The organism is Caldimonas thermodepolymerans (assembly GCF_015476235.1).
Taxonomy (GTDB): domain Bacteria; phylum Pseudomonadota; class Gammaproteobacteria; order Burkholderiales; family Burkholderiaceae_C; genus Caldimonas; species Caldimonas thermodepolymerans.
Window position 1 is genome coordinate 3,750,431 of record NZ_CP064338.1, and the last position, 108,071, is coordinate 3,858,501.

At 69.6% G+C, this 108,071-nt stretch carries 105 protein-coding genes and 5 pseudogenes (1 of these 110 cut by a window edge); 51 read left to right on the forward strand and 59 right to left on the reverse strand.

What is annotated here, in order from left to right:
• A protein-coding gene (locus IS481_RS17710; protein ID WP_104358683.1) for a CoA-acylating methylmalonate-semialdehyde dehydrogenase crosses the window boundary here: on the forward strand, positions 1 to 622 show its 3' portion. 896 nt of this gene lie to the left of the window's left edge; only the last 622 of its 1,518 coding nucleotides appear in the window; its start codon lies off the left edge, out of view; the stop codon is at positions 620 to 622.
• 94 nt (positions 623 to 716) lie between these two features.
• Here the strand turns inward: IS481_RS17710 and IS481_RS17715 are convergent, their stop codons facing one another.
• A complete protein-coding gene (locus IS481_RS17715; protein WP_104358684.1) occupies positions 717 to 1,706 on the reverse strand; it encodes a Bug family tripartite tricarboxylate transporter substrate binding protein in 990 nt (329 codons plus the stop codon).
• A gap of 103 nt (positions 1,707 to 1,809) precedes the next feature.
• Positions 1,810 to 2,604 (reverse strand): response regulator transcription factor, encoded by a 795-nt coding sequence (locus tag IS481_RS17720; RefSeq protein ID WP_114699341.1) that lies wholly within the window; start codon positions 2,602 to 2,604, stop codon positions 1,810 to 1,812.
• A gap of 145 nt (positions 2,605 to 2,749) precedes the next feature.
• On the opposite strand from IS481_RS17720, the gene IS481_RS17725 reads away from it, so the two are divergent.
• A complete protein-coding gene (locus IS481_RS17725) occupies positions 2,750 to 3,226 on the forward strand; it encodes a DUF3237 domain-containing protein (RefSeq protein ID WP_104358686.1) in 477 nt (158 codons plus the stop codon).
• Here the strand turns inward: IS481_RS17725 and IS481_RS17730 are convergent.
• The 11 genes from IS481_RS17730 to araD1 all read right to left on the reverse strand — a co-directional run bounded on the left by IS481_RS17730 (position 3,211) and on the right by araD1 (position 16,066).
• On the reverse strand, positions 3,211 to 3,843 hold the full coding sequence (locus IS481_RS17730; RefSeq protein WP_104358687.1) for a 2-dehydro-3-deoxy-6-phosphogalactonate aldolase: 633 nt from the start codon (positions 3,841 to 3,843) through the stop codon (positions 3,211 to 3,213). The two genes, IS481_RS17725 and IS481_RS17730, sit on opposite strands and share 16 nt — an antisense overlap.
• Complete coding sequence (locus IS481_RS17735; RefSeq protein WP_104358688.1) at positions 3,840 to 4,778, reverse strand: 2-dehydro-3-deoxygalactonokinase; 939 nt, start codon at positions 4,776 to 4,778, stop codon at positions 3,840 to 3,842. Before IS481_RS17735 ends, IS481_RS17730 begins: the two co-directional genes overlap by 4 nt.
• On the reverse strand, positions 4,775 to 5,800 hold the full coding sequence (gene yjfF, locus IS481_RS17740; RefSeq protein ID WP_104358689.1) for a galactofuranose ABC transporter, permease protein YjfF: 1,026 nt from the start codon (positions 5,798 to 5,800) through the stop codon (positions 4,775 to 4,777). The genes IS481_RS17735 and yjfF overlap by 4 nt, the downstream gene beginning before the upstream one ends.
• A gap of 210 nt (positions 5,801 to 6,010) precedes the next feature.
• Positions 6,011 to 7,075 carry an ABC transporter permease gene (locus tag IS481_RS17745; RefSeq protein WP_232529366.1) on the reverse strand — a complete coding sequence of 355 codons (1,065 nt, stop codon included), beginning with the start codon at positions 7,073 to 7,075 and terminating at the stop codon, positions 6,011 to 6,013.
• Positions 7,076 to 7,077: 2 nt separating this feature from the next.
• On the reverse strand, positions 7,078 to 8,595 hold the full coding sequence (locus tag IS481_RS17750) for a sugar ABC transporter ATP-binding protein (protein WP_104358690.1): 1,518 nt from the start codon (positions 8,593 to 8,595) through the stop codon (positions 7,078 to 7,080).
• Positions 8,592 to 9,794, reverse strand: coding sequence for a multiple monosaccharide ABC transporter permease (gene mmsB, locus IS481_RS17755; protein WP_104358691.1), 1,203 nt, complete (start codon positions 9,792 to 9,794; stop codon positions 8,592 to 8,594). Before mmsB ends, IS481_RS17750 begins: the two co-directional genes overlap by 4 nt.
• Positions 9,787 to 11,310 carry a multiple monosaccharide ABC transporter ATP-binding protein gene (gene mmsA, locus IS481_RS17760; RefSeq protein ID WP_104358707.1) on the reverse strand — a complete coding sequence of 508 codons (1,524 nt, stop codon included), beginning with the start codon at positions 11,308 to 11,310 and terminating at the stop codon, positions 9,787 to 9,789. The genes mmsB and mmsA overlap by 8 nt, the downstream gene beginning before the upstream one ends.
• A gap of 65 nt (positions 11,311 to 11,375) precedes the next feature.
• A complete protein-coding gene (chvE, locus tag IS481_RS17765) occupies positions 11,376 to 12,431 on the reverse strand; it encodes a multiple monosaccharide ABC transporter substrate-binding protein (protein WP_232529557.1) in 1,056 nt (351 codons plus the stop codon).
• 146 nt (positions 12,432 to 12,577) lie between these two features.
• On the reverse strand, positions 12,578 to 13,546 hold the full coding sequence (locus IS481_RS17770; RefSeq protein WP_104358693.1) for an ABC transporter substrate-binding protein: 969 nt from the start codon (positions 13,544 to 13,546) through the stop codon (positions 12,578 to 12,580).
• A 70-nt stretch (positions 13,547 to 13,616) separates the two neighbouring features.
• Complete coding sequence (locus IS481_RS17775; protein ID WP_104358694.1) at positions 13,617 to 15,053, reverse strand: aldehyde dehydrogenase family protein; 1,437 nt, start codon at positions 15,051 to 15,053, stop codon at positions 13,617 to 13,619.
• A 14-nt stretch (positions 15,054 to 15,067) separates the two neighbouring features.
• Positions 15,068 to 16,066, reverse strand: a complete 999-nt coding sequence (gene araD1 / locus IS481_RS17780) for an AraD1 family protein (RefSeq protein ID WP_104358695.1) — start codon at positions 16,064 to 16,066, stop codon at positions 15,068 to 15,070.
• A gap of 181 nt (positions 16,067 to 16,247) precedes the next feature.
• On the opposite strand from araD1, the gene IS481_RS17785 reads away from it, so the two are divergent.
• Positions 16,248 to 17,207: a LysR family transcriptional regulator gene (locus IS481_RS17785; protein ID WP_104358696.1), complete on the forward strand. Its 960-nt coding sequence runs from the start codon at positions 16,248 to 16,250 to the stop codon at positions 17,205 to 17,207.
• A gap of 772 nt (positions 17,208 to 17,979) precedes the next feature.
• On the opposite strand, the gene IS481_RS17790 is transcribed toward IS481_RS17785, so the two are convergent.
• Positions 17,980 to 18,756: an SDR family NAD(P)-dependent oxidoreductase gene (locus IS481_RS17790; protein ID WP_232529367.1), complete on the reverse strand. Its 777-nt coding sequence runs from the start codon at positions 18,754 to 18,756 to the stop codon at positions 17,980 to 17,982.
• A 152-nt stretch (positions 18,757 to 18,908) separates the two neighbouring features.
• Between IS481_RS17790 and araD the strand changes: the two genes are divergently transcribed.
• Together araD and IS481_RS17800 are read left to right on the forward strand one after the other, a co-directional pair.
• The gene (araD, locus tag IS481_RS17795; RefSeq protein WP_104358697.1) at positions 18,909 to 20,645 is read left to right on the forward strand and encodes an L-arabinonate dehydratase; all 1,737 of its coding nucleotides are present in this window, start codon (positions 18,909 to 18,911) and stop codon (positions 20,643 to 20,645) included.
• A gap of 55 nt (positions 20,646 to 20,700) precedes the next feature.
• Positions 20,701 to 21,618, forward strand: coding sequence for an SMP-30/gluconolactonase/LRE family protein (locus IS481_RS17800; protein ID WP_104358698.1), 918 nt, complete (start codon positions 20,701 to 20,703; stop codon positions 21,616 to 21,618).
• A gap of 50 nt (positions 21,619 to 21,668) precedes the next feature.
• Here the strand turns inward: IS481_RS17800 and IS481_RS17805 are convergent, their stop codons facing one another.
• On the reverse strand, positions 21,669 to 22,844 hold the full coding sequence (locus IS481_RS17805) for an FG-GAP repeat domain-containing protein (protein WP_104358699.1): 1,176 nt from the start codon (positions 22,842 to 22,844) through the stop codon (positions 21,669 to 21,671).
• 243 nt (positions 22,845 to 23,087) lie between these two features.
• Between IS481_RS17805 and IS481_RS17810 the strand changes: the two genes are divergently transcribed.
• Positions 23,088 to 23,408, forward strand: a complete 321-nt coding sequence (locus IS481_RS17810) for a 4a-hydroxytetrahydrobiopterin dehydratase (RefSeq protein WP_232529368.1) — start codon at positions 23,088 to 23,090, stop codon at positions 23,406 to 23,408.
• Between the two features lie 628 nt (positions 23,409 to 24,036).
• On the opposite strand, the pseudogene IS481_RS18610 reads toward IS481_RS17810, so the two are convergent.
• The 5 genes and pseudogenes from IS481_RS18610 to IS481_RS18515 all read right to left on the reverse strand — a co-directional run.
• Positions 24,037 to 24,195, reverse strand: a pseudogene (locus IS481_RS18610) (hypothetical protein); the annotation flags it as partial.
• Between the two features lie 211 nt (positions 24,196 to 24,406).
• A pseudogene (locus tag IS481_RS18615) lies at positions 24,407 to 25,108 on the reverse strand (recombinase family protein); the annotation flags it as partial.
• A 19-nt stretch (positions 25,109 to 25,127) separates the two neighbouring features.
• Positions 25,128 to 25,388, reverse strand: a complete 261-nt coding sequence (locus tag IS481_RS17820) for a toxin-antitoxin system HicB family antitoxin (RefSeq protein WP_024849975.1) — start codon at positions 25,386 to 25,388, stop codon at positions 25,128 to 25,130.
• Positions 25,385 to 25,723: a PIN domain-containing protein gene (locus IS481_RS18455; RefSeq protein WP_232529371.1), complete on the reverse strand. Its 339-nt coding sequence runs from the start codon at positions 25,721 to 25,723 to the stop codon at positions 25,385 to 25,387. Before IS481_RS18455 ends, IS481_RS17820 begins: the two co-directional genes overlap by 4 nt.
• A 91-nt stretch (positions 25,724 to 25,814) precedes the next feature.
• Positions 25,815 to 26,114, reverse strand: a pseudogene (locus IS481_RS18515) (MobA/MobL family protein); the annotation flags it as partial.
• A gap of 89 nt (positions 26,115 to 26,203) precedes the next feature.
• Here IS481_RS18515 and IS481_RS17835 point away from each other — a divergent pair.
• The 3 genes from IS481_RS17835 to IS481_RS17845 all read left to right on the forward strand — a co-directional run bounded on the left by IS481_RS17835 (position 26,204) and on the right by IS481_RS17845 (position 32,537).
• A complete protein-coding gene (locus tag IS481_RS17835) occupies positions 26,204 to 26,623 on the forward strand; it encodes a conjugal transfer protein TraD (RefSeq protein WP_232529372.1) in 420 nt (139 codons plus the stop codon).
• A 1-nt stretch (position 26,624) separates the two neighbouring features.
• A complete protein-coding gene (locus tag IS481_RS17840; RefSeq protein ID WP_104358702.1) occupies positions 26,625 to 26,855 on the forward strand; it encodes a conjugal transfer protein TraD in 231 nt (76 codons plus the stop codon).
• A 564-nt stretch (positions 26,856 to 27,419) separates the two neighbouring features.
• Positions 27,420 to 32,537 (forward strand): GLUG motif-containing protein, encoded by a 5,118-nt coding sequence (locus IS481_RS17845; RefSeq protein WP_194963316.1) that lies wholly within the window; start codon positions 27,420 to 27,422, stop codon positions 32,535 to 32,537.
• A gap of 80 nt (positions 32,538 to 32,617) precedes the next feature.
• On the opposite strand, the pseudogene IS481_RS17850 reads toward IS481_RS17845, so the two are convergent.
• A pseudogene (locus IS481_RS17850) lies at positions 32,618 to 33,908 on the reverse strand (ISL3 family transposase).
• A 257-nt stretch (positions 33,909 to 34,165) separates the two neighbouring features.
• Here IS481_RS17850 and IS481_RS17855 point away from each other — a divergent pair.
• Both IS481_RS17855 and IS481_RS17860 read left to right on the forward strand, forming a co-directional pair.
• A complete protein-coding gene (locus tag IS481_RS17855) occupies positions 34,166 to 35,764 on the forward strand; it encodes a ShlB/FhaC/HecB family hemolysin secretion/activation protein (protein WP_114699347.1) in 1,599 nt (532 codons plus the stop codon).
• Positions 35,765 to 35,799: 35 nt separating this feature from the next.
• Positions 35,800 to 36,342, forward strand: a complete 543-nt coding sequence (locus IS481_RS17860; protein WP_170067494.1) for an invasion associated locus B family protein — start codon at positions 35,800 to 35,802, stop codon at positions 36,340 to 36,342.
• 206 nt (positions 36,343 to 36,548) lie between these two features.
• Here the strand turns inward: IS481_RS17860 and IS481_RS17865 are convergent, their stop codons facing one another.
• From IS481_RS17865 to IS481_RS17875, 3 genes are read right to left on the reverse strand one after another with little or no spacing between them, the layout of a single operon-like run.
• Positions 36,549 to 37,376 carry an ABC transporter permease gene (locus IS481_RS17865; RefSeq protein WP_104359061.1) on the reverse strand — a complete coding sequence of 276 codons (828 nt, stop codon included), beginning with the start codon at positions 37,374 to 37,376 and terminating at the stop codon, positions 36,549 to 36,551.
• A gap of 24 nt (positions 37,377 to 37,400) precedes the next feature.
• Positions 37,401 to 38,213, reverse strand: coding sequence for an ABC transporter ATP-binding protein (locus tag IS481_RS17870; RefSeq protein ID WP_104359060.1), 813 nt, complete (start codon positions 38,211 to 38,213; stop codon positions 37,401 to 37,403).
• 34 nt (positions 38,214 to 38,247) lie between these two features.
• The gene (locus IS481_RS17875) at positions 38,248 to 39,282 is read right to left on the reverse strand and encodes an ABC transporter substrate-binding protein (RefSeq protein ID WP_104359059.1); all 1,035 of its coding nucleotides are present in this window, start codon (positions 39,280 to 39,282) and stop codon (positions 38,248 to 38,250) included.
• 145 nt (positions 39,283 to 39,427) lie between these two features.
• On the opposite strand from IS481_RS17875, the gene IS481_RS17880 reads away from it, so the two are divergent.
• Together IS481_RS17880 and IS481_RS17885 are read left to right on the forward strand one after the other, a co-directional pair.
• A complete protein-coding gene (locus IS481_RS17880; protein ID WP_104359058.1) occupies positions 39,428 to 40,174 on the forward strand; it encodes an SDR family oxidoreductase in 747 nt (248 codons plus the stop codon).
• A gap of 12 nt (positions 40,175 to 40,186) precedes the next feature.
• On the forward strand, positions 40,187 to 40,822 hold the full coding sequence (locus IS481_RS17885; RefSeq protein ID WP_104359057.1) for a MarC family protein: 636 nt from the start codon (positions 40,187 to 40,189) through the stop codon (positions 40,820 to 40,822).
• 14 nt (positions 40,823 to 40,836) lie between these two features.
• On the opposite strand, the gene IS481_RS17890 is transcribed toward IS481_RS17885, so the two are convergent.
• Positions 40,837 to 41,214, reverse strand: coding sequence for a hypothetical protein (locus IS481_RS17890; RefSeq protein WP_104359056.1), 378 nt, complete (start codon positions 41,212 to 41,214; stop codon positions 40,837 to 40,839).
• Between the two features lie 804 nt (positions 41,215 to 42,018).
• Between IS481_RS17890 and IS481_RS17895 the strand changes: the two genes are divergently transcribed.
• The 5 genes from IS481_RS17895 to IS481_RS17915 all read left to right on the forward strand — a co-directional run bounded on the left by IS481_RS17895 (position 42,019) and on the right by IS481_RS17915 (position 47,584).
• Entirely contained in the window at positions 42,019 to 43,911 is a 1,893-nt protein-coding gene (locus tag IS481_RS17895; RefSeq protein WP_232529374.1) for a fibronectin type III domain-containing protein, read from the forward strand.
• Positions 43,912 to 43,970: 59 nt separating this feature from the next.
• Positions 43,971 to 44,453: a GFA family protein gene (locus IS481_RS17900; protein ID WP_104359055.1), complete on the forward strand. Its 483-nt coding sequence runs from the start codon at positions 43,971 to 43,973 to the stop codon at positions 44,451 to 44,453.
• Between the two features lie 148 nt (positions 44,454 to 44,601).
• Complete coding sequence (locus IS481_RS17905) at positions 44,602 to 45,396, forward strand: SDR family NAD(P)-dependent oxidoreductase (RefSeq protein ID WP_104359054.1); 795 nt, start codon at positions 44,602 to 44,604, stop codon at positions 45,394 to 45,396.
• Positions 45,397 to 45,400: 4 nt separating this feature from the next.
• On the forward strand, positions 45,401 to 45,838 hold the full coding sequence (locus IS481_RS17910; protein WP_104359053.1) for a NirD/YgiW/YdeI family stress tolerance protein: 438 nt from the start codon (positions 45,401 to 45,403) through the stop codon (positions 45,836 to 45,838).
• Positions 45,839 to 45,898: 60 nt separating this feature from the next.
• Positions 45,899 to 47,584, forward strand: a complete 1,686-nt coding sequence (locus tag IS481_RS17915; RefSeq protein WP_104359052.1) for a GMC family oxidoreductase — start codon at positions 45,899 to 45,901, stop codon at positions 47,582 to 47,584.
• Positions 47,585 to 48,504: 920 nt separating this feature from the next.
• Here the strand turns inward: IS481_RS17915 and IS481_RS17920 are convergent.
• The 4 genes from IS481_RS17920 to trfA form a co-directional block, all read right to left on the reverse strand.
• Complete coding sequence (locus IS481_RS17920) at positions 48,505 to 48,936, reverse strand: hypothetical protein (protein ID WP_194963318.1); 432 nt, start codon at positions 48,934 to 48,936, stop codon at positions 48,505 to 48,507.
• Between the two features lie 83 nt (positions 48,937 to 49,019).
• Positions 49,020 to 49,940 (reverse strand): AbiTii domain-containing protein, encoded by a 921-nt coding sequence (locus IS481_RS17925; RefSeq protein ID WP_104359051.1) that lies wholly within the window; start codon positions 49,938 to 49,940, stop codon positions 49,020 to 49,022.
• A gap of 31 nt (positions 49,941 to 49,971) precedes the next feature.
• Positions 49,972 to 50,817, reverse strand: coding sequence for an ANT(3'')-Ia family aminoglycoside nucleotidyltransferase AadA6 (locus IS481_RS17930; protein ID WP_022675713.1), 846 nt, complete (start codon positions 50,815 to 50,817; stop codon positions 49,972 to 49,974).
• Positions 50,818 to 50,830: 13 nt separating this feature from the next.
• On the reverse strand, positions 50,831 to 51,403 hold the full coding sequence (gene trfA / locus IS481_RS17935; RefSeq protein ID WP_198425440.1) for a plasmid replication initiator TrfA: 573 nt from the start codon (positions 51,401 to 51,403) through the stop codon (positions 50,831 to 50,833).
• Between the two features lie 143 nt (positions 51,404 to 51,546).
• On the opposite strand from trfA, the gene IS481_RS17940 reads away from it, so the two are divergent.
• From IS481_RS17940 to IS481_RS17975, 8 genes are all read left to right on the forward strand, one after another.
• A complete protein-coding gene (locus IS481_RS17940) occupies positions 51,547 to 52,998 on the forward strand; it encodes an IS5 family transposase (protein WP_104358529.1) in 1,452 nt (483 codons plus the stop codon).
• Positions 52,999 to 53,098: 100 nt separating this feature from the next.
• The gene (locus IS481_RS17945; protein WP_146079558.1) at positions 53,099 to 53,431 is read left to right on the forward strand and encodes a hypothetical protein; all 333 of its coding nucleotides are present in this window, start codon (positions 53,099 to 53,101) and stop codon (positions 53,429 to 53,431) included.
• A 114-nt stretch (positions 53,432 to 53,545) separates the two neighbouring features.
• Entirely contained in the window at positions 53,546 to 53,983 is a 438-nt protein-coding gene (locus tag IS481_RS17950) for a hypothetical protein (protein WP_146079559.1), read from the forward strand.
• Positions 53,984 to 54,140: 157 nt separating this feature from the next.
• Positions 54,141 to 54,617: an AAC(3)-I family aminoglycoside N-acetyltransferase gene (locus tag IS481_RS17955; RefSeq protein WP_104358532.1), complete on the forward strand. Its 477-nt coding sequence runs from the start codon at positions 54,141 to 54,143 to the stop codon at positions 54,615 to 54,617.
• Positions 54,618 to 54,709: 92 nt separating this feature from the next.
• The gene (locus IS481_RS17960; RefSeq protein ID WP_104358533.1) at positions 54,710 to 55,057 is read left to right on the forward strand and encodes a hypothetical protein; all 348 of its coding nucleotides are present in this window, start codon (positions 54,710 to 54,712) and stop codon (positions 55,055 to 55,057) included.
• A 117-nt stretch (positions 55,058 to 55,174) separates the two neighbouring features.
• A complete protein-coding gene (locus IS481_RS17965; RefSeq protein ID WP_104358534.1) occupies positions 55,175 to 55,735 on the forward strand; it encodes a dihydrofolate reductase family protein in 561 nt (186 codons plus the stop codon).
• A complete protein-coding gene (locus tag IS481_RS17970) occupies positions 55,732 to 55,992 on the forward strand; it encodes a hypothetical protein (RefSeq protein ID WP_104358535.1) in 261 nt (86 codons plus the stop codon). The genes IS481_RS17965 and IS481_RS17970 overlap by 4 nt, the downstream gene beginning before the upstream one ends.
• A 252-nt stretch (positions 55,993 to 56,244) precedes the next feature.
• Positions 56,245 to 57,009 (forward strand): TSUP family transporter, encoded by a 765-nt coding sequence (locus IS481_RS17975; protein ID WP_104358536.1) that lies wholly within the window; start codon positions 56,245 to 56,247, stop codon positions 57,007 to 57,009.
• Positions 57,010 to 57,016: 7 nt separating this feature from the next.
• Here IS481_RS17975 and IS481_RS17980 read toward each other — a convergent pair whose 3' ends face one another.
• Entirely contained in the window at positions 57,017 to 57,808 is a 792-nt protein-coding gene (locus IS481_RS17980; protein WP_104358537.1) for an enoyl-CoA hydratase/isomerase family protein, read from the reverse strand.
• Between the two features lie 152 nt (positions 57,809 to 57,960).
• Positions 57,961 to 58,878 carry a LysR family transcriptional regulator gene (locus tag IS481_RS17985; protein WP_104358538.1) on the reverse strand — a complete coding sequence of 306 codons (918 nt, stop codon included), beginning with the start codon at positions 58,876 to 58,878 and terminating at the stop codon, positions 57,961 to 57,963.
• Between the two features lie 118 nt (positions 58,879 to 58,996).
• On the opposite strand from IS481_RS17985, the gene IS481_RS17990 reads away from it, so the two are divergent.
• The 4 genes and pseudogenes from IS481_RS17990 (at position 58,997) to IS481_RS18005 (ending at position 62,094) form a co-directional block, all read left to right on the forward strand.
• Entirely contained in the window at positions 58,997 to 59,638 is a 642-nt protein-coding gene (locus IS481_RS17990; protein WP_104358539.1) for a glutathione S-transferase family protein, read from the forward strand.
• A gap of 10 nt (positions 59,639 to 59,648) precedes the next feature.
• Positions 59,649 to 60,632: pseudogene (locus IS481_RS17995) on the forward strand (flavin-nucleotide-binding protein).
• Between the two features lie 239 nt (positions 60,633 to 60,871).
• Complete coding sequence (locus tag IS481_RS18000; protein WP_104358540.1) at positions 60,872 to 61,324, forward strand: hypothetical protein; 453 nt, start codon at positions 60,872 to 60,874, stop codon at positions 61,322 to 61,324.
• A gap of 95 nt (positions 61,325 to 61,419) precedes the next feature.
• Positions 61,420 to 62,094 carry a response regulator gene (locus IS481_RS18005; RefSeq protein WP_104358591.1) on the forward strand — a complete coding sequence of 225 codons (675 nt, stop codon included), beginning with the start codon at positions 61,420 to 61,422 and terminating at the stop codon, positions 62,092 to 62,094.
• 15 nt (positions 62,095 to 62,109) lie between these two features.
• Here IS481_RS18005 and IS481_RS18010 read toward each other — a convergent pair whose 3' ends face one another.
• The 3 genes from IS481_RS18010 to IS481_RS18020 form a co-directional block, all read right to left on the reverse strand.
• Positions 62,110 to 62,598, reverse strand: coding sequence for a response regulator (locus IS481_RS18010; protein WP_104358541.1), 489 nt, complete (start codon positions 62,596 to 62,598; stop codon positions 62,110 to 62,112).
• Between the two features lie 165 nt (positions 62,599 to 62,763).
• On the reverse strand, positions 62,764 to 63,810 hold the full coding sequence (locus IS481_RS18015) for a phytanoyl-CoA dioxygenase family protein (protein ID WP_104358542.1): 1,047 nt from the start codon (positions 63,808 to 63,810) through the stop codon (positions 62,764 to 62,766).
• Positions 63,811 to 63,922: 112 nt separating this feature from the next.
• Positions 63,923 to 64,225: a hypothetical protein gene (locus tag IS481_RS18020; protein WP_104358543.1), complete on the reverse strand. Its 303-nt coding sequence runs from the start codon at positions 64,223 to 64,225 to the stop codon at positions 63,923 to 63,925.
• Positions 64,226 to 64,505: 280 nt separating this feature from the next.
• On the opposite strand from IS481_RS18020, the gene IS481_RS18025 reads away from it, so the two are divergent.
• The 5 genes from IS481_RS18025 to IS481_RS18045 all read left to right on the forward strand — a co-directional run bounded on the left by IS481_RS18025 (position 64,506) and on the right by IS481_RS18045 (position 69,947).
• Positions 64,506 to 64,757, forward strand: a complete 252-nt coding sequence (locus IS481_RS18025) for a DUF2061 domain-containing protein (RefSeq protein ID WP_104358544.1) — start codon at positions 64,506 to 64,508, stop codon at positions 64,755 to 64,757.
• Positions 64,758 to 64,792: 35 nt separating this feature from the next.
• Complete coding sequence (gene otsB / locus IS481_RS18030) at positions 64,793 to 65,572, forward strand: trehalose-phosphatase (protein ID WP_104358545.1); 780 nt, start codon at positions 64,793 to 64,795, stop codon at positions 65,570 to 65,572.
• Positions 65,573 to 65,692: 120 nt separating this feature from the next.
• Positions 65,693 to 67,495 carry a glycoside hydrolase family 15 protein gene (locus IS481_RS18035; RefSeq protein WP_232529376.1) on the forward strand — a complete coding sequence of 601 codons (1,803 nt, stop codon included), beginning with the start codon at positions 65,693 to 65,695 and terminating at the stop codon, positions 67,493 to 67,495.
• Between the two features lie 91 nt (positions 67,496 to 67,586).
• Entirely contained in the window at positions 67,587 to 68,966 is a 1,380-nt protein-coding gene (gene otsA / locus IS481_RS18040) for an alpha,alpha-trehalose-phosphate synthase (UDP-forming) (protein WP_104358547.1), read from the forward strand.
• Between the two features lie 30 nt (positions 68,967 to 68,996).
• Positions 68,997 to 69,947, forward strand: a complete 951-nt coding sequence (locus tag IS481_RS18045) for a mechanosensitive ion channel family protein (RefSeq protein WP_104358548.1) — start codon at positions 68,997 to 68,999, stop codon at positions 69,945 to 69,947.
• Between the two features lie 24 nt (positions 69,948 to 69,971).
• On the opposite strand, the gene IS481_RS18050 is transcribed toward IS481_RS18045, so the two are convergent.
• Both IS481_RS18050 and IS481_RS18055 read right to left on the reverse strand, forming a co-directional pair.
• Positions 69,972 to 70,226, reverse strand: coding sequence for a YkgJ family cysteine cluster protein (locus IS481_RS18050; RefSeq protein ID WP_114699339.1), 255 nt, complete (start codon positions 70,224 to 70,226; stop codon positions 69,972 to 69,974).
• A gap of 58 nt (positions 70,227 to 70,284) precedes the next feature.
• Positions 70,285 to 70,638 (reverse strand): hypothetical protein, encoded by a 354-nt coding sequence (locus IS481_RS18055; protein ID WP_104358550.1) that lies wholly within the window; start codon positions 70,636 to 70,638, stop codon positions 70,285 to 70,287.
• 257 nt (positions 70,639 to 70,895) lie between these two features.
• Between IS481_RS18055 and mnmG the strand changes: the two genes are divergently transcribed.
• The 11 genes from mnmG to IS481_RS18110 all read left to right on the forward strand — a co-directional run bounded on the left by mnmG (position 70,896) and on the right by IS481_RS18110 (position 83,636).
• A complete protein-coding gene (gene mnmG / locus IS481_RS18060) occupies positions 70,896 to 72,878 on the forward strand; it encodes a tRNA uridine-5-carboxymethylaminomethyl(34) synthesis enzyme MnmG (RefSeq protein WP_104358551.1) in 1,983 nt (660 codons plus the stop codon).
• Complete coding sequence (rsmG, locus tag IS481_RS18065) at positions 72,878 to 73,558, forward strand: 16S rRNA (guanine(527)-N(7))-methyltransferase RsmG (RefSeq protein ID WP_104358552.1); 681 nt, start codon at positions 72,878 to 72,880, stop codon at positions 73,556 to 73,558. Before mnmG ends, rsmG begins: the two co-directional genes overlap by 1 nt.
• A 14-nt stretch (positions 73,559 to 73,572) precedes the next feature.
• Positions 73,573 to 74,184: a leucine efflux protein LeuE gene (gene leuE, locus IS481_RS18070; protein ID WP_104358553.1), complete on the forward strand. Its 612-nt coding sequence runs from the start codon at positions 73,573 to 73,575 to the stop codon at positions 74,182 to 74,184.
• A 155-nt stretch (positions 74,185 to 74,339) separates the two neighbouring features.
• The gene (locus IS481_RS18075; RefSeq protein WP_104358554.1) at positions 74,340 to 75,110 is read left to right on the forward strand and encodes a ParA family protein; all 771 of its coding nucleotides are present in this window, start codon (positions 74,340 to 74,342) and stop codon (positions 75,108 to 75,110) included.
• Between the two features lie 17 nt (positions 75,111 to 75,127).
• The gene (locus tag IS481_RS18080; protein WP_104358555.1) at positions 75,128 to 75,646 is read left to right on the forward strand and encodes a nuclear transport factor 2-like protein; all 519 of its coding nucleotides are present in this window, start codon (positions 75,128 to 75,130) and stop codon (positions 75,644 to 75,646) included.
• A 22-nt stretch (positions 75,647 to 75,668) separates the two neighbouring features.
• Entirely contained in the window at positions 75,669 to 76,217 is a 549-nt protein-coding gene (locus IS481_RS18085) for an RBBP9/YdeN family alpha/beta hydrolase (RefSeq protein ID WP_104358556.1), read from the forward strand.
• 23 nt (positions 76,218 to 76,240) lie between these two features.
• Complete coding sequence (locus IS481_RS18090) at positions 76,241 to 77,140, forward strand: ParB/RepB/Spo0J family partition protein (protein ID WP_104358557.1); 900 nt, start codon at positions 76,241 to 76,243, stop codon at positions 77,138 to 77,140.
• A 676-nt stretch (positions 77,141 to 77,816) separates the two neighbouring features.
• The gene (locus IS481_RS18095) at positions 77,817 to 79,739 is read left to right on the forward strand and encodes a PrkA family serine protein kinase (RefSeq protein WP_104358558.1); all 1,923 of its coding nucleotides are present in this window, start codon (positions 77,817 to 77,819) and stop codon (positions 79,737 to 79,739) included.
• Positions 79,740 to 79,775: 36 nt separating this feature from the next.
• A complete protein-coding gene (locus IS481_RS18100) occupies positions 79,776 to 81,065 on the forward strand; it encodes a YeaH/YhbH family protein (protein ID WP_104358559.1) in 1,290 nt (429 codons plus the stop codon).
• Positions 81,062 to 82,579, forward strand: a complete 1,518-nt coding sequence (locus IS481_RS18105) for a SpoVR family protein (protein ID WP_104358560.1) — start codon at positions 81,062 to 81,064, stop codon at positions 82,577 to 82,579. The genes IS481_RS18100 and IS481_RS18105 overlap by 4 nt, the downstream gene beginning before the upstream one ends.
• A gap of 232 nt (positions 82,580 to 82,811) precedes the next feature.
• Entirely contained in the window at positions 82,812 to 83,636 is an 825-nt protein-coding gene (locus tag IS481_RS18110; protein ID WP_104358592.1) for an SGNH/GDSL hydrolase family protein, read from the forward strand.
• 30 nt (positions 83,637 to 83,666) lie between these two features.
• Here IS481_RS18110 and IS481_RS18115 read toward each other — a convergent pair whose 3' ends face one another.
• Positions 83,667 to 84,233, reverse strand: coding sequence for a class I SAM-dependent methyltransferase (locus IS481_RS18115; RefSeq protein ID WP_198425441.1), 567 nt, complete (start codon positions 84,231 to 84,233; stop codon positions 83,667 to 83,669).
• 100 nt (positions 84,234 to 84,333) lie between these two features.
• Positions 84,334 to 85,758, reverse strand: coding sequence for an FAD-binding oxidoreductase (locus IS481_RS18120; protein ID WP_104358562.1), 1,425 nt, complete (start codon positions 85,756 to 85,758; stop codon positions 84,334 to 84,336).
• Positions 85,759 to 85,870: 112 nt separating this feature from the next.
• Here IS481_RS18120 and IS481_RS18125 point away from each other — a divergent pair, with 112 nt between their 5' ends.
• A complete protein-coding gene (locus IS481_RS18125; RefSeq protein ID WP_104358563.1) occupies positions 85,871 to 86,443 on the forward strand; it encodes a cob(I)yrinic acid a,c-diamide adenosyltransferase in 573 nt (190 codons plus the stop codon).
• Positions 86,444 to 86,456: 13 nt separating this feature from the next.
• Here the strand turns inward: IS481_RS18125 and IS481_RS18130 are convergent, their stop codons facing one another.
• From IS481_RS18130 to IS481_RS18160, 7 genes are all read right to left on the reverse strand, one after another.
• A complete protein-coding gene (locus tag IS481_RS18130) occupies positions 86,457 to 86,783 on the reverse strand; it encodes an EF-hand domain-containing protein (RefSeq protein WP_232529377.1) in 327 nt (108 codons plus the stop codon).
• Positions 86,784 to 87,195: 412 nt separating this feature from the next.
• A complete protein-coding gene (locus tag IS481_RS18135; RefSeq protein WP_104358565.1) occupies positions 87,196 to 88,314 on the reverse strand; it encodes a 3-deoxy-7-phosphoheptulonate synthase in 1,119 nt (372 codons plus the stop codon).
• A gap of 264 nt (positions 88,315 to 88,578) precedes the next feature.
• Entirely contained in the window at positions 88,579 to 89,070 is a 492-nt protein-coding gene (locus tag IS481_RS18140; RefSeq protein WP_132766265.1) for a hypothetical protein, read from the reverse strand.
• Positions 89,071 to 89,198: 128 nt separating this feature from the next.
• Entirely contained in the window at positions 89,199 to 90,662 is a 1,464-nt protein-coding gene (tldD, locus tag IS481_RS18145; protein ID WP_104358567.1) for a metalloprotease TldD, read from the reverse strand.
• 61 nt (positions 90,663 to 90,723) lie between these two features.
• A complete protein-coding gene (locus IS481_RS18150) occupies positions 90,724 to 91,509 on the reverse strand; it encodes a helical backbone metal receptor (RefSeq protein WP_104358568.1) in 786 nt (261 codons plus the stop codon).
• Complete coding sequence (locus IS481_RS18155) at positions 91,506 to 92,735, reverse strand: zinc ribbon domain-containing protein (RefSeq protein ID WP_132766263.1); 1,230 nt, start codon at positions 92,733 to 92,735, stop codon at positions 91,506 to 91,508. The genes IS481_RS18150 and IS481_RS18155 overlap by 4 nt, the downstream gene beginning before the upstream one ends.
• Before the next feature lie 54 nt (positions 92,736 to 92,789).
• Entirely contained in the window at positions 92,790 to 93,782 is a 993-nt protein-coding gene (locus tag IS481_RS18160; RefSeq protein ID WP_170067484.1) for a zinc ribbon domain-containing protein, read from the reverse strand.
• Between the two features lie 315 nt (positions 93,783 to 94,097).
• Here IS481_RS18160 and IS481_RS18165 point away from each other — a divergent pair, with 315 nt between their 5' ends.
• A complete protein-coding gene (locus tag IS481_RS18165; protein ID WP_104358571.1) occupies positions 94,098 to 94,496 on the forward strand; it encodes an RNA recognition motif domain-containing protein in 399 nt (132 codons plus the stop codon).
• 95 nt (positions 94,497 to 94,591) lie between these two features.
• Here IS481_RS18165 and IS481_RS18170 read toward each other — a convergent pair whose 3' ends face one another.
• From IS481_RS18170 to fumC, 3 genes are read right to left on the reverse strand one after another with little or no spacing between them, the layout of a single operon-like run.
• On the reverse strand, positions 94,592 to 94,900 hold the full coding sequence (locus tag IS481_RS18170; protein WP_104358572.1) for a P-II family nitrogen regulator: 309 nt from the start codon (positions 94,898 to 94,900) through the stop codon (positions 94,592 to 94,594).
• A 16-nt stretch (positions 94,901 to 94,916) separates the two neighbouring features.
• Positions 94,917 to 95,846 carry a sodium-dependent bicarbonate transport family permease gene (locus tag IS481_RS18175; protein ID WP_104358573.1) on the reverse strand — a complete coding sequence of 310 codons (930 nt, stop codon included), beginning with the start codon at positions 95,844 to 95,846 and terminating at the stop codon, positions 94,917 to 94,919.
• A 46-nt stretch (positions 95,847 to 95,892) separates the two neighbouring features.
• Positions 95,893 to 97,293: a class II fumarate hydratase gene (fumC, locus tag IS481_RS18180; protein WP_104358574.1), complete on the reverse strand. Its 1,401-nt coding sequence runs from the start codon at positions 97,291 to 97,293 to the stop codon at positions 95,893 to 95,895.
• Positions 97,294 to 97,490: 197 nt separating this feature from the next.
• Between fumC and IS481_RS18185 the strand changes: the two genes are divergently transcribed.
• Both IS481_RS18185 and IS481_RS18190 read left to right on the forward strand, forming a co-directional pair.
• Positions 97,491 to 97,991, forward strand: coding sequence for a hypothetical protein (locus tag IS481_RS18185; protein WP_104358575.1), 501 nt, complete (start codon positions 97,491 to 97,493; stop codon positions 97,989 to 97,991).
• Positions 97,988 to 98,455: a hypothetical protein gene (locus IS481_RS18190; RefSeq protein WP_104358576.1), complete on the forward strand. Its 468-nt coding sequence runs from the start codon at positions 97,988 to 97,990 to the stop codon at positions 98,453 to 98,455. Before IS481_RS18185 ends, IS481_RS18190 begins: the two co-directional genes overlap by 4 nt.
• A gap of 48 nt (positions 98,456 to 98,503) precedes the next feature.
• Here the strand turns inward: IS481_RS18190 and IS481_RS18195 are convergent, their stop codons facing one another.
• The 5 genes from IS481_RS18195 to IS481_RS18215 all read right to left on the reverse strand — a co-directional run bounded on the left by IS481_RS18195 (position 98,504) and on the right by IS481_RS18215 (position 102,300).
• Positions 98,504 to 99,121, reverse strand: a complete 618-nt coding sequence (locus tag IS481_RS18195) for a DinB family protein (protein ID WP_170067485.1) — start codon at positions 99,119 to 99,121, stop codon at positions 98,504 to 98,506.
• A gap of 110 nt (positions 99,122 to 99,231) precedes the next feature.
• Positions 99,232 to 100,008, reverse strand: a complete 777-nt coding sequence (locus tag IS481_RS18200) for an SDR family oxidoreductase (protein WP_104358578.1) — start codon at positions 100,006 to 100,008, stop codon at positions 99,232 to 99,234.
• The gene (lptC, locus tag IS481_RS18205) at positions 100,005 to 100,700 is read right to left on the reverse strand and encodes an LPS export ABC transporter periplasmic protein LptC (RefSeq protein ID WP_104358579.1); all 696 of its coding nucleotides are present in this window, start codon (positions 100,698 to 100,700) and stop codon (positions 100,005 to 100,007) included. Before lptC ends, IS481_RS18200 begins: the two co-directional genes overlap by 4 nt.
• Positions 100,697 to 101,284, reverse strand: coding sequence for a KdsC family phosphatase (locus IS481_RS18210; protein WP_104358580.1), 588 nt, complete (start codon positions 101,282 to 101,284; stop codon positions 100,697 to 100,699). The genes lptC and IS481_RS18210 overlap by 4 nt, the downstream gene beginning before the upstream one ends.
• Positions 101,285 to 101,289: 5 nt before the next feature.
• Positions 101,290 to 102,300 carry a KpsF/GutQ family sugar-phosphate isomerase gene (locus IS481_RS18215; protein ID WP_104358581.1) on the reverse strand — a complete coding sequence of 337 codons (1,011 nt, stop codon included), beginning with the start codon at positions 102,298 to 102,300 and terminating at the stop codon, positions 101,290 to 101,292.
• Positions 102,301 to 102,450: 150 nt separating this feature from the next.
• On the opposite strand from IS481_RS18215, the gene IS481_RS18220 reads away from it, so the two are divergent.
• Positions 102,451 to 102,990 (forward strand): adenine phosphoribosyltransferase, encoded by a 540-nt coding sequence (locus IS481_RS18220; protein ID WP_104358582.1) that lies wholly within the window; start codon positions 102,451 to 102,453, stop codon positions 102,988 to 102,990.
• A 49-nt stretch (positions 102,991 to 103,039) separates the two neighbouring features.
• Here the strand turns inward: IS481_RS18220 and IS481_RS18225 are convergent, their stop codons facing one another.
• From IS481_RS18225 to rpmH, 6 genes are all read right to left on the reverse strand, one after another.
• On the reverse strand, positions 103,040 to 103,507 hold the full coding sequence (locus IS481_RS18225; protein WP_104358583.1) for a cyclic nucleotide-binding domain-containing protein: 468 nt from the start codon (positions 103,505 to 103,507) through the stop codon (positions 103,040 to 103,042).
• A 180-nt stretch (positions 103,508 to 103,687) separates the two neighbouring features.
• Positions 103,688 to 105,079 (reverse strand): tRNA uridine-5-carboxymethylaminomethyl(34) synthesis GTPase MnmE, encoded by a 1,392-nt coding sequence (gene mnmE / locus IS481_RS18230; RefSeq protein WP_104358584.1) that lies wholly within the window; start codon positions 105,077 to 105,079, stop codon positions 103,688 to 103,690.
• A 79-nt stretch (positions 105,080 to 105,158) separates the two neighbouring features.
• Positions 105,159 to 106,838 carry a membrane protein insertase YidC gene (yidC, locus tag IS481_RS18235; RefSeq protein ID WP_104358585.1) on the reverse strand — a complete coding sequence of 560 codons (1,680 nt, stop codon included), beginning with the start codon at positions 106,836 to 106,838 and terminating at the stop codon, positions 105,159 to 105,161.
• On the reverse strand, positions 106,835 to 107,146 hold the full coding sequence (gene yidD / locus IS481_RS18240; protein ID WP_104358586.1) for a membrane protein insertion efficiency factor YidD: 312 nt from the start codon (positions 107,144 to 107,146) through the stop codon (positions 106,835 to 106,837). Before yidD ends, yidC begins: the two co-directional genes overlap by 4 nt.
• Before the next feature lie 32 nt (positions 107,147 to 107,178).
• On the reverse strand, positions 107,179 to 107,664 hold the full coding sequence (locus tag IS481_RS18245; RefSeq protein ID WP_232529379.1) for a ribonuclease P protein component: 486 nt from the start codon (positions 107,662 to 107,664) through the stop codon (positions 107,179 to 107,181).
• Positions 107,665 to 107,693: 29 nt separating this feature from the next.
• Positions 107,694 to 107,828 (reverse strand): 50S ribosomal protein L34, encoded by a 135-nt coding sequence (rpmH, locus tag IS481_RS18250; RefSeq protein ID WP_104358587.1) that lies wholly within the window; start codon positions 107,826 to 107,828, stop codon positions 107,694 to 107,696.
• Positions 107,829 to 108,071: the final 243 nt, after the last annotated feature.

Consider the following 108,071-nt stretch of genomic DNA (forward strand, 5'->3'; position numbering starts at 1 on the left):
CGACGTGGCCGACCGAATCGTGCCCCGGCTCGCCGAGCGCGCCAGGGCGCTGAAGATCAGCAACGGCATGGAGCTCGACGCCGAGATGGGCCCGATCGTCACGAAGCAGGCGCTGGACCGCATCTGCGGCTACATCGAGGACGGCGTCAGGAGCGGCGCGACGCTGCTGGTCGACGGCCGCGGCTACCGCGTGCCCGGCCACGAGAACGGCTTCTGGCTGGGCGGCACGCTGTTCGACCACGTCACGCCCGAGATGCGCATCTACCGCGAGGAGATCTTCGGCCCGGTGCTGGCCTGCGTGCGCGTGAAGGACTTCGCCGAGGCGGTCGAGCTGGTCAACGCGCACGAGTACGGCAACGGCGTGGCCTGCTTCACCCGTGACGGCAACGTCGCACGCGAGTTCGCCCGCCGCATCGAGGTCGGCATGGTGGGCATCAACGTGCCGATCCCGGTGCCGATGGCCTGGCACGGCTTCGGCGGCTGGAAGCGCTCGCTGTTCGGCGACATGCACGCCTACGGCGAGGAAGGCGTGCGCTTCTACACCCGCCAGAAGTCGGTGATGCAGCGCTGGCCCGAGAGCACCCCGAAGGGCGCCGAGTTCGTGATGCCCACCGCCAAGTAAGGCGTGCCGGCGCAGGATGCGCGCCGGATCGCCTGTGCACGCATGCGCCCCTGCCCCGCCTGCGGGACAGGGGCGTCTTGCATCGCAGCGAGGCTCAGTCGCCCTTGAAGCCGGTGCGCCGCACGATCTCGGCCCAGCGCGGGGCCTCGGCGGCCACCATGCGGCGGGCCTCCTCGGTCGAGGTGCCGGTGACGCTGAAGCCGGCCTCGATCAGCTTCTGCTTGACGTCCGGCGACTGCACCGCGGCGACCAGCTGGCGCGCGAGCAGCTCGGCGATCGGCTGCGGCGTGCCGGTCGGCACGAAGAAGGCGAACCATGCCGACACGTCGATGCCCTGGATGCCGGCCTCGGTGAAGGTCGGCACGTCCGGCAGCTGCGGCACCCGGGCCGCGGCGGTGCTGGCCAGGGCGCGCATCGTGCCGCCCTTGACCTGGGCCGCGCCCAGCGCGGTCGAGACGAAGGCCGCCGCGACCTCGCCCTTGGCGATGGCCGACACCGCGTCGCCGGTGTTGCGGTAGTGCACCGCCTCGACCGGGAAATTGCCCGCCGCGCCCAGCAGCTCGGCCCCGAAGTGCCCGGGCGTGCCGGCGCCGAAGGTGCCGAAGTTGACCCGCTCCTTGCTGCCCTTGTGGGCGTTCATGAACTCGGCCAGCGTGCGGTGCGGCGAGTTCGCCGGCACCACCAGCAGGAAGTCCGAGCGCACCACCTCGGTCAGCACCTGCAGCTCGCGCAGCGGGTCGTAGGGCAGCTTGGAGAACGCGGGCGGCGCGATGCTGATCGAGCCGACCTCGGCCAGCAGCAGGCTGTAGCCGTCCGGCGGACTCTTGGCCACCGACTGCGTCGCGATCTGGCCACCCGCGCCGGCGCGGTTGTCCACCACCACCGACTGGCCGAGCAGCTCGGCGAGCTTCTGCCCGATCAGGCGGGCCACCACGTCCGGGCCGCTGCCCGGCGGGAACCCCACCGTCAGCTTCACCGGCCGTTCCGGATACTTCTGGGCGTAGGCGGCCCCCGGCCAGAGCAGCGACGACGCGGTCGCGCCCAGGGTGGCCGCCAGCAGCGCACGGCGTGTGCATGCGGGCATGCGTGTCTCCTCTCTCACGCCCCGTGGACCGGGGTCGATGCGCCACAGTGTGGCGCCGGCCCCGCCAGCGCCCTGTCAACCGAAAGGCTGACAGCGGACCGCATCAGCGCCGCGGCGGCGCGCCGAAGCGGGCGAACAGCTCGCTGCGGAAATGCAGCCCCAGCCGCTCGAAGGCGCGGGCACGGTAGGTCTTGACGGTGGCCACGCTCAGGCCCATGTCGGCCGCCACGCCGTCGTAGCTCCAGCCGCGCAGCAGGCGCTCGCACACGTCCAGCTCGCGCTGGGTGAGCGCCGGGCAGGCACGCGCCATCGCCTCGCGCGGATTCCACGGGGGCTGGCGCACCGACTCGACCAGCGCCAGGTGGCGCCGCACCGCGGCCAGCAGGCTGGTCGCCATCGTCGTGAAGGCGTCCAGCTCGTCACCCGAGAAACGCGGCTGGTGGGCATGCCGGTAGAGGTTGACCGCCAGCAGGGAGCCGTCGGCCTCGCGCCGCGCCACCGACAGCCGCTCGATCATGCGGTGGCGCCGGTAGATGCGCTCGCGGTGCTCCTCGTTGGGCGCGTCCTCGGCCCCCATGCGCAGCACGGCCGCGTGGCCGGGCGCGACCTGCCGCAGCGCGTCGAAGCTGCGGTCGCGCAGGTACAGGCCGTCGCGGTAGGCGCCGAAGCAGTCGCGCGTGGTGTCCGCCACGCCCAGGCTGGAGGACAGGTGCAGCACCGGCGGCCGGTCGTGCCAGACCTGGTAGACCGACCAGGACGCTGCGGGCAGCCCCCGGTTGAGCTCGCGCAGGCCGTGCTCGGCGAAGCCGTCCTCGCCGATGCCTTCGATCACGCCGGCCAGCGCCGCCTGCGGGGCGCCGGCTGGGGCCGAGGTGGTGGGCGTGGGCCAGATGTTCATCGCATGGCGGCAGCGCAGCGGCGTCATCCTTTCGGATGACGCGAAACGACGGGCACTGCGCCTATCGTGGCGCAGCAGGAGGTGCCCGATGTTGGCCCGAGCGCCGCGCCACCTCCATCCGGATAGACCAGAACCCCGCTGCCGCATGTCCGCCCCCACCCTGCCCCCGCCCCCGGTCCTGCTGCCGATGACCCACGTGGCCTGCGAGGTCGACGAGCTGGTCTCGCTCGGCCCCGCCCCCTACGGCGAGCGCCGCTTCGTGCCGCTGGGCGGCGGCACGGTGCGCGGGCCGGAGCTCAACGGCGAGATCGTCGCCGGCGGCGTGGACTGGCAGATCCAGCGTGCCGACGGCGTGCTGGACATCGCCGCGCACTACGTGATCCGCACCACCGACGGCGCGCTGGTCGAGGTGCGCAGCGAAGGCATGCGCCATGCCGACCCCGAGGTGATGCAGCTGCTGGCACGCGGCGAAGCGGTGCCGCGCGAGCGCTACTTCTTCCGCACCGTGATGCGCTTCCAGACCGGCGCGCCGCAATGGGCGCACCTGAACCGCACCATCGCGATCGCCAGCGGCGAGCGCCAGGCGCGCCGCGTGCTGCTGGACGTCTACCGGCTCACCTGAGCCGCCTGCCACGCCGCGACGAAGGCCTGCGCCCGCTCGCGCAGCCGCTGCAGCGTCTCGTCCGGCCGGAACAGCGCGCCGCCCACGCCGAAGCCGGTGGCCCCGGCCCGGCACCATGCCGCAATCGCCTCCGGCGTGATGCCGCCCACCGGCCACAGCGCGGTCCCGGGCGGCAGCACCGTGCGCAGCGCCGCCAGCCCGGCCGGGCCCAGCACCTCGGCCGGGAACAGCTTGAGCGCATGCGCGCCGGCCTTCAACGCCGCGAACGCCTCGCTGGCCGTGAACACGCCCGGCGCGACGAACATGCCCAGCTGGCGCGCGCGTGCGATCACCTCGGCATCGGTGTGGGGCATCACCACCAGGCGGCCGCCCGCGGCGTGCACCGCCTCGACCTGCGCCGTCTCCAGCACGGTGCCGGCACCGACCAGCACGCCCTCCCGCGCCCGCTGCACGATGGCTTCGATGCTCGCCAGTGCCCCGGGCCGGTTCAGCGGCACCTCCAGCGCCCGGAAACCTGCGTCGAACAGCACGTCGGCCACCTCGGGGGCCCGGGCGGGCGCGAGCCCGCGCAGGATGGCCACCAGCGGCAGGCCGGGCCCGTGCGGCGCTTCGTTCATGCCTGCGTCTCCATCGCGCGGGCCCCCAGTGCCCGCCAGGCGGCCACCTGCACCGCGTCGGCGTCCAGCGCGACCGCCTCCAGCCCCAGCACCTGCGCGCAGCGCAAGTGCAGCCGCGACAGCGCCGGGCAGCCGATCACGCACACCGCCGCATCGCGCGGCAAGCCGTGGGCGAGCGCCTCGTGCCACTCGGTGCCGAGCAGCAGCCCGCTGAGGTAGGCGCCCGCCTCCTCGCGCCGCAACCGCCCGGTGACCACCCGGGCGCGGCAGCCGAACAGCTCGCGGCTCAGGTCCCCGCGGCCCGCGGCGTGCACCCCCTGCGCGAACGCCTGCGCGTGCACCAGCGGATCGTCCGCCCGGCCGCCCGCTGCGGGCGGCATCAGCGAGGCCAGCGTGCCGTGGCGCGACAGCAGCGCGTACAGCTCGCCGCTCATGCAGGTGCGCAGCTGCACCACGCGGCCGTCGCGCAGCTGCACCCACTTGCTGTGCGTGCCCGGCAGCAAGTACCAGCCGTCGCGCGGCGCCCACGACCAGGCGCCGAGCAGCTGCGTCTCCTCGCCACGCATCACGTCGACCTCGTCGCCCTGCTGCCAGCAGCAGCCCGGCACGATGAACCAGCGCGCCGCCCCCGCGACCGGCACCAGCTGGCGCGCCCATGCGGTGACCGGCTGGCCGGCGTCGAGGTACGGCACCTCCTGCCAGCCGGTCGCGCTGCCCACCATGCCGGCCATCACGACGGTGCTGTCCGCCGGCGCCGACAGCCGCTGCAGCAGCTCGCGCAGCGACTCGGCGAACCGCGGCGCGCAGGCCAGCACGCCCTGGTCGTCGGCGTACCGGCCCGCCAGCTCGCCGCCCGCGAAATACCAGGCGCGCCGGTGGGTGGTGCCCCAGTCGATGCCGACCCAGTGCGCGCCCGCCGGCGCGGCGCCGCTCATGCCGAGGTCCTCCGGCCGGTCTCGAACAGGCGCTGCAGCAGGCAGAAGATGAACAGCAGCGCACCGATCACGATGCGCGTCCACCACGAGCTCAGCGAGCCGTCGAACATGATGAGCGTCTGGATCATGCCGAGGATGAGCACGCCGAACAGCGTGCCCAGCACGTAGCCGACGCCGCCGCTGAGCAGCGTGCCGCCGATCACCACGGCCGCGATCGCGTCCAGCTCCAGCCCCATGGCATGCAGGCCGTAGCCCGACTGCATGTAGAAGGTGAACACCACGCCCGCCAGCGCCGAACACAGGCCGCTCAGCGCATAGACCTGCACCGTGGTGCGCGCCACCGGCAGGCCCATCAGCATCGCCGAATGCGCGTTCCCGCCGATGGCGTAGACCGTGCGGCCGAACTGCGTGCCGTGCGCGACGAAGGCCGCCACCGCCACGACCGCCAGCGCCAGCAGGGCGCTGAGCGACAGCGACGCCCCCCCGCCCCACACCGGCAGGCGCCACTGCCCCGCCCAGGCGTAGAACTCGTGCGTGATGCTGATCGAGTCGATGCTGATCAGGTAGCACAGCCCGCGCGCCAGGAACATGCCCGCCAGCGTGACGATGAACGGCTGCAGCCGGAAGCGCTCGATCAGCAGGCCCATCGTGGTGCCGAAGCCGGCACCGAGCACCAGCACCAGCGGGATCACGATCCCCGGAGGCCAGCCGTGCTGCTCCACCAGCGACGCCGAGATCATCGTCGCCAGCGCGATCACCGAGCCGACCGACAGGTCGATGCCGCCCGACAGGATCACGAAGGTCATGCCGACCGCGACGATGCACACGAAGGCGTTGTCGATCAGCAGGTTCAGGAACACCTGCGGCGAGAAGAAGCCGTCGTAGGCGATGGAACCGAAGGTGGCCATCGCGACGAACAGGGTGATCGTCGCGGCCACCGGGATGTGCTGCGGGGCCAGCCGCAGGCGCGGTGCGCGGGGGATGCGCACCTCGGTGCTCGCTTGCGTGGGGAGGGCGCTCATGGGGAGATGCTCATGCCTCATGGCTGCGGTGTTTGGCCGAGACGAGGGTGTCGGCCTTGTGAGCTGAGGGGGAAAGTTGCCCCGGCGCGAGTGAGGCGGCTCTTTGTGCCGTGCTGGGGATGTCGCCCCGCAGGGGCGAACCCCCAGTGGCCGGCCCGAAAGCCGCCTCGCTCCCGCAGGGGCGACCACCGGAAAACCCCAGAGGCCCCTTCAACACGGCCACCCCTCCACCGGCTCCCGCGGCGGCCTCACCGCGATGCGCCGCAGCAGCGCCCGGAACTCCGCCGACTGCAGCAGCATCACCGCGAACACCACCGCCGCCTTCACCACCAGGTTCACTTCCGGCGGCACCCCGATCGAATAGATCGTCGAGGTCAGCGTCTGGATGATCAGCGCCCCGATCACGCTGCCCGCGAGGCTGAAGCGCCCGCCGGTCAGCAGCGTCCCGCCGAGGGTCACGGCCAGGATGGCGTCCAGCTCCAGCAGCAGCCCGGCGTTGTTGCCGTCGGCGCTCTTCACGTTGGAGCTGATCAGCAGCCCGGCCATCGCCGCGGTCACCCCGCAGAAGACGTACGCGCCGACGGTGATCAGCCGGGCGCGCACGCCCGCCACGCGCGCGGCCTGCGGGTTGATGCCGATGGCCTGGATGAACAGCCCGAGCGCGGTGCGCGTGAGCAGCAGGTGCAGCGCGCCCCACACGGCTGCGGCGACGAACAGCGCGAAGGGCAGGCCCAGCAAGAAGCCGCTGCCGATGAAGAAGTACGGCGCGTAGTAGATCGTGATGATCTGGCCGTTGGTCAGCAGCTGCGCGATGCCGCGCCCGGCCACCATCAGGATCAGCGTCGCGATGATGGGCTGCATGCCGACCTTGGCCACCAGCACGCCGTTCCACAGGCCCGCCACCGCCCCGACGGCCAGTGCACCGGCGATCGCGGCCCACATCGGGAAACGACTCACGTGGGTGGGCACGCCGTCGACGATGACCAGCTGCCCGCCGATCATCAGCGCGGCCACCGCGGCGCTGATCGCCACCGTCGCGCCGACCGAGATGTCGATGCCGCGCGTGGCGATCACCAGCGTCATGCCCAGCGACACCAGCATCAGCGGCGCCGCCCGGTTCAGGATGTCGACCAGGCTGCCGTAGAGGTGGCCGTCGCGCCACTGCAGCCGCAGGAAGCCGGGGTTGATCACGGCATTGACGAGCAGCAGCAGCGTCAGCGTCACCAGCGGCCAGAACAGTCGGTGGGCGGTGGCCCGATTCAGCAGTTCACGCACGGTCAGGCTCCCGCGGCGATCAGGTCGCAGATCTGCGCCTCGCTGGTGCCGGCCGGCAGCTCGCCCACCTTGCGGCGGTCACGCAGCACGACGACGCGGTCGGACAGGCGCACCACCTCGTCCAGCTCGGACGAGATGAACAGCACTGCCATGCCCTCCTCGGCCAGCCGCAGGATCTCGCCCATGATCTCCTGCTTGGCCGCCACGTCGATGCCGCGCGTCGGCTCGTCGAGGATCAGCAAGGCCGGCTGCGTGGCCAGCCAGCGCGCCAGCAGGGCCTTCTGCTGGTTGCCGCCGGACAGCTGCGCGATCGGTGTCTCGGCATCGGCGGTGCGGATGCCCAGCGCCCGGATGTAGCGTTCGGCCAGCTCCTGCTGGCGCCGCCGGCTCAGCGTGCGGCGCAGGCCCATGCGCGCCTGCAGCGCCAGGGCGATGTTCTCGCGCACCGACAGCTCGCCGACGATGCCTTCGCTCTTGCGGTCCTCCGGGCACAGGCCGAGGCCGTGACGGACGGCCTGGGCCGGGTGGTCGAACGAGACGACCCGCCCGCCCAGCCGCAGCTCGCCGGCATCGGCCGCGTCCAGCCCGAACAGCAGGCGTGCCAGTTCGGTGCGGCCGGCACCGAGCAGCCCGGCCAGGCCTACCACCTCGCCGCGGCGCAGCTGCAGGTCGACCGGGTGCAGCTGCCCCTTGCGTCCCAGCCCGCGGGCCTCGAGCAGCACGCCGCCTTCGGGGGCGGCCGCCGGCGAGCGGCGCAGCGCCTGCGCCGCCGGGGCCAGCTCGCGCCCCACCATCGCGGTGACCAGCGCGCCGCGGTCCAGCTCGCTCGCGGCGTATTCGCCGACATGGCGCCCGTTGCGCAGCACGGTGATGCGGTCGGAGATCGCGTACACCTCGTCGAGGAAGTGCGTGACGAACAGGATCGCCAGGCCCTCGTCGCGCAGCCGCCGCAGCACGTCGAACAGGCGCTGCACCTCGCTCTCGTCGAGGCTGGACGTGGGCTCGTCGAGCACCAGCACCTGGGCCTGCACGCTCAGCGCGCGGGCGATGGCCACCATCTGCTGGACGGCCACCGGGTAACCCGAGAGCAGCCGGGTCACGTCGACGTGCAGGTCCAGCCGCGCCAGCAGCGCCTCGGCCTCGCGGTGCATGCGCTTCCAGTCGATGCGCCAGCCGCCCTGCCAGCCCTTGCGCGGGTAGCGGCCGGCGAAGATGTTCTCGGCCACCGAGAGGTTGGGGCACAGGTTCACCTCCTGGTAGACCGTGCTGATGCCCAGGCGCTGCGCCTCCTGCGGCGAGGCGGGGCGGATCTCGCGCCCGGCCAGCGTCACCGTGCCGGCGTCGGGCGGGTACACGCCGGTCAGCACCTTGATCAGCGTGGACTTGCCCGCGCCGTTCTGCCCCATCAGCGCATGCACCTCGCCGGCACGCAGGCGCAGGCTCACGTCCTGCAGCGCCTGCACGCCGGTAAAGCGCTTGCAGATGCCGGTGAGTTCGAGCACGGGGGCGGCGGTGGTCATGACCTGTTCTTGTTGTAGACGTCCACGCACACCGCAGCCAGCAGCACCAGGCCCTTGATGACCTGCTGGTAGTCGATGCCGATGCCGAGGATGGACATGCCGTTGTTCATCACGCCCATCACGAAGGCGCCGATCACCGCGCCCATCACCTTGCCGACCCCGCCCGAGGCGGAGGCGCCGCCGATGAAGCAGGCCGCGATCACGTCGAGCTCGAAGCCGAGACCGGCCTTGGGCGTGGCGGTGTTGAGGCGGGCCGCGAACACCAGTCCGGCCAGCGCGGCGAGCACGCCCATGTTGACGAAGGCCAGGAAGGTGAGCCGCTCGGTCTTGATGCCCGACAGCCGCGCGGCCTTCTCGTTGCCGCCCAGCGCGTAGAAGCGCCGGCCCAGCGTGGTGCGCTGCGTGACGAAGTCGTAGGCCAGCATCAGCGCGAACATCACGATCAGCACGTTGGGCAGGCCGCGGTACGAGGCCATCAGGTAGCACAGGAACAGGATGGCGGCGGCGAACACCGCGGTCTTGGCCACGAAGAAGCCCCACGGCTCCTCCTCCATGCCGTGCTGCATGTGCACCCGGCGCTCGCGCAGCCGGCTCCACACCATCGCCGCGGCGACCAGCATGCCCAGCAGCAACGACCCGATGCGCAGGCTCTCGCCGCCGAACGGGTCGGGAATGAAGCCGGAGCTCAGGCGCTGGAAGGTCTCCGGGAAGGGGCCGAGCGACTGTCCCTGCAGCACCGCCAGCGCCAGTCCCTTGAACACCAGCATGCCGGCCAGCGTGACGATGAACGACGGGATGCGCAGGAAGGCGACGAAGCTGCCCTGGATGCCGCCGATGACGGCGCCGGCCAGCAGGCACAGCAGCGTGGCCGGCACGAAGTGCACGTCGTAGCGCACCATCAGCACCGCCGCGAGCGCGCCGATGAAGCCGCACACCGAACCCACCGACAGGTCGATGTGGCCGCAGACGATGACCAGCAGCATGCCCAGCGCCATGATGACGATGTAGCTGTTCTGCAGCACCAGGTTGGTCAGGTTCAGCGGCTGCATCAGCGTGCCGTCGGTCATGACCTGGAAGAAGATCATGATCAGCACCAGCGACAGCAGCATCCCGTACTCGCGTACGTTGTGCTTCAGGAAGCCGGCGTAGGACTTCGGCAGCGGCGCGGCGCTGCCTTCGGCAATCGCTTGCTCACTCATGGTCCGCCCTCATGATGGCGCGCATGATGGCCTCCTGCGAGGCCTCGGAACGGTCGAATTCGGCCACGAAGCGGCCCGCGTTCATCACGTAGATCCGGTCGCACATGCCCAGCAGCTCCGGCATGTCCGACGAGATCATCACGATGCACCGCCCTTCGGCGGCGAGGTCCGCCATGATGGAATAGATCTCGTACTTGGCGCCGACGTCGATGCCGCGCGTCGGCTCGTCGACGATCAGCACCTGCGGCCGGCCGAACAGCCACTTGGCCAGCACCACCTTCTGCTGGTTGCCGCCCGACAGGTTCACCACCTTCTGCGTGAGGCCGGCGCAGCGGATGTTCAGCCGGCGGCGGAACTCGCCGGCCACCGCCTGCTCGCGGGCCGGGTCGATCACGCCGCGCGTGGACACGCCGGCCAGGTGCGCAAGGCTCACGTTGCGGCGGATGTCGTCTTCCAGCACCAGGCCCAGGCCCTTGCGATCCTCGGTCACGTAGGCGATGCCCGCGTCGATGGCCTTGCGCACCGTGCTCACGTCCACCGGCTTGCCGTGCATCAGCACCTGCCCGCTGATGCGCTGGCCCCAGGAGCGGCCGAACACGCTCATCGCCAGCTCGGTGCGCCCGGCCCCCATCAGCCCGGCGATGCCGACGATCTCGCCGCGCCGCACGCTGAGGCTCACCCCCTTGACCACCTCGCGCCCGGCATGCACCGGGTGGTGCACGCGCCAGTCGCGCAGCTCGAACACCGTCTCGCCGATGGCCGGCGTGCGTGGCGGATAGCGGTCGGTCAGCGCACGTCCGACCATGTGGCGGATCACCACGTCCTCGCTGACCGGCACGCGTTGGCCCTCGTGCACGCAGTCCAGCGTCTGCACGGTGCTGCCGTCGCGCAGCACCGTGATCGCGTCGGCCACGCGCGAGATCTCGTGCAGCTTGTGCGAGATCAGGATGGAGGTGATGCCCTGCCGCTTGAACTCCAGCAGCAGCGACAGCAGGGCCTGGCTGTCGCTCTCGTTCAGGCTGGCGGTGGGCTCGTCCAGGATCAGCAGCCTGACCCGCTTGGCCAGCGCCTTGGCGATCTCGACCAGCTGCTGCTGGCCCACGCCCAGGTGCGTGACCAGCGTGCGCGGCGACTCCTTCAGCCCCACCTTGGCGAGCAGCTCCTGCGTGCGGCGGTAGGTGGCCACCTCGTCGATGACGCCCCGCCGGGCCTGCTCGTTGCCGAGGAAGATGTTCTCCGCGATCGACAGCGACGGCACCAGCGCCAGCTCCTGGTGGATGATGATGACGCCGGCGGCCTCGCTGTCGGCGATGCCGCTGAAGCGGCGCTCCTGGCCGTCGAAGACGATGCTGCCTTCATAGCTGCCGTACGGGTAGACGCCGCTGAGCACCTTCATCAGCGTCGACTTGCCGGCGCCGTTCTCCCCGACCAGCGCATGGATCTCGCCGGCGCGCACGCGCAGGTTGACGTTGTCCAGCGCCACCACGCCGGGAAAGGTCTTGCGGATGCCGCGCATCTCGAGGATGGGCGCGGCCTGCTGCCCTGCCGCCTCGCCCGGGCGCGGCGTCGCCAGCGCTGCCGTCACTTGATCTGCCCCTCCTTGTAGTAGCCGCTGGAGACCAGCACCTCCTTCCAGTTGGAGGCATCGACCGCGACCGGCTTGAGCAGGATGGACGGGACCACCTTGACGCCGTTGTGATACGTCTTGGTGTCGTTGATGGCCGGCTGCCTGCCGGCCAGCACCGCCTCGACGAGGTCGACCGTCACCTTGGCCAGTTCGCGCGTGTCCTTGAACACCGTGGAGGTCTGGTCACCGCGCACGATGGCCTTGACCGAGGGGATCTCGGCGTCCTGCCCGGTGATCACCGGCATCGGCTGCTCGGGCGATCCGTACCCCACGCCGCGCAGCGACGAGATGATGCCGATCGACAGCCCGTCGTAGGGCGACAGCACCGCGTCGAGACGTGCCTTGCCGTAGTAGGCCGACAGCAGGTTGTCCATGCGCGCCTGCGCCACCGAGCCGTCCCAGCGCAGCGTGCCGACCTTGTCCATGCCCATCTGCTTGCTGCGCACCACCAGCTTGCCGCTGTCGATGTAGGGCTTGAGCACCGACATCGCGCCGTCGTAGAAGAAGTAGGCGTTGTTGTCGTCGGGCGAGCCGCCGAACAGCTCGATGTTGAACGGCCCCTTGCCCTCCTTCAGCCCGAGCTTCTCGACGATGGAGTTGGCCTGCAGCACGCCGACCTGGAAGTTGTCGAAGGTGGTGTAGTAGTCGACGTGCTTCGAGCCCCGGATCAGCCGGTCGTAGGCCACCACCTTGATGCCCTTGTCCGCCGCCTTCTGCAGCGCGTTGGACAGCGTGGTGCCGTCGATCGCCGCGATCACCAGCACCTTCACGCCCTTGGTGATCATGTTCTCGACCTGCGCCAGCTGGTTGGGGATGTCGTCCTCCGCGTACTGCAGGTCGGTGTCGTAGCCGCGCTCCTTGAAGAAGCGCACCATGCTCTCGCCGTCGGAGATCCAGCGCGACGACGACTTGGTCGGCATCGCGATGCCGATCGTCCCCTTGCCCTGCGCCGCCACCGGCTGCGCCAGCGCCGCCACGCCCCACGCCAGCCCCAGGACGAGGGCCTTGATGAACCTGTTCACTTGCCTGTCTCCTTCCACGTGATCACGCGGCCCCGCCATGCAGGGCCTCAAGCCCGGCAGCCACCGTGGGTCCGGGCCTGCCGGTCCACGGAGGGCACCCCTTCGAGGGGCGGCCGAAGGCCGCAGGGGGTGGGTCAGTACTTCCTATTGGGAAATTCTTTCGCTGCCACTTCCATCGGGAAGATCCCCTCTTCCGTGACGATGCGCTTGGGCAGCGTCTTGCCCGCCATCAGGTCCTTCACGGCCTGCATCAGCTGGGGGCCGAGCAGCGGGCTGCACTCGACGGTGACGTTGAGCTTGCCGGCCATCATGGCCTCGAAAGCGCCCTTCACCGCGTCGATCGAGATGATGATGATGTCCTGCGCCGGCTTCAGGCCGGCCTCCTCGATGGCCTGGATCGCGCCGATCGCCATGTCGTCGTTGTGGGCGTACAGCACGTTGATCTTCCGGCCCTCGGCCTTCAGGAAGGCTTCCATCACCTCCTTGCCCTTGGCGCGCGTGAAGTCGCCGGTCTGCGAGCGGATGATCTTGAACTTCGGGTCGGTCTTGATGATCTCCTCGAAGCCGCGCTTGCGGTCGATCGCGGGGGCGGAGCCCACGGTGCCCTGCAGCTCGACGATGTTGACGTCACCCTTGACGTCCTTCATCTTCTCGACCAGCCAGCGGCCGGCCTTGCGGCCCTCCTCCAGGAAGTCCGAACCCATGAAGGTGACCCACAGCGAGTCGTCCTTCACGTTGACGGCGCGGTCGGTCAGGATCACCGGGATCCCGGCCGCCTTGGCCTCGCGCAGCACGGTCTCCCACCCGCTTTCGACCACCGGCGAGAACGCGATCACGTCCACGCGCTGCGCGATGAACGAGCGGATCGCCTTGATCTGGTTCTCCTGCTTCTGCTGCGCGTCCGAGAACTTCAGCTCGATGCCGGCCTCCTTGGCGGCCGACTTGATCGACTCCGTGTTGGCGGTGCGCCACTCCGATTCGGCCCCGATCTGGCTGAAACCGAGCACGATCTTCTTTTTCTGCGCGAAGGCCGCCAGCGGCACGCCTGCGGCCATGGTTGCCGCGGCGAGTCCGGCGATCACCTGACGTCTTTGTGCGTTCATTGCCTGTCTCCTCTCTTGTGCTTGGGTGAAGCCCCGGCGCCCGACGCTGGCGCAGGTGGCGCAGTGGAACTCAGCTCATGGTGTAGGCGGTCTTCACCGTGGTGTAGAACTCGGCCGCGTAACTGCCCTGCTCGCGCGGCCCGAAGCTCGACCCCTTGCGGCCGCCGAATGGCACGTGCGGGTCCACGCCTGCGGTGGGCAGGTTGACCATCACCATGCCGGCCTGCAGCTGCCGCTTGAAGTGCGTCGCCTGCTTCAGCGAGGTGGTGCACACGCCGGCGCACAGGCCGAACGGCGTGTCGTTGGCCAGGGCCAGCGCATGGTCGGCATCGTCGGCACGCAGCACGCAGGCCACCGGGCCGAAGATCTCCTCGCGCGCGATGCGGTGCTGCGGCTGCGCGAGGAACAGCGCCGGCGCCAGGTAGTGGCCGCGCGTCTCGCGCTCCAGCAGCTCGCCGCCGCACAGCAGCTCGGCGCCCTCGGCGCGGCCGATCTCGATGTAGTTGCGCACGCTCTCGAGCTGGCGCGCGTCGACCACCGGCCCGATCTCGGTGCCGCGCTTGAGCGCATGGCCGACCTTGAGCTGCCGCACCCGCTCGCGCAGGCGTTCCACGAAGGCCGCGTAGACCGGGGCCTCCACGATGAGGCGGCTGGAGGCGGTGCAGCGCTGCCCGGTCGAGAAGTACGCGCCCTGCACCGCGCATTCGACCGCCTGCTGCAGGTCGGCGTCGGCCAGCACCACCAGCGGGTTCTTGCCGCCCATCTCCAGCTGCACCTTGACGCGCCGCGCCCCGGCGGCGGCGAGGATGCCCTCGCCCACCGGCACCGAGCCGGTGAAGCTGATCGCATCGACCAGCGGGCTGTCGACCATGGTCTGGCCGACCATGCGGCCGCTGCCCATCACCAGGTTGAACACGCCGGCCGGCAACCCGGAGCGGGCGATGATCTCGGCCAGCGCGCAGGCGCAGGCCGGCACCAGCTCGGCCGGCTTGAACACCACGGTGTTGCCCCAGGCCAGCGCCGGGGCGATCTTCCAGGCCGGGATCGCGAGCGGGAAGTTCCACGGCGTGATCAGCGCCACCACGCCGACCGGCTCGCGCGTGATCTCCACGTCCACGCCCGGGCGCACCGAGGGCAGGCGGTCGCCGCGCAGGCGCAGGGCCTCGCCGGCGAAGAACTTGAAGATCATGCCGGCGCGCATCGCCTCGGCCGTGGCCTCGGGCAGGGTCTTGCCCTCCTCGCGCGCGAGCAGCCGCCCCAGCTCGTCCTTGCGCGCGATCAGCTCGTTGCCGATCGCGTCCAGCACCTCGAAGCGGCGCTGCGGCGTGCTGTCGGCCCAGGCGCTGCGCGCGTCGGCAGCGGCACGCACGGCCTCCTCGGTCTGGCTGGCGTCGGCACGCGCGAACTCGCCCACCACGTCGTCCAGGTCGGAGGGGTTCTCGCTGACCCCCAGGGTCACGCCGGTTTCCCAGCGGCCGTTGATGTAGTGCTTGAAGAGCTGGGGCATCGTCGAGGTCCTTCTCAGAGGGGGCGCACGCCGCCGGCCGCAAAGCGCTGTTCCTCGACCGCCAGCGGATTCACCAGCGGCGCGCCCAGCGCGGGCAGCTCGATCTCGAAGCAGTCGCCCGGCTGCACGCGCACGCCGTCGGCAAAGCTCAGCGTCGCGGTGCCGAAGAAGTGCAGGTGCACGTCGCCCGGACGGCGGTGCTGCGCGTACTTGAAGTGGTGGTATTCGAGGTTCTCGATCGTGTGGCACATGTTCGCCTCGCCGGTGGCGAACGGCTTGCGCCACACGATCTCGCCGCCGCGCCGGATGCGGCTTTCGCCCTGCAGGTCCGCCGGCAGCGCCCCGGTGCGCAGCTCCGGCCCCACCGCGCAGGCGCGCAGCTTGGAATGGGCGAGGTACAGGTAGTTCTGCCGTTCGGTGACGTGGTCGGAGAACTCGTTGCCCAGCGCGAAGCCGAGCCGCCACGGCGTGCCGTCGGGGCCGATGACGTACAGGCCCACCAGCTCGGGTTCCTCGCCGGCATCGAGCGCGAACGCAGGCGAGACCAGCGGCGCCCCCGGCGCGACGACGATGCCGCCGTCGCCCTTGTAGAACCATTCCGGCTGCACGCCCGGCACGCCGGGGGCCGGCCGGCCGCCCTCCAGCCCCCACTTGAACATGCGCATCGAGTCCGACAGCGCGTCCTCGTCGCCGGCCACCTTGTGGTGCATCGCGTCGCGCGTGGCCGCGCTGCCCAGGTGGGTGAGGCCGGTGCCGCTGACCAGGCAGCGCGCCGGGTCGGGGTGCGTGAGCGGCGGCAGCAGCCGGCCCGCTTCCAGCAGCGCGCGGTACGGCTCGCCCGCCTCCAGCTTCGGCGCGACCAGCGCTTCGAGCGTGAGGCCCTGGCCGATCGACGCCAGCGCCAGCTGGTAGGTCGACTCGGCCCCGGCCACCCGGCGCACCTGTTCGCCGTCGGGCGTGACCACCCCGACGCTCGGCCTGCCGTCCGCTGCGCGGTACTGGATCAGTCGCATCTCGTCTCCGTCCTGGGCGCGATCTGCAAGCCGCGCGCCTCGTTGGTTGACGGATCGTAAGGAGAGGACCGATAACTTTCTAATAGTTTTTCGTACCTGATCGATATACGATTCTGGATATCTCGGTACCGGGACGCGGGTTCACGCAGCCTGCACCACCCCTTGCGGCACAGGACAGCCCATGACCAACTACACCCACTGGTTCATCCGCGCCCGCCTGAAGACCCGCCAGCTGCTGCTGCTGATGGCACTGGAGGAGGAAGGCAACATCCACCGTGCCGCCCAGGTGCTCAACATGACCCAGCCGGCCGCCTCCAAGCTGCTGAAGGACCTCGAGGAGATGCTGGGGGTGGAGCTGTTCCAGCGCCTGCCGCGCGGCATGCGCCCCACCTGGTACGGCGAGACCATGATCCGGCACGCCCGCATGGCCTTGGCCAACCTGTCGCAGGCGCACGACGAGATCGAGGCGCTGAAGGCCGGCCGCTTCGGCCAGGTGAGCATCGGCGCGATCACCGCGCCGGGCATGGCGCTGCTGCCGGCCGCCGTCGCGCAGGTCAAGCAGGAGCACCCCAACCTGGCCGTGTCGGTGGCGATCGAGAGCAGCGACGTGCTGCTGGAGCGGCTGGCCCAGGGCAAGCTCGACCTGATGATCGGCCGCCTGTTCGAGCGCCACGACAAGAGCGACCTGCGCTACGAGGCGCTGGCCGAGGAGCCGGTGTGCGCGGTGGTGCGCCCCGGCCACCCGCTGCTCGGCGTCGCCCGCCTGGGCCTGCGCGACCTGGTCAACGTCGGCTGGATCGTGCCGCCCACCGGCAGCGTGCTGCGGCACCGCTTCGAGCTGATGTTCCAGGAAGAGGGCCTGGAGACGCCGGTCAACCTGGTCGACAGCCAGGCGCTGCTGTTCGTCACCAAGATGCTGCAGCAAAGCGACATGGTCGCGGTGGTGGCGGCCGACGTCGGGCGCTACTACGCCGAGCACGGGTTGGTCGCGGTGCTGCCCATCACGCTGCCGTGCAAGATGGATGCGTTCGGCCTGATCACGCGCACCGATCGCCTGCTGTCGCCGGCGGCGAAGGTGATGTTGCGGGCGGTGCGGAACGCGGCGGTGTCAGTGTATGGCGTACGGTTAGGGGAGGGGTAGGCGGCTGGCGGGTGGGGGTCGTTCGCCCCCGGGCGCGAGTCAGGCGGCTCTTTGTCCCGTGCCGGGGTGGTCGCCCCTGCGGGGCAATCGCCCTTGCGGGCGGTTGCCGGGATGTGCGCCCGGCGGCGCAGTCACTTTCTTCTGCTTGCCCAGAAGAAAGTGACCAAAGAAGAGGGCACCCCGGTTCCTCGGCCCTCGCTGCGCGAGGGCACCTTGCGCTGCTCGGTCTGGACGGGAGGTGTCTGCAAACTCGCCCTGCGGGCTCAGACAGCAGACCCCTCTTTTTCCGTCCAGCCCTGCGCTGCTCAGCTGCGTCACAAGGGGACCCCGTCGCCAGTCAGACGACCCACTCCCCCGACCCTCTCCCCCAGGGAGAGGGAGGGCCCGAGCGCGATGCCGAAGGCGAGCCGTGCGGGGCGGGGTGTTTCCCGTGTGCAGCGTCGAGGAGCGCAGCGGCTGGAAGGTTGCCCCGCTCTGCAAGAGCGGGGTCGGCGAGGACTGTCCGAGCTCCGTTTGCCCGCCATGGCGGGCAAAAAGGGCGAGTTCCGCAGCCGCCTTCCAGACGCGAGCACCGCAGAGAACTCCCTTCGCTCAGCGAAGGGGGGCGCCGCACCCGGGTCGCCTTTCTTTGGTTCCTTTCTTTGGCGAGACAAAGAAAGGAACTGCGCCGCCGGGCGCACATCCCGGCACTGCCCGCGCAGCGGGCATCGCCCCGCAGGGGCGACATTCCCAACACGGCACAAAGAGCTGCCTCACTCGTGCCGAGGCCCCCTCAACTCCACCCCGCATCGACCTTGAACTCCTGCGCCGTGCACATGCGAGAGTCGTCCGCCGCCAGGAACAGCACCATGTTCGCCACGTCCTGCGGCACCAGCCGGTCGGGCAGGCACTGGTTGCGCTCCAGCTCCTGCTCGCCTTCGGGGGTGAGCCACAGCTTCACCTGCCGCTCGGTCATCACCCAGCCCGGCGAGACGGTGTTGATGCGGATGCGCTGCCGCCCCAGCGACGCGGCCAGGCCGCGGGTCAGCCCGTTCACGGACGATTTCGCGATCGCATAGCACGGGTAGCCGGACGCCTTGGTCTGCCAGCCGGTGGAACCGAGGTTGACGATGGAGCCGCCGCCCAGGCGCTGCATGCCGGGCACCACCGCCTGGATCGCGAAGAACGCGGCGCGCTGGTTGATCGCCATGCGGTCCTCCCAGTACTCGGGCGTCACCGAGTCCAGCGTGTGCCGGTCGTCGCTCGCGACGTTGTTGACCAGCGCATGGAAGTCGCCCAGCTCGGCCGCGGCGTCGCGGATGGCCGCCTGCAGCTGCGCCACGTCGCGCACGTCACAGCGGCGCCACCACACGCGCCGGCCTTCGTCGGCCAGCTGGCGCGCCAGCGCGGCGCTGTCGGCCTCGGCCACGTCGACGAAGGCGACCGCGGCCTCCTGGCGCGCGAAGGCGGCGACGATGGCCGCGCCGATGCCGCTGCCGCCGCCGGTCACGAACACCGCGCGACCGGCCAGGCTGGGATAGCGCGCGGTGGCAAGGGAAGAAGAAGTCACGACCAGGTCTCCTGCTGGCCCGCCCTGCGGCGGTGAACGGATATCGATATCAGTTTGGATATCGATGCCGGCTTTCTTTTTATTTTTCGAGTATCAATGTGCAGCGATACGATGCCTCGCGTCAAGAGCCTCGATGAAGAAAGACGCGCCGCATGGACGACAGCAACGAATCGAAGAAGCCGCCGTTGCGCCGCAGCCAGGCCTGGTTCGGCAAGCAGGACCGCGACGGCTTCATGCACCGCAGCTGGATCAAGAACCAGGGCTACCCGCACGACCTGCTCGACGGCCGGCCGGTGATCGGCATCTGCAACACCTGGAGCGAACTGACCCCCTGCAACGGGCATTTCCGCGAGCTGGCGGAGTTCGTCAAGCGCGGGGTCTACGAGGCCGGCGGCTTCCCGCTCGAGTTCCCGGTGATGTCGCTCGGCGAGACGCAGCTGCGCCCGACCGCGATGCTGTTCCGCAACCTGGCCAGCATGGACGTCGAGGAATCGATCCGCGGCAACCCGATCGACGGCGTGGTGCTGCTGATGGGCTGCGACAAGACCACGCCCGCGCTGCTGATGGGTGCGGCCAGCTGCGACCTGCCGACCATCGGCCTGTCCGGCGGACCGATGCTCAACGGCAAGTTCCGCGGCCGGGACATCGGCTCGGGCACCGGCGTGTGGCAGATGAGCGAGATGGTGCGCGCCGGCGAGATGACGATGGAGGAGTTCACCCAGGCCGAGAGCTGCATGCACCGCTCCAAGGGCAGCTGCATGACCATGGGCACGGCCTCGACGATGGCCTCGATGGTCGAGGCGCTGGGCCTGTCGCTGCCGGAGAACGCCGCCATCCCCGCGGCCGACACGCGCCGCAACCGGCTGGCGCAGCTGACCGGCCGGCGCATCGTCGAGATGGTGAAGGAAGACCTGCGCATGTCGAAGATCCTCACGCGCGAGGCCTTCGAGAACGCGATCCGCACCAACGCCGCGATCGGCGGCTCGACCAATGCGGTGATCCACCTGCTGGCGCTGGCCGGGCGCATCGGCGTGCCGCTGACGCTGCAGGACTGGGACCGCCTGGGCTCGGAAGTGCCCTGCCTGGTCGACCTGCAGCCCTCCGGCCGCTTCCTGATGGAGGACTTCTTCTACGCCGGCGGCCTGCCGGCGGTGATGCGCGAGATCCAGCACCTGCTGCACCTGCAGGCGCTCACCGTCAACGGACGGACGCTGGGCGAGAATATCGCCTCGGCGCCCTGCTGGAACCGCGAAGTGATCCGCCCCTACACCGAGCCCTTCAAGCCGGCCGCCGGCATCGCGGTGCTGCGCGGCAACCTTGCGCCCGACGGCGCGGTCATCAAGCCCTCGGCCGCCTCGCCGCACCTGCTCAGGCACCGCGGCCGCGCCGTGGTGTTCGAGAACATCGAGGACTTCCGCGCCCGCATCGACGACGAATCGCTGGACGTCGACGAGACCTGCGTGCTGGTGCTGAAGAACTGCGGCCCGCGCGGCTACCCCGGCATGGCCGAGGTGGGCAACATGCCGCTGCCGCCGAAGCTGCTGCGCCGCGGCATCACCGACATGGTGCGCATCTCCGATGCCCGCATGAGCGGCACCGCCTACGGCACCGTGGTGCTGCACACCTCGCCGGAAGCTGCTGCCGGCGGCCCGCTGGCGCTGGTGCGCGACGGCGACATGATCGAGCTGGACGTGCCCGCGCGCCGGCTGCACCTGGAGGTGAGCGACGAGGAGCTGGCGCGCCGCCGCGCCGACTGGCAGCCGCCCGAGCCACCCAAGCGCGGCTGGTACAAACTCTACGTCGAGCACGTGCAGCAGGCCCACCTGGGTGCCGACCTCGACTTCCTGGTGGGCGGCAGCGGCGCCGGCATTCCGCGCGAGTCGCATTGACGGGCGCCGCCGCCGTTCGGGCTGCCGGACCGTTTCTGCCCTTCGAGGAGCGCCGATGCCTGCTGCCGTTCCGCGACTGTTGAGCGAACCCTCTGCCGTCTGGCCCGCCGGGGCGGTGCTCGGCGAAGGCCTGTGCTGGTCGCCCGGCCGGCAGGCGCTGTACTGGGTCGACATCCTGGGCCACCGGCTGCACCGCTACACCCCGGCCAGCGGCCGGCGCGAGAGCTGGCAGTTCGACGACACCATCTCGGCCGTGGCCGAGCGCGCCCACGCCCCCGGCCTGCTGGTGACGCTGCGCCGCGGCTTCGCCTGCTTCGACCCCGACGCCGACGGCGGGCGTGGCGCCTTGCAGCTGCTGCACCAGCCGGACACCGAACCCGAGCACAACCGCTTCAACGACGGCAAGTGCGACGCCCGCGGCCGCTTCTGGGGCGGCACGATGGACTTCGGCACGGTCCGGCCCACCGGCTCGCTGTACCGGTTCGATCCCGACGGGCGATGCACCCGGGTGCTCGATGCGCGCTTTCCGGTCACCAACGGCCCGACCTGGTCGCTGGACGGGCGCACGCTGTACTTCAACGACACCGTGCACCGGCGCATCCACGCCTTCGACTTCGACCCGGACTCGGGCCAGCTCGCGAACCCGCGCCTGTGGCTGGAGTTCACGCCGCAGGACGGCCATCCCGACGGCATGACCACCGACGCGGCGGGCCGGCTGTGGATCGCCCACTGGGGTGCGGCCTGCGTGACCTGCCACGATGCGCAGAGCGGCGAGGAACTGTTGCGCGTGCCGCTGCCCACGGACCACGTGAGCAACGTCACCTTCGGCGGCCCGCAGCTGTCGACGCTGTACGTCACGACCGCGCGCTTCGAGCTCGGCGCCGCGCAGCTGGCGGCCCAGCCCCTGGCCGGGGCCCTGTTCGCGGTGGAGACCGACGCGCGCGGCCGGCCGGCGCACCGTTACGCCGGCTGAGGAAGGAGCCCGGGCCCGGCGCGCGGCCGGGCCGCGGGCGGCCCCGAGGCTTACTGCGGGATCTCCACGCCCACCGAGGCGTCTTCCGACGTGATCACGGCCTGGCCGTTCAGGGTCGCCGGGAGGATCCACTGGAACCACTGCTTGCCCGGATCGCGCTCGAGCAGGGGCGTCGAGGAGACCAGGCCCGGCCAGGTCACCTTCTGGACGGTGCGGCTTTCATAGAACGTGCCGTCGCCGCCCGAGGTGCGCAGCACCCACAGCGTGCGCGAGGCGCCGGTGCCGGTCACGGCGAAGTCCAGCACCACGCCCTCGTTGGCCACCTTGGGGATCTTCACCGGGGTGACGTTGCGGAAGTCGTAGTTGCCCGGGTTCAGCAGCACGATGGTGTCGGCCCCCTCCCACTCGTGGCCGCCCAGCAGCACGTCCAGGTCGCCGTCCTCGTCGAGGTCGACCAGCTCCACCGAGAAGTACCGCTTGCCGCCGATCGAGCTCGGCAGGCGCGGCGTGGACTCGCGGCTGAACTTGCCGTTGCCGTCGTTGAGCAGCACGTAAGCGGTCTTCGGGTCGAAGTGGTTGACGACCAGCACGTCGATGTCGCCGTCGCCGTCCAGGTCCGCCGCCGAGGCGGAATGGTGGAAGCCCACGTCGCTCGAGGCATCCTGCAGCTTGTAGGTGCCGTTCGCCTGGCTGAGCAGCACCTTGTTGCGCTCGCCCGGGAAGGGGGCGGCGTCGTAGCCGTGGCAGGCGACGAAGACGTCCGGGTGCTCGTCGCCGTTGAAGTCCGCCACCAGCGCCTTGCGCGGGTGGATGCAGCCGGCGGAGGAGGACAGCATCGTCGTGTCCAGCACGAAGCTGCCGTCCGGCTGCTTGCGCCAGAACTCGAACACCGCGGGCGTGGCGTCGGCCTGCGGGGCGGCCGGCGAATAGGTCAGCGACGCCGCGAACAGGTCCGGCCCGCCGGAGCCCGAGAAGTCGCCATAGGCGCGCACGACGCCGACGCCTTCGCGTCCGGCGGGCAGCGTCTGCGGCGTCAGGCCGACCTGCTTGAAGTTGGCGTAGGAGGTCTCGGTCGCGCGCTGCGAATCAGGGTCGGGCCGCGGACCGTCCGAACCCCCTCCGCCTCCGCCTCCGCCGCCACCGCCACCTCCACCTCCTCCGCCGCCGCAGGCGGCAAGCATGGCGATCAGGGCACTGGCGAGCGCGGTACGGACAGGGTGATTCATGTCGGTTCGTTCCTCAACGAAGTCAGGTGATGCGAGGACGCCAAGCTAGCAAGCCGGCCGCGGGCTGGGGATCGGCTGTTCGGCCGAGGGGAATTCCCTGAGCGGGTCGCGGCGTGCAGTGCGTCACGCCGGCCGCGCAACGCCGTTGCACGCCGGCGCCGATCGCGGCCCCACGCCACAGGAAAACTGCGCGCCGCCGGCCCTACAGTGCGGCCCCATCGCCAACCACACGCACAGCCACCCATGACCACGTCGATGTCGCCGCTCACGCCCGACCAGCGCGCCACCCTGCTGCCCGCCCTGCACGGCTGGCAGCCCTGCCCGCCGCGCGACGCGCTGCGCAAGGTCCTGGTGTTCGAGGATTTCAATGCCGCCTGGGGCTTCATGAGCCGCGTGGCGCTGGCGGCCGAGCGGATGGACCACCACCCGGAGTGGTGCAACGTCTGGAACCGCGTGGAGATCGTGCTGACCACCCACGATGCGGGCGGCCTGTCGATGCGGGACGTGGAGCTGGCGCGCTGCATCGACCGCTACGCCGAGGAGGCCGGCGCGCGCACCGCGTGAGGGGCGCCCCGGCGGACGCGCGCCGCGCCCATGTTTTGTCCGGCGTTGACAATCGGGATGATGCGGTATCGGGGATGGGCCTGTAACCGGGCTTGCCGGTGCGCTCGATCCAGTCAAGGATTGTGCCAAGCTCGCCTTGCAGGGTGACGCTGTAGCTGCCGCGTTTCTCTCCGGGGGTGATGACGATGCGGTCGATGATCTCGCGGATGGCGTCGGCGGCTTCGAGAGCGTCGTCGGGATGGTCGAGCGCTTCGGTCAGGCGCTTGATCCTGCGCCGGAAGGTTTCCGCAATGCCGGGGTGAATGTCGGGAACGTCCTGCGGGGCGCCCGACAGACGGGCGGTGAGGCTGTCCTGTCTGGCTTCAAGCTCGGTCAGACGGTCGGACAGGGCGCGATGCCAGCCGCCCTGTTCGATGACGCGCACGATCTCCGCAATGGCCCTGGCCGTCTCGGCAAGCTCGATGCGGGTCGTCTCGGCCATGGCCTGACGCTCCCGGTTGAGCCGGTTGGTTTCCTCGGCATAGGCGCGCATGGCTTCCGCCGTCATGTCCGGCGTCATCATGCGCTCGCGCAGGCCGGTCAGGACGCGCTCTTCCAGCGCCTCGCGCGGGACGGTGCGGCCATTGTCGCAACCGTTCCCGAGCGCATGGTTGGTGCAGGCATAGCGGTCGAGGCCGCGCCTCCGGTAGGTGCCGCCGCAGCAGCCGCAGAACAACAGGCCGGAAAGCAGGGTGCGCGGGCGGTGGGTGGCGTTGAGGCCGCCGTTCTTCGCCACCAGTGTCTTCATGGCGGCGCGCGTGTTCTCGATCCGCCCGGCGAACAGGTTTGCTAAATGGGACTGCCGGGCCTTGGCGGCGTCCCAGAGTTCCTGCGGGATGATCCGCAGTTCCGGCGCTTCGCCAAACACCCATTCGCTTTCCGGATTTGCGACGGTAGGCGTAGCGCCCCGTATCGGGGTTCTTCACCTTGCGCTGGCGGTTCCAGACCAGGCGGCCAATGTAGAGTTCGCAATTGAGGATGCCGGAGCCGATTTCCCGGTTGCCGCGAATGACGGTATCGCCCCATCGCTTTCCGGTCGGGCTGGGAATGCCGTCGCGGTTGAGGTCTGCCGCAATGCGCTGCGGCCCCTTGCCCGCGACATATTCGCGGAAGATGCGGCGAACCACCTCGGCCTGTTCCTCGATGATCTCGCGCTCGCCCCGGATCGGCTCGCCGCGCGCGTCGAGCTGGTGGACGACGCGATAGCCATAGGCATTGCCGCCGCCGATCTTGCCCGCCTCCACACGCCCCCTGATGCCGCGATGGGTCTTGATGGCGAGGTCCTTCAGGAACAGCGCGTTCATGGTGCCTTTCAGGCCGACATGAAGCTCGTTGATCTCGCCTTCCGACAGGGTGAAGATCGTCACGCCCGCAAAGCGCAGCCGCTTGAAGACGCCTGCCACGTCCTCCTGATCGCGGCTGATGCGGTCGAGCGCCTCCGACAGCACCATGTCGAAACGGCCCGCCTGCGCATCGGCCAGAAGCGACTGGATGCCGGAGCGGATGAGGGATGCGCCGGAAATGGCTCGGTCGGAATAGGTTTCCACCACCGTCCAGCCCTCGCGCGCCGCGCGTTCCCGGCACTGGCGCAACTGGTCCTCGATCGAGGCATCACGCTGGTTGTCGGAGGAATAGCGCGCGTAAAGGGCAACGCGGATCATGGGGGCAAACTCCGTTCTGTCAGTCCTTGATGGCGTCCTTCGGCATCGGCGGCACGTCCGGCGCTCTGTCCAGAAGCTTCGTCAGATCGCCGCGCTTCGCCGTGCCGGCACGGGCTTTCAGGAAATCGGCGGCGGTCTCCACCGCTCCGATCTTCTGCGCGACCGCCGAGACGATCCACTGATTGAGCGATACACCGTCCTCCTGCGCCAGCCGCGCCGCCGTCTCCTTGAGCGATTGCGGCAGTTGCAAGGGGTATTTGTAGCGTTGGGTCTGCGTCATGTGTTCAGGCTCCTGACGATCTCTCCCGGTGTTGCGACGGTCACGCCCAGCGTCGAGGCCGGGCGGAAGTCCCTGACATTGTGCGTCACGATGGCGTCGGCCTGTCCGTTCAGCGCGGCCTCAAGCACCATCTCGTCCGCTGCATCGGACAAGATGGGCCGCGTCCTGAACGAGATATCAACGCCCTCGGACACGGCGGCGAGCGCGCTCATCAGCGCCGCGACATCCTCCAGGCTGTGGCCCGTCGCCTTCCGGGTCTCTTCCCGGCTCAACACCGCCTCGTATTCCAGAAACAACGCGGTTGAACAAAGCGGGGTAACCAGACCACGATCCACGAAACGCAGGAGCAGATTGCTCGCGCCGTTGGACGATCATGCCGTGATCGACAAACTCGGCCTGCACGAAGTCGCGGGCAAGCTCGATGCCCTGGCGCTGCGTCATCTCGCGCGGAATGGCGAACTCGACCTCGCGGGCAAGCTGGGCATCTTTCCTGACCTCGAACGCCTCCACATCGTTCCAGAGCCGTTCGCGGTCGGACCAGACTTCGGGCGCTCCATCCGGCAGCAGCACTTCGGAATGGACGACGCCGCGCTTGCCGGAAAAGTCCTGCACGCGCCCCAGCCGCTCGTCGCGCATCCGCGAGGCCGAGCGGTAGGCGGCCGACGCCACCGCGCTCGATCCGGCCTTGCGGCCGATGACCTTGACGTGAAGATGATAGATCGCCATGGCGATCCGAACATCTACACATTCAAGCGCACGTCGGAACGACGTATAAGCGCGCCCTCCTTGATAAAAATCTCCGGAGGGACCGGGCCGTGCCAGACCGTCCCGGCATCATTACTGCGTTCTGCGCCTCACGCAACTATCCTTACCGCATCAACCACTTGCGACCGGGAAAGGACACGACGATGCGGAAGCCGAGAGACTATGACGCCGAACTGAAGGCGCTGGAAGACAAGGCCAAGGAACTCAAGACCCGCAAGGTGCAGCAGCTTGGCGAACTGGTGATCGCCACCGGGGCGGACAGCCTCACCGCCGAGGAACTGGCCGGGGCGCTGGTTGCGCTGGCGGAAACCAAAGATGCTGGAAAGAGAGAGGCGTGGGCCGGGCGCGGGGCAGCGTTCTTTCGCGGCAAGTCCCGGCGATCTGCATCAGCGTCTGGTCACGACAACAATGGCGCTCCGGCGCAACCGGGCGGTGCGCAACCGGCATCAGGCGGCACGGGCGCGGCATGACATGCGGCACTGGCAGGTCGAGCGTCGCAGGCGCACGCGCCACCTGATCGAGCTCGGCGGTCTCGTCGTCAAGGCGGGCATCGTGGACCTGACCAATGACGACCGCGCCACGATCTACGGCGCGATGATCTGGATCGCCGAAAAGCTCAGCAGCGAAGACGGCGAACATGCGCGCGGCGTCTGGGCAAAGCTCGGAAAGATGGCGTTCGAGATGAAGCGTCCGGCGAGGTGATGCAACTCGCGCCCGACCACGAGGTCGTCATGATCGCCGATACTGCGAGAACCCAGCAGCAAGCAGGAAGCCAGCATGCCACTCGCCATTGCGGCACTCGTCGCCCGCAAGCGGCGGCAACGTCTTGACAGAGAATCCAGCGAATCAAATAATCTACCAACAGCTGTATCATAATGAAGTTGGAACAAACGAGCGCCCGAAGGGGGGGCGTCTGTTACGTGGAACGACGACAAATATTCGATCTACGGCGAGGGTGTGGTCAAAACCAGCCTGAACGACTTCGGTGACAGTTATTCCCTAAAAGTCACCCTCGGGCTCAGGATACGGTGGTGAACAGGCGGTATCCCGATGCAGCTCACCATCCCGTTCCCGGTCGATCAGTCCTCGTCCTTCCGCCTGGAATAGCCGGCGACCCGAAATTACTTCTTGCCGGATCAGGCGCGGGCACACAGGCACTCTCATATTGTCTTAGCGAATTCCGTGTGTTAGCGGGATTCATCCGTCACGACCTGAGGCTGGCGGGCGATCGGCCTGCCGGCACGATTTTGCTTGCGGGGATCGGGCATGATCGTTGGCATTTCGTCGGGCGCGCGTGCAGCGCTTTTGGGCACCACGGCGTTGAGCCTGCTGCTCTCGCCGGTGGCGGGTTATGCGCAGGCGCTGCCTTCGGGCGGGACGGTGACGCATGGCGAGGCGACGATCAGCCAGTCGGGGTCGAGCCTGCTGGTCACCCAGTCCTCGCACACTGCCATCCTCAACTGGAACAGTTTTTCCATTGGCGGCGGCGCCAGCGCCCATTTCGAGAACGGCAGCGGAGCGACGCTGAACCGGGTGACCGGCAATTTGCCGTCTGCCATCGACGGCACGCTGACCGCGACGGGCTCGCTCTATCTGGTCAATCCGGCCGGCATTGCGGTGGGTACCGGCGGCATGGTGCGCACCGGCGGCAGTTTCGTCGCCTCAACCCATGACGTGAGCGACGCCGCCTTCCTTGCCGGCGGCGACATGGTGTTCGCGGGGACAAGCACGGCCGGCGTGGTCAACGAGGGCGTTATCGCCTCGCTGGGCGGCGATGTGGTGCTGACGGCGCGGCGCGTGGAGAATGCGGGAACGATCCTTGCCCCCGAGGGCGATGTGGGCCTGCTGGCCGGCTATGAGGTGCTGCTGCGCGATCTGGCGAGTGATGACGGCAGGTTCGCGGTGCGCGTCGGCGGTGCCGATACGGAAGTGGTCAATACCGGCACGATCGCGGCGGCCAATGCCGAACTGCGCGCCAATGGCGGCAATGTCTATGCGCTGGCGGGCAATACGCAGGGCATCATCACCGCGACGGGCGTCAAGAAGCAGGGCGGACGCATCTTCCTCACGGCTGGCAATGGCGGCAGCGTGACGGCGACGCAGCGCATGGTGGCGCGGCCCGCACAACAGGCCGCGTCCCTGCCGCAGAGCGTTCCCGTTCCGCAGGAACGGCCCGCCAGCCTCGGCGGTATCGTACGCATCTCGGCCGACCGGGTGACTTTGGGCGGCGAGATCGACGTCTCGGGCGATACCATTCCCGGCGGCACCATCATCGCGGTGGCGAAAGAGCAATTGAGCCTCACCGAAAATGCCCGGCTCGACGCCTCGGGCGCCGATGGCGGGCTGATCCTGCTCGGCGGTGACTATCAAGGCGGGGCGGACCCACAAAACACTTACTGGCACGAGGCCATCGGCACGACGCAAACGACGCTGGTGGCCGGGGGCGCGTCCATCGTCGCGGACGGCTCGGAGGGCGCCGGCGGCAATGTCGTGGTCTGGGGCGACGATCATACCGGTTTCGCCGGCACCATCTCGGCCACGGGCGTCACGCGCGGCGGCGATGCGGAGGTTTCGGGCAAGGCGACTTTGTCCTATAGCGGCTTTGCCGATCTGCGGGCCAGCGACGGGGCCTTCGGCACGCTGCTGCTCGATCCCTACAACGTCACCATCTCCCACGATGCGCAGACCACAGGCGCCGGCTTCACCGCCAATGGCAATGACAGCGTCATCAACGCCACCACGCTGATGGCTGCGCTCGGTGCCGCCAATGTCACGGTCTCGACCGGCGCGGGCGGCGCGCAGAACGGCGACATCACCGTGGCCGCCGCCCTGTCGTGGAACAGCGCCGGCGTGCTGACGCTGGACGCAGCGGGCGGCATCGCCATCAATGCGGCGATCACGGCGCAGACTGGCGGGCTGACGCTGCAATCGGGTGGCACCATCACCACCGGCGCGAACGGTGCGGTCGATGTAGCGCGCTTCACGCTTGCCAGCGGAAACTGGGTGCAGAACACTTCGACACTGCCGACTTTCAGCGCTACCGACTTCCGCATCACCGGCGGCTCCTTCCTGCGCGCCACCGGCGGCGACGGGGTAGCCGGCGATCCATATCTGCTCACCGACATCTATGGCGTGCAGGGCATGGCGACGCATCTCTTGGGGCATTTTGCGCTGGCGGGCGACATCGACGCTTCGGGCACCGCGCAATGGTGGGGCGGGCTGGGCTTCGTGCCTGTAGGGCGCACAAATCAAGCCAACAGTTTCCAAGGCAGTTTCGATGGGCGGGGCCATGCGATCTCCGGGCTGACCATCGACCGGCCGGACGAGGATTATGCCGGCCTCTTCGGGTACACTTCTGGCGCGACCATCGCCAATGTCGGGCTGACCGGCGGATCGGTCACGGGCAGCTGGTATGTCGGCGGGCTGGTGGGGCGGCAGCTTGGCGGCAGCATCGCGCAGAGCTACGCCACCGGCGCGGTCTCGGGCCGCAACTATGTCGGCGGGCTGGTGGGGCGGCAGCTTGGCGGCAGCATCGCGCAGAGCTATGCCACCGGCGCGGTTGCGGGCCTCAACGCTGTCGGCGGGCTGGTGGGGTATCAGCTTGGCAGCATCACGCAGAGCTACGCCACCGGCGCGGTTCAGGGCAGCGATTACGTCGGCGGGCTGGTGGGGTGGCAGGACGGCGGCAGCATCGCGCAGAGCTATGCCACCGGCGCGGTTGCGGGCACCGGCAACGCTGTCGGCGGGCTGGTGGGGTATCAGCTTGGCAGCATCACGCAGAGCTACGCCACCGGCGCGGTTCAGGGCAGCGATAACGTCGGCGGGCTGGTGGGGTATCAGCTTGGCAGCATCGCGCAGAGCTATGCCACCGGCGCGGTTGCGGGCACCGGCAACGCTGTCGGCGGGCTGGTGGGGTATCAGCTTGGCAGCATCACGCAGAGCTACGCCACCGGCGCGGTCTCGGGCCGCGACTATGTCGGCGGGCTGGTGGGGTATCAGCAGAGCGGCAGCATCACGCAGAGCTACGCCACCGGCGCGGTTCGGGGCAGCGCTTACGTCGGCGGGCTGGTGGGGTATCGGTGGGCCGGCAGCATCGCCGACTCGTTCTGGGATATGGAGACCACCGAGCAAGATGAGGCGGTCGGCAATATCGGCAGCGCATTGGGCGCCACCGGGCTGACGACGGCGCAGGCGCGACAAGCGTCGAGCTATGCCGGCTGGGATTTCGACACCGTCTGGTATCAGGAGCGCGACCTGCGGCCGATGCTGCGGGCCTTCGCCGCGCCGGACCGGGATGGCGATGGAGTCTATGAAATCTCCAATCTCTATCAGCTCCAGCTCATGGACGCCTGGCGCGACCGCAACTATGTGCTGATCCGCGATATCGACGCCTCGGCCACCGATGCGACACTGCCCGGCTTCGACGCGGCCGGCATCTGGAGCGCGCAAGGCTTCGCGCCCGTGGGGCGTACAGATCAGGCCAACAGTTTCCAGGGCAGCCTCGACGGACAGGGCCATGTGATCTCCGGGCTGACCATCGACCGATCCGGCGAGGATTATGCCGGCCTGTTCGGGCGCACATTTGACGCGACCATCGCCAATGTCGGGCTGGAGGGCGGATCGGTCACGGGCCGCACCTTTGTCGGCGGGCTGGTGGGGGTGCAGTCCGGCGGCAGCATCGCGCAGAGCTATGCCACCGGCGCGGTTGCGGGCCTCAACGCTGTCGGCGGGCTGGTGGGGGCGCAGAACGGCGGCAGCATCGCGCAGAGCTACGCCACCGGCGCGGTTGAGGGCACCCTGGATGTCGGCGGGCTGGTGGGGTATCAGCAGAGCGGCAGCATCACGCAGAGCTATGCCACCGGCGCGGTTGAGGGCACCCACCGTGTCGGCGGGCTGGTAGGGTTGCAGGGCGGCGGCAGCATCGCGCAGAGCTACGCCACCGGCGCGGTTGAGGGCAGCAACTTTGTCGGCGGGCTGGTGGGGTTGCAGGACGGTGGCAGCATCGAGCAGAGCTACGCCACCGGCGCGGTCTCGGGCCGCGACTATGTCGGCGGGCTGGTGGGGCGGCAGCTTGGCGGCAGCATCACGCAGAGCTACGCCACCGGCGCGGTCTCGGGCCGCGACTATGTCGGCGGGCTGGTGGGGTATCAGCAGAGCGGCAGCATCACGCAGAGCTACGCCACCGGCGCGGTTGCGGGCGACTGGTATATCGGCGGGCTGGTGGGGTATCAGTGGGGCGGTAGCATCGCCGACTCGTTCTGGGACAGGAACACCACCCAGCAAGACGAGGCGGTCGGCAATATCGGCAGCGCATCGGGCGCCACCGGGCTGACGACGGCGCAGATGCAGGACCCGTTCACCTTCATCGATGCCGGTTGGGATTTCGCCGCGATCTGGGGCAAGTCGAGCCTTAACGAGAATGGCGGCTACATGATGCTGCGCGGGGTAGGCCCGGGCACGCTCTATGACGATTATGTCCGTGTGGCGGCTGTCGATCTCTCCCGCGTCTATGGCAGCAGCAACCCGGCCCTCGCGCCCCATGTCACCATCGCCGGTGTCGGCGCCGCCAATGTCTCGGTCGGCTGGGGCAGCGCGGTAGGCCCGCAGGCCAATGCCGGCGCCTACGCCTTCACCGATCCCGGTGTGCTTGACATCTCGACCGGTTCGCCGGGTGGGGTCTATGTGGACTATGGCTCGGGCACGCTGACGGTGACGCCGCGCGCGATCACGGTGACGGCCTCCAACCTTTCTCGTCTCTATGGCGAGGCCAACCCGGCGCTGACCTTCGGCCCGATCGGCGGCGACGGGCTTGCCTCGTTCCACGCCGATCTCGCCGCCGCCGGCTTCGGGCTTGTGACCGCTGCCGGGATGCAGTCGGATGTCGGCAGCTACGCCATCGACCTGACGGGAGCCAACGGCAATTACGACGTGACCTTCACCCCCGGCACGCTGACGGTAACGCCGCGCGCCATCACAGTGACGGCGGATGATCTGCGCAAGCTTCTGGGGCAGGCCGATCCGGCGCTGACCTGGTCGATCACCGGTGGCAGCCTTGCCAGCTTCGATACGGAAGCTGGCGTGTTCGGGGGTGATCTGATGCGCGATCCCGGCGAAGGGGTTGGCACATACAGCATCCGGCAGGGAACGCTTGTCGCCAACTCCAATTACGACGTGACCTTCGTAGACGGCACGCTGACCATCGCGCCGGTCGCGGTGAGTGTGGCGAGCCTGTTCGAGCGCGCCCTGCCGTTGTCTTTGCAGGCCGACCCGACGGAAGGCGGCGCCCTTGTCCTGTGCGATACCGGCGTGCTGCCGGAAGCGGAATGCGCAGCCTATCCCCATCCGGCCAATCGCGGCCTCGCCCATGTCGGGTTCGCTCAATAAGGGGGCCTGCCATGAAGCATCACCGCAGGATTGCCGCCGGCCTCTGGGCTCCATGTCGTTTCGTGTGGAAAGCAACACTGTCACTGGGGCATCGCCGGCGCGAATGGGCTGGCCGGCAGGTGCTTGAGCTTGGACATGCGTAGATAGGCGATGGCGATGAAGTTCTGGCTCGTCCTGAAGCCGCGTGCGGCGCGCTTGGCCTGCTGCAGCAGCCCGTTCATCGCCTCGACGAAGGCGTTGCTGCGGTGATCGACCATGCCGCGCACCACCGCGTCGAACCGCTCCTTGAGCGTGGCGGCCAGCTTCTTGAACGGCTCGAGCCGACAGCGCCGCGCCCAGCTCAGCCAGGCCCTGAGGTCGGATGCGGCCTGTTCGATGCTGTTGTGCGCTGTGGCCCGCGCGTACACCTCGCGCAGCGCCATCTTCAGCCGCCACGCCCGCGCGCTCTTGAGCGTCGAGCGCTGCAGCCAGTGCATGGCATCGAGCTGGCGGGCGCTCCAGGTGCTGGGGTTGCGCCGCATGCCCCACAGCAGCTGCCTGAGCGTCTTGCGGCCGCCAGCGCCCAGCGCGGCTCGCACCGCCTGCGCGTCGGTGGCCATCTCCGCGCGGCGCACCTGGTCCATCGCATCGATGGCCATCGAGACGACGTGAAAGCGGTCGTAGCTGATCTGCGCCTGGGGCAGCGCCAGCGCCACGCCCTTGGCGTAGGCTGCGCTCATGTCCATGCACACGTGCCGCACCTGGGCGGGATCGCCGCCATGGGCCTTCAGATCCTCGGCGAACTCCACCACCGTGCGGTGCTCGCGCCCCTCGGTGGCGAACAGCAGCCGCTTGCGATCCAGGTCGTGCACGACGGTGATGTAGTGCTGCCCGCGCCGCAGGCTGGTCTCGTCGATGCCCACCGTGCGCACGCCGGCGAAGTCTTCCAGCGCACGCGCCTGCGCGACGTAGAACTCGATGCGCCGCCACAGCCGCTTGTCCTTGCAGCGCAGCAACTCGGCGGCCTGGCGCACCGGCAGGTCCAGGCACAAGGTCAGCGCCAGCGCTTCGAACGCCGCGGTGAAGCCCGAGCCCGGACGCGCCCAGGGCACGGCCACCTGCGTGGTCTTGCCGCAGGCACCGCAGGCCACGCGCGGCACGTCGCAGTGCAGCCAGGCCTCGAACTGGAAGAAGTCCAGGTGCCGCCAGGATCGGCGCAGCCGGTCGTGCACCGGTTGCGTGGCCGCATGCCGGGCAGGCGAGCCTGCTGGTGTGGCAGCCGATCTCGAAGTCGATACGCCGCTTAGCGGTGTCGAGCCTGACGTCATCGACGACCTACGGCGGCTGCAAGCCCAGCGCGCTGGTGAACAGAGCTTCCACGGCAATGCCCATGGACTCATCCTCCTGATCAAACCCGCCCGGTGGACATGTGCACAGGCCGGCCAGCGGCCTGCACACATGCCCACCGGGCTCGACGACCAGGAGTCATTGTGACTGTTGGGTTCCACACGAAATGACGAAGAGCCGGCCTCTGGGCCTCTGTCTCACTGGCCGCGCTGATTGGTCTGGCTGGCATAGCCCACGCCCAGTCCACGGCGATCGAGCGCAACCTGCCCCCTGCGTCGGTCACCTCTGGCGGCGAGATCAGGGTGGACGAGACGATTGCCGGCTCGACTGACGAGACCCCGCTTGGCGTCGATGTCGCCGGCATCGCGCTGATCGGCCCCGATGCGCAGGTACCGGCAAGACCGCAGCCCGGCGTGTCGCTGGAGGGCATTGCGGAGAGCTATCATGATGCGGTCCGCGCTGCCTTGGCGCCGCTGATCGGCCAGCCGCTCAGCCCGGCGCTGATCGCCCGCGCGCAAGGCGTTGTCGCCGGCGTCTGGCGGCAGGCAGGCTACCCCTTCATGTCGGTTACCGTGCCGCCGCAGGAGGTCACGTCCGGCGTGCTCACCCTGCGCGTGGTCGAGTTCGTCGCCGGCAATGTCTCGTCCGACCATGCCAGCCTGCCGCTGCATGTCCGGCAGCAACCGGGCGAAGCGATCTCGGCCGCGCAACTCTCCGAAGACCTTGCCTGGCTCAACCGCAATCCCTTCCGGCAGGTGGGCGCGGTCTTCGCCCCCGGCGATCAGCGCGGCGCCAGCGATATCGAGCTGACCGTCACGACGGACAAGCCGTTCGCGGTCTATGCCGGCTGGGACAATACCGGCAGCCCCGCCACCGGCCGCGACCGCTTCTATACCGGCGGCGGTGTCTGGATCCCCGCGCTCAACGACATGACGCTGTCCTGGCGCTATACGCGCTCGGACGAGTTGTGGGACGGCAATGTGTTCGGGCTCGATCCGGCAAAGCGCGGCTACCTCAGCCTTGCGGGCCGCATCGACCTGCCGACCCTGCCGAGACAAGCTCTGTCCATCGCACCGAACTTCGTCACCACCAACGAGTTCATTGCCGGCACGCCCTTCAGCTTCGAGAACACCACCTTCGAGCTGCCCATTCTCTACCGGACGGCCGTCTCCAACATGGTGCCCGGAACCTATTGGGGCGACCTTTACTTCGGCATCGAGCCCAAATGGCTCCGGCGCACGACGCGCTTTGCCGGGATCGATGTCGCCGAGGGCGAAGCCGGGCTGGTCAATCTCGTCCTCGGCTGGTCGCACCTGCTCACCGACCCTCATGGCCGCACCTCCATCGACTTGCGGCTCAAGGCCAATCCCGGCGGCGTGCTCGGCACCAACACGGCCGCCGACTGGGCCGCCTTTACCGGTGGACGGGTCAGCGACCACACTTATGTCCATGCCGGCTTCGACATCGCCCGCTGGACGCGGCTCCCGAACGACTTCGCCTGGTCGAGCACCCTGACCGGCCAGATCGCCGGACAGGCACTGCCGGACACCGAGCGGCTGAGCCTTGGCGGGCATTATGCCGTGCGGGGGGTCGAGCACAATGACGTATCGGCCGATGCGGGCGTCGTCTGGCGCAACGAACTGCGCCTGCCCGCCATGCGGCCGCTGGCAGGCGCCGGTCTTGCCGACACGCTCTCGCCCTTCGCCTTCCTCGATCTCGGCTGGGGCAAGGACAACGCATCGGGAACGAGCAATAGCCTTGCTGGTGCCGGGCTCGGCTTCGACTATGCCATCGGCACAAACTTCAATGCCGGCGCCACCGCCGCAGTCGCGCTCACCGATGCGGGAACGACGCGCGCGGGCGACTGGTCCGTCACCACCAATATCCGCTTCACCTATTAAACCCAGCCATGGCAAGGCCGCCCAAAGACCCACACATGCCCCGCTCCCTCGCCCGCATCAAAGCCGTGCTGATCCTGCTCGCAGCTGCCACCGCGATGCTGCTGCCGTCCCTCCCCGCCGCCGCGCAGGACAACACGCCCACCCCGCAGGCCACTACAGCCACCTATCGCGACTGGACGGTGCGCTGCGATCATCTGCCGCAGACCCCGCCGCGCAGGGTCTGCGAGGTCGTACAGGCCGTTCGCGCCAATGACGGTCAGGCATTTCTCGCCCAGGTCGTCATCGGGAAGCCCGCGCCCGACCAGCCGACAAAGCTCATCGTCCAGCTTCCGGCTGGCGTCTGGCTTCCCGCCAACGTCACCCTGACCGCACCTTCGGGCGAAAGCGCCACTGCCACCTTCACCCGCTGCATGCAGCTCTGCGTCGCCGACGCCGATATCGCTCAACCTCTCGTCGACGCTCTCAAGGCCGCAACCGAACCGGCAAGGCTCACCTTCCAGGACGGAAACCGCAGACCCATCGAACTCCCAATATCCCTCAACGGGTTTACGGCAGCAATGAACGCAGCAGCAGAGTAGCCAGTTACAGCCGAACCGTTCGCCATCACGGTGCGCTCAAACCAGCACCGTGATCGATTTATGCTGGAAGCGCCATCTGGCACAAGAATCGTGCGCGGACAAGAAAGGGCAAGACCCGAAAGGCCTCCTGCGCCAGCGGAGCCGCCTCAAATCTCTATGGTCAGCATGTGTCTGGCTCGGTCAAAACCTGCCGGGGTCCGGGGGGTTCAGAGCTTCTCGGTCTCGCCCGAGCGCGGCTGCCACTTCATCAGGCGCCGCTCGACCCAGCCGACCACCTCGTCGAGCACCAGCGCGAAGATGGTCAGCACCAGGATGCCGGCCATCACCGTGTTGATGTCGAAGCTGCCTTCGGCCTGCAGGATCAGGTAGCCCACGCCGCTGGACGAGCCCAGGTACTCGCCCACCACCGCGCCGACGAAGGCCAGGCCCACCGAGGTGTGCAGCGAGCTGAACACCCAGCTCGTCGCGCTGGGCAGGTAGACGTGGCGCAGCAGCTGCTTCTGCGTCGCGCCCAGCATGCGCGCGTTGGCCAGCACCACGGGGCTGACTTCCTTGACGCCCTGGTAGACGTTGAAGAACACGATGAAGAACACCAGGGTGATGCCCAGTGCCACCTTGCTGGCCACGCCCAGGCCGAACCACACCGCGAAGATCGGCGCGAGGATCACGCGCGGCATCGAGTTCAGCGCCTTGATGTAGGGATCGAGGATGGCCGCGGCCATCGGGCTCAAGGCCAGCCACAGGCCCATCGCCAGGCCCATGACGGTGCCGATGCCGAAGGCCAGCAGCGTCTCCAGCAGCGTGATCCACAGGTGGCCGTAGATGTCGGCCGCAACGAAGAACCAGTTCCAGATGCGTTCGAACACCTTCAGCGGCTCGCCGAAGAAGAACGCGGCCTGGTCGTCGTTGTCGAACAGGAACGGGGGAATCAGGCCCGGCTTGGTCATCACGTGCCAGAACACGAAGACCGCGACGAGCAGGCCCACCTGCCAGACGCGCAGGTTACGGGCATTGGGTTGGATATGACGCCACATGATGGATGAGCGAACAGGAGGGGATCACGCCGCCAGCTGCTGCTGGTAGCCCTTGAGCACTTCCTCGCGCAGCACGCCCCAGATGGCCTGGTGCAGCTCGACGAAGCGCGGCGTCACGCGCACCTCGGCCACGTCGCGCGGGCGCGGCAGGTCGATCGTGAACTCGCCGATCGGGTGCGAGCCCGGACCGGCGCTCATCACCACCACGCGGTCGCTCATCGCGATGGCTTCGTCCAGGTCGTGCGTGATGAACAGCACGGCCTTGCGTTTCTCGGCCCACAGGGCCAGGACCTCGTTCTCCATCAGCTGCCGGGTCTGGATGTCCAGCGCGGAGAACGGCTCGTCCATCAGGATGATGTCCGGGTCCAGCACCAGCGTCTGCGCGAGGCTGGTGCGCTTGCGCATGCCGCCGGAGAGCTGGTGGGGGTAGCGGTCGCCGAACGCGCCCAGGCCCACGCGGCGCAGCCAGTCCTCGGCCTGCGCGCGCGCCTCGGCGGGCGGCACGCCGCGGAACTCCAGCCCCGCCATCACGTTCTGCAGCGCGGTGCGCCAGGGCATCAGCGACTCGGCCTGGAACATGTAGCCGGCGCGGATGTTGATGCCCTGCAGCGGCTCGCCGAACACGTGCACGCTGCCGCTGCTGGGCGACAGCAGCCCGGCAGCCACGTTGAGCAGCGTGCTCTTGCCACAGCCCGTGGGGCCGACCACCGAGACGAACTCCCCGGGCGCGACGTGGAGGGTCACGTCGCGCACCGCGGTGTAGCGCTGGCTCCTGTCGTCCCGGCTGATGAAGGTGCAGGTGACGTCCTGCAAGGACAAGGCGTGAGGTGCAGTCATCCTACGATTGTCGCACCACGGCACCCGGCGCCGTTCATCCCCGCGGGTACTTGGCGTTGGCCTTCCTGACGAACTCGTTGGTGTAGACGGCGTTCAGGTCGACCTTCGCGTTGTTGAGCGCCGGATCGACGCTGGCGAGCGCGCGCAGCGCCGTGGCCGCGCCCTTCTCGGGGATGGTGCCGTCCGGCGACAGCGCCCCCTTGCTCTTCAGGAAGGCGTCGATGTAGACCGCGCGGTCGCCGAGCAGGAAGCCCTCGGGCACCACCTTGATGATGTCGCCCGGGCCGGCCGCCTGGATCCACTTGTTGGCCCGCACGATGGCGTTGGTCAGTGCCTGCACGGTGTTCGGGTTGCGGTCGATGAAGGCCTGCGGCGCGTACAGGCAGGCCGCGGGCATCGGGCCGCCGAACACCTTGTCGGCCTCGGCGACGATGCGGGTGTCGGTCACGATGCGGATGTCGCCGGCGCGCTCCAGGATGGTGATCACCGGGTCGAGGTGCGACAGCGCGTCGATCTGGCCCTGGCGGATCGCCGCGATCGCCGCGTTGGTCGCGCCCACGCCGATGAAGCTGACGTCGCTGGGCTTCAGGCCCGCCTGCGCGAGCACGAAGTTGGCCATCACGTTGGTCGACGAGCCCGGCGCGGTGACGCCGATCTTCTTGCCCTTGAGGTCGGCCACCGACTTGAAGTTGGGCATCGTGCGGTTGTTGACCGCCAGCACCACCTGCGGCGCGCGGCCCTGCAGCACGAAGGCACGCATGCGCTGGCCCTTGGTCTGCATGTTGACGGTGTGCTCGAAGGCGCCGGACACCACGTCCGCGCTGCCCCCCACCACCGCGCGCAGCGCCTGCGAGCCGCCGGCGAAGTCGACGATCTGCGCGTCCAGCCCCTCGGCCTTGAAGTAGCCGAGCATCTCGGCCACCGTCAGCGGCAGGTAGTACAGCAGGTTCTTGCCCCCCACGGCGATCGTGACCTTGGGCTTTTCGAGCGACTGCGCACGCACCAGCGACGGCGCGGCCACCGCGGTGGCCGCCGCCGCAGAGCTGAGGAGGAAATGTCGGCGTTGCATGGAGTGGGCTCCTGAATTCTGAACATCCAAGGGAACGCACTCTACCGCCACACCCGCGCGCGGCGCGCCCGGACTTGCCCTAGCGCTGCGCGCCGTCAAGGCCGGCGCTTCCCGCGGCGCGCAGAATGCGCACACAATCGGCGCCATGACACCCATCACCCTCATCACCGGGGCCAGCCGCGGCATCGGCGCGGCCACCGCCCGCCTGTGCGCGCAGCACGGGCACCGCGTCGTCATCAACTACGCGCGCGACGCGCAGGCCGCCGAAGAGGTGGCGCGCCAGGTGCGCGCCGCCGGCGGCGAGGCGCTCACGGTGCAGGCCGACGTCTCGCAGGAAGCCGACGTGCTGCGCCTGTTCGACGCCATCGACCGCCACTGGGGGCGCCTGACCGGGCTGGTCAACAATGCCGGGGTGGTCGACGTCGCCGCGCGCGTCGAGGACTACTCGATGGCGCGCCTGCAGCGCATGTTCGCGATCAATGTGTTCGGCTCGTTCCTGTGCGCGCGCGAGGCGGTGCGGCGCATGAGCACGCGCCACGGCGGCGCGGGCGGGGCGATCGTCAACGTCTCCTCGGTCGCCGCGCGCGGCGGCGGCGCCAACCAGTACGTGGACTACGCGGCCAGCAAGGGCGCGATCGACACCTTCACCATCGGGCTGTCCAAGGAAGTGGCCGCCGAGGGCATCCGCGTCAACGCGGTGCGCCCGGGCATCACCGACACCGAGATCCACGCCTCGGGCGGCCAGCCCGACCGGGCCTGGAACCTGGCTTCGCAGATCCCGATGCAGCGCCCCGGCCACCCGGAGGAAATCGCGCAGGCGATTTGCTGGCTGCTCTCCGATGCGGCGAGCTACACCACCGGCGCGCTGCTGGACGTCGGCGGCGGGCGCTGACGCGAAGGCGCCATGGACCTGCTCAAGCCGCTGATCGCCCTGCTGGCCATCGTCAACCCGATCGGGGTGGTGCCCTTCTTCATCCACTTCACGCAGGGCTTCACGCCCGCGCAGCGGCGCAACACCATCCGCGTGGCGTCCTTCACCGCCTTCATGGTGGTCTCGGTCAGCGCGCTGGCGGGCCTGAAGATCATCCAGTTCTTCGGGATCTCGATCGCCTCGTTCCAGGTCGGCGGCGGCATGCTGCTGCTGATCAGCTCGCTGCAGATGCTGCAGGCCCAGCCGGCCGAGACGCGCAAGGAGGACGTGGCCGAGGGCGCCACACGCGCCGACGCGGGCGCCAGCATCGCGGTGGTGCCGCTGACCATCCCGCTGCTGACCGGCCCGGCAACCATCTCGACCATGGTGATCTACGCCCAGCAGACCAGCCACTGGTGGGAGCTGGGCGTGCTGGTCGGCTACGGGGTGGTGATCGGCGCGGCGGCCTTCCTCGCGCTGTCGGCGGCCGGGCGGATCGCACGGCTGCTGGGGCAGACCGGCATCAACATCATGACCCGGCTGATGGGCCTGATCCTGGCCGCGCTGGCGGTGGAGATCATGGCCGACGGGCTGGTCCAGCTGTTCCCGGTGCTGGCCGGCACGAGCTGAAAAGCCGCTGCGCCTCAGCGGGCCTTGCGGCGGCCGGCGGCGCGCTGCCAAGGCGGCGGGGCGTCGCAGCGGTGCCTGATGCGCAGGATCGCATCCGCGGCCAGCCGCGCGGCCTGCGCCGCCTCGCGCTGCGGCGAGCAGCACAGCCCGGCGCGACGGTAGTGCAGGTTCTCGTACAGCTCGCGCGCGGCCGGAAAATCGTCCAGCAACTCGTACAGGGCACGGTCGGCCCGCACGGCCGCCAGTGCTTCGGTCAGGCACTGCACGATGAACAGGTACTGCTCGGCGTCCGCCCCGTCGACGCCGCACTCCAGCCGCTCGAGGCGGCGCGCCAGCATGTAGACCACCGCCAGGCGGGCGGGGACGTCGGGGATGCCGTAGAGAGGGTCCATGGCGGGGACGGGCAGGGAGTGGGGGGCGATGTCGATTGTGGGCAAGGACGCGCGCCCCGAACGCCGGAACAGACCCGCTTTCGCCGACCTTGTAACCGCGCCGCGGGCATGCCGCTTGCCTCATGCCCCGTTGTCGTGGCGCCGCCGACGCGCAGGCGCCGGGACGGCGGCGGGCCCGGCAAGTTGTCAGAACCGACAGGTGCCCGGCCCAGGCGCTTTGCCGAGAATCGCACACAGGCACCTTTCAGGGAGAAAAAGCAGCCGGTTTCCTGCCGGATGCCGGGCGTGGTCGCATACGACACCTGCGTCATGGGCTTTCCATGACGCAGGTGGCGGCTCGCCGAGCGTTGCTCCAAGGGGTTCCCCCGCCCCGACCCGCCTCCACGTCCTCCGCTGCCCCAGCCCCTGCTTACGGGCCTCGCAACTTCTCACGCTTTGCGTGCCTGAACGGCCCGCACGCAGCGTTCATTTGCGCTTCTTGCTTTGCGTTACAGGCACACCCCCGGGGTGTCCCCGATGCTGCCGGTATCTTGCCGGCACCGCGGCCCGCCTGGCGGCCGCCGGCATCGAATCGGAAAGAACACAATGAAGTTGCGTCGTTGGGAATGGCAGGGCGCGGCCCTGGCCGCGATGTTGAGTCTGGCCGCTTGCGGCGGCGGTGGCGGAGGCGGCGACGAGCTCGCCCCGGCACCGCTGCCCGAGCAGCCCACGGGCCCGGCCCGGCCGCCGGCCCCCAGCCCGTATCCCAGTCCGTCTCCTGCCCCGTCCCCTGCCCCTGCACCTGCCCCGGCCGGGCCCGATACCGTGGCGCCCTCCACGCCCGCCAACCTCGAGGCGCGCGCGACCGCGTCCAGCCAGGTCGCGCTGTCCTGGACCGCGAGCACCGACAACGTCGGCGTGACCGGCTACCGCGTCGAGCGCTGCCAGGGCGCCGGCTGCAGCAGCTACACCCAGGTGGCCACGCCCACGGGCACCAGCTACAGCGACACCGGGCTGCTGCCCGGCACGAGCTACGGCTACCGGGTGCGCGCCCGCGATGCGGCGGGCAACCTGAGCGCCCCGGCCACGGCCAGCGCCACGACGCCGGCCTCCAGCAGCGGCGGCGCGAACGCGACCGTCGCCGGCACGGTCAGCACGCCCTACCCGACGCTGCACCACATCACGATCGACTGGCCGGTCACCGGCGATGCCAACCAGAACGGCGTGGTCACGGTGCGCTACCGCAAGCAGGGCGACGGCACCTGGCGCCAGGGCCTGCCGCTGCGCCGCGTGCCCACCGGCAGCAACGCCGGGTTCTCGTGGGCCAACCGGCACTCGGGCAGCCTGTTCGACCTGCAGCCGGGCACCACCTACGAGATCGAGCTGACGCTGACCGACCCGGACGGCGGCTCGACCACCCGCACCGTCACCGCGACCACGCGCAGCGTGCCCGCGCCGGCCGCCTCGGCCACCGTCAAGCAGGTCACGCCGGCCACCTTCGCCAGCGCCCTCAACAACGCCCAGCCGGGCGACATCCTGCAGCTGGCCGCGGGCACCTACAACGCCTTCACCGTGCCCAGGAGCGGCACGGCCGGCAAGCCCATCGTGATCCGCGGCACCAGCGGCGCGGTGGTCAACGGCAACATCGACCTGTTCAGCCAGCACCACGTGCACCTGGAGGGGCTGACGGTCAACGGCCGCATCCGCTTCAACAGCAGCAACCACGTCGCGATCATCCGCTGCACGATCAACGCGCAGGGCGACGGCATCGTCTCCTTCCTGCGCTCGGAGAACGCCTACATCGCCGACAACGTCGTCACCGGCCGCACCACCTGGGCCGAGAGCTCGCTGGGCGTCAACGGCAACAACGTCGGCGAAGGCATCCTGGTCACCGGCCCCGGCCACGTGATCATGAACAACCGCGTGCGCGGCTTCCGCGACGGCATCTCCTTCCTGGAGCAAGGCGAGGCGGTGGACCAGTACAGCATCGACGTGCTGAACAACGACATCAGCAACGCCGCCGACGACGGCATCGAGGCCGACTACTGCTTCCACAACTGCCGCATCCTGCGCAACCGCATCACCAACGCGTTCGTCGGCATCTCGTCGCAGCCAAGCCTGGGCGGGCCGACCTACCACGTGCGCAACGTCATCTACAACGCCGTGCTGGGCGCCTTCAAGCTCAACAACACCAGCACCGGCGACGTGCTGCTGCACAACACGGTGGTCAAGAGCGGGGACGGCTTCGGCGTCTACGCCGGCGTGCCGGTGCGGCACCTGTACACGCGCAACAACCTGTTCATCGGCGGCCCGGGCGGCAACTACGGCGGCTACAGCACCGGCAGCGGCCTGGTCGCCTCGCTCGACACGCTGGACACCGCCACCGCCTCGCTGGACCACGACGGCTACGGCTCGACCACCGGCCGCTTCGAGGCGCGCATCGGCAGCGCCCGCATCAGCAGCCTGGCCCAGATGCGCAGCAGCACCACCGAGAAGAACGCCGTGCAGGTGGGCATGGACGTGTTCGCCGCCAGCGTCGCGTTCCCGTCCTCGCCGATGACCGCCTACCCCGCGCCGGACCTGCGCATCAAGGCCGGCTCGGCCGCGGCGGACGCCGGCGCCGTGCTGCCCAACATCAACGACGGCTACGGCGGCAGCGCCCCCGACCTGGGCGCCTACGAGGCCGGCAGCGCGCTGCCGGTGTACGGCCCCCGCTGACAACCGGGGCTTGCGCTTCGCGCTGCAATGGGGGCTGCGCCACCGTCGCGAGGCCCCTCATGCTGCTCGAAGGTTCCTGTCACTGCCAGGCGGTGCGGTTCAGCGTCGAATCGCACCAGCCCTGTCCCTTCATGCGCTGCTACTGCTCCATCTGCCGCAAGACGGCGGGGGGCGGCGGCTACGCGATCAACCTGGGTGCGGACTACCGCACGCTGAAGGTCACCGGCCGGCGCCACCTGGGCGTCTACCAGGCGCGGATCGACGACGCCCGCGGCCGCCGCACCAGCACCGGCCAGCGCCACTTCTGCAAGCGCTGCGGCAGCGCGCTGTGGCTGTACGACCCGACCTGGCCCGAGCTGGTCCATCCGCACGCGAGCGCCATCGACACCCCGTTGCCCGCACCGCCCCAGGCCGTGCACGCGATGCTCGGCTCGCGGGCCGGCTGGGTGGAGGTGGCGGCCCGTCCGGGCGACGACTGCTTCGAGGACTGGCCGGACGTCTCGCTCGCCGCCTGGCACGAGCGGCACGGGCTGCGCCTGTGAGCGCAGTTTTTGCCGCCCCTGCGCAAGACTTGCACCCGCCGGTGCACAGGCCAGGGCGCACCGCAAGCGGCAGCGCTGCATGGCGCACCGGCATGGAATACGCTTGCGAGCACCAGACGCTCATTCATCACAGGAGGACGACAGACCCATGAAGATCGACCTCAAAGGCAGGACTGCCATCGTGACCGGCGCCACCCGCGGCATCGGCCACGCGATCGCCCGCGGGCTGCTCGATGCCGGCGCCTCGGTCGTCATCAACGCGCGCTCGCGCGACGAGGTGCACGCCGCCGTCGACACGCTGCGCCGCGGCGCGCTCAACGTCGAGGTGCGCGGCGTGGCCGCCGACCTGGGCACGCCCGACGGCTGCGCGGCACTGGTCAAGGCCATCCCGGAGGCCGACATCCTGGTCAACAACGCCGGCATCTTCGAGCAGCGCGACTTCTTCGCCATCGAGGACGAGGACTGGCAGCGCATGTTCGACGTCAACGTGATGTCCGGCGTGCGGCTGGCCCGCCACTACCTGCGCGGCATGTTGCAGCGCAACTGGGGCCGGGTGGTGTTCATCTCGTCCGAGTCGGCGCTGAACATCCCGGCCGAGATGGTCCACTACGGCTTCAGCAAGGCCGCCCAGCTGGCGGTCTCGCGCGGGCTGGCCAAGCTGACGCGCGGCACGCAGGTGACGGTCAACGCGGTGCTGCCCGGCCCGACCCGCACCGAGGGCGTGGAGCGCATGCTCGAGGCCATGGCGCGCGAGCGCGGCACCAGTGTCGACGAGCAGGCCGCCGCCTTCGTGCGCGAGCACCGGCCCAGCTCCATCATCCAGCGCTTCGCCTCGCCGCAGGAAATCGCCCACATGGTGATCTACGCCTGCTCGCCGCAAGCCTCCGCCACCAACGGGGCGGCCCTGCGCGTCGAAGGGGGAATCGTCGACACGATAGGCTAGGCCCATGCACGCCCTGCCCACCCTTGCCCGGCTGGCGGTCCCGGTGATCTTCGGCGCCGCCACGCTGCTGGCACGCGCCCAGGGCCCGGCGCTGGTCGACACGCCGCCGCCCCCGCCGCAGACCAGCGTGGCGGAAATCCGCACCGCCCCCACGCCCGGCCGCGAGATCCGCCTGCGCGGCCAGCTGGTGCGCGACCTGGGCGACGGCCTGCATTTGTTCTCCGACCCCTCGGGGACCATCCCGGTGAACGTCAACCACACCGTGCTGACGGTGGACCGCGAGGTGCGCGGCCCGCTGCCCGTGGAGGTGGTCGGCGAGCTGGACGGCCCGGCGGACGCGCCGCCCACGGTGCGCGCGCGCAGCCTGACGGTGGTGGCTCCCCCTGATGCGGCACAGCCCCCGGCTGTGCGAGACTTGCCCGCGGGAGGCAATTCACCATAAGGCCCGTGTGGCGATCGCCCCGCCCCAGCCGCTGCCGGCGCACGGGCCCAGGAGTGCACCGTGGCCCGGACGACCCCGCCTGAGTCCCCGACCTTCGACTACGTGATCGTCGGCGCCGGCACCGCCGGCTGCCTGCTCGCCAACCGCCTCAGCCGCGACCCGGCCGTGCGCGTGCTGCTGCTGGAGGCCGGCCGGCGCGACGACTACCACTGGATCCACATCCCGGTCGGCTACCTCTACTGCATCGGCAACCCGCGCACCGACTGGCTCTACCACACCGAGGCCGACCCTGGCCTCAACGGCCGCACCCTGCGCTACCCGCGCGGCAAGGTGCTGGGCGGCTGCTCCAGCATCAACGGGATGATCTACATGCGCGGCCAGCGGCGCGACTACGACCACTGGGCCGCGCTGACCGGCGACGACGCCTGGCGCTGGGACCAGTGCCTGCCCTACTTCAAGCGGCACGAGAACCACTGGCGCCTCGACCCCGAGCGCCGCGACCAGGCCGGCGAGGCCTTCGCCGCGCTGCATGGCCACGGCGGCGAATGGCGCGTCGAGAAGCAGCGCCTGCACTGGGACATCCTCGACGCCTTCGCCCAGGCCGCCCAGCAGGCCGGCATCCCTGCCACCGACGACTTCAACGGCGGCAACAACGAGGGCGTCGGCTACTTCGAGGTCAACCAGCGCGCCGGCTGGCGCTGGAACGCCGCCAAGGCCTTCCTGCGCCCGGTGTGCATGACCCGGCCCAACTTCCGGCTCTGGACCGACGCGCACGTCACCCGCCTGCTGTTCGAGCGCGACGGCGACGGCATGCTGCGCACCACCGGCTGCGAGGTGCGCACGCCCTCCGGCGTGCAGCAGGTCCGCGCGGCGCGCGAGGTGATCCTGGCCGCCGGCGCGATCGGCTCGCCACAGATCCTGCAGCTGTCGGGCATCGGACCGGCGGCGCTGCTGCACGAGCACGGCATCGAGGTCGTGCACGATTTGCCCGGCGTCGGCGAGAACCTGCAGGACCACCTGCAGATCCGCGCGGTGTATTCGGTGGAAGGCGTGAAGACGCTCAACACGCTGACGCGCCGCTGGTGGGGCAAGGCCATGATCGGGCTGGAATACGCGCTGCGCCGCACCGGGCCGATGAGCATGGCCCCCTCGCAGCTGGGCGCCTTCACCCGCTCCTCACCCGCGCACGAGTGGCCCAACGTCGAGTACCACGTGCAGCCGCTGTCGCTGGAGGCCTTCGGCGAGCCGCTGCACCCGTTCAACGCCTTCACGGCGAGCGTCTGCAACCTCAACCCGACCAGCCGCGGCCACGTGCACATCCGCTCCCCGCGCCCCGAGGACGCCCCGCGCATCCTGCCCAACTACCTCTCCACGCCCGAGGACCGCAAGGTGGCCGCCGACTCGCTGCGGCTGACGCGCCGCATCGTCGCCCAGCCCGCGCTGCAGAAATACCGCCCGCAGGAAGTCAAGCCCGGCGTGCAGTACCAGACCGACGAGGAACTGGCCCGGCTGGCCGGCGACATCGCGACGACCATCTTCCACCCCGTGGGTACCTGCAAGATGGGCCGCCCCGACGACCCCACCGCCGTCGTCGACCCGCGCCTGCGCGTGCGCGGCGTGCGCGGCCTGCGCGTGATCGACGCCAGCGTGATGCCGACCATCACCAGCGGGAACACCAATTCGCCGACGCTGATGATTGCGGAGAGGGGGGCGGAGTGGATACTAAACAATAATCCACTAGAGTGAAAGAGTCGCAACAACGACCCGCCACCCAGCATACGATTCCATAGATCGCCATGAGAAATTTTACAGCGCTCTTCCTGACCACACTGGCTACCAACGGCTTCTTTTGCGAGAAGCGATAAGTGCTCCGCCCTTGCAAAACTCGCAGCCACAATATATGAGAACAGACAGTCCATCAACGAATATCAGATGCTTCGCGGAATGGAGCACAAGTCCGCAGCTGTAGACTTCGCATTTATTAGGCCATTCTCTGGAATCGCTTATGGCGTAAACAAATCGCCCCCTCCAGATTTCAAGCAGCGACCGAGAAATTCTGCAGACGCCTTGAAGCCGCCCTACCCTCTTAACAAGCTCATACCGCAGCAATCGGAATCCATCATGTGATTCGCCGGTTAGTCAGGCGAACATGATCAATGTGTTTCGTCAAACCGGGGACACTGCCACCTCACTACGGCGACATTTCGAAAAGACCGACAGCAAGAACGATTATGGCGACCGTCTCGCAGCCGACTTCTTGCTCTTGTTATCAGAACTGCGGTTTTCGGAGGCCTTCAACAACTTACCAGACTCCTACTTCGTCGGCCCTGCAAAACGCCCTGAAGCCGCATGGACACTGAGTTGGTGAGGTGATGTTGCGGGGTTGGAACTCCCGAAGATGAATCGGCTCGATGCGAATTTCTGGGAGTTTGGAGACGGATTTCGATGAGCACGCCGGACTTTTTCCGCGCCCGACTGGACCAGATGATCGACCTGCGCCACCCGCTGGCTCCATGTCGTTTCGTGTGGAAAGCAACACTGTCACTGGGGCATCGCCGGCGCGAATGGGCTGGCCGGCAGGTGGGCTCTATGCCGTTTTGTGAGGCCTAACGCCCTGAATTCAGCCGACGCCGTAGGCGGTCGGCTGCGATAAATAGTTAGAATCCTTATTTTGCTTCTTCTTGTTTTACATCGGCCGTTGCTGGTAATTCGTTCTTGGTTTCTATTGTTTTTGCCGGAGCAATAATTCCGGGACATTTTTTAGATATCGCTGCCTGCTGAATTGCATCATATTCTCCTTTAAGTCGGGCGTATTCCGCCTCTTGTTGCTTTGTTCCGCCAAGTGCAAAAAGTGCTGGCCAAAATAAAATCATGCCAACGCCAGCAATTGCTTTATCGTTAGAGGCAGCTTCGTCTAAGCGTGCACCAAGTTGGGTTACGCGTGCTTGAACTCTTTGTGACTCACTAATCAACTGTTCGCAATCGTATGATTGGTACTGTAAAGGAGAAACAGAAACTGCTGCAATATCTTTTGATGCTGTAGAGCAGCCAGCAAGAACCATGGTCATGGCGAGTGTCGAGGCGATAAATTTTTTCATGATAAGTTACAGGGTTGAAAAAACCTAACGCTTGAATTAAGCCGCGCCGCGAAGCGGCGTCGGCTTGAATGAATTGTTAGACGTCATTTGAGGCCGTAGTACTTCAGGAGCGCTTCTTTGATAACGTCTGTAGCAACGGCCAATCCGACCTTCCAAGTGCCAGACCCTGCTTTCTTTAGGTTCTTAAGAAGCCACGCTTTAACTTTGGGTCCCATCGGCTCGGCAGGGCTTTCTGGTTTTTCCGTTGATGCCAGTTCCGCAAGTTCTTGCGCGTCAGCTGCGGAAATTCCTGCTTGCGTAAGGTACTGCGAAAGGGACTCTTTGTTGCCCGTGTCAATTGAAATCGTGACGGTCGCGCCGCTCTGTGCAGACACGGCGGTGTAGTTGCCATAGATGATCTGTTGCGCGATCTGCGTAGTGACGCCGGATGCATTTCCAGAAAGAACAGTGGATTCGCCTAGCGAAACCTCTGCAGCTCCAGGCACCGATTTCTCGATCTCGAGAGTCAGTTCTAGAACTCGATTGAGAACGGCATGCCGAATTGCAGCCAGTGAGCCACGCGAGATAGTTCCAGTTACCGCATTGCACGCATAGTCCGGATAGATCTTTCCCTGCAGCAGGAGAATCAGATTGGCTGCCTCTATGGTGAATGTGCCAGATTTCTTTGAGCTAGCTAGCAGTTCGTCAACAGCGGCAATGCTCTCCCGCATTTCATAGTGCGTCCAACTTTTCCCTGCAAATTTCTCAATTAGGTAGGGAGAAATCGGAGCATTGTTAATGCCGGAGCCGAACGGCCCAGAGAACGTGCCCTTGTAGCTAACGCCCAGGACTCTATAGTCAGGAACTTCTACTCCGCTCGGGTAGCCTTCCGATTCGTGTTTTACCCAATCTGCCAGCGGCTGGCTACCGAGGCGAGCAGCCAACATTCTGAGCTTTAGCAGAATTGGAGCGATATCAGATTGGTCGTGCAGTACTGCGCTCTGTATATCTAGCAGCAAGCCCATGACTGTCCCCAAATGACGTCTAACGCCTGAATTAAGCCGCGCCGCGAAGCGGCGTCGGCTTGAATGAATTGTTAGACATCACTGGCATGGCACTAAGCAATTTAGTGGCTTCATGTTTCACGAAGTGAACGAACGCCGCCAACTGATCCGCGCGTGAGGCCAAGCAATCTTCTCCTTGTCCAAGATAAGCCTGCCGGGCTTCAAGCAGTACGGGCTTATGTTGATCTGGCAGACGCTCCATTGCCCAGTTGGCAACGATATCCTTCGGTGCGATCTTGCCGGTTGCTGCGCTGTACCAAATGCGAGACAAGGTAAGCACTACATTCCGCTCATCGCCTTCCCAATCCGGCTGCGAATTCCATAGTTTCAGAGTGTCGCTCAATGCCTTGAATAGATCGCCTTCCGGAACTGGGTTAAAGAAATCCTCTGCGGCCGAACCTGCCAATGCAAGGCTATGCTGCCTTACTTTAGTTAGCAGAATAGCCAGATCAACATCGGTTGTGGCGGGCTCGAAGATGCCCGCAAGAATGTCCTTACGCTGCCACTCCCCGAATTGCAGTTCCCGTCTGGCCGGATAACGCCAAGGGACAACATCACCATGCACGACGATGGTAACTTCCAAGGCGCGGAGAGCCTCACTTTGGCCAGGGGAGGCAGAAATTTCCAAGAGATCTACGACCAGGGCTTGTCGGACAGTCTCATCGAGCCGTGCAGCCACAGTAACCAGCAAATCAATATCACTGTATGGCTTCAGGCCACCGTCCAGTGCAGAGCCGTACAAATGCACGGCCAGCAACGTTGATTCCAGATGACGCTCGATGGCGTTGAGAGCCAGTGATAGCTGTACCGAAATCTCGGCGGGTACTGCGTTACTCATGATGTCTAACGTGTTATAGGGAGCAAAACTGCTGCATAACACCGACGGCTGTCTCCCTAACACCGGCGGCTCGATCGGGCGTAAAGCCGCGCCCAGCCTGCGTTTCCAGGCATTGACTGGATGTTTGTACAGTACTAAATTTCATGCAAATTGGCGCAACGTTCGTACCACGCACTTTGCCTGTGCGCGCGGGCGTGGGCAATCCCCCCCGAAAGGGGCTACCGCAGAGCCGGTGCAGCGTCTCGATCTTGATCGGGAACGGCTTGGCGTGGCTGGCGTAGAAGCCATGCAGCCACTGCGCGAGCTGGTGGCCGTCCAGCGCATGGCGCACGGCCCATTCCACCTGCGTGAACTGGTCGGCGGCGAACAGCGGGCGCAGCTTCTCGTCCAGCTCGATGACCCACTCCTGCGTTTCCTCGTCCTTCGCCGCGAAGCGAATCAGGCCGCCGATGTAGGTGAGCGGCCCTGCTTGACGGTCACGGCATTGGCTACAAGCCGCTCGATGCGCGTTTGCAGGGTCGCCCGGTTCTTGCCGGTGTCGGTCTTGCCCATGAGCTTCAGTAGGGCGTAGGACGTGACGCGGCACCGACTGCCCAGCTCCTGAGTCAGCCCTGCAAAACGCCCTGAAGCCGCATGGACACTGAGTTGGTGAGGTGATGTTGCGGGGTTGGAACTCCCGAAGATGAATCGGCTCGATGCGAATTTCTGGGAGTTTGGAGACGGATTTCGATGAGCACGCCGGACTTTTTCCGCGCCCGACTGGACCAGATGATCGACCTGCGCCACCCGCTGGCGGTGCTGGCCACGCGCATGCCGTGGCAGCAGATCGAAGCGAGCGTGGCGCCGCTGCTGGCGCGCAAGGACCGGCGCGGGCGCAGCATCGAAGGTGCAGACCTGTTCGGCCCCACGCTGCAGGTGGTCGGCGCAGGCGTGAGCGCGGCAGGCCGCCCGCGCCTGGCGATCCGCTTGATGGTGTCGCTGCTGTACCTGAAGCATGCCTATGGCCTGAGCGACGAGGCCGTGGTCGAGCGCTGGGCCGAGAACGTGGTGTGGCAGTTCTTCAGCGGGCAGGAGTACTACGAGCCGCGCCTGCCGTGCGATGCCACGCAGATCGGGCGCTTCAGGCGGGTGCTGGGCGAGGCCGGCGTGGAGGAGTTGCTGGCCAAGACGATCGAGGCGGCCGTGCAGATGCAGGCGGTGCGCAAGAGCGAACTGCAGCGGGTGATCGTGGACACCACGGTGCAGGAGAAGGCGGTGGCCTATCCCACCGACAGCCGGCTGCTGGAAGTGGCGCGGGCCAAGGCGGTGCAACTGGCGCAGCGCGCCGGGCTGCGGCTGAAGCAGACCTTCGAGCGCGAGGGCCGCAGCCTGCGCCGGCGTGCCGGCGGCTATGCGCACGCCAAGCAGTTCAAGCGGCTGCGCCGGGTGCTCAAGCGCCAGCGCACCGTGCTCGGGCGCGTGCTGCGCGACGTGCAACGCCGCCTGCTGGCAGCGCCGCAAGACGTGCGTGATCGCCTGCAGCCATGGCTGGATCGCGCCGAGCGCATCCGCTCGCAGCGCCCCAAGGACAAGCACAAGCTGTACGCGCTGCATGCGCCGGAGGTCGAGTGCATCGGCAAGGGCAAGGCCCGCCAGCCCTACGAGTTCGGCGTGAAGGTCAGCGTGGCCGTCACGGCCAAACAGGGCTTGATGGTCGGTGCGCGCAGCCTGCCGGGCAACCCCTACGACGGCCACACGCTGGCCGAGCAACTGGAGCAGACCACCGTCTTGCTGCAGGACCTGGGCGTCAAGCCGCACACGGCCATCGTCGACCTGGGCTACCGGGGGGCGGATGCCGACATTGGCGCGGTGACATTGATCCATCGCGGCAAGAGCCGCTCGCTCACGCGCAGCCAGCGGCGCTGGCTGAAGCGGCGTCAGGCGGTCGAGCCGGCCATCGGGCATGCCAAGCACGATCACGGCATGAAGCGCTGCTGGCTCAAGGGCGCTGAGGGTGACGCGCTGCATGCGGTGTTGTGCGCAGCCGGCTTCAACATCCGCTGGCTGCTGCGTGCCATCGCCCGGCGGGGCATTGCTCCAGCCTTTTTGCGCTCGCTTTGGCTGCTGTCAGCGCTCGCAGCGTCCGCGAGTCGACTCGCTACTCTTGCACGTCCGGCGCTTCTCGTCGGCGCCGCGAGATGAATTTTGCAGGGCCGACTACGTCGCTGTTCCGACGGACGCCAGGCTCGACCGTCTCGCCCCACACGAGCGCCTGTACATCGGCACCCAGACCCAGGACCTCATGTTCCGTGGCGACGGCCTCGCCGGCGACAACTTCCACCACGCAGACATGCGGCGAGGGCGAGGAGCCGACAACCTGGAGGCCTACCTGCGCCACGACGGCGAGGTGAAGGTCTACCGCATCGCGACCATCGACATCCACGCCCTCGCGAAGGCGGATCCCGAGCTGCACCTGCTCCATCTGCTGATGCAGCAGCCGCTCCCGCGCCGTGCCCACCAGGGCTGGTGGCTGGAGCAATACGTCCTTCACCACGAGCATCCCTCGTGGCGCTGGAACCAGCAGGGCGCGGCTTCGAGCGTGGCGAGATGGCTGTCCAACCCGCCCCCTCCCTGAAGGGAGCCTTTCCGCTTCCCGGAGCCGCGTGAAGCCTGCGCGGCGGGCCGGGCCCGGCCTGGGGTCGGGTTACAGTGCGAAGGTTTTGCTGCACAGGCTTTCCGGGTACTTCACATGAGAACCAAGCACTGGGCCGCACCGCTGGTGGCCGCGGCCACTGCCCTGATGTGCCATGCGGCCCAAGCGCAGATGCACATGGTGGTCGAGGCGACGGCCAAGGATGTCATCGGCAGCCGGCTGGCCTTCGCGGTCAAGGAGCGGGTCCGGACCTCGGCCGGCTTCAAGCTGGTCGGCACGCGCGAGGACGCGCTGTTTCGCATGTCCCTCGTGACGCTGGACGACAAGGGCGGCTACTTCACGGTCTACTCGGCAGTGTTCTCGGCCTGGCAGCCGCAGACCGGCACCTGGACCTACCTCGACAACCTCGTCGGCACCTGCGGCACCAGCCGCATCGCCGAATGCGCCGACAGCCTGGTGGCCAGTGCCGACCAGGTGGCGGAAGAGCCACGGGCGTTCTACCGGGCCTACTTCAGCAAGGAAGGCCGCCGGTAAGCGACCCGGTCGGCGGCGGCGCCAGCGGTCCGGCGCCGTGGCGGACCGCTGCATGGAGCGCCACGCACGCGCTCCATGGGCACCGCGCGCCGGTGCACGCAGGCGTAGCATGGCCCCACACGCTGCCGCGCCCGGCAGCCGCAACGAGGAGACGCCCATGCCCGAGCCGCGCGACTTCGAGGTGCAGGTGCTCACGCGCCACGACGTCGGCACGATGCGCAGGATGCTCGCCCTGTTCGGCGAGGTGTTCGAGGACCGCAGGACCTACACCTCGGCCCAGCCCGACGACCCGTACCTCGCCGCCCTGCTGGCCAGCCCCACCTTCATCGCGATCGCCGCGCGGCAGCAGGACGCGGTGATCGGCGGGCTGGCCGCCTACGTGCTGCCCAAGTTCGAGCAAGCCCGCAAGGAGGTCTACCTGTACGACCTGGCCGTGGCCGCCGCGCATCGCCGCCGGGGCGTGGCCACCGCGCTGATCGAGGCGTTGCGGCGCGTCGCGCGCGACATCGGCGCCTGGGTCATCTACGTGCAGGCCGACCGCGGGGACGACCCGGCGATCGCGCTGTACGGCCGGCTGGGCGTGCGGGAAGACGTGCTGCACTTCGACATCGCGCCCGCGGGAGGCGGGCACTGAATCCACCGGCCGTGGAGAGGCCCAGGGGGATAGCTCCTGGCTATCCCGGCGATGCCTTGCACCCCGCCGCGTGCCCCGCGACACTGCCGGACATGCATTTCGTCTACGTCAAGGTCCCGCAGCGTCGGCACGCCACGCCCGACCTCGAGGACCTGCACAACGCGCTGCAGCTGGCGCTCGACCAGGCCCAGGCCGGCGGCATCCTCGGCTGGGGCACGTCGCTGCCTGCGGCCGAAGCGGCGGCAGGGGCACCGGGCAGCTTCCATCGCATCGACATCGAGCTGCAGGTGCTGCGCGAGGCGCTGTCCCGGCTCGGGGCGCCCGCCGGCACCGAGCTGCACTACACGCAGGACGGCACGGCCTGGCAGCAGTCGCTCTCGGTGCAGGGCTGGAGCGCGCCCATGCCCGGCAGCGGCACGCACCGCCCGCCCGACCGCTGACCGAGCGGGGTGGCCACCCCGGGGCGGGCGGGGGCGTTCGTGCAGCGCGGCCGGGGCCGACTACCATGCGCGACGCACCCGGTCGACTCGCACGCACGCCCGCGCGGCGCCCCGCCCATGAAGACCCAGTACTACACCGCCACCAGCCTGGACGGGTTCCTCGCCACCGAGGACGACTCGCTCGACTGGCTGTTCCCGCTCGGCGACCTCAACGCCTCCAGCTACCCCGAGTTCATCGCCGGCGTCGGCGCGCTCGCGATGGGCGCCTCGACCTACGAGTGGATGCTGCGCCATGCCGAGCGGGTGGCTGCCGAGGCGGGGGCGCCGTGGCCCTACACGCAGCCGGCCTGGGTGTTCACGCACCGCGAGCTGCCGCGCATCGACGGCGCGCAGCTGCACTTCGTGCAGGGCGACGTGCGCGCGGTGCATGCGCAGATGCGCGCCCGCGCGGGCGGCCGGAACCTCTGGATCGTGGGCGGCGGCGACCTGGCCGGGCAGTTCCACGACGCGGGGCTGCTGGACGAACTGATCGTGCAGGTGGGCTCGGTCACGCTCGGGCGCGGCAAGCCGTTGTTCCCGCGCCGGCTGCCGAGCTCGACGCTGCGGCTGCAATCGGTGCGGCAGCTCGGCACCGGCATGGTGGAACTGCGCTATCACGTGCACCGGGAAGGACGATGACGACGCAGGCGATCCGCCGGGCGCTGGCGGTCGGCGTAGCCGTCGCCGGACGGCTGACCGCGCCGTCCCGGGATCCGGAGCACGACGCAGGGCTCGCCCGCCAGCCCACCCGGCTGCCCCTGCCGGGCACCCGGGCCGGCGGGGTGCTGGGCCTGCTGTCCGTCGTGGTGCGGCAACGCCGCGGCCGGGACGATCGGCGCGCCTTCTCATGGATTGAAAACGCACCCGGGATCCAGCGGGATTTTGGCCACCGTTGAGGTGTTTTTCACCGAAAAAGCGCTGGAAAACCCCTAGTGTCACGCCGCGCCATCCGTCCTACAGTCTCGTCACTCGCAGCGGGCGCACCTTACAAACGGTGACCGGGCCCGCGATGGGGCGGGGACTGAGGAGACACAGAAAACCAGAACAGACTGCGTGACCGAATAACGAATGTCACAATTCACGGGCGCTGGCCACAAGCCAGCGCCCTTTGCTTTTGCCCTCGCCTTTTCCGTCCCGCCTTTTCTCCCATGTTCGAGTTCGCGACCGTCACGCTGGCGTCCCTGTTTGCCGGGTTCATCGACGCCATCGTGGGCGGCGGCGGGCTGATCCTGGTGCCGGCCCTGTTCAGCGTGTTCCCGAACGCGGCACCGGCCACGCTGTTCGGCACCAACAAGGGCGCTTCCGTGTGGGGCACGGCCTGGGCCACCGGGCAGTACGCGCGGCGCGTGCAGATGGCGTGGTCGGCACTGCTGCCGGCGGCGGTCGCGGCGCTGGCCGGCAGCGCGCTGGGTGCCTGGGCCGTGACGCTGGTGCCGCCCACCGGCCTGCGCAAGGCGCTGCCCTTCATCCTGCTGGCGGTATTCCTCTACACGCTGATGCGGAAGGACCTGGGGCGCGAGCACCGGCGCCGCTACACCGGCGCCCCGGAAGCGGCGCTGGCCTCGCTGATCGGGCTGGTGATCGGCTTCTACGACGGCTTCTTCGGCCCGGGCACCGGCAGCTTCTTCGTGTTCCTGTTCGTGCGCCTGCTGGGCTACGACTTCCTGCACGCGTCGGCGAGCGCCAAGCTGCTGAACACGGCGACCAACCTCTCGGCGCTGGCGCTGTTCATCAGCAAGGGCCATATCTGGTGGCACTACGCGCTGGTGATGGCGGTGGCCAACGTCGCGGGCAGCCTGCTGGGCACGCGGCTCGCGCTCAAGCACGGCGCGGGCTTCGTGCGCGCGGTGTTCATGGTGGTGGTGGGCGCGCTGATCCTGAAGACCGGCTACGACGCCTACCGGCTGGGCTGAGCCCGGCTCACTCGCCGCGGAACACCGGCGGGCGGCCCTCGAGGAACGAGGTCACGCCCTCGCGGTGGTCGGCGCTCGTCGCGTAGCGGAAATGCGCCTGGCGCTCGGCCTCGCCGAACGGCAGGCCGGCCTGCAGGCGGCGCAGGGTCTGCTTGTTGATGCGCGCGGCCTGCGGGGCGAGCGCGGCGATGCGCTCCAGCGTGCGCTCGGCCTCCTGTGCCACCTCGGCGTCGGGCACCACGCGGTGCACCAGGCCGCGCTGCAGGGCGGTCGCGGCGTCCAGCAGCCGGCCCTCGAGCAGCATCTCGCGCGCGGTCGCCGCCCCGGCGGCACGCAGCACCGCGGCCAGCTCGTCCGGCGCCATCGGGAAGCCCAGCCGCGCGATCGGCGCGCCGAAGCGGCTGCCGGCGCCGGCGATGCGCAGGTCGCAGCAGGCGGCGATCTCCATGCCGCCGCCCACGCACGCCCCCTCGATCTGCGCCACCAGCGGCACGTCGCAGGCCAGCAGCGCGTGCAGCGCCGGCGCGATGGTGTGCTCGTGGTAGCGGCGCAGCGAGGCTTCCTCGAAGCGGAAGCCGGGGAACTCGGAGATGTCGGCCCCGGCCGCGAACTGCCCGCCCTCGCCCTTGAGCAGCACCGCGCGCAAGCGCGGCTCGCGCTCGGCCAGCCCGTCGAAGATCTCGCGCAGACGGTGCCACATGGCCACCGAGATCGCGTTGAGCTTGCCCGGATGCGACAGCGTCAGCACCGCCACGTCGGGCAGGCGCGGGTGGGCAGCGAAATGCAGGGTGCCGCTCATCGGTGCGAGGGCGCGCGCAGGCGCCGGTGATGGGAAAGCCCGTAGTCTAGCCAGCCAGGGGGGCGTCGCGGTCCCGGGAACCGGCGGTGCGCGCGCCGGGTTCGAGGCATGGCGGCTGCAGGCAAGCGCGGCGGCGCGCCTGAGGCACGCCGCTAGGACGGCAATGCCAGCCGCGAGTCCTGGCGCAGGCGCTCGGCCGCGAACGCGACGAAGGCGCGCACCTTGGCCGCGGCGCGCCGGCCCTCCGGGTAGACCAGGTGGATGGGGATGGGCCGCGGCTCGTACTCGGCCAGCACGATGCGCAGCGTGCCGGCCTGCACGTGCGGCGCGACCTGGTACGACAGCGCCCGCGTCAGCCCGAAGCCGGCGAGCGCAGCCTGGATGCCCACCTCGCTGCCGTTGACCTCCAGCCGCACGCGCGGCTGCACGGTCTGCGGCGGCGCCCGCTCGTCGGCGCGGAACACCCACGGCGCCGGCGCCCCGCCGGCCGGCGTGAAGCCGATCGCGTCGTGCTCGGCCAGGTCCGCCGGGGTGCGCGGCGTGCCGCGCGCGGCCAGGTAGGCGGGCGACGCCACCACCACGCGCCGCACCGCACCGACACGCACCGCGGTCAGCGAGGAATCCGGCAGCCGCGCGATGCGCACCGCCACGTCCAGCCCCTCGTCGATCAGGTTCACGACCCGGTCGACGAACACCGAGCGCACCCGCACCCGGGGATGCTGCGCCAGGAAGTCCAGCAGCAGCGGCGCCACGTACATCGGCCCGAACATCGCCGGCGCGGTGACGCCCAGCACCCCTTGCGGCTCGGCGTGCGCGCCGCCCACCGAGGCTTCGGCCTCCTCGACCTCGGCCAGGATGCGGCGGCAGTCGTCGAGGTAGCGCGCCCCGGCCTCGGTCACGCGCACCAGCCGGGTCGTGCGGTGCAGCAGCCGCACGCCCAGGTGCTGCTCCAGCGCCGCGATCGAGCGCGTGACGGCCGGCGGCGAGAGGTTGAGCTGGCGCGCCGCCGGCGCGAACCCGCCGGCATCGGCCACGGCCACGAACACCCGCATCGCTTCAAGACGGTCCATGGGAGCGGCATTCCGCGAAGCGGAATGGTGAAGTGTCGATGGCGGGGATTCTGCTTGCAGTCCGTGCTGAATAAGCTGACCCGCTCGAACACCCCTGCACCGAGAAAGGAGGCCGTCGATGCACACTGCCGCACGCCCCGAACAGCCGATCCGGCTGTACCGCTTCCGCTATTCCGGGCACTCGCACCGCGCCGAGCTGTTCCTGTCGCTGCTCGGCCTGCCCTACGAGCCGGTCGACGTGGACCTGGTGCGCGGCGCGCACCGCCAGCCGGACTTCCTCGAGCGCAACCCGTTCGGCCAGGTGCCGGTGATCGAGGACGGCGCGCTGACGCTGGCCGACAGCAATGCGATCCTGGTCTACCTCGCGCGCCGCTACGACGCGACCGGCCGCTGGCTGCCCGCCGACCCGGTGCTGGAGGCACAGGTGCAGCGCTGGTTCAGCGTCGCGGCCGGCCCGCTGGTCAACGGCCCGGGCAACGCGCGGGTGGCGCGCCTGTTCGGCCGGCCGCACGACCCGCGCACGCAGGAGACCGCGCAGCGCCTGTTCGGCGTGATGGAGCAGCACCTGGGCGAGCGCGAGGTGCTGGTCGGCACGCACCACACGCTGGCGGACCTGGCGGTGTACACCTACACCGCGCACGCACCGGAAGGCGACATCCCGCTCGACCCCTACCCCTGCATCCGCCGCTGGCTGCAGGGCATCGAGGCCCTGCCCGGCTTCGTCCCGATGCCGCGCCCGCCGGCGCGCGCCGGCCGCTGAGGAGGCCGCGATGAACCCGTCCGCCCTGCCCGGCCGGCCGCATGCCGAGGATCCCTTCCACGCCGGCGAGCGCGAACTGCAGGCCCGCGCCGGCGTGCGTGAACGCCTGGCCGAGATCGGCCGCCGGGTGATCCGCGATCACATGCCGGACCAGCACCGCGAGCTGTTCGGCAAGCTGCCCTTCCTCGTGGCCGGCAGCCTGGACGAAGCCGGCCGCCCCTGGGCCTCGCTGCTGGCGGGCACCCCCGGCTTCGTCACGACGCCGGACGCGCGCACCCTGCACGTGGGCGCGCTGCCGCAGCCGGACGACCCGCTGGCACGGCAGCTGGCCATCGGGCAGCCGCTCGGACTGCTGGGCATCGAGCTGCCGACGCGCCGGCGCAACCGCGTCAACGGGCGCGTCCGCGCGCTGGACGCCGGGGGCATCACGGTGGCCGTGGAGCAGAGCTTCGGCAACTGCGCGCAGTACATCCAGGCGCGTTCGCCGCTGCCGCGTGCCGCGCCGCCGCGCGAGGCGCCTGCCCGGGTGGAACGCGAAGGCGCGCGCCTGGGCGAGCGGGCGCGGGCGCTGGTCGCCGGCGCCGACACCCTGTTCATCGCCACCGCCGCCGCGGGCGGGGCGGACGTCTCGCACCGCGGCGGGCGGCCCGGCTTCGTGCGGGTCGACGAGCGCGGCGGACGCACCGTGCTCACCCTGCCGGACTTCCGCGGCAACCACTTCTTCAACACGCTGGGCAACATCGCGCTGCACCCGCGCGCGGGGCTGTCGTTCGTCGACTTCGAGCGCGGCGACCTGCTGTTGTTGACCGGGCGCGCGTAGATCGTCTGGGACGGCCCGGAAGTGCAGGCCTGCGCCGGCGCGCTGCGGCTGCTGCGCGTGGAGGTCGAGCAGGGCCTGTGGCTCGCCTCGGCCCTGCCCTGGGCCTGGTCGGCACCGGAACCGGCGCCCCAGCTGCAAGCCACCGGGACCTGGGAGGCGCCGCACCGTTCGTGACGCATTCCACGGTTTGCCGATACTTTTTGCTTTCCCTCACACCCAAACTTACCGGCCATCCGCGACCCGCCTGGCCGTGCAGGCCGCCGGCCAGGCGCCCCCGCGGCGAGGCGCGGCTGGCACGTGATCTGCCCCGGTGCGCAAGTTCGTGCCCACTCGCACCGCCTGCCGCCGGTTCCGGCATCGGCCTTGCTGAAGTGCTCCCGCCGCACCGCCAGGCAACCGCAGGGAGCACGACGATGGCTGAGGACGACCTCGAAGTTCTGCTGACGGCAGGCATGCTGCTGCTGATGCCGGTCATCGCGACCTACTACTGGCGCGACAACCGGGCCATCTCCTGGGGCGCGCTCGGGCTGTGCCTGCTGATCCCGGAAGCGGCCAGCGAGCGGCCCGACGCCTCCGTGCTGCACACCATCATGGTCACCACCGCGCTGGCCGTGGTGCTGCAGCTGATGATCGACGCGCTGAAGGAACGCCGGCAGGCGCCCGACGACGCCGGGCGGCGCACCGCCTCGCCCGAGGAAGGCGACGAGGCCACACCCGGGCCGGCGCCCGACGCCCGAGCCCCGGCGGTGCCGCCGGAGCTGGCGCCGCCTTACGCCCCGACGCTGCAGGTGCGCCACGGTCCGGCCGGGGAGCCGCCGGCGGCCCCCTGGTCCGCCCGGCCCGGCCACCGGAAGTGGCGTCCTTGAGCGCGCGTGCCCCCGGCGGCGCGCTGGCCCCCACCGCCCCGGCGCCCTGGCCGCCCTGCCCCGTGGCGGACCCCTACCCTCACCCCGGCCACGGCATCCACCACATCCTGCTGCTGGAGGACATCCCGCAGGTGCGGCAATGGCTCAAGGGACTGGTCGCGGAGCTGTTTCCGCAGGCCCTGGTCACCGAGTGCGCGCGGGTGCGCGAGGCGCTGGAGCACATCACGCTGACGCGCTTCGAGCTGGCATTGCTGGACCTGGGCCTGCCCGACGGCTCGGGGCTGGAGGTGGTGGCGGCGCTGCAGGTGGCCCAGCCGAACGCGCGCTCGGTGGTCGTGACCATCCATGCCGAGGACGACTGCCTGCTCCCGGCGCTGCAGGCCGGCGCCTTCGGCTACCTGCTGAAGGACCAGACGCACGACGAGATGGCAGCGCAGCTGCAGCGCATCACCAACGGCGAGCCGCCGCTGACGCCCTCGGTGGCGCGGCGCGTGATCGCGCATGTCGCGGCCTACCGGCAGGCGCGCCAGGCAGCCCCCGGGCCGGCGCTGCCCGAGGTGCGGCTGACCGAGCGCGAATCCGACGTGCTGCTGCGCGTGGCCAAGGGCTACACGCTGCCCGAGATCGCGCAGCAGCTGGGCCTGTCGCGCCACACCATCTCGGACTACCTGAAGAACGTCTATCGCAAGCTCAATGTCTCTTCGCGCGCCGAGGCGGCGCTGGAGGCGCAACGGCTGGGCCTGTTCCGGCCCGCGGCGCGCACGCCGTGAGGGCGGCACGCAAGGCTAGTGCTGCTGGCGCCGGGCGATGGCACGCATCACCAGGTGGCACAGGCTGGCGCTGTCGACCGGCTTGGACAGGTGATGGTCGAAGCCCACGCGCCGCGCCTCGGCCTTGTCGCATTCGCTGGTCAGCGCGGTGAGCGCGACCAGCATCGGCGTGTGCTCGGGCAGTTCGCGGCGCAGCCGCTCGGCAAGCTGGTAGCCGTCCATCACCGGCATCGAGATGTCCAGCACCGCCATGTCGGGCTGGAACGCGACCGCCTCGCTCGCCCCCTGCTGGCCGTCGTAGGCCACGCGGGTCTCGCAGGCCAGCAGCCCGAACAGCATCGCCAGGCTGTCGGCCGCGTCGCGGTTGTCGTCGACGATCAGCACGCGCAGCCGTTGGTCGACCTGGGTGCGTCGGGACTTGGCCCCCACTCCCGGGGTCGTCGCCCCCCCGCTGCCGCGCGGTGGCATCTCGTCCTGGGAAGGGTTGCTGGACTGCCGGTTCATGTGTGGGTCGTAAGTCTTGCCGGCCGGGCTGTCCTTCTTACGGAAGACGGCCCGTGCCTGCCGGAACGCGGGCGCTGGCACGCTGGAGAAGCAAGGAGCGGTCCCGCCCTGCGGCCTGCAGCACCCGGAGGCATCAGGGCAGTGGCAGGACTCGTGCCCGCGGGCTCAGCGGCGCGCCACGACCGGCGGGGCATCGGGTGTGAGCAGGCCGGCGTCCTGCCAGGGGCTGCGCTTGCCGAACCAGCGCTCGCGCCGGTCCAGCGCCGCCCAGTACAGCGGCGCGCGGCGCTCGGCGATGCCGGGCCAGGACAGCGGATCCAGCCCCGTCCAGGGCAGGAAGGGGTTGCGCCGCCCGTAGCCCCACAGCTCGATGCGCAGCGCCGGCTTCAGCGACGGGCCGCGCGCATGGAAACCAAAGGTGTCGGCGACCACCAGCGTGTTGGCCGGCACCGCGAACAGCTTGGGCTCGGGCAGGCCCAGCGAGGACAGCGCATCGGCGCGGATGCGGAACGAGCCGCGCGAGGTGAGCCGGTCGGCCGAGCGTGCCACCAGGCTCATCTCGCGCTCCCAGGCCAGGCGCTCGGGCGTGAGCCGGTGCGAGCCCGGCACGTAGCTGAACGGGCCGGCGTCGGCCTCCACGTCGGTCAGGAAGTACCAGGCCTTGACCGTCGGGTGGAAGGTGTCGGCGTGCAGGTGGGTCTGCGGGTCGGGCGGCGCCTGGACGACCTTGGACAGGATGGACTGCACGTAGGTCACCGGCTCCTGGTCGAAGCTGCCGACGTAGCGCGTCAGTCCCCGCCACAGCGGCGCGTCGACGATCTCGCGCACCTCGGGCACGGCGCGCAGGAATGCCGGGTCGAGCGCGATGCGGCGGGTGATCGTGTCGCCCTGCACCATCTCGCGCGCCGGGGCGCGGTGCGCCAGCACGCGCTCGCGCAGGCGCTCGAAGGCCGTGCGGGGCAGCACGTCGTGGCGGATCACGAAGCCGTCGCGCTCGAACGCGGCACGGTCCTCGGGGCTGACCAGCGCCGCCAGCCGCGCGCGCCGGCGCTCGGCCAGCGCGTGGGCCGCGCGCACGCGCTTCTCGTGCAGCCCCCACTCGTTGAGCCGGCGCGAGCCGATCAGCGGGTTGTCACAAAAGGACTTGGCGCCGGTGAACAGCGCCAGCGCGTGCAGCGGGGCCAGGGCGATGTGTTTCAGGGAAGCGGTCATGCCGGAACGGAACGGGTCAACACCCGCTACGGTAGCAGGTCGCGACCCGTCCGGGACCGGGGTGCCGTCAACCGGCGGCCCGGCGCCGTGCGATGGCACGCCGCGCGGGGCGTCAGCGCAGCCGCCCGATGTAGCGCTGCTCGAGGCGCTCGCGGGCCGTGCGCGGGTCGTCCGCGCGCGGTGCCGGCGCGGGCGGCGGTGGCGGCGGCGGGGGAGCCAGCGGCTTGAGCGCCAGCTCCAGGCGCCCCGCCCAGTCGGCCAGCTCGGCGTCGTCCTGCTCGCGGCACAGGCGCACGATCGCGCGGCCGTACTCGAGGTTGCAGGCCATCCACTCGGTGTCGGTCACGCGCCCGAGCTTGCGCCGCAGCAGCACATGGAGGTGGGCTGCAATCGCCAGCCGCTGGGATTCGTTCATCGCGGAAGTCCTTCACTGCGTCACACGGGACGGCCGACCCCGTTGCACCTCGCGTGCCAGCGCCCGGGCCCGGCCGCAGCCGCCGGCGCGGCCGCTGCGCGCACATCCGGCCCTGCCGTGGCGCGCCCCGGGCCTCCCCGGCTGCGCCTGGCGCACGCGTGCACCGGAGACGTGCCGCTATGCCGGCCATAGCGACGCCCGATTGGATGCAAATGAGAATTAGTCGCAAACTATCCAGCAACGACGTCCGGGACATCGACAGGAACCAGAGGATTTCATCATGGCCAAGACCGCAGCTTTCGGCGTCATGCACCTGGGCATCGCGTTCGCGGTCAGCTACGCGCTGACCGGCAGCGCGGCCATCAGCGGCCTCATCACCATCGTCGAGCCGCTGTGCAACACCGTGGCGCACTACTTCTTCGACAAGTACTGGGGCGACCCCCGCCTCGTGACCCTGTTGCGGCGCCAGCTGCCGCGTGCCCTGCGCCCCGTGGTGCGCCCGGTGCGCCGCACGGCGTCGGCCCCGGTCTGACGCCCGGCCGGCAGGTTTTGCCTTAGAGTCGGGCCATGCCGCATCGCCCGACGACCGAGGTCCTGCCCCCCCTCTCCGCCGACGTCGCGCTGTTTCTCGACTTCGACGGCACCCTGGCCGAGATCGCGCCCCGGCCGGATGCCGTGAGCGTCCCGCCCGGCCTGATCGACACCCTGCAGCGGCTGCGCCACGCGCTCGACGGCGCGCTGGCCGTGGTCTCCGGCCGGCCGCTCGCGCAGCTCGACGAACTGCTGCACCCGCTGCGCCTGCCGCTGGCCGGCGTGCACGGCGTGCAGCGCCGCAGCGCCGACGACCAGGTGCAGCAGCTGGCCGCCGCAGCCCTCGAGGATGTGCGGGCCGCCGTGCAGGCGCTCGCCGCGCGGCTGCCCGGGCTGCTGGTCGAGCACAAGCCCGGGGCGGTCGCGCTGCACTACCGCCAGGCACCCGAGTCCGGGCCGCAGGCCGAGGCGGCGCTGCGCGAGCTGCTCGCCGAGCGGCCGCAGCTGGCGCTGCTGCACGGCAAAATGGTGCTCGAGGTCAAACCCGCGCAGGCCAGCAAGGGCCAGGCGATCCGGGCCTTCCTGCGCGAGCCGCCCTTCCTCGGGCGCCGCCCGCTGTTCGTCGGCGACGACATGACCGACGAGGACGGCTTTGCCGCGGTGCAGGCTGCCGGCGGCCTGGGCGTCAAGATCGGCCCGGGACCGAGCGCGGCCGGCGCCCGCCTGCCTGACCCCGCGGCGCTGCGCGACTGGCTGGCGCGCTCGGCCGCCCGGCTGGCGCCGGCGTTCTCCGCCCCGCCGACGGCGGCTTCGTGATACCGTGCCTGCACGCGAGCGGGCCGGCCCGGCCCTCGCGGAGCGGCACGCCGTTGCCTGCTGGCACGGGCCTTGCGCGGCCGGTGCCCGTTTCAGGTCCATCCGACAAGAACGATGAGCATGGCCACACCTACATTGCCCAGCACCTCCACGCTGGAACTCGGCGCGATCGGCAACTGTGCCTACAGCGCGCTGGTCGACCGCTACGGCCGCATCGTCTGGTGCTGCCTGCCCCGCTTCGACGGTGACCCGGTCTTCAACGCGCTGGTCGACCCGTCCGACAACGGCGCGCTGTGGAGCTTCGAGCTGGAGGACTTCGCCCGCAGCGAGCAGTTCTACGAACCGAACACCGCGATCCTGCACACCCGCCTGTTCGACGTGCACGGCCAGGGCGTGGAGATCGTCGACTTCGCGCCGCGCTTCTACCACCGCAACCGCATGTTCCGGCCGATGACGCTGGTGCGCCGCGTCACCCCGATCGCCGGGGCGCCGCGCCTGCGCGTGGTGCTGCGCCCGCGCTTCGAGCTGGGCACGGTCAAGCCGACGCTCACGCAGGGCAGCCACCACATCCGCTACGTCGGCCCGAACCTGACCCTGCGGCTGACCACCGACGCGCCGATCAGCTACATCCTCGGCGAGACGGTGTTCGTCGCCAAGCGCCCGCTGGACTTCATCCTCGGGCCCGACGAGACGCTGGCCGAAGGCATCCACGAGGTGGCGCGCTCGTTCCAGCAGAACACCTCCGACTACTGGCGCACCTGGAGCAGCCGCCTGCACATCCCGCTGGAATGGCAGGACGACGTGATCCGCGCCGCGATCACGCTCAAGCTCTCGCTGTTCGAGGACACCGGCGCGATCATCGCCGCGATGACCACCAGCATCCCCGAGGCACCGCACAGCGGGCGCAACTGGGACTACCGCTACTGCTGGCTGCGCGACGCCTTCTTCGTCGTGCGCGCGCTCAACAGCCTGTCCGAGATCGGCACGATGGAGGACTACCTGCGCTGGCTGGGCAACGTGGTCTCGCAGGCCGCGGGCGGCCACATCAAGCCGCTGTACGGCATAGGGCTGGAGACCGAGCTGACCGAGCGCATCGTGCCGCACCTGCCCGGCTACCGCGGCATGGGGCCGGTGCGCATCGGCAACCAGGCGCACGAGCACTTCCAGCACGACGTCTACGGCAACATCATCCTCGGCGCCGCGCAGGCCTTCCACGACCGGCGCCTGCTGCGCCCGGCCGGGCTGGCCGAGTTCGAGCAGCTCGAGCGCGTCGGCGAGCAGGCCTGGCGCATCTACGACACCCCGGATGCCGGCATGTGGGAGCTGCGCACGCGCGCGCGCGTGCACACCTCCTCGGCGCTGATGAGCTGGGCCGCCTGCGACCGGCTGGCCAAGATCGCCGCACGCTTCGGCGTCACCGAGCGGGCGCGCTTCTGGCACGAGCGGGCCGACACGATACGGCAGCGCATCCTGCAGGAGGCGTGGAACGAGGAGCGCCAGGCCTTCGCCGAGAGCTTCGGCGGCCGTGACCTGGACGCCAGCGTCCTGCTGATGGCCGAAGTGGGCTTCATCGACCCGCGCGACCCGCGCTTCGTCTCGACGGTCGACGCCCTGGAGCGCACGCTGTGCGACGGCCCGTACATGCGCCGCTACGAGGCGCCGGACGACTTCGGCAAGCCGGAGACGGCATTCAACATCTGCACCTTCTGGCGCATCGACGCGCTCGCGCGCATCGGCCGCAAGGAACAGGCGCGCGAGATCTTCGAAGCGATGCTCGCGGCGCGCAACCACCTGGGGCTGCTGTCCGAGGACACGCACCCGGTGACCCGCGAGATGTGGGGCAACTTCCCCCAGACCTATTCCATGGTGGGCCTGATCAACGGCGCGGTGCGCCTGTCGGCCCCCTGGGACACGCAGATCTAGGTGGAAGCAGCGCGGGAGCGACGCGCCCGGACCGGGCGCGGGCTCCCGCATTGCTTCCGTGGACGGAAACGCGACATGAAAGGAGCGGTTGATGGCACGCGTGGTCGTGGTCTCGAACCGCCTGGCGGATCCCCGCAAGGCGGCAGCGGGCGGGCTGGCTGTCGCGCTGGGCGAAACCCTCAGTGCAACCGGCGGCCTGTGGTTCGGCTGGAGTGGCAAGGTCGTGGAGGACGGCACGCCCGGCGAAGGCGAGCTGCACCTGCAGCAGGCGGGCAACGTGACGCTGGCCACCGTGGACCTGTGCCGCGAGGACCACGACACCTACTACCTCGGCTACGCCAACCGCGTGCTGTGGCCGATGTTCCACTACCGGCTCGACCTGGCCGACTTCAACAAGCAGTCGCTGGACGGCTACCGGCGCGTCAACCGCATGTTCGCGCGCAAGCTGATGCCGCTGCTGCAGCCCGACGACCTGATCTGGATCCACGACTACCACCTGATCCCGCTGGCCGCCGAGCTGCGCTCGATGGGCTGCGGCAACCGCATCGGCTTCTTCCTGCACATCCCGCTGCCGCCGCCGCTGCTGCTGGCCGCGCTGCCCGGCCATGAATGGCTGATCCGCGCGCTGTTCGCCTACGACCTGGTGGGCTTCCAGGCCAAGGCCGACGTCGACCACTTCGAGCGCTACGTGCAGGCCGAAGCGGGTGCCGAGCTGCTCGGCGACGGGCGCTGCCGCGCCTTCAACCGCACGGTGCTGGCGCGCGCCTTCCCGATCGGCATCGACGTCGACGAGTTCTGCCAGCTCGCGCAGGGCAAGGAAGCGCGCGAGACCTACGAGACCATGCGCGAGCAGTACTCGAGGCGACGCCTGCTGATCGGCATCGACCGGCTCGACTACTCCAAGGGCCTGCCGCAGCGCATCCGCGCCTTCCAGGAGCTGCTGGCCAGCTACCCGGAGAACCGGCGCAGCGCGACGCTGATCCAGATCGCCTCGCCGACGCGCGAGAGCGTCGACGCCTACGCCGACATCCGGCGTGAGCTCGAGCACCTGTGCGGGCAGGTCAACGGCGACTACGGCGAGCTGGACTGGATGCCCGTGCGCTACATTCACCGCACCGTGGCCCGCAAGCGGCTGCCCGGGCTGTGCCGCGCCGGGCGCGTCGCGCTGGTGACGCCGCTGCGCGACGGCATGAACCTGGTGGCCAAGGAATACATCGCCGCGCAGGACCCGCAGGACCCCGGCGTGCTGGTGCTGTCGCGCTTCGCGGGCGCGGCCGAACAGCTGCGCGAGGCGCTGCTGGTCAATCCCTACGACATCGAAGGCACCGCGCAGGCCATCCAGCGGGCATTGCAGATGCCCCTGGAGGAACGCCGCGCGCGCCACCAGAAGCTGCTCGAACGCATCCGCGCGCAGGACGTGCACTGGTGGCGCCGCACCTACCTGGAAACGCTGCAGAGCGTGGAACCCTGACAACGACACCTCAAGGAGCAAGACCCCGACATGGACAACGACCTCTTCGCCACCCTGCAGCACGCCTGGGCCAGCATGGGGGCCGCCGCCACCACCGCCGTGCGCATCGTGCTGATCCTGCTGGCCGCCTGGCTGGTGCTGGCGGTGACGCTGCGCATCATCCACGGCTTCCGCGACCGCGTCGCCGCGCGCATCGCCGACCGCGAGCAGGTCAAGCGCGCCGAGACGCTGGCGCGCGTGGCGCGCTACGTGGCCACGGTGATCGTCTACCTGATCGTCATCATGCTGGTGCTCGCCGAGCTGGGCGTCTCGGTCGCGCCCATCCTCGGGGCCGCCGGCGTGGTCGGCCTGGCCGTCGGCTTCGGCGCGCAAAGCCTGGTCAAGGACTACTTCACCGGCTTCTTCCTGCTGCTGGAGAACCAGGTGCGCCAGGGCGACGTGGTCACGGTCGGCGGCCACTCGGGGCTGGTGGAGGAAGTGACGCTGCGCTACATCCAGCTGCGCGACTACGACGGCAACGTGCACTTCGTGCCCAACAGCGAGATCACCACCGTGATCAACATGAGCCGCGGCTTCGCGCAGGCGGTGATGGACATCCGCGTGGCGTTCCGCGAGGACGTCGACGAGGTCATCGAGGTCATCAAGCAGGTCGGCGCCGAGCTGCGTGCCGACCCGGCCTACGCGGTGCGCATCCTCGACGAGCTGGAGATGGCCGGCGTCGACCGCTGGGAGGACTCGGCCGTGATCGTGCGCTGCCGCTTCAGGACCGCGCCGCTGGAGCAGTGGGCGGTGCGGCGCGAGTTCCTGCGCCGGCTGAAGAACGCCTTCGACGCGCACGGCATCCAGATGCCCTACCCGCACCGCGTGCTGTACGCCGGCGAAGCGACCGACGGCACCGCGCCGCCGTTCCGCATGCAGGCGATCGAGGCGGCCAACGGCCCCGACCCGCACGAGGCCGGCAGGGCGCGCCTGATGCGCTGAAACGTGCCGGACCCGGCCGCGCCTTCAGGCGGCGGTCGCCCGCTCCATCCAGGCCAGCCACTGCAAGGCGTGCTCGCGACCGGTGCCGCACATCTGCGGCTCGGGCTGCAGCGAGGCACACACCGCCGGCCGCTCCGGCCGGCCGAACAGCCGGCACCTGAGCCGCTCATCGAGCTGCACGCAGGGCACGCCCGCCGGCTTGCCGTCGGGCATGCCCGGAATCGGGCTCGAGATGGAAGGCGCGATACAGCAGGCCGCGCAGCCCGGCCGGCAGTTCATGGGGCGAAGAAGGGTCCGGAACGTTGGCGTGAGCTCGCCACTGTAGCGCAGCGCCCCGCTACCAGCGGCAAGCGCCGGGCGCGAAGCGGAAGTCGTCGCCGCTCACCTGCAGCGGCGCCTCGGCCGCGAGCCGGAAGGCTTCATCGGTGGGCGGCTTGCCCAGCGCCTCGGTCTGGGCCTCCAGCGCCCGCACCCGCGCTTCCAGCGCGACGGTCCAGGCACCCGGGCGGCCGCTGAAGTAGCCGCCCAGCACCAGCAGGCGCTGCTCCCAGGACAGCTGCGGCGCGCCGCGCCGGTGCAGCAGCGTCCAGGCACGGCTCAGGTCCGCGGCGCACACCGCACCGGGCTGTCCCACCGGCGGGGGGAACAGCGGTTCCAGGGTCTGCGACAACGAACCTGCGACGGCGGCCATGGCGGTTTCTTTCTCTTCTTGCTTGCCGGGACAGCAACACCGGAGCGGCCATTCTCGGAAGCCCTCCGGCCTGCCGCAAGGCTTTTGGCCCGCTTTCCCCCATCAGGGGGACCCTTCCGTGAGGAATCCCCGGCGCGGACGCGGAAGGGGCACGAAACTTAGAATTGGAAGTTTGCCCACGCTCCGCCCCGGGAGCACACTCGGGCATCCGGGCCCAGGCACTGGCACTTGCGCCAAGGCGGCCCAGCGAGGTGCACATGCTCTACCCCAAGGAATTCGACGTCATCGTGGTCGGCGGCGGCCACGCCGGTACGGAAGCGGCCCTCGCCGCCGCGCGCATGGGCTGCGCGACGTTATTGCTCACTCACAACATCGAGACCCTGGGCCAGATGAGCTGCAACCCGTCGATCGGCGGGATCGGCAAGGGCCACCTGGTCAAGGAGATCGACGCGCTCGGCGGCGCGATGGCCGCGGCCACCGACGAGGCCGGCATCCAGTTCCGCATCCTCAACAGCTCCAAGGGCCCGGCCGTGCGCGCCACGCGCGCCCAGGCCGACCGGGTGCTGTACAAGGCCGCGATCCGCCGGCGCCTGGAGAACCAGTCCAACCTGTGGCTGTTCCAGCAGGCCGTCGAGGACCTGATGGTCGACGGCGACCGCGTGGTCGGCGCCGTGACCCAGGTCGGCATCCGCTTCCGCGCCCGCGCAGTGGTGCTGACCGCCGGCACCTTCCTCGACGGCCGCATCCACGTCGGCCTGCAGAACTACGCCGGCGGCCGCGCCGGCGACCCGCCCGCGGTGTCGCTGTCGGCGCGCCTGAAGGAGCTGAAGCTGCCGCAAGGCCGGCTCAAGACCGGCACGCCGCCGCGCATCGACGGGCGCACGATCGACTTCTCGAAGCTGACCGAACAGCCCGGCGATCTGGACCCGGTGCCGGTGTTCAGCTTCCTCGGCACGCCGGAGCAGCACCCGCGCCAGGTGCCGTGCTGGATCACGCACACCAACGAGCGCACGCACGAGATCATCCGCTCCGGCTTCGACCGCAGCCCGATGTTCACCGGCGTCATCGAGGGCGTCGGCCCGCGCTACTGCCCGAGCATCGAGGACAAGATCAACCGGTTCGCGGACAAGACCTCGCACCAGATCTTCCTGGAGCCCGAGGGGCTGACGACCCACGAGTTCTACCCGAACGGCATCTCGACCTCCCTGCCCTTCGACATCCAGCTCGCCGCGGTGCGCTCGATGCCCGGGCTGGAGAACGCCCACATCCTGCGCCCGGGCTACGCGATCGAGTACGACTACTTCGATCCGCGCGAGCTGAAGCCCAGCTTCGAGACCCGCGCGATCCGCGGCCTGTTCTTCGCCGGGCAGATCAACGGCACCACCGGCTACGAGGAGGCCGCCGCCCAGGGGCTGTACGCCGGGGTGAACGCCGCCCTGCAGGTGCAGGAGCGCGAGCCCTTCGTGCTGCGCCGCGACCAGGCCTACCTCGGCGTGCTGGTCGACGACCTGATCACCAAGGGCGTGACCGAGCCGTACCGCATGTTCACCAGCCGTGCCGAGTACCGGCTGCAGCTGCGCGAGGACAACGCCGACTTCCGCCTCACCGAGCTGGGCCGCCAGCTGGGGCTGGTCGACGACGTGCGCTGGGAGGCCTTCAACCGCAAGCGCGACGCTGTTTCACGTGAAACAGAGCGCCTGAAGTCCACCTGGGTGCATCCGGGCATCCTGCCTGCGGACGCCGCCGAGCGGGTGGTCGGCAAGGCGCTGGAACGCGAGTACGCGCTGGTCGACCTGTTGCGCCGCCCCGGTGTCGGCTTCGACCAGGTCGCCGAGGTCGCCGCGATCGCCCGCCCCGAAGCCGGTGTTTCACGTGAAACACTGCGTGCCGAGCTGGGCCCCGCGCTGGCCGACGCCGTGATCGAGCAGGTCGAGATCAGCGTCAAGTACGCCGGCTACATCGAGAAGCAAAAGGAAGAGGTGACCCGCGCCGCGCACTACGAGTCGCTCAAGCTGCCTGCCGACCTCGACTACATGGAGGTGAAGGCACTGAGCTATGAGGTGCGCCAGAAGCTGAACAAGCACCGCCCCGAGACCCTGGGCCAGGCCTCGCGCATCTCCGGCGTGACGCCGGCGGCGATCTCGTTGCTGCTGGTGCACCTGAAGAAGGGTCGCTTCAAGGGGTTCGAGCGCATCGCCACCGAACCCGCCACCGAAACCCCTTCCTCCGCGGACGCCTGATGACCGACGCCACCCCCCTGCCCGCCGGCCCGCTGGCCGAACGCCTGCGCGCCGGCGCGGCCACCCTGGGCGTGCCCCTCGACGGGCAGCAGCAACAGCAGCTGCTCGACTACCTGGCGCTGATCGCCAAGTGGAACAAGGTCTACAACCTGACCGCGGTGCGCGAGCCTTCGGAGATGCTGACCCAGCACCTGCTGGATTGCCTCGCGGTCGTGCCGCCGCTGCGCCGCGAGACAGGCGGCACGCCCTTCACCCTGCTGGACGTGGGCAGCGGCGCCGGCCTGCCCGGGGTCGTGGTCGCACTGGCGATGCCGCAGGCCCGGGTGGTGTGCGTGGACACGGTCGCCAAGAAGGCCCTGTTCATCCAGCAGGTCGCCGCCGAGCTGCGCGTGCCCAACCTGCGCGCCGAGCACGCCCGCATCGAGGCCCTCGCCCCGCAGGGCGCGGACGTGATCACCTCCCGTGCGTTCGCCTCGCTGGCGGACTTCGTCTCGCTGACCGCGGCGCACCTGGCCCCCGGCGGGCGCTGGATGGCGATGAAGGGGCGCCCCACCGAGGACGAGCTGGCCCAGGTGCCGGACGACCTGGAGGTGTTTCACGTGGAACAATTGACCGTCCCGGAACTGGACGCGGACCGCTGCCTGGTCTGGATCCGCCCGGTCCAGACTGCCCTGATTTGACGCCTGGAGCCCCCATGTTCGGCATCTCCGACTACCCCGCCTTCTGCTTCGCCGTCCTGCTGTTCCTGGCCCTGCCCGGCCCCGGCACCTTCGCGCTGCTGACCGCCACCGGCAAGGGCGGGCTGCGGGCCGGCACGGCCGCAACCTTCGGCATCATCGCCGGCGACCAGGTGCTGATGTGGCTGGCGGTCGCGGGCGTGGCGGCGCTGCTGGCGGCCCACCCCACGGTGTTCAATCTCGTGCAGTACGCCGGCGCCGCCTACCTGTGCTGGATCGGCTTCAAGCTGATCCGCGCCCGCGACGGCGCCGCCCCGGTGATCGACATGCAGCCCGGCCACTACTTCCGCCAGTCGCTGCTGATCACCCTGCTCAACCCCAAGGCCATCGTGTTCTACATGGCCTTCTTCCCGCTGTTCATCGACCCGGCCACCCACCAGGGCGCGACCACCTTCCTCGCGATGGCCACCACCATCGCCGCGATCACGCTGGGCTACTGCCTGACCCTGTGCACCTTCGCCAACGCCATCGCCGCGCGCCTGCGTGCCCACCGGCGCCTGGCCAAGTGGCTGGAGCGCCTGGCCGGGGTGTTCCTGGTCGGCTTCGGCATCAAACTGACGACGCAGTGACGCATCGTCCTTGACGCGGGCACAGCCGCGCCGGGAAAATCCCGCGGCTCACCCGCCCCGCCGGCGCTGCCGGGTCACAGCGCCCCACCCGACACTGCGACGGCCCCGCTCCGCTCCCGCGGGCCGCCCGCTTCCTGTTGCATCACACCACCTGCATGGCCAAGATCTTCTGCATTGCCAACCAGAAAGGCGGCGTCGGCAAGACGACCACCGCCGTCAACCTCTCCGCCGGGCTGGCCCAGGTCGGCCAGCGGGTGCTGCTGGTCGACCTCGACCCGCAGGGCAATGCGACCATGGGGTCGGGGGTGGACAAGCGCACCCTGCCGACCTCGGTCTACGACGTGCTGATCGAGGCCGCCACCGTCGCCGAGGCACGCGCCCGCTCCGAGCTGGGCGGCTACGACGTGCTGGGCGCCAACCGCGAGCTGGCCGGCGCGGAGGTCGAGCTGGTCGACCAGGAGCGCCGCGAGCGCCGGCTGAAGCAAGCCCTGGCCGCCGCCGATGCGGACTATGACTTCGTGTTGATCGATTGCCCGCCGTCGCTGTCGATGCTGACCCTCAACGGCCTGGTCAGCGCCCACGGCGTGATCGTGCCGATGCAGTGCGAGTATTTCGCGCTCGAGGGGCTGTCGGACCTGGTCAACACGATCAAGCAGGTGCACGCCAACCTCAACCCGGACCTGAAGATCATCGGCCTGCTGCGCGTGATGTTCGACCCACGCATCACGCTGCAGAGCCAGGTCAGCGAACAGCTCAAGCAGCACTTCGGCGACAAGGTGTTCAACACCGTGATCCCGCGCAACGTGCGCCTCGCCGAGGCGCCCAGCTACGGCCAGCCGGGCGTGGTGTTCGACCCGTCGGCGCGCGGTGCGCAGGCCTACGTCGAGTTCGCCCGCGAGATGGTGGCGCGCATCGCCACGATGTGACCCGCTGCGAACCCCCGATGCGCCTCGTCATCCTGCTGCTGATCCTCGCCGGTGTTGGCACTTACTACTGGAAAGACCGGCGAGAAATCAGCGAAACCAAGATCGAGCGCTACGTGCGCGCCCACGTGGACGCGATGCAGCGCCGCGACGCCGAAACCCTGTGCCGGCAGCTCGCGCCGGACTTCCAGGGCCGCTACCTGCAGGTGGCCGGCGGCTCCCTCGTGCCCCAGACCCTCGACCGCGAGCAGGCCTGCGCCAACATGCGCGAGTTCTTCGAGCTCAAGACCGAGATGGACCGCACCCTGCCGGCCGGCTCCCAGTTCTCGATCGGCTACGCGTTCAACCTCGACCGCATCGAGATCAGCGAGGACCGCAAGCAGGCCGTCGTGCAGGCCCGCTCGCGGCTGACGCTCGCCAACCTGCTGGTCATCGACTCGACCACTACCGACACGCTGCGCATGCACGACGGCAAGGTCGTGATGGAGGCCTCGGAGGGCAGAATCCGCATGTCCGGCCGCGCCGCCGGCCGCCGTTGAACCGCAACGCCCAGGCACCCCGATGAACACGCCCTCGCCCAGCATCCTGATCCTGCCCGGCTGGCTGAACTCCGGCCCCGACCACTGGCAAAGCCGCTGGGAGGCCCGCTACGGCGACCAGCGCGTGGAGCAGGACGACTGGGAATGGCCCAAGCGCGGCGACTGGATGGCGCGCCTCGAGGAGGCGCTGCTGGCCGACCCGCGCCCGGCGGTGCTGGTCGCGCACAGCCTCGGCTGCCAGCTGGTGGCCGCCTGGGCCGCCCACACCCGCCACGCCGACCGCGTGCGCGGCGCGCTGCTGGTCGCCCCGCCCGACACCGAACGCGACGACGCCCCGCCGCAGCTGTACTCCTGGCGCCCCATCGCGCGCCAGCGCCTGCCCTTCCCCGCCACCGCGGTCATCAGCACCGACGACCCGTTCTGCAGCCCCGAGCGCGCCGCCGAGATGGCCGCGCAATGGGGCGCCACGCTGGTGAACCTCGGACCGCGCGGCCACATCAATGCCGAATCGGGCCTGGGCGACTGGCCCGAAGGGCGCGCGCTGCTGCAGGCGCTGTGCGTCACCGACTGACGACACCCAACCGGATACCACCCATGGTCACGAAGAAACCCAAGGGCCTCGGCCTCGGCCTGGAAGCCCTGCTCGGCCCCAAGGTCAGCGACACCCCGGCCGCCGGCGCACAGAAGGACGGCACGCCCTCGACCCTCAAGCTCGCGCAGCTGCAGCCCGGCAAGTACCAGCCGCGCACCCGCATGGACGAAGGCTCGCTGTACGAGCTGGCCGAAAGCATCAAGTCGCAGGGCATCATGCAGCCCATCCTGGTGCGCCCGGTGCGCGACGGCAGGTACGAGATCATCGCCGGCGAACGCCGCTCGCGCGCGGCCAAGCTGGCCGGCCTGGACGAGGTGCCGGTGCTGGTCAAGGAGGTGCCCGACGAAGCCGCCGCGGCAATGGCGCTGATCGAGAACATCCAGCGCGAGGACCTCAACCCGCTGGAAGAGGCGCAGGGCCTGCAACGCCTGATCCACGAGTTCGGGCTCACGCACGAGCAGGCCGCGCAGGCCGTGGGCCGCTCGCGCAGCGCCGCTTCCAACCTGTTGCGCCTGCTGAACCTGGCCGAGCCGGTGCAGCAGATGCTGATGGCCGGCGACATCGACATGGGCCACGCCCGCGCGCTGCTGTCGCTGGATGCCGCGCAGCAGATCCTCACTGCCAACGAGATCGTCGCGAAGAAGCTCAGCGTGCGCGAGGCCGAGAAGCTGGTCGCGCGCCAGGGCCACGCGCGCCAGTCCCCCTTGCTGCGCGTCAAGCAGGACAAGCCGCGCGACATCGCGCGCATCGAGGAAGAACTGTCCGACCACCTGACCGCCCAGGTGGAGATCCGGATCAAGAAGCGCACCAAGCGGGGCGAACAGGGCGAGATCGCGATCTCGTTCGGCTCGCTCGACGAGCTCAACGGCGTGCTCGAGAAGCTCGGCCTCCAGGGCCGCTGACCGGCAGTCCGTCCGACGCCCCGGCGGCGCCGGCGTGCACTCCGCCTTGCCCCGCAGGCGCGCGGCGCGGGGTGACGGCAACGCCGGCCCTGGCGGCACGATTCAGGCGTCCGCCCTCAAGAGTGCCGCAAGCGGCACGGCCATTGTTCTCCTGACTGCAAAACTACCCGGACGGCACCTCCTCTTCCCGACGTGCGCGATGCCGAGGCGTCCGCGCGCCAACACGGTGCAGGCAAACCGCGCAGCCGGCTGCACCGTATCGGACACGCACATCGCCGATGCCGGCACCACCTCGACCTCGTCCTGACGCGCAGCTGACGGCACGTGCAACGCCGCGCGCGTGACGCGGCGTGACGACATGCACACCGGCGACGCGCACACACGCCTGCACGCAACTTATCTCACACACGATCGTGGGATGCATGGCACATACCCGATGGAACTTTCCCCTGTGCTGTGCTCTCCTTCGAGGCATGAGCCCTGTGGTGCTGCAGCATGCGCGTGACCCCCTCTTCCCAGGGCACGCTCCTTGCACTACAAGAGTTGCTAACGCCGTTTGTGTTTCAACCACTGTCCACGGCATGTAGGCGATATGTCCGGTCCATGCTGAAACGATGACGAGGCGCCGTGCCCTCTGCGGCCACGTCGAGTCGGAAAGGGATCTAGGAGGTCTGCGATGGATGTCATCAGCAACTTCGCCGCTCGATACGAGCGCACCCGCGAGGAGGAGTACTCCCTGGAGGAGTACCTCGAGATCTGCAAGCGCGACCCCCTGGCCTACGCCACTGCGGCCGAACGCATGCTCAAGGCCATCGGCGAGCCCGAACTGGTCGACACGCGCAACGACCCGCGCCTGTCGCGCATCTTCGCGAACAAGGTCATCAAGATCTACCCGGCCTTCCGCGAGTTCTATGGCATGGAAGACGCGATCGAGCAGGTCGTGTCCTACTTCCGCCATGCCGCGCAGGGCCTGGAGGAGAAGAAGCAGATCCTCTACCTGCTGGGCCCGGTGGGCGGCGGCAAGAGCTCGATCGCCGAGCGGCTCAAGCAGCTGATGGAGCACGTGCCCTTCTACGCGATCAAGGGCTCGCCGGTGAACGAGTCGCCGCTGGGCCTGTTCGACCCCAACGAGGACGGCCCCATCCTCGAGAAGGAATACGGCATCCCGCGCCGCTACCTGCAGCGCATCCTCTCGCCCTGGGCGGTCAAGCGGCTGGAGGAGTTCGGCGGCGACATCCGCAAGTTCCGCGTGGTCAAGCGCTATCCCTCGGTGCTCAAGCAGATCGCCGTGGCCAAGACCGAGCCGGGCGACGAGAACAACCAGGACATCTCCAGCCTGGTCGGCAAGGTCGACATCCGCAAGCTCGAGACCTACGCGCAGGACGACCCCGACGCCTACAGCTACTCCGGCGGCCTGTGCCTGGCCAACCAGGGCCTGCTCGAGTTCGTCGAGATGTTCAAGGCGCCGATCAAGGTGCTGCACCCGCTGCTGACCGCCACGCAGGAAGGCAACTTCAAGGGCACCGAAGGCTTCGGCGCGATCCCCTTCGACGGCATCATCCTCGCGCACTCCAACGAGAGCGAGTGGAAGAGCTTCCGCAACAACAAGAACAACGAGGCCTTCCTCGACCGCATCTACATCGTCAAGGTGCCGTACTGCCTGCGCGTGAGCGAGGAGATCAAGATCTACGAGAAGCTGATCCGCAACTCGTCGCTCGCCCATGCGCCGTGCGCGCCGGGCACGCTGAAGATGATGGCGCAGTTCTCGGTGCTCACGCGGCTGAAGGAGCCGGAGAACTCCAGCATCTTCAGCAAGATGCAGATCTACGACGGCGAGAACCTCAAGGACACCGACCCCAAGGCCAAGTCGATCCAGGAGTACCGCGACTACGCCGGCGTCGACGAGGGCATGAGCGGCATTTCGACGCGCTTCGCGTTCAAGATCCTCTCGAAGGTGTTCAACTTCGACTCCACCGAGGTCGCCGCCAACCCGGTGCACCTGATGTACGTGCTCGAGCAGCAGATCGAGCGCGAGCAGTTCCCCGCCGAGGTCGAGCAGAAGTACCTGTCCTACGTGAAGGAGCTGCTGGCGCCGCGCTATGCTGAGTTCATCGGCAAGGAGATCCAGACCGCCTACCTGGAAAGCTACAGCGAGTACGGCCAGAACATCTTCGACCGCTACGTCACCTACGCGGACTACTGGATCCAGGACCAGGAGTACCGCGATCCGGACACCGGCGAGATCTTCGACCGCGCCTCGCTCAATGCGGAGCTGGAGAAGATCGAGAAGCCCGCGGGCATCAGCAACCCGAAGGACTTCCGCAACGAGATCGTCAACTTCGTGCTGCGCGCGCGCGCCAACAACGGCGGCAAGAACCCGAACTGGACCAGCTACGAGAAGCTGCGCACGGTGATCGAGAAGAAGATGTTCTCGAACACCGAGGAACTGCTGCCGGTGATCAGCTTCAACGCCAAGTCCAGCGCCGACGAGCAGAAGAAGCACGAGGACTTCGTCAACCGCATGGTGCAGAAGGGCTACACGCCCAAGCAGGTGCGGCTGCTGTGCGAGTGGTACCTGCGCGTGCGCAAGAGCTCGTGACGCTGCGGCGCCGAACCCACGAAAGGACCGCCCCTTATGCCCATGCTCCAGCAGATCATCGATCGGCGGCTGTCGGGCAAGAACAAGTCCATCGGCAACCGCGAGCGCTTCCTGCGCCGGTACCGCGACCAGATCCGCGAGGCCGTGCGCAAGGCGGTCAGCGGCCGCGGCATCCGCAACCTCGAGCAGGGCGAGGACATTTCGCTGCCCCGCCGTGACGTGTCCGAGCCCGTGTTCGGCCACGGCGACGGCGGCATCCGCGACTACGTCCACCCGGGCAACCGGGAATACGTCAAGGGCGACCGCATCGCGCGACCGCAAGGCGGCGCGGGTTCGGGCGGCGGCTCCAGCGCCAGCGACAGCGGCGAGGGGGAGGACGACTTCGTCTTCCACCTCACGAAGGAAGAGTTCATGCAGATCTTCTTCGAAGATCTGGCCCTGCCCCACCTGATCCGCACCCAGCTGGCCGAAGTGCCCGAGTGGAAGACCCACCGCGCCGGCTTCACCAGCGACGGCACGCCCAACAACCTGCACGTGGTGCGCTCGATGCGTGGCGCGCTGGCGCGTCGCATCGCGCTGGGCGGCGACACCCGCCGCGAACTGCGCCACCTGGAACACCGGCTCGAACGCCTGCTCGAGCGCCCCGGTCCGCCGGACGCGCTGATCGAGCGCGAGATCCGCGAGACCGAGGCACGCATCGAGGAACTGCGCGCGCGCCTGAAGAAGATCCCCTACCTCGACCCGATCGACCTGCGCTACCGCAGCCGCGTGCGCGTGCCGGTGCCCAGCGCCAAGGCGGTGATGTTCTGCCTGATGGACGTCTCCGGCTCGATGGACGAAGGGCGCAAGGACCTGTCCAAGCGCTTCTTCATGCTGCTGTACCTGTTCCTGACGCGCCACTACGAGAAGATCGACCTGGTCTTCATCCGCCACCACACGCAGGCCGCCGAGGTCAGCGAGGACGAGTTCTTCCACGCCACCGAGACCGGCGGCACCGTGGTCTCCAGCGCGCTGACGCTGATGCACGACATCATCAAGGCGCGCTACCCGAGCAGCGAGTGGAACATCTACGGCGCGCAGGCCAGCGACGGCGACAACTGGCACCACGACAGCGGCCGCTGCCGCGAGCTGCTGGCCAACGACATCCTGCCGCTGTGCCGCTACTACGCCTACGTGCAGGTCGCCGAGGCCGAGCAGAACCTGTGGGAGGAATACACCCAGCTGCTCGAGGCGCACAAGAACTTCGCGATGCGCAAGGTCACCGAGCCCTCGGAGATCTACCCGGTGTTCCGCGACCTGTTCAGGAAAGAGGGGGCACCCGCATGAACGAACGCGCCCGCGAGCCCCTGCCCAGTCCGTCGGACTGGACCTTCGAGCTGATCGAGACCTACCACGACGAGATCGCGCGCGTCGCGGCGGAATACGGGCTCGACACCTATCCGAACCAGCTCGAGATCATCACTGCCGAGCAGATGATGGATGCCTATGCGTCCGTGGGCATGCCGGTGATCTACCGCCACTGGTCCTACGGCAAGCAGTTCATCGCCACCGAGAAGAACTACCGCCGCGGCTACATGGGCCTGGCCTACGAGATCGTCATCAACTCCGACCCCTGCATCGCCTACCTGATGGAGGAGAACACGATGGCGATGCAGGCGCTGGTGATTGCCCACGCGGCCTACGGGCACAACAGCTTCTTCAAGGGCAACTACCTGTTCCGCATGTGGACGGATGCCTCGTCCATCATCGACTACCTGGTCTACGCGAAGAACTACATCACCGAATGCGAGGAGCGCCATGGCGTCGATGCGGTCGAGGACGTGCTCGACTCCTGCCATGCGCTGATGAACTACGGCGTGGACCGCTACCGCCGCCCGCAGAAGCTGTCGCTGGCCAAGGAGCAGGCACGCCGTGCCGAGCGCGAGGCCTACCTGCAGCAGCAGATCAACGACCTGTGGCGCACCGTCCCGCGCCGCGCCGACCGCACCGCCGAGGAAGACGATGCGGCACGGCGCTTCCCGCCCGAGCCGCAGGAGAACCTGCTTTACTTCATCGAGAAGAACGCGCCGCTGCTCGAGCCCTGGCAGCGCGAGATCGTGCGCATCGTGCGCAAGGTCGCGCAGTACTTCTACCCGCAGCGCCAGACCCAGGTGATGAACGAGGGCTGGGCCACCTTCTGGCACTACACGCTGCTCAACACCATGTACGACCGTGGCCTGCTGGCCGACGGCTTCATGCTGGAGTGCCTGAAGTCGCACACCAACGTGATCTACCAGCCGCCCGTCGGCCACCGCGCCTACAGCGGCATCAACCCCTACGCGCTGGGCTTCGCGATGTTCAGCGACATCCGGCGCATCTGCGAGCACCCCACCGAGGAGGACCGCCGCTGGTTCCCGGAGATCGCGGGCACGGACTGGTTGACCACGCTCGACTACGCGATGCGCAACTTCAAGGACGAGAGCTTCATCGGCCAGTTCCTCAGTCCCAAGCTGATGCGCGACTTCCGCTTCTTCGCCATCCGCGACGACGAGGACGAGGCCGAGCTGGAAGTCACCGCGATCCACGACGACAGCGGCTACCGCCAGCTGCGCGAGGCGCTGTCCCGCCAGTACGACATCAACCACCGTGAACCCAACATCCAGGTCTGGAACGTCAACCTGCGCGGCGACCGCTCGCTGACCCTGCGCCACACGCAGCACAACAACCGCCCGCTCAACGAGAACACCCAGGAAGTGCTCAAGCACGTGGCGCGGCTGTGGGGCTTCGACGTGCACCTGGAAAGCGTCAACAGCCACGGCGACGTGACGCACCAGTGGACCGTGCACGCCCCCAGGCATTGACCCCTCACGCCCGGCGCGCCGGGCGAGCACGACTCGTCGTTCGCCGCGCCGCAGCGCCGTGGCACCTCCGCCGCGGTCCGCATGGCGCACCCGCGTGAGGGTGCGCTGCCGTTTTCCCTAGGTCAGCCTGCAGGCGTCCTTCCTATGCTTGGTTGGCAGCGCCGGGCGGCGTGCCCGCGCGTCCTGCTTCCCCCCACCAAGCAACACACCCCAGGAGACCATCGTGCTGCAGATGCTCACCGCATCCCGAAGGATTGCTTCCGCCCTCGTGCTCTCGCTGGCCGGGACGCTGCTCGCCGGCTGTGCCACCGCGCAGCCGCGGCCCAAGGTCAACGCCCTGCCCGGCCAGCCGCCGACGTCGATCCTCTTCATCGGCAACAGCTTCTTCTACTACAACAACAGCATGCACGGCCACCTGCTGCGCATCGCCAACGCCGACCAGCCCAAGGCGGTGCCGAACCTGCGCGCGACCTCGGTGACCATCAGCGGCTCGGGCCTGAACTGGCACAACGTCGAAGCCTACTTCGACCCGACCGGCATGGCGTCGTACTCGTTCAACGCCGACAACTCGGTGTCGTTCAACAAGTTCGACCGCATCTTCGACGCGGCGATCATGATGGACTGCAGCCAGTGCCCGGTCCACCCGACGCTCAAGCCGCTGTTCCACGAGTACGCGAAGAAGCACAGCGACACGGTGCGCAAGCACGGGGCCCAGCCCGTCCTGTTCATGTCCTGGGCCTACCAGGACAAGCCGGAGATGACCGCGCAGCTGGCCGAGGCCTACACCATCGCGGGCAACGACAACGATGCGCTGGTGATCCCCGCGGGCCTGGCCTTCGCGGCCTCGGTCGCCAAGCGCCCGGACATCAACCTCTACGTGCCCGACAAGCGCCACCCGAGCCTGGCCGGCACCTACCTGGCCGCGGCCACGGTCTACGCCACCCTCTTCAACCGCTCGCCGGTGGGCAACAGCTACACCGCCGGCCTCGACCCCGAGGTCGCCAGGCACCTGCAGACGGTGGCCTGGGAGACGGTGCAGCGCTACCACGGGCGCTGAACGTGCCTGGCGCCGCCCGCGCCGCGGCCTTCAGGCGGCGGCCGGCGCGGCCGCCTCCAGTTCCCACACCCAGGCCGGCGGCGCGTTGCGCCACACCCAGGTGCGCCGCCGCCAGGCGAGCCGGTCCGCATGCACCAGCTCGAAGGGCACGCGCGGCTGGTAGGTGTACTGCACCAGGCGGCAGCGCGGGTGCGCGACCAGGAAGGTCTCGATCGCCTCGCGCGCGGCCTCGCGCCATGGCGCCGGCAGCGAGCGGAACGGCAGCGACGACACCAGCGCGACGGCGTCGTCGCCCGGGTCGATCTGCTGCAGCACCTCGTGGGCCGGTTGCTCGACGATGGTCGCCCCGGGAAAGCGGCGCCGCAGCAGGCGCGCCAGCGCCGGCTGCAGTTCCACCACCGTGGTCGGCACCTCCGGGTAGCGCGCGCGCAGGGCCTGGGTGATCGCGCCGGTGCCCGCCCCGAGCTCCACGATGGCCTGCGCGCCCTGCGCCCCGTCGGCCATCGCCTGCGCGAGCCGCCGCGACGACGGCAGGATCGCGCCCACCACCATGGGGCGGGCCACGGCCAGCATCAGGAAGGCAGCAGCTGTACGCATGGCAGGGGCCGCCCGCGGGTGCGGCCGGAAAAAGCGATCCGGGCACTGTAGGGCCGGCGTGGCGCGGCCCACAAGGCGGCGTAAACCCTGCTTGCGGGACTTACTGCCAGGTGAAGATCTTGCCCGGGTTCATGATGTTCTTCGGGTCCAGCGCCTGCTTGATCGAGCGCATCAGCGCCACCGCACCGGCCCCGGCCTCGTCGAGCAGGAAGTCCATCTTGTGCAGGCCGATGCCGTGCTCGCCGGTGCAGGTGCCTTCCAGCCGGATCGCGCGCGAGACCACCTGGCGATTCAGCGTCTCGGCCAGCTCGCGCTCCTCGGGGCGCGCCGGGTCGATCAGGTAGCCGACATGGAAGTTGCCGTCGCCCACGTGCCCGACGATGAAGTACGGCAGGCCCGCCGCATCGGCCTCGGCCGCGGTCTCCAGCAGGCATTCGGCCAGGCGCGAGATCGGCACGCAGGCGTCGGTGGTCACCGCGCGGCAGCCCGGCTTCATCTGCAGGGCCGCGAACAGCGCACGGTGGCGCGCGGTCCACAGCCGGGTGCGCTCTTCCGGCGTCGAGGCCCATTCGAAGTCCTGCCCGTCGTGCTCGCGCGCGATCTCCTGCACCATCTCGGCCTGCTCGCGCACCGAGCCCGGGGTGCCGTGGAACTCCATCAGCAGCATCGGGCCCTCCAGCAGCGTGAGCTTGTCGTAGCGGTTGAGCGCGCGCACCGCGTTGGTGTCGAGCAGCTCGCAGCGCGCGATCGGCACGCCCATCTGGATCAGCTGGATCGTCGTGCGCACCGCGCCTTCCAGCGTCGGGAAGCTGCAGATCGCCGCCGAGATCGCCTCGGGTTGCGGGTACAGCCGCACCGTGATCTCGGTCATCACGCCCAGCGTCCCCTCGCTGCCGACGAACAGGCGCGTGAGGTCGTAGCCGGCGCTGGACTTCTTCGCGCGCGTGCCGGTGCGCAGGATCTCGCCGCCGGCCGTCACCACGGTCAGGCCCAGCACGTTCTCGCGCATCGTGCCGTAGCGCACCGCGTTCGTGCCGCTGGCGCGCGTCGCGCTCATGCCGCCGATGGTCGCGTCCGCCCCGGGGTCGATGGGGAAGAACAGCCCGGTGTGGCGGATCTCGTTGTTCAGCTGGGTGCGCGTCACGCCGGCCTGCACCGTGACGGTCAGGTCCTCGGCATTGACGCTCAGCACCTTGTTCATGCGCGACAGGTCGATGCTGATGCCGCCCTGCACCGCGAGCAGGTGCCCTTCCAGCGACGAGCCGACGCCGAACGGGATCACCGGCACCGCGTAGCGGTTGGCCAGCTTCACGACCTCGGCCACCTCCTCGGTGCTTTCGGCGAACACCACCGCGTCGGGCGGCGGCACGTCGAACGGCGATTCGTCGCGGCCGTGCTGCTCGCGCACGGCCTGGGCGACCGAGCAGCGGTCGCCGAAGCGCGCCTTCAGCGCCTCGATCAGTTCCGGGGGCGCGTTGCGCGGTTCGAGCTTGGGCATCAGCTGGGAAGGCAGGGGGGCATTCATCTGGACATCTCCTCGGGGCGCGCCGGCGCGCCAGCCGCTATGGTGCCCGATGGCGGCGCCATGGGCACGAACGCGCATGTCGCCCGGGCACCGGGTGCACTAGCATAGGCCCATGGGCAACCGACTCACGCAAATCGCCACGCGCACCGGCGACGACGGCACCACCGGCCTGGGCGACGGCACCCGGGTACGCAAGGACCACCTGCGCGTGCAGGCCATGGGCGACGTCGACGAGCTGAACTCGCAGCTGGGCGTGCTGCTGGCCGAGCCGCTGCCGGACGAGGTGCGCCAGCTGCTGCGGGCGATCCAGCACGAGCTGTTCGACCTGGGCGGCGAGCTCTCGATGCCGGGCAGCGAGCTGCTCCAGCCCGAGGCCGTGGCGCGCCTGGACGAGGCGCTGGCGCGCCACAACGCCACCCTGCCCCGCCTGAAGGAATTCATCCTGCCCGGCGGCACCCGCAGCGCGGCGCTGGCCCACGTGGCGCGCACCCTGGCGCGCCGTGCCGAACGCTCGGTGGTCGCGCTGGGCGCGGTGGACGCGGTGCGCGACACCCCGCGCCACTACCTCAACCGGTTGTCGGACCTGCTGTTCGTGCTGGCACGCGTGCTCAACCGCGCCAACCTGGACGGGCTGGGCGGCGACGACGTCTACTGGAACAGCGAACGCCTGAAGCGGCAGGACTGAACGCGCCGGGCGCTCAGCGCATCGGCGCGGTGGCCCCGGCGTGGAATTCGTCCGGGTCGAGCCGGCCGTCGTGGTCCGCGTCGATCTCGTCGAAGCGCTCGGCGATCGCCGGCAGCCGCTCGGCTTCCTGCCGGCTCAGCCGGCCGTCGCCGTCCGTGTCCACGCGCAGGAACAGGCGCTGGATCGCCTCGCGGCCGGGGCTGGCGTAGCCGGGGGCACCGGCCGCGGCGGTCACCTGGGCCTGCGCCGGCAGGGCCAGCGCGCCCAGCGCCACGGCCAGGAGCGGGCGCACCCGCCACCCGGTGTGACGATCTTGCGGACGCTCGGTGGTACGGCTCATGCGGATGTCCTCGTTGCTGCGCACAGCACGCATTGGATCGGGGCGCCGCCCGCGCGGCCAGCGCTTTTGCCACGCTTTACCCGCGTTACATCCCGGTGGCAAAGCCTCACATCGAGGCGAGCGCGCACTCACGAGGCAAGGCCGACAAAAAAAGACCCGCCGCGATCCTGGTGGAGACCGGGGCGGGCGATTTCCCACTCGACGTGGGCTCTGCTGAGGGAATCAGTTCAACAACAAGGAGACCGGCAGCCGGCCATGCCCTCGCCGGCGGCCTTGCGACCCCGCTTCCGGGCACCCCGACGTGCCGCGTTCGACCCGGAGGCCGCTGGCCGGAATTGCACTACGGCGCGGCGGCCAAGGCCAGCGTTCTTGCCGCCGCTTACCGGCCTTACAAACGGGGTGACGCAGCCTGTCAACCGCGCCGACGCTTCACGGCATCGGACAGGATGGACAGCAGCTCGACCGAGTCGTCCCAGCCGAGGCAGGCGTCGGTGATGCTCTTGCCGTACTCGAGCTGGCTCGGGTCGTCCTTGCCCGGCGTGAACTTCTGTGCGCCCGGCTTCAGGTGGCTTTCGACCATCACGCCGAAGATGCAGCGCGAGCCGCCGGCCAGCTGGTCGGCGATGTTGCGCGCCACGTCGATCTGGCGCTCGTGCTGCTTGCTGGAGTTGGCGTGCGAGCAGTCGATCATCAGCGTGCACGGCAGCTTGGCGGCTTCCAGGTCGCGGCAGGCGGCCTCGACGCTGGCGGCATCGTAGTTGGGCGCCTTGCCGCCGCGCAGGATCACGTGGCAGTCCTTGTTGCCCTTGGTCTCCACGATCGCCACCTGGCCGTTCTTGTGCACCGACAGGAAGTGGTGCGGGCGGCTCGCCGCCTGGATCGCGTCCGAGGCGATCTTGATGTTGCCGTCGGTGCCGTTCTTGAAGCCGATGGGCGCCGAGATGCCCGAGGCCAGTTCGCGGTGCACCTGGCTCTCGGTGGTGCGCGCGCCGATCGCGCCCCAGGAAATCAGGTCGCCGATGTACTGCGGCGAGATCACGTCAAGGAACTCGCTGCCCGCGGGCACGCCCAGGCGGTTGATGTCGATCAGCAGCTGGCGCGCGATGCGCAGGCCCTCGTCGATGCGGTAGGTCTCGTCCAGGTACGGGTCGTTGATCAGGCCCTTCCAGCCCACCGTCGTGCGCGGCTTCTCGAAGTACACGCGCATCACGATCTCCAGCGTGTCGGCGTACTTCTCGCGCTGCACCAGCAGGCGCCTCGCGTACTCGATCGCCGCGGCCGGGTCGTGGATGGAACAGGGGCCGATGACCACCAGCAGGCGGTCATCCTTGCGTTGCATGATGCGACGGATGCGATTGCGGGTCTCCGCGACCAGCTTCTCCACTGCGGTCCCGCGGATCGGGAAGAAGCGGATCAGGTGCTCCGGCGGCGGCAGCGGCGTCACGTCCTTGATCCTTTCGTCGTCGGTCTGCGATGTCTTGTCGATCGGCGCATACCAACCCTCGACGGCGCTGGTGGACTTGGCATTCATGGGAAGCAGACTCCTGGTTGAAGTGGTTGTCGGGGAGCGTTCCTGGATCGAGGCTGCGCGGGCCGGAGGCGAAAAAAAAACCGCCGGGGGTCGCCCGGCGGTCACTCGGATTCGGTTCGCTCGTGTTCGGTTACGCGCTGCCCTCTCCTCCGCCGGTGCGGTGCGAGAACCAAAAGTAAAAGAAGAAGAAATAGACAGCGCGAAGCATGGTCCGTACTGTAGCACGCGCCGACCGACCGGCGTCAAGCCGCAGGCGGACCTGCGTCACACGATCAGGTCCGGGTCGCCCGGATGGCGATGCCCTTCGCGGGCCTCCTCGGGACGCAGGCCGCGCGTGATTGCCGACCACCAGCTCGGCTTGCGCCCGGGCGGATGCAGCGCCGGGTCGGGCTGGCGCAGCACCTCCAGCTCGCCGAGCATGCGCGTGGCCACGTCGATGAAGTCGCGCCGGAACTCCTGGTCGTCGCCGTTGCGTTCGGTGGCTTCGATCCACACGTCGAGCAGCCACTGCACCTCGGTGAACGTGACCGCATAGTGGCGCAGCGGCTCGGGGATCACGCCGCCGCCGAGCAGCGCGGCGCGCTCGGCCTCCAGCCGCTCGCGCATGTCATGCTGCAGCTTCACGCGCACGGGACCCGTGGCCGTGCGCACCTGGCGCACGAACTTCATCAGGTCGTTGTTGACGCGCTCGGCCCGCTCCAGCATCGCCGGATCGGGCTGGGGGCGAGGCGCGGGAGACGGCGTGTGCTCGGACATGGCGAAGGCCCCGGGGTCCACACCCCGGAACGCACCAGCGTAGCCGCTCGGACACGCCGCGGCAAGGCGCATGGCGCCGGAACGGCCTCAGGCGTGAGAAAGCTCTCGCAGGGCCCCTGTCAGAGTTTTCAAGCGGTGCCGCCGACGGTCAGCCCGTCGATGCGCAGCGTGGGCTGGCCGACGCCCACCGGCACGCTCTGCCCTTCCTTGCCGCAGGTGCCCACGCCGGTGTCCAGCTCCAGGTCGTTGCCGATCATCGTCACGCGGGTCAGCGCATCCGGGCCGTTGCCGATGATGGTCGCGCCCTTGACCGGGTACTGGATCTTCCCGTTCTCGACCCAGTAGGCCTCGCTGGCCGAGAACACGAACTTGCCGCTGGTGATGTCGACCTGGCCGCCGCCGAAGTTGGTCGCGTACAGGCCCTTCCTGATGGACGCGACGATCTCCTCTCGGGTCTTGTCGCCGGCCAGCATGTAGGTGTTGGTCATGCGCGGCATCGGCACGTGGGCGTAGCTTTCGCGGCGGCCGTTGCCGGTGGGCTTGACCTTCATCAGGCGCGCGTTCATCGCGTCCTGGATGTAGCCGCGCAGGATGCCGTCCTCGATCAGCACGTTGCGCTGGGTCGGGTTGCCCTCGTCGTCGATGTTGAGCGAGCCGCGCCGGTCCGGCAGCGTGCCGTCGTCCAGCACCGTCACGCCCTTGGCCGCGACGCGCTGGCCGATGCGGCCCGAGAAGGCGCTCGAGCCCTTGCGGTTGAAGTCGCCCTCCAGCCCGTGGCCGACCGCCTCGTGCAGCAGCACGCCGGGCCAGCCCGGGCCCAGCACCACGGTCATCTCGCCAGCCGGGGCCGGGCGGCTTTCCAGGTTGGTCAGCGCGGCGTCGACCGCGTCGTCCACGTAGCGCCGGATCACCTCGTCCTGGAAGTAGCCGAGGCCGAAGCGCCCGCCACCGCCGCCGGAGCCCACCTCGCGGCGCCCGTTCTGCTCGGCGATCACGGTCACCGACAGGCGCACCAGCGGCCGCACGTCGGCCGCGATGGTGCCGTCCGCCCGCGCGACCAGCACCACGTCGTACTCGCCCATCAGGCCGGCCATCACCTGCACGATGCGCGGGTCGCGTGCCCGCGCCATGCGCTCGACCTTCTCGAGCAAGGCGACCTTCTGCGCGCTGTCGAGCGTGGCGATCGGGTCCATCGGCGCGTACAGCACGCGGCTGCCGGCCACCTGGGAGGCGCCGCCCACCTTCACGCGGCGGCTCTGTCCGGCCGCGGCGATGGTGCGCACGGTGCGCGCCGCATCCAGCAGCGCCGCCTCGGAGATGTCGTCGGAATAGGCAAAGGCGGTCTTCTCGCCCGCCACCGCGCGCACGCCGACGCCCTGGTCGATGCCGAAGCTGCCGGACTTCACGATCCCTTCTTCCAGGCTCCAGCCTTCGCTGCGGGTGTACTGGAAGTACAGGTCGGCATCGTCGACGCGGTGCTCGCCGATCACCTTCAGGGCCCGGGCGAGTTGCGTCTCGTCCAGCCCGAACGGTTCGAGCAGCAGCGACCTGGCGATGGCCAGGCGTTCGAGGGTGGGTTCGCGCGAGATCATGCGATCGATTGTAGGCGGCCCCCCAACCCCGTGCGACCGGCAGGGCCGCCCGCGCCGCCGCTCAGCCGGCCTCGCGCGCCAGCGCGCGCAGGTAGGCGATGCCGTCGGCCGCGCGCGGGCCGTACCAGCTGAGCAGCTCGGCGTCGACCAGCCGCACCCGGCCCCGCCCACCGGCGGCCTGCAGCCACCGCCGCACCTCCTCGACGTGGGACGGCCCGAAGCGGTACGGCTCGCTGCCCAGGAGCACCTCGTCCACCTCGCGCAGCCACGGCGCCTGCACGTCGAACACGGGATAGCGTGCCGCACCCTGCGGGCCGCCCTCGACGTCCGGCAGCGTCTGCCAGCCCACCAGCGCGAGCATGCGCGAGATGTAGGTGTCGCGCGCCACCGTCATCCACGGCTCGCGCCAGATGCAATAGAGCACGCGCTTCGGCGGCCAGGGCTGCGCCGCGGTGCGCTCGAGCTCGTCCTGCAGCCGTTGCGCCAGGGCGGCGGCGCGCTCGCGCACGCCAGGCACCGCGCCGAAGGCCTCGACCATCTGCGCATGGAGCACCAGGTTGTCCTGCGGCGCGCACGGGTGCGTGACGATCACCTGCGGCACGAACTCGCGCAGCGCCTGCACCGTGGGCCATTCGTTCTCGTCCACGTTGACGACCACGTGGGTCGGGGCCAGCTCGCGCAGGCGCGCGAGGTTCACGTCCTTGGTGCCGCCGACCTTGGGCACGTCCTGCAGGGCCTCGCGCGGGCGCACGCAGAAGCCGGTGCGGGCCACCAGCCAGGGGGCCAGCCCCAGCGCGACGAGCAGCTCGGTGACCGACGGCACCAGGCTCGCGATGCGCAGCTTCATCGTGGCGCCGCCTCGGGCCGGTCGCCGTCCAGCGGCGCACCGCAGGTGCCGCAGTAGTGGTCGCCCGGCTGCACCGCATGCTGGCAGGCCGGACAGCAGGCCACGGTGGCCACCAAGTCCAGCGGCACGTCCACCTCGGTGGTGGAGGCCAGCGGCGAGCGCGCCATCGTGATGGTGGTCTCGAGTGCCGACGCCTCCGGGGCCACCGTGGCCAGGATGCCGCGCGACCGTGCGGCGCCGGCGGCCGCCCCTGCCGCCTTCGTGCCCGCCGCTGCACCACCGGGCCGGGCCGGGTCGTGCCCGGACGCGGCCTCGTCCTCCGCATCCGCATGGGCCAGGTAGACCTCGCAGGCCCCGCGCAGGTAGACCAGCCCGGGCAGCACCGAACCGACCACCGCCACCACCCCGCCACCGATCACGCCGGCGGCCGCATAGGCGCTGGCACCCACGTTGACCCCGGCGCCTGTCAGGCTGCGCAGGCCGAAGCCGAACAGCCCGGCCATCAGCTGCTGCGCCGGCGCCTGCGGGCCCAGGATCCAGGCCGACAGGCGCGCGACCACCTGGCCGCCGACGGCGACGACGAACATCACCAGGGCGCCGACCACGCTGGCCAGCAGCCCCACGACCAGCATCAGCAGCACCACCTCGAGCAACCGGCGCCGCGCGATCGCGAACAGCCGGCTCACGCATTGCAGGGTGTCGGCCCCCTCCCAGACCGCCGGCGCGGCCAGCGGCACCACCACGGTAGGCAGGACCAGCAGGGCCAGCCCGGCGATCACCACCGCCACCGGCAGCACCACGGTGTAGGCCGCCGGCCCCAGCACGGGCGCCTTGCAGACCACCAGCACCAGCGCCAGCAGCAGCGCCCCGGCCGCGTAGGCGATCGCGATCAGCAGCAACGCCCCGAGCAGGCGGTGCGCGGTGCGCAACGCGGTGGCGAGCGCATCCACGATGCCACGCCGCGGTTGCCCACGCGCGTCGTCCATGACCATCAGGCCGGCCGCATTGCCGCCATAGAACGCGACGAGGAAGGCCAGCACGCCGTACAGCACCATCGTCGCGCCCTGTCCGCGGGCCACCGCCTGCGCCAGCATCGCCAGCAGCAGCCCGGCCGCGGCGAAGGTGCCCAGCAGCACCGCCAGCGCCGGCAGGTGGCGTACCCCGTCGACGCACGCCAGCACGGCGCGCAGGGATCGGAGCGGGTCACGTGGGGGGATGGAAGTCATGGGAGACCAGGTGCACCGCGGCCCGTTCCAGGGCCGGCGGTGCAGGCAGGAACGTCAGCGCAACTGGTTCTGCTGCTCGCGTCGCCGCTCGGCTTCCAGGAACTCGACGCAGCGCGGATGCCTGGCCTTGACCGGATCCTGGCATTCGTTCTTCAGGCAGTTCAGCAGGGCCAGGAACACCCGTCCGCCGCACACCTCCGCCGGGACGGCGGCCTGGGCCGGCCGGGCCGCCGGCGCCGGTGCCGGGGCGGGTGCAGCAGATGCCGCGGCCGCCTTGCGGCTCGCTTCGGCGCGCGCGGCGGCTTCCGCGCGGGCACGCGCTTCGGCCTCGGCCTTCTCCTTGGCCGCCCGGGCCCGCGCCTCGGCGCGCGCCTTGGCCCGTGCCGCCTCCTCGGCCCGGCGCGCCGCCTCGTCTTGGACCGACGGCACCACGGGCGGGGTCTCGGCGACCGCGGGCGCCGCGTCCTCCACCGCAGGGGCGGCCTCGACCGGCGCCGCCGGCGGCTCCGACGACGGCTCGGGAAGGGCCGCGAGCGGTTCCGAGGCCGGCGCTTCCAACGCGACCGGCGGCTCGGCCGGCGCCGTGGGCGCGACGGGCTCGGGCGGCGCGGCCGGTGCCGGCGCCGCCTCGGCCTGGCGGTCGCCCCCCGCGGGCTGCGACATCCACCAGGCGCCGCCGCCGACCAGCACGGCCAGCACCACCAGGGCACCCACGATCAACGGGGACTTGCGCCGGCCCGCAGGCGGCTCGTCCATGAAGCTGGGCGCCGCGGGCGGTTCGGCAGGCGGCGGCGGGGCACTGGGCGGCTCGACCGGCGGCAGCACCGACAGCGGATCGAGCGAAGCGTCGGGTGCGGGCGCGGGTGCAGGCGGCACCGGTGCGGCCGGCGAGGACGCCGGGACCACGACGGTGGCATCGGGCGCAGCAGACGGGGCGGGCGTCGCCGGCGCCGGGGGCGCCACGCTGGCCAGCGAGGTCCCGCAGCCCCGGCAGAACTTCGCGGTGTCCCGGTTGTCGGTTCCGCATTTCGGGCAGGTCTTGCTCATCTCGTCCTCCAGCATCCCGCGTCACCCGGGTGCCTCCTGCACGGCAGGCACGCCGCGCACCCCTTCTGGCGCGGGCGATGATAACGAGCCGTTTCCCGATCACCAATCGCCGCTTCAGGGTTTACACGGAGAAAAACTCCCCTTCGACCTGATTTACCGCATCCAAACAACAATTTTTCACAAAAGGGGCCCACACGCCCCCCGGCTGCCCACATAATGGCCCTTCGAATGTCTGGAAGCGGCGCCTCGATCTGAGTGGTTCATGAGGGTGGTAGCTCCAACTGACTGTGACGTGTATTTGAAAGGGGCTCTCTCATGGGCAACAAGCTTTACGTGGGCAATCTGGCCTACAGCATCCGCGACGAAGAACTGAACGAGGCCTTCTCGCAATTCGGCAACGTGACCTCCGCCAAGGTCATGATGGACCGCGACACCGGCCGCTCCAAGGGTTTCGGCTTCGTCGAAATGGGTTCGGATGCCGAGGCGCAATCCGCGATCAACGGCATGAACGGCCACCCGCTGGCCGGCCGCGCCATCGTGGTCAACGAAGCGCGCCCGCGTGAAGAGCGCCCGGGCGGTTTCGGCGGTCCGCGCGGCGGTGGCGGCTTCGGCGGCCGTCGTGAAGGCGGCTTCGGCGGCGGCGGCCGCGGCGGCTACGGCGGTGCCGGTGGCGGCGGCCGTGGCGGTTTCGGTGGCGGCCGCGGCGGCTACTGATCGATGATCCCGGGTGGCGGCGCAGCCGCGACCCCTGCGACGAAAGCGGCGAGGCTCCGGCCCGCCGCTTTTTTCATTTCCAGCCGGCGGCGCTTTCAGAATTTCTGCGGCCGCAACACCTGCACGTCGGTGAAAAACAGCGTCACGCCGTAATGCGGCGCGTACGTGGCGAGCACATGCTCGGCAATGCGGTCGGCCACGCCCGCCTCGCAGATCACCTTCATCTCGATCGTGCGGTCGGCCTCCCAGGCGCCCTCGCGCACGCCGGACGTGCCCTCGCCGCGCACGTCGTAGACCGTGTAGCCTTGCGCGCCCAGTCGCTTGACGTCCTGCACCAGGCGCTTTTCGAGCACCGCCTCGGTGATGATCACCAGCAGCTGTCGCGGATGTTTGGTCAGCGCCATCGCGTGCCTCTTTCTCTCAGCTCAGGGCCGTTGCCAGCCGGATGTACAGCGGGATGCCGAACACGATGTTGAACGGGAAGGTGATGCCCAGCGCCGCGGTGATGGACAGCGCGGCATTGGCCTCGGGCACCGCGATGCGCATCGCGGTCGGCGCGGCAATGTAGCTCGCGCTGGCCGCCAGCGCCGCCATCACCGCCACGCCCCCGGTCGACAGCCCCATCGCGAGGCCGACCAGCGCGCCGACCGTGGCCAGCACCGGCGGCACCAGCAGGCCCACGCCGATCACGACCAGCCCGAAGCGCCGCACCTCCGCCAGGCGCGCGCCGGCGACCAGCCCCAGCTCGAGCAGGAACAGCGCCAGCACGCCCTTGAACGGCGCGACGAACACCGCCTCGATCGGCTGCGTGCCCTCCACGCCCGCGACCAGCCCGATCAGCAGGCCGCCTAGCAACAGCAGCACGCTCTTGCCGAACAGCACCTCGTGCAGCAGCGCACCCCAGCGCACGTCCTTCAGCTGCGACAGGCGCGCGAGCAGGATGCCGGCCACCACGCCCGGCGCCTCCATCACCGCGACCCACAGCGGCGCGTGCGTCTCGTAGGCGATGCCCTGGCGGGTCAGCGCCGCGGTGGTCACCGCGAAGGTCACCACGCTCACCGAGCCGTAATGCGCCGCGACCGAGGCGCTGTCCGCCCCCGAGAGCTTCAGCGCGCGCAGCACCGGGTACAGCGCGAACGGGATCGTGAAGCTCAGCAGCATGGTGCCCGCCACCTGCGGGGCCAGGGTCAGCAGCGGCTGCTTGGAAAGTTCGATGCCGCCCTTCAGGCCGATGGCCAGCAGCAGGTAGATCGACAGCGTCTCGTACAGGGCCTCGGGCAGCCGCAGGTCGGACTTGACCAGACGCGCGAACACGCCCAGCAGGAAAAAGAACACGACGACATCGATCATGGGCCGCCATGGTGCCATGCCCCGTGCGGCCGGAGGGCGGCAGGGCTTATCCGGGCCGGGTCATCTCCAGCGGGTCGATCCAGCGGTCGTAGTCCTCCGCGCTGACGTGGCCCGAGGCCAGCGCCGCCTCGCGCAGCGTCAGGCCTTCCCGGTGCGCCTTCTTGGCGATCTGCGCGGCGCGGTCGTAGCCGATGTGGCGGTTCAGCGCCGTCACCAGCATCAGGTTGCGCTCCAGGTGTTCGTCGATCACCGCCTCGTTGGGCTCGATGCCCTGCGCGCAGTGGCGGTCGAACGCGCTGCACGCATCGCCCAGCAGCTCGATGCTCTCCAGCACGTTGTGCACCATCACCGGCTTGTAGACGTTGAGCTGGAAGTTGCCCTGCGTGCCGGCGAAGGCCACCGCGGCGTCGTTGCCGAACACCTGCACGCACACCATCGTCAGCGCCTCGCACTGCGTCGGGTTGACCTTGCCCGGCATGATCGAGGAGCCCGGCTCGTTCTCCGGGATGCGCAGCTCGCCGATGCCGCAGCGCGGGCCGCTGGCCAGCCAGCGGATGTCGTTGGCCATCTTCATCAGCCCGCCGGCCAGCGTGCGCAGCGCCGCCGAGCACTGCACCAGCGCGTCGTGTGCCGACAGCGCGAAGAACTTGTCCGGCGCCGAGACGAACGGATGCCCGGTCAGGTCGCCCAGCTTCTGCGCGACCAGGTCGCCGAACTGCGGGTGCGCGTTCAACCCCGTGCCGACCGCGGTGCCGCCGATCGCCAGCTCGTGCAGCGCCGGCAGGCTCGCGCGCACCGCGTTGAGGCCGAAGTCGATCTGCGACACCCAGGCGCCGATCTCCTGCCCCAGCGTGATCGGCGTGGCGTCCTGCAGGTGGGTGCGCCCGGTCTTGACCAGGTGCTCGTAGGTGCGCGCCTTGCCGGCCAGCGTGTTGCGCAGTGCCGTGACGGCCGGGAACAGGTGCCCGTGCAGCTGCTCGACCACCGCCACGTGCATCGCGGTCGGGAAGGTGTCGTTGGAGGACTGCCCGCGGTTGACGTGATCGTTCGGGTGCACCGGCTGCTTGCTGCCCAGCACGCCGCCGGCCAGCTCGATCGCGCGGTTGGCGATCACCTCGTTGGCGTTCATGTTGGACTGCGTGCCCGAGCCGGTCTGGAACACCACCAGCGGGAAATGGTCGTCCAGCCGGCCGTCGATCACCTCGTCGGCTGCCAGCTCGATCAGCCGGGCGATCTCCGAAGGCAGCTCACCCAGCTCGGCGTTGGCCTGCGCCGCGGCCTTCTTCAGCAGCCCCAGCGCGCGGATGACGGGCCGCTGCCAGCGGAAGCGCTGCACGCCGATCGGGAAGTGGTGCAGGGAGCGCTGCGTCTGCGCCCCCCAGTAGCGATCGCCGGGGACTTCGATCGCGCCCATCGTGTCGGTCTCGGTGCGGGTGACGAGGTGCATGGCCGCCCTCCTTTCGCGGGGACGGACAACCTTAGCGCCGATGGCCTGGCCGCGCCATCGGGGGCGGCGGTTTCTCCCCATCCTCAACATGCTGTCGCGCAACGACACAACTTGCTACGGGCTCGACGCCCTCCAGCCGCGGCCCGCCTGCTTAGGATGCGGCCGCCCACAAGAAGAAGCGTTTCAGGGAGGCCCCGATGATCCACACCACCGTGCCGCTGGCCGACGCGGTCGGCAAGCACATCAGCCACTTCTGCCCGTTCGAGCTGGGCACACAGGATGATCTGAACCACTGTGCTCATCTCGTGAGCCACCTAATGGGCTATGAATTCGGTAGTACGTGCAAGAACCGCACATGGGCCGAAAAGCAACGCCCGGAAGGCGCGACCATCCGCGTCAATGAGATCTTCAATCAGTGTTTGGACCGAGGTGCATGGGCAGACCGGCCCGCCCACCTTTCCTCCTGCCTGATCTTCGTCACGCACAAGAGCAACATGGACCGACCCGGTCACCTGCTGAGGATGAAAGACGGTTCCAAAAAGCACATCGGCATTTATGTCGCCGGTACGGTCTGGCACTACAGCAACAGCGCGGACAAGGTAGTGCAGGACACGGAGATGGGGTTCATGCGCACGTTCGAGCGTGCCTACCATCTGCCGGGTGAAACCGTCACGTTCTACTATGGAGCGTTCCTATGATGCGCAAAGCGCTCTCCGCACTCCTGTTGAGCTGTTGCTCGGCCGCCTGGAGCCAGGCCATCACGGATCCGATGACGGGAGCCCCGATCGTCATCGACCCGACCATCCCGCCGAAAGGGACGCAGCTCGTGCAGCTGTTCCTGCTCCACGCTGCCGCCTCCCTGCAGGGAAGCCACTGCATGGGTACCGAGGAGGAGCGCCGCCGGCTCACGCTGGGAGACCGTCTCGCCGTGGTGCTGGGCGAGGCACTCCTGCGCAACGAGACCCAAAAGGGCCTCCTGCATGGACGGTGCTTGGCGGACAAGTCCGACGCCATCCCGGGTCGGGTGATCGACACCTGGCAATGCGAGCTGCGCACCGAACTGGTCGACGCGCAGGGCGAATTCATCGCGGACGCCTCGGTCAGCGCCCATTTCACCCGGGACACCTGGAGCTTCGTTCCCGGCAGCGTGGGGTGCCTCTGACCCCTGAACCGTGCAGCGCGCCCTCCCCGGGGCCGGCAGGCGCGCCGTTCAATGCGCGCGTTGCAGGTCCTGGCCCGGACCGTCGCCGGACGCCGAGGGGGCCTCGTCCGCCCCCGACCCCGGGGCTTTCGCGGCGCCCTCGCGCCACGCCGCCCCGCCATCGCAGAACGGTTCGTCGGGTGGCGGGCGCGGCACCGCGCGACCCGCCAGCATCGCGTGCACCCGACCGCGCTGCTCGTCCTGGTGGCGGAACAGCTGCACCAGCAGGCGGTCCAGCCGCTCGGCACGGGGCCCGCGCTCGCGCGGCACCGTCACCGGCAGGCGCAGCTGCGACGCGTCCAGGTGCCGGCACAGCGTGATCAGGCGTGCGTCGCAATCGGCCAGCGCGGCAGCCAGCTCGGTGCAGGTGCCGCAGGGCTCGGCCGGGTCGAAGAACCCGCGCCAGCGCTCGTTCGGCGCGCGGCCCTGGCAGGCGCGCTCCATCGCGTCGAGGTAATGCCGCTCAACCGCCAGCAGGCGGTTGAGCATCGCGCGCAGCGACGGGAACGCGCCCGCGCGCCGTTCGGTGAACGCCAGCGGGTCGAGCTGCGCGCAGGCGTACAGCAGGCGGTAGTTGGCCCGGCGGTTGTCCAGCGCGCGGGCCAGGAAGTGATGCGGCAGGTCCATCTTGCGGCGCATCCGGTGCAAACGGCCATTGTCGGCCGCAAGGACCGCGAGCGGTCGAAACGATCCGCAGCGTTTTGTGACCAGGCGCACCAGCGCGGTGCCCGGCCGCCCTATTCGCCGCGCCGCTTTTTGCGGGCCCGCCCGGCCAGCAGGCGGTCGAACAACGGGTCGGGCAGCACGCGCAGCAGCTTGGCCACCACGCCCATCTGCCAGGGGATCACCCGGTAGCTGACGCCCGCCTCGATGGTGCGGAAGGCCTTGTCGGCGAACGCTTCGGCACTCATCAGGAAGGGCATCGCATAGCGGTTCTCGCGCGTCAGCGGCGTGTCGATGTAGCCGGGCGCGATGGTCACCACCTGCACGCCGTACGGGCGCAGTTCGCCGCGCAGGCTTTCGCAGTAGTTCACCACCGCGGCCTTGCTGGCGCAGTAGGCGCCGTGGCCCGGCAGGCCGCGGATCGCCGCGACGCTCGCGATGCCCACCAACGTGCCGCGGCGGCGCTCGCGCATGCCCTTGACGAAGGGATGGAAGGTCGCTGCCATGCCGAGGTTGTTGGTCTCGAAGGTGGCGCGGATCACCTCCAGGTCCTCGTACTCGGCGGTGTCGACGCCGACGCTGATGCCGGCATTGGCGATCACCACGTCCGGCAGCCCCTGCTGCGCCAGGCAGGCGCGCCCGGCCGCGACGATGCCGTCGACATCGCGCACGTCGGCGGCGTAGACGGCAAAGCGCTGCGCGTCCCAGCCCTGGGCGCGCGCCCAGGCCTCGGTCTCGGCCGCGCGCCGGGCCACCAGCGCGAGCCGGTAGCCGGCGCGGTGGTAGCGCGCCACCAGCGCCTGGCCGATGCCGCTGGAAGCACCGGTGATGTAGGCCAGCGGCGCGCTCATCCGTTGCGTCCCCCGCGCGGGCGCGCAGGCAGCACGCCGCGCACCTGGCCCTTGAGTTCCAGCACCTGCTTGCCGTGGTCGTAGCGCAGCGAGGCCGCGCGCACTTCCATGCCGCCACGGCGCAGCACCACCGGCTGGTCCGATTCCACGCGCTGCGCGTCGGTGTAGACGTGCAGGAACTCGCCGAGGAACTCCAGCCGGTCGTTGCCGCCCGGTGCGTCGGGCGGGCCGCCGGCCTCGCGCACCACGTGCGCCTGCCCGATCAGTTGCACCTCGCTGGCATTGCGGTTGGACACGCCACGCCGCGCGGTCGCCACCGTGACGCGGCCGTACTCGTCGACCGAGCGCACGCGCACGTCGTCGATCTCGACCATGTCGGTGGCCGGATAGTGGCGCATCTCGCGCCCTTCGAGGAAGGTGCTCGGGCGCCCGGTGGGCGTGAAGTGCTGCACCGAGAACCCGGTCATCACGTAGTCCGGGTCCTGACGCGGCGGCGCCTCGGCGCGCGGTCCATCGGGCACGGGGGTGTTCTTCACCAGCCACCAGGTGCCGGCGGCGAGCAGCGCCATCAGCAGCAGCGGCAGGTAGATCGTGATCGTGTCGACCAGCCGCACCCACCACGGCAGCTTCGGTCGCACCGGGCCGCGCGGCACCGCCGGCGCCAGCACCACCCGTTCGGCCGGAGCATTCATGCGCTGCCGCCCTGCCGCCCGTCGTCCAGCGTCTGCAGGTGACCTTGCAGCAGCTCGGCGTAGCGGCCCTGCGCCACCAGCAGCAGGTCGCAGAACTCGCGCGCCGCGCCCTGGCCGCCGGTGGCAGTGGTCACGTAGTGCGCCGCGGCACGCGCCTCGACATGCGCGTTGGCCGGCGCACAGGAGAAACCGGCGCGCGCGAGCAGCGGCAGGTCGGGCCAGTCGTCGCCGATGGCAGCCAGCTGCGCCCAGTCGATGCCCAGCTGCTCCATCAGGGCCCGCGCCGCGGCGAGCTTGTCGTGCACGCCGTAGCGCGCGTGCTTCAGGCCCAGGTCGGCGATGCGGCGGCGCACCGCCGGCGAGTCGCGCCCGGTGATGACCACGGGCTCGATGCCGGCAGCCGCCAGCAGCTTCATGCCGTGGCCGTCCAGCGTGTTGAAGGCCTTGAAGGTCTCGCCCTGTTCGCCGATGTAGATGCGTCCGTCGGTCAGCACCCCGTCGACGTCGAAGATGGCCGCGCGGATGCCCTGCGCCTGCAGCAGCAGCTCGGGCGGGAAGTTCAGGTGCGGTTCGATCGGGCGCATGAGCGTCAGATCACCTTCGCACGCATCAGGTCGTTGGAGTTCAGCGCCCCGATCAGGCGGCCGGCCTCGTCGACCACCAGCACCGAGGTGATGCGTGCCTCCTCCATCAGGTCGGCGGCCTCGACGGCCAGTGCATCCTCGCGCACCAGGCGCGGGTTGGGCGTCATCACCTCGCCGGCGGTCAGGTCGCGCAGGTCGCGGCCCTTCTCGATCAGGCGGCGCAGGTCGCCGTCGGTGAAGATGCCGACGATGCGGTCCTCGTCATCCAGCACCGCGGTCGCGCCCAGGCCCTTGGAGGACATCTCGCGCATCATCGCGGTGAAGCCGGTGCTGGTGCGCACGCGCGGCACCGCGTCGCCGCTGCGCATCACGTCGCGCACGTGGGTCAGCAGCTTGCGGCCCAGCGCCCCGCCCGGGTGCGAGCGCGCGAAGTCCTCTTCCTTGAAGCCGCGCGCGTCGAGCAGCGCGACCGCCAGCGCGTCGCCCAGCGCCATCTGCGCGGTGGTGCTGGCCGTGGGCGCGAGGTTCAGCGGGCAGGCCTCCTTCGGCACCGAGGTGTCGAGCACGATGTCGGCATGGCGCGCGAGCGACGACGACGGCCGGCCGGTCATCGCGATCAGCGGGATGAACAGCCGCTTGAGCACCGGCAGGATGGCGTTGAGCTCGTCGCTCTCGCCGGAGTTGGACAGCGCGACCACCAGGTCCTGCTTGGTGATCATGCCGAGGTCGCCGTGGCTCGCCTCGGCCGGATGCACGAACATCGCCGGCGTGCCGGTGGACGCCAGCGTCGCGGCGATCTTGCGGCCCACGTGGCCGCTCTTGCCCATGCCCATCACGACCACGCGGCCGGAGCATTTCAGGATCGCCTCGACCGCGCGGGCGAACGAGGCGCCCTGGCGTTCCTTGAGGCCCAGCAGCGCGTTGGCTTCGATCTCGAGCGTCTGGCGCGCCAGCGCGACGGCCCGATCAGCGTCGAAGCGGCCGGCCGGCTGGGAAGTGGAAGTACGTTCTGACACGGGGACAGCCCCATCGATTGCGATCTGCGAATTCTAGGCTTGGCGCCACCGCCTGCCGGCGACGCGGCCCGCGCGGCCGTGACGCTCCCCACGAAGGGCGCGCCCGCGCGACAATGAGGGGTTTGCCGTACACCGCCCCACCCCATCGCCATGGACGACCGCACCTACATCAAGAGCCACATCCGCACCGTGCCTGACTGGCCCGAGCCGGGCGTGCAGTTCCGCGACATCACGCCGCTGCTGCAGAACCCCAAGGTGTTCCGGGTGCTGATCGACCAGTTCGTGCACCGCTACTTCGACGTGCGGCCGGACGTGGTCGCCGGCCTGGACGCGCGCGGCTTCATCATCGGCTCGGTGCTCGCCTACGAGCTCAACGTCGGCTTCGTGCCGATCCGCAAGAAGGGCAAGCTGCCCTTCACGACCGTCGAGGAAACCTACGAGCTGGAATACGGCTCGGCCACCGTCGAGCTGCACACCGACGCGGTCAAGCCCGGCGACCGGGTGGTGCTGATCGACGACCTGATCGCCACCGGCGGCACGATGATGGCCGGCAAGCGGCTGCTCGAACGCCTGGGCGCCCAGGTGATCGAGGGCGCGGCGATCGTCGAGCTGCCCGAGCTGGGCGGCGCCGACAAGCTGCGCGCCGCCGGCCTGCCGCTGTTCACGCTGGTGTCGTTCGAAGGACACTGAGCGGCCCGGGTGGCCTGCCGGGCACCGCCGGCAGGGTGTCGGGTCCGGTTCAGGTGACCGGCATCTGGCGCGCCAGGTTGGCGCGCATGCGCGCCGCCATCACGGCGCCGGCGGCGCGCAGCAGTTCCAGCGCGACGGCCGGCACGCGCAGCGCCATTTCCTCGAAGCGCGGCAGCCGCAGCGCCCACACCGCACCGGAGGTCATCGCCTCGACGTTGGCCATGCGCGGGCCGTCCGCGAACAGGCTGGGCTCGCCGATGACGGAGCCGGGGCGCAGGATGGCGACCTTGCTCGAGCCGGGCGGCCCGCCGGTCATGTAGACCTGCAGCGTGCCTTGTTCCAGGAAGTACAGCGCACGGTCACGATCGCCCTGCCGGATGATCATGTCGCCCATGCGCATTTCGTGTCGGGTCAGGTACTGGGCCACGGTGCGCCACTGCTGCATGTCCAGGCGAGCACGCAGCGCATCTTCGGTGTTGAGCGACTGGATCGCCTGCACCACCTCGCTGAAGTCCATTTCGATCCCCTACTGCGGTCCGTGTTGGTATCGCCTGCCGCGCAGCGGCCGCGGCAGCGCATCGGTTTTTCTCGAAGTGGCGGGATTATCGGGCGGGTGTCCGGCCGCCACAATGCCGCTGCCGCCGCACTGACACGCCGTCCGTCGCCCGCACCCCCTGCATCCACGGGGGGAGCGCCCTCACTTGCCGATGCAGAAGCGGCTGAAGATCTCGCCGAGCAGGTCGTCGGCGGTGAACGCGCCGGTGATCTCGCCGAGCGCATCGTGCGCCAGGCGCAGCTCCTCGGCGAACAGGTCCAGCGCCTGGTCGGCCGCCGCGGCATGCTGGCGCGCCAGCTCGACATGCTGCGCGGCCCGGCGCAGCGCCTGCACATGGCGCTCGCGCGCGATGAACACGCCTTCGGGCTGCGCATGCCAGCCGGCGAGCTCCAGCAGCAGGCGGCGCAGCTCGTCCATCCCGGCGCCGGTCTTCGCCGAGATCGCCACCGCGCGCTCGCCGGGCGCGGCTGCGGGCGGCGCCGCCCCGGCGTCGAGCTTGTTGTAGACGTGCACGATGCGCGCCGCCGGCAGCAGCCGGGCGGCGATCTCGCGGTCGCCCGCGTCGTAGCCGGGCTCGCCCAGGCGCGTCAGGTCGTGCAGGAACAGCACCGCGTCGGCGCCCTCGATCTCGGCCCAGGTGCGCGCGATGCCGATGCGCTCGACCTCGTCGGCCGCCTCCTCGCCGGCGCGCAAGCCCGCGGTGTCGATCACGTGCAGCGGCACGCCCTCGATCTGGATGGTCTCGCTGACCTTGTCGCGCGTGGTGCCGGGGATCGGCGTGACGATGGCCAGCTCCGCGCCGGCCAGCGCGTTGAGCAGCGAGCTCTTGCCGACGTTGGGCTGGCCGGCCAGCACCACCTTGATGCCTTCGCGCAGCAGGGCGCCCTGGCGGGCGCGGTCCAGCACCGCGTCCAGCGCGGCGCGGATGCCTTCCAGCTGGCCCTGTGCGTCGGCCTGCTGCAGGAAGTCGATTTCCTCTTCCGGGAAGTCCAGCGTCGCCTCGACCAGCATGCGCAGGCGGATCATGCGCTCGCGCAGCTCGTTGACCTGCTGCGAGAACGCCCCGCTCAGCGAACGGCTGGCCGAGCGCGCCGCGGCCTCGGTGCTGGCCTCGATCAGGTCGGCCACCGCCTCGGCCTGGGCCAGGTCGAGCTTGTCGTTGAGGAAGGCACGTTCGGTGAACTCGCCCGGCTCGGCCAGGCGCAGCCGCGGCAGGTGCTGCCGCCCGACTTCCAGGCAGCGCGCCAGCAGCAGCTGCAGCACCACCGGGCCGCCGTGGGCCTGCAGCTCGAGCACGTCCTCGCCGGTGTACGAGTGCGGTGCCGGGAAGTACAGCGCCAGCCCGTGGTCGATCGGCTGCCCGTCCGCGCCCGGGAACGGCAGGTAGGTCGCATGGCGCGCCTTGAGCGCCACGCCCAGCAGCGCCTGCACGTACGGCGCCAGGCCCAGCCCCGACACCCGCACGATGCCCACTGCCCCGCGTCCCGGGGCGGTGGCGATCGCGACGATGGGGTCCTGGTGGCGGCTGAGCATGGTCGGGATTGTCGAGCAGAAAGAAAAATCGCCCCGAAGGCAGGACCTTCGAGGCGACCGCAGGCCGGAGGGACGGGCCTTACTTCGTGACACCGAGGCGCTTGTTGATGACGTACTGCTGCGCGATCGACAGGATGTTGTTCGTCAGCCAGTACAGCACCAGGCCGGCCGGGAACAGGAAGAACATCACCGAGAAGATCAGCGGCATGATCCACATCATGCGGGCCTGCACCGGATCCGGCGGGGTCGGGTTCAGCCAGGTCTGCAGCAGCGTCGAGGCGGTCATCAGCAGCGGCAGGATGTAGTACGGGTCCTTGACCGACAGGTCGGTGATCCACAGGATCCACGGCGCGTTGCGCATCTCGACCGAGGACAGCAGCACCCAGTACAGCGCGATGAACACGGGGATCTGGATCAGGATCGGCAGGCAGCCGCCCATCGGGTTGATCTTCTCCTCGCGGTAGATGCGCATCATCTCCTGCTGCAGCTGCTGCGGCTTGTCCTTGTAGCGCTCGCGCAGGTCCTGGATGCGCGGGCTGATGGCCTTCATCTTGGCCATCGAGGCGTAGGCCTTGGCGTTGAGCCAGTAGAAGGCGACCTTCAGCAGCACCACCAGCGCGACGATGGCCCAGCCCCAGTTGCCCAGCAGGCCGTACAGCTTGTCCAGCAGCCAGAACAGCGGCTTGGACAGGATGGTGAACCAGCCGTAGTCCTTGACCAGGTCCAGGCCCGGGGCCAGCGCCTCCAGCTTCTTCTCTTCCTGCGGGCCGGCGAACAGGATGGTGTCCACCGCGTGCGTCTCGCCCGGGGCGATCGCCGGCAGCGGCTGCACCATCGCGATCGAGTACAGGTTGTTCGCCACCTTGGCGGCGCGGAACTCGCGCGGCGCCGGCGCGTTGTTCAGCCAGGCCGAGGCAAAGTAGTGCTGCACCATCGCCACCCAGCCGTTGTCGGCCGGCGGAGCGGTCTCGGCCTTGCCCTTCTCGATGTCACCGAAGGCGATCTTGTGGAACTTCTTCTCTTCCGTGTAGAGCGCCGGGCCGGTGAACGTGTGATAGAAGCTCGATTCCCCCGGCGGCGGGTTGCCGTCACGCACCAGCTGCAGGTACAGCTGCGGCTCGCGCGGCGCGTCGCCGACGTTGATCACCTCGTGCTTCACGCCGATCGCGTAGTCGCCCCGCTTGAAGGTGTAGGTCTTGCGGTACTGCAGGCCGTTGACCGGGGCCGATTCCAGCGTCAGCTGCAGCTCGTTCTCGCCCTCGTCCAGCGTGCGGTCGCCCGGCAGCGCGGTCATCACGCTCAGGTGGTTGGGGAACGCGCCGCCCGTGTCGTGGCGGTTGATCAGGCCGGACTGGGCCAGGTAGGTGCGCTGCGCCGAGCGGTCCATCAGCACCACCGGGTTGCCGCGGTCCTGCTGGTCCTCGTACTTGAGCAGATCCAGGCGCACCAGCGAACCGCCCTGGGTGTCGACCTCGGCGCGGTAGACGTCGGTGACCAGCGTGATCCGCTCGGTGGGCGAGCCGGCTGCGGCCTGGGTCGCGATGCTGGACGAGCCGGTCGTGGCGCCGGCCACGGCAGCAGGCGCAGGCACGTCGGCCGCGGACCCGGTCCCCTGGGGCGGTTCGGCCGAGGCGCTGGCAGCAGGCGGCTGCGGCGAGAACATCGACGGCCGGCCGTTGTGCTTGTTCCAGGCGTCCCACAGCAGGACGAGTGACAAGGTGAACACCATCCACAGGATGGTGCGGCGCATATCGGTCATGGAGACGACTCGCTGGTAGAGGGTGTGGAAACGGGAGGCGTCGCCGCAGCGGAGGCGCGCGGCGGCAGCAGGCGGGTGAACAGGCGCGGCGGATGCTCGGGCACGGGGTCGATGCCGCCCTCGCACCACGGGCCGCAGCGCAGCAGCCGGCGCGCCGTCAGGTAGCTGCCGGCGCCGGCGCCGTGGCGCTCGATCGCCTCGAGCGCATAGGCGGAACAGGTCGGATGGAAACGGCAGCCCGCGCCGAGCCAGGGGCTGAGCAGCAGCCGGTAGCCCCGGATCAGAACCAACAGCGCTCGTTTCAGCATCACCCGGCCTCGATCATCCGTGGGTGTTTTCTTCAGGTCGATGCTGGCGGCGCGGCCAGCTGGCGGCGCGCCCGGGCGGCCCCTTGCGCCAGCAGTGCATCGAGCTCCTGGCGCGCGGCCCGCTTCAGCACCTCGGACGCCGAGCTGCGGAACTGCTCGCGATCGAACGCGGTGCGCAGCCGCACCACCCAGATGCCGGCCGGCAGGTCGCCGGCATGGCGCTCGAAGCAGGCATACACCTGGCGCTTGAGCAGGTTGCGGGTCACGGCCCGCCGCGCCCAGCGCTTGGGGAGCACCGCGCCGGCCTGGCAATCCACAGCCGGGGGGTGCCCCGGTGCCTGGCCTGTTGACAACTCGGCCGCCGGCACGAAATGCAGCATGAAATGCGGGCTGCGGGCCACGATGGCCTGCGGGCCCGCACCCAGGGCGCGTTCGAAGCCGGCCCGCTGCTTCAGGCGTCGCACCCGGCAGCGCGCAACGCTGCCGAATTCAGCAGGCGCGGCCGCGGCAGCCGGCATCGGACGAGGCCCTCAGGGCCACAGGCCGGTCAGACCGCCAGGCGCTTGCGGCCCTTGGCGCGACGCGCGTTGATGACCTTGCGGCCATTGCGCGTCTTCATGCGGACCAGGAAGCCGTGCGTGCGCGCGCGGCGGACCTTGGAAGGTTGGTAGGTGCGTTTCATGATCGAGTCCTCGTGTCGCCCCGCACCCGCCGTCATCCGGGGATAGGAGCCTCAAACCAAAGCCCGCGCAACCGGGCTTCCATCCGTCCCGACCCCGGCGCCAGCCGCGCAGCGCGCCCGGCCTGGCCGGCCCTGCGGAAAAAGCGCGCAGACGCAAGCCGCTCCGCAAGGATTCGGGAAACCCGCGATTACAACAAAAATCCCCTTGTTGGTCAATGACTTACCGCGAGCCCAGCCGGCAAG

What these genes read in the sequence shown, in the direction of transcription:
- IS481_RS17715 (WP_104358684.1), bottom strand. Translation starts at nt 1,706, where the DNA reads ATGCCCGCATGCACACGCCGTGCGCTGCTGGCGGCCACCCTGGGCGCG.
- IS481_RS17720 (WP_114699341.1), bottom strand. Translation starts at nt 2,604, where the DNA reads ATGAACATCTGGCCCACGCCCACCACCTCGGCCCCAGCCGGCGCCCCG.
- IS481_RS17725 (WP_104358686.1), top strand. Translation starts at nt 2,750, where the DNA reads ATGTCCGCCCCCACCCTGCCCCCGCCCCCGGTCCTGCTGCCGATGACC.
- IS481_RS17730 (WP_104358687.1), bottom strand. Translation starts at nt 3,843, where the DNA reads ATGAACGAAGCGCCGCACGGGCCCGGCCTGCCGCTGGTGGCCATCCTG.
- IS481_RS17735 (WP_104358688.1), bottom strand. Translation starts at nt 4,778, where the DNA reads ATGAGCGGCGCCGCGCCGGCGGGCGCGCACTGGGTCGGCATCGACTGG.
- yjfF (WP_104358689.1), bottom strand. Translation starts at nt 5,800, where the DNA reads ATGAGCGCCCTCCCCACGCAAGCGAGCACCGAGGTGCGCATCCCCCGC.
- IS481_RS17750 (WP_104358690.1), bottom strand. Translation starts at nt 8,595, where the DNA reads ATGACCACCGCCGCCCCCGTGCTCGAACTCACCGGCATCTGCAAGCGC.
- mmsB (WP_104358691.1), bottom strand. Translation starts at nt 9,794, where the DNA reads ATGAGTGAGCAAGCGATTGCCGAAGGCAGCGCCGCGCCGCTGCCGAAG.
- mmsA (WP_104358707.1), bottom strand. Translation starts at nt 11,310, where the DNA reads ATGCGCGGCATCCGCAAGACCTTTCCCGGCGTGGTGGCGCTGGACAAC.
- IS481_RS17770 (WP_104358693.1), bottom strand. Translation starts at nt 13,546, where the DNA reads ATGAACGCACAAAGACGTCAGGTGATCGCCGGACTCGCCGCGGCAACC.
- IS481_RS17775 (WP_104358694.1), bottom strand. Translation starts at nt 15,053, where the DNA reads ATGCCCCAGCTCTTCAAGCACTACATCAACGGCCGCTGGGAAACCGGC.
- araD1 (WP_104358695.1), bottom strand. Translation starts at nt 16,066, where the DNA reads ATGCGACTGATCCAGTACCGCGCAGCGGACGGCAGGCCGAGCGTCGGG.
- IS481_RS17785 (WP_104358696.1), top strand. Translation starts at nt 16,248, where the DNA reads ATGACCAACTACACCCACTGGTTCATCCGCGCCCGCCTGAAGACCCGC.
- araD (WP_104358697.1), top strand. Translation starts at nt 18,909, where the DNA reads ATGGACGACAGCAACGAATCGAAGAAGCCGCCGTTGCGCCGCAGCCAG.
- IS481_RS17800 (WP_104358698.1), top strand. Translation starts at nt 20,701, where the DNA reads ATGCCTGCTGCCGTTCCGCGACTGTTGAGCGAACCCTCTGCCGTCTGG.
- IS481_RS17805 (WP_104358699.1), bottom strand. Translation starts at nt 22,844, where the DNA reads ATGAATCACCCTGTCCGTACCGCGCTCGCCAGTGCCCTGATCGCCATG.
- IS481_RS17810 (WP_232529368.1), top strand. Translation starts at nt 23,088, where the DNA reads ATGACCACGTCGATGTCGCCGCTCACGCCCGACCAGCGCGCCACCCTG.
- IS481_RS17820 (WP_024849975.1), bottom strand. Translation starts at nt 25,388, where the DNA reads ATGACGCAGACCCAACGCTACAAATACCCCTTGCAACTGCCGCAATCG.
- IS481_RS17840 (WP_104358702.1), top strand. Translation starts at nt 26,625, where the DNA reads ATGCGGCACTGGCAGGTCGAGCGTCGCAGGCGCACGCGCCACCTGATC.
- IS481_RS17845 (WP_194963316.1), top strand. Translation starts at nt 27,420, where the DNA reads ATGATCGTTGGCATTTCGTCGGGCGCGCGTGCAGCGCTTTTGGGCACC.
- IS481_RS17860 (WP_170067494.1), top strand. Translation starts at nt 35,800, where the DNA reads ATGCCCCGCTCCCTCGCCCGCATCAAAGCCGTGCTGATCCTGCTCGCA.
- IS481_RS17865 (WP_104359061.1), bottom strand. Translation starts at nt 37,376, where the DNA reads ATGTGGCGTCATATCCAACCCAATGCCCGTAACCTGCGCGTCTGGCAG.
- IS481_RS17870 (WP_104359060.1), bottom strand. Translation starts at nt 38,213, where the DNA reads ATGACTGCACCTCACGCCTTGTCCTTGCAGGACGTCACCTGCACCTTC.
- IS481_RS17875 (WP_104359059.1), bottom strand. Translation starts at nt 39,282, where the DNA reads ATGCAACGCCGACATTTCCTCCTCAGCTCTGCGGCGGCGGCCACCGCG.
- IS481_RS17880 (WP_104359058.1), top strand. Translation starts at nt 39,428, where the DNA reads ATGACACCCATCACCCTCATCACCGGGGCCAGCCGCGGCATCGGCGCG.
- IS481_RS17885 (WP_104359057.1), top strand. Translation starts at nt 40,187, where the DNA reads ATGGACCTGCTCAAGCCGCTGATCGCCCTGCTGGCCATCGTCAACCCG.
- IS481_RS17890 (WP_104359056.1), bottom strand. Translation starts at nt 41,214, where the DNA reads ATGGACCCTCTCTACGGCATCCCCGACGTCCCCGCCCGCCTGGCGGTG.
- IS481_RS17900 (WP_104359055.1), top strand. Translation starts at nt 43,971, where the DNA reads ATGCTGCTCGAAGGTTCCTGTCACTGCCAGGCGGTGCGGTTCAGCGTC.
- IS481_RS17905 (WP_104359054.1), top strand. Translation starts at nt 44,602, where the DNA reads ATGAAGATCGACCTCAAAGGCAGGACTGCCATCGTGACCGGCGCCACC.
- IS481_RS17910 (WP_104359053.1), top strand. Translation starts at nt 45,401, where the DNA reads ATGCACGCCCTGCCCACCCTTGCCCGGCTGGCGGTCCCGGTGATCTTC.
- IS481_RS17920 (WP_194963318.1), bottom strand. Translation starts at nt 48,936, where the DNA reads ATGAAAAAATTTATCGCCTCGACACTCGCCATGACCATGGTTCTTGCT.
- IS481_RS17925 (WP_104359051.1), bottom strand. Translation starts at nt 49,940, where the DNA reads ATGGGCTTGCTGCTAGATATACAGAGCGCAGTACTGCACGACCAATCT.
- IS481_RS17930 (WP_022675713.1), bottom strand. Translation starts at nt 50,817, where the DNA reads ATGAGTAACGCAGTACCCGCCGAGATTTCGGTACAGCTATCACTGGCT.
- IS481_RS17940 (WP_104358529.1), top strand. Translation starts at nt 51,547, where the DNA reads ATGAGCACGCCGGACTTTTTCCGCGCCCGACTGGACCAGATGATCGAC.
- IS481_RS17945 (WP_146079558.1), top strand. Translation starts at nt 53,099, where the DNA reads ATGTTCCGTGGCGACGGCCTCGCCGGCGACAACTTCCACCACGCAGAC.
- IS481_RS17950 (WP_146079559.1), top strand. Translation starts at nt 53,546, where the DNA reads ATGAGAACCAAGCACTGGGCCGCACCGCTGGTGGCCGCGGCCACTGCC.
- IS481_RS17955 (WP_104358532.1), top strand. Translation starts at nt 54,141, where the DNA reads ATGCCCGAGCCGCGCGACTTCGAGGTGCAGGTGCTCACGCGCCACGAC.
- IS481_RS17960 (WP_104358533.1), top strand. Translation starts at nt 54,710, where the DNA reads ATGCATTTCGTCTACGTCAAGGTCCCGCAGCGTCGGCACGCCACGCCC.
- IS481_RS17965 (WP_104358534.1), top strand. Translation starts at nt 55,175, where the DNA reads ATGAAGACCCAGTACTACACCGCCACCAGCCTGGACGGGTTCCTCGCC.
- IS481_RS17970 (WP_104358535.1), top strand. Translation starts at nt 55,732, where the DNA reads ATGACGACGCAGGCGATCCGCCGGGCGCTGGCGGTCGGCGTAGCCGTC.
- IS481_RS17975 (WP_104358536.1), top strand. Translation starts at nt 56,245, where the DNA reads ATGTTCGAGTTCGCGACCGTCACGCTGGCGTCCCTGTTTGCCGGGTTC.
- IS481_RS17980 (WP_104358537.1), bottom strand. Translation starts at nt 57,808, where the DNA reads ATGAGCGGCACCCTGCATTTCGCTGCCCACCCGCGCCTGCCCGACGTG.
- IS481_RS17985 (WP_104358538.1), bottom strand. Translation starts at nt 58,878, where the DNA reads ATGGACCGTCTTGAAGCGATGCGGGTGTTCGTGGCCGTGGCCGATGCC.
- IS481_RS17990 (WP_104358539.1), top strand. Translation starts at nt 58,997, where the DNA reads ATGCACACTGCCGCACGCCCCGAACAGCCGATCCGGCTGTACCGCTTC.
- IS481_RS18000 (WP_104358540.1), top strand. Translation starts at nt 60,872, where the DNA reads ATGGCTGAGGACGACCTCGAAGTTCTGCTGACGGCAGGCATGCTGCTG.
- IS481_RS18010 (WP_104358541.1), bottom strand. Translation starts at nt 62,598, where the DNA reads ATGAACCGGCAGTCCAGCAACCCTTCCCAGGACGAGATGCCACCGCGC.
- IS481_RS18015 (WP_104358542.1), bottom strand. Translation starts at nt 63,810, where the DNA reads ATGACCGCTTCCCTGAAACACATCGCCCTGGCCCCGCTGCACGCGCTG.
- IS481_RS18020 (WP_104358543.1), bottom strand. Translation starts at nt 64,225, where the DNA reads ATGAACGAATCCCAGCGGCTGGCGATTGCAGCCCACCTCCATGTGCTG.
- IS481_RS18025 (WP_104358544.1), top strand. Translation starts at nt 64,506, where the DNA reads ATGGCCAAGACCGCAGCTTTCGGCGTCATGCACCTGGGCATCGCGTTC.
- otsB (WP_104358545.1), top strand. Translation starts at nt 64,793, where the DNA reads ATGCCGCATCGCCCGACGACCGAGGTCCTGCCCCCCCTCTCCGCCGAC.
- IS481_RS18035 (WP_232529376.1), top strand. Translation starts at nt 65,693, where the DNA reads ATGGCCACACCTACATTGCCCAGCACCTCCACGCTGGAACTCGGCGCG.
- otsA (WP_104358547.1), top strand. Translation starts at nt 67,587, where the DNA reads ATGGCACGCGTGGTCGTGGTCTCGAACCGCCTGGCGGATCCCCGCAAG.
- IS481_RS18045 (WP_104358548.1), top strand. Translation starts at nt 68,997, where the DNA reads ATGGACAACGACCTCTTCGCCACCCTGCAGCACGCCTGGGCCAGCATG.
- IS481_RS18050 (WP_114699339.1), bottom strand. Translation starts at nt 70,226, where the DNA reads ATGAACTGCCGGCCGGGCTGCGCGGCCTGCTGTATCGCGCCTTCCATC.
- IS481_RS18055 (WP_104358550.1), bottom strand. Translation starts at nt 70,638, where the DNA reads ATGGCCGCCGTCGCAGGTTCGTTGTCGCAGACCCTGGAACCGCTGTTC.
- mnmG (WP_104358551.1), top strand. Translation starts at nt 70,896, where the DNA reads ATGCTCTACCCCAAGGAATTCGACGTCATCGTGGTCGGCGGCGGCCAC.
- rsmG (WP_104358552.1), top strand. Translation starts at nt 72,878, where the DNA reads ATGACCGACGCCACCCCCCTGCCCGCCGGCCCGCTGGCCGAACGCCTG.
- leuE (WP_104358553.1), top strand. Translation starts at nt 73,573, where the DNA reads ATGTTCGGCATCTCCGACTACCCCGCCTTCTGCTTCGCCGTCCTGCTG.
- IS481_RS18075 (WP_104358554.1), top strand. Translation starts at nt 74,340, where the DNA reads ATGGCCAAGATCTTCTGCATTGCCAACCAGAAAGGCGGCGTCGGCAAG.
- IS481_RS18080 (WP_104358555.1), top strand. Translation starts at nt 75,128, where the DNA reads ATGCGCCTCGTCATCCTGCTGCTGATCCTCGCCGGTGTTGGCACTTAC.
- IS481_RS18085 (WP_104358556.1), top strand. Translation starts at nt 75,669, where the DNA reads ATGAACACGCCCTCGCCCAGCATCCTGATCCTGCCCGGCTGGCTGAAC.
- IS481_RS18090 (WP_104358557.1), top strand. Translation starts at nt 76,241, where the DNA reads ATGGTCACGAAGAAACCCAAGGGCCTCGGCCTCGGCCTGGAAGCCCTG.
- IS481_RS18095 (WP_104358558.1), top strand. Translation starts at nt 77,817, where the DNA reads ATGGATGTCATCAGCAACTTCGCCGCTCGATACGAGCGCACCCGCGAG.
- IS481_RS18100 (WP_104358559.1), top strand. Translation starts at nt 79,776, where the DNA reads ATGCCCATGCTCCAGCAGATCATCGATCGGCGGCTGTCGGGCAAGAAC.
- IS481_RS18105 (WP_104358560.1), top strand. Translation starts at nt 81,062, where the DNA reads ATGAACGAACGCGCCCGCGAGCCCCTGCCCAGTCCGTCGGACTGGACC.
- IS481_RS18110 (WP_104358592.1), top strand. Translation starts at nt 82,812, where the DNA reads ATGCTCACCGCATCCCGAAGGATTGCTTCCGCCCTCGTGCTCTCGCTG.
- IS481_RS18115 (WP_198425441.1), bottom strand. Translation starts at nt 84,233, where the DNA reads ATGCGTACAGCTGCTGCCTTCCTGATGCTGGCCGTGGCCCGCCCCATG.
- IS481_RS18120 (WP_104358562.1), bottom strand. Translation starts at nt 85,758, where the DNA reads ATGAATGCCCCCCTGCCTTCCCAGCTGATGCCCAAGCTCGAACCGCGC.
- IS481_RS18125 (WP_104358563.1), top strand. Translation starts at nt 85,871, where the DNA reads ATGGGCAACCGACTCACGCAAATCGCCACGCGCACCGGCGACGACGGC.
- IS481_RS18130 (WP_232529377.1), bottom strand. Translation starts at nt 86,783, where the DNA reads ATGAGCCGTACCACCGAGCGTCCGCAAGATCGTCACACCGGGTGGCGG.
- IS481_RS18135 (WP_104358565.1), bottom strand. Translation starts at nt 88,314, where the DNA reads ATGAATGCCAAGTCCACCAGCGCCGTCGAGGGTTGGTATGCGCCGATC.
- IS481_RS18140 (WP_132766265.1), bottom strand. Translation starts at nt 89,070, where the DNA reads ATGTCCGAGCACACGCCGTCTCCCGCGCCTCGCCCCCAGCCCGATCCG.
- tldD (WP_104358567.1), bottom strand. Translation starts at nt 90,662, where the DNA reads ATGATCTCGCGCGAACCCACCCTCGAACGCCTGGCCATCGCCAGGTCG.
- IS481_RS18150 (WP_104358568.1), bottom strand. Translation starts at nt 91,509, where the DNA reads ATGAAGCTGCGCATCGCGAGCCTGGTGCCGTCGGTCACCGAGCTGCTC.
- IS481_RS18155 (WP_132766263.1), bottom strand. Translation starts at nt 92,735, where the DNA reads ATGACTTCCATCCCCCCACGTGACCCGCTCCGATCCCTGCGCGCCGTG.
- IS481_RS18160 (WP_170067484.1), bottom strand. Translation starts at nt 93,782, where the DNA reads ATGAGCAAGACCTGCCCGAAATGCGGAACCGACAACCGGGACACCGCG.
- IS481_RS18165 (WP_104358571.1), top strand. Translation starts at nt 94,098, where the DNA reads ATGGGCAACAAGCTTTACGTGGGCAATCTGGCCTACAGCATCCGCGAC.
- IS481_RS18170 (WP_104358572.1), bottom strand. Translation starts at nt 94,900, where the DNA reads ATGGCGCTGACCAAACATCCGCGACAGCTGCTGGTGATCATCACCGAG.
- IS481_RS18175 (WP_104358573.1), bottom strand. Translation starts at nt 95,846, where the DNA reads ATGATCGATGTCGTCGTGTTCTTTTTCCTGCTGGGCGTGTTCGCGCGT.
- fumC (WP_104358574.1), bottom strand. Translation starts at nt 97,293, where the DNA reads ATGCACCTCGTCACCCGCACCGAGACCGACACGATGGGCGCGATCGAA.
- IS481_RS18185 (WP_104358575.1), top strand. Translation starts at nt 97,491, where the DNA reads ATGATCCACACCACCGTGCCGCTGGCCGACGCGGTCGGCAAGCACATC.
- IS481_RS18190 (WP_104358576.1), top strand. Translation starts at nt 97,988, where the DNA reads ATGATGCGCAAAGCGCTCTCCGCACTCCTGTTGAGCTGTTGCTCGGCC.
- IS481_RS18195 (WP_170067485.1), bottom strand. Translation starts at nt 99,121, where the DNA reads ATGGACCTGCCGCATCACTTCCTGGCCCGCGCGCTGGACAACCGCCGG.
- IS481_RS18200 (WP_104358578.1), bottom strand. Translation starts at nt 100,008, where the DNA reads ATGAGCGCGCCGCTGGCCTACATCACCGGTGCTTCCAGCGGCATCGGC.
- lptC (WP_104358579.1), bottom strand. Translation starts at nt 100,700, where the DNA reads ATGAATGCTCCGGCCGAACGGGTGGTGCTGGCGCCGGCGGTGCCGCGC.
- IS481_RS18210 (WP_104358580.1), bottom strand. Translation starts at nt 101,284, where the DNA reads ATGCGCCCGATCGAACCGCACCTGAACTTCCCGCCCGAGCTGCTGCTG.
- IS481_RS18220 (WP_104358582.1), top strand. Translation starts at nt 102,451, where the DNA reads ATGGACGACCGCACCTACATCAAGAGCCACATCCGCACCGTGCCTGAC.
- IS481_RS18225 (WP_104358583.1), bottom strand. Translation starts at nt 103,507, where the DNA reads ATGGACTTCAGCGAGGTGGTGCAGGCGATCCAGTCGCTCAACACCGAA.
- mnmE (WP_104358584.1), bottom strand. Translation starts at nt 105,079, where the DNA reads ATGCTCAGCCGCCACCAGGACCCCATCGTCGCGATCGCCACCGCCCCG.
- yidC (WP_104358585.1), bottom strand. Translation starts at nt 106,838, where the DNA reads ATGACCGATATGCGCCGCACCATCCTGTGGATGGTGTTCACCTTGTCA.
- yidD (WP_104358586.1), bottom strand. Translation starts at nt 107,146, where the DNA reads ATGCTGAAACGAGCGCTGTTGGTTCTGATCCGGGGCTACCGGCTGCTG.
- IS481_RS18245 (WP_232529379.1), bottom strand. Translation starts at nt 107,664, where the DNA reads ATGCCGGCTGCCGCGGCCGCGCCTGCTGAATTCGGCAGCGTTGCGCGC.
- rpmH (WP_104358587.1), bottom strand. Translation starts at nt 107,828, where the DNA reads ATGAAACGCACCTACCAACCTTCCAAGGTCCGCCGCGCGCGCACGCAC.